Below are 115,343 nucleotides of genomic sequence, written 5' to 3'. Positions count from 1 at the left end.
GTGTAATTGAATTACCTCGTAGAATTTTCAAGAATACCGATGCTAAAGCACATATTCTCATACTTTCAAAGCAATGCAACACATCCGAATTAATTTCTATTCAACGACTTGAGAAAGATGGAAGACTTTCTCCTAAATTTGATATTGAAGTAGACATTGCAGTAAAACGACTTGATTATTCTTATTTTTCTCAATACAAGAAAAATAAGAATAATAATAAACGAAAAATTAACGACGTAGTTATTGAAGTATTTAGAGGCGGTTATTCATCAATTGATAGAAAATCAACAACTTTTCCTGTTTTTCATACAAGTGATTTTTCAATCGACAGCGCATTTGTACCTCAAAAATATCAATTATCCCCTGATAAAGTAAAATGTGTAATTGGAAAATTTGCTATAGCAGGTGATATTTTAGTTGGTAGAATTGGAAGAAATTTGAGTCAAAAAGTTTGTATGGTTCACTCAGGAAATGTGGCTATCTCAGATTGTATATTGCTACTTAGAGTTTTGCCTGAATACAGACAAGCTGTGTTTACTTATTTAAAAAGTGAGTCAGGGCGTTTGGCACTTGAAGCAGGAACCCATGGAGTTGGTGCAAAATTTTTAACTGTAAAGTCATTAATTGAAATCGAATTTTAATAAGTGATGTCACAAATTTTACTTTGTAAACAACAAACCTTGCTCCGATATATCGAGAATTATAAATAATGCACATACCAATCGAGCCAAGTAAAGATGATTTAAATCTGAGAAATATAATTAAATTACTTTGCACGACTCAAATTCGCCAGCCATTAAAACTTGAACAAATAAAAGCATGGTTAAATCAATTTGAAAAGGGCTCTGAAACAATTTTAGCTCTATTGATTTTAAGATTTTTAATTTATAGAACGTCGGATCAATTAGCTTCATCATTAAAACAGGCTCTCAAATGTGCTGCTTTAAATTTTATACCTCAGAATGAGTTGTTAGAAACTTATGATTGGAGAGAAGTTTTAAATGGCACTTATAAGGGATTAGATTTTTATTTTGGCCCAATAAAGCATGAAAACTCAAAACCTGGAAAAAGTGGGGAGATCATTACTAGATTAGTAAAATCTTGCTTAGACCTCGACTCATGGGCTTTAGACTATCCAGATCAAATTACTAAACTTTCTGTAAATCAAAGATTCCTCTTAGTTGATGATGGAGTTTATACAGGTCACCAGATAAATGATTTTATTAATGTTCATGGTGAATTTATGACTTTAAACTCACAAACTGGCATTATAGTTGCTATGGCTCATGATAGTGGAGTTGAACTTTTAAATAAAAATTACCCAAACATCCCTATTTTTTGTGGAGAACAAATAACTCCTAAAAACTGTTTCGAAATTATGTCTAAACAATGGATTGAAGACAAAGTTTGGCCTTATAGAGATATAACTCCCTTAGATCAATATTTAGAAATTACAAATAATAAAGCACGTTTTGAAAAATCAATGCCATTAGGATATGGAAATCTAGGTTGCCTAATCGCTTACGATCATGGAATACCAGATGATTCGCTGCAATTACTCTGGGATAAATCAGAAAATTGGAAACCACTCATTCCGAGATAATTTATGACGACTTCAGAAACCAATATCCTTGCAAAGACAAGAGCTGAAGAACATGATGCCGATATTTGGGGTGAGTTTTATATCCCCCCATATTTTAATCGCTTATCTTTAAAAACCGCCACAAAATCCACTTACATCATAGGTAAACGTGGTTGTGGAAAAACAATGCTTTTAAAATACTTAGATTATCACACGGCATTTTCTAATAGGCGTATTGAAATTCAAGATAATGAAACATCACATATTGGTATTTACTGGAGGGTCGATACGCAATTTTGTAACTCACTAAATTTTAGGGGATTAGAAGAACACGAGTGGATTTCAATTTTTGAATCTTACTTTGCACTGGTAATAGCAATTGAAATTAGCCGTTCATTAAAAGCTATTGCGGAAAGCTCTTACAATAAATTCGATATTAATTTATTTAATACTTCAACGATTCCTTCTCTTCCAGATTTTCATCCAGATTACCCTGAACGATTAAATCAATTAGAATTTTTTTTAGAAACCAACAGGCGAAAGTTTTCATCTTGGGTATCCAATGTAGCTGCTAGTCAGAAACCATTCCTTCCACCTGGAAAAACATTCTTGGAAGAATTTATTAAAGACATTAAAAGGATAAAAGGATTAGAAAACTCATCTTTTTACATCTACATAGACGAAGTTGAGAACCTAGTTCCATACCAGCGCAGAGTACTAAATTCATTTTTAAAACATAGCCAAAAACCTTTGATTGTTAGTTTTACATCAAAAGAACTCTCAAAGGAAACAGCAACTACGGGAGCTGAATCAATAAATGCAACGCATGACTTCAACCTTTTTTCTTTAGATGAGGAGTTTTTAGATGAAAATGAAAGGAAGTTATTTTTTGCAGAAGTTTTTTTGGCTAATTTAGAATTAGCCAAAAATAACCAGGGTAGCGAGCTTCTTAAAGTTCTTAGGAATTTAAATTTGCTGGAATATAGAAGTCAAGAAATTTATAGGCAACAGATACTTAGTGACATAAAGAAGAGGTTCCCTAGTAAAACGTATAGACAATTAGCCAATAATGCCATCAACGAGCCCAGCGCTACTAATGTACTAAAGGATAGAATTTCAAAAGGTATATCCAATCACTCAACTGAAAAATCAGTTGAAGATTTCTTACAATATAAAAACATTCCTGATGCCTTATTAATAGTACCTGCACTTTTAAACCGTCCTAAGCAAACACCGGAAAAAATATTGGAGGAGTTAAATAAATATTCAAATTCTAAAAAAAGTAAATTTGATGACTTAATTCCAAATAACTTAGTTGGTGCTTTGCTTGAGTTATATAGGCCTTATAAAGGGCTTTGTCCGATTTATAGTGGCTTTGACACATTTTGCACTATGGCAAATAATAATCTCAGGCATTTTTTAATTCTTTGCTATAAAGCCTTAGAAGTTGCAGACTTAGCAGATGAAAATCAATATGAAATTCCTGTTGAAACACAAGCTCGAGCAGCTTATGAAGCTGCTGATCGGTTAATTCGTGAAATTAAAACTTTTGCTCCTTTAGGTGAACGACTGCGAATGTTTGTGTTAAGGCTGGGCAGCGTATTTAGGACGCTTCAAACCATTCCAGCTATGAGTGAACCCGAGCAGAATCAATTTACTATTAATTCAGGGAGCAGAATATTAAGTGATGAAGAAACGAATTTTATTTCTGAAGCCATAAAACATTCGATAATAACAGAGCAGCTAGAAACTAAAACCAAGAGCATAGTTGGCAGAGATATGGTTGATTACCAATTGAATCCTATTTACTCACCTTATTTCCAAATAAGTTATAGGAGAAAAAGAAAAATTGAAATTTCTGTTGAAGATTTTCAAGTGTTAGCGTTTGGTACAGAAAATGACTACACAGAGCTTTCAAAAAGAATCGTAAAAAATACAAAATTATCAAAGGATAAACATCCACAAATAGACATTTTTTCACAATGAAGTCACCAGTTATTTTTTTAAACAGTTCTCATGCAAACTCTAAAGAATTGTCACTTTATCCTGAAAGTGTGCTTTTTCATGGTGATGTGGTTGACGAAAGGGGGGAATCGGCTGTCAATTTTGAAAGTAACTTAATTACCGATCGCGTGCTTATAAGTTATGATTCTGAAAAAATGTTGTTGAACGTTAACGGTGTAACTATTAATGCTGATCGAGCAGTGGAATTATTTATTCCATATCTCACTAATAAAAATATCATATTAGAGGCTACCACACTTACAGTACCAGAACTGTTTTTTGCGGTTAAATCACTAATAAGCTTAAATGTTTCTAGCTTTTTGATTATTTACGTCGAACCAAAAGAATATAAACGCGAGAGGCCAGCAGCTGATTCATTTGCATTAACCGAACAAATTGTTGGATATAAACCAATACCTGATTCCATACTCGATTTATCTGGTAATGACGTAGAAGCTGGGGTATTTTTTCTCGGTTTTGAACCAGATAGACTAGAGCGGGCTTTAGAGGAATATCAAATGATTTCATCAAAAGACTTAAAGTTGGTATTTGGAATACCAGCTTTTCAACCAGGCTGGGAATTGAACTCCATAGTTCCGCATTTAGAGATTATCGGGAATTGTTCAATTTCATATTGCGCTGCAAATGATCCAAGCTCAGCTTATGAATCTCTAGAAGAAACACGTTCTTCCTTAATGGATGGAAATAAAATGTTTGTCGCCCCTATTGGGACAAAGCCATGTGGAATTGCATCAGCTATTTTTGCAAGTCTTCATCCTTCTCAGGTTGGCTTATTGTATGACCATAGAAAGAAAAAAGGTAAGCGATCTGAAGGGGTAAGCGTCTGGCACAGATATTATATAAAGTTGCGTATAGAACATTTCATGCCAAAAATCACACAATAGACCTAAATTAAATCAATCATTGTAGAGCAAATACTGATGACACACTAAGTTGGCGCCTATCCAAATGATAGGGATTATCAGGTATTTTTGCTTTATTGTATTGCAGACCTTTAAACCGATAGGGCTACACTAAACCGGACACACAATTAAAATATCCGAAACTAATTGTGATCCGAAATGAGCAGAGAAAAACCTAATAGCTATACAGCAGAATTCAGAGAATCGGCAGTCAAGTTAGCCAATGAATCCAATCAATCAGTGGCTCAGGTGGCGAAAGAGCTTGGCATCAACGTCAATACGCTCCATACCTGGATTGCCAAATACGGCAAAGCCAAAACGACTGATAACCCCAAACGAACTGATGAGCATCTTTACGATGAACTAAAACGCTTGCGTAAAGAAGTGGCCCGCTTGACGGAGGAACGCGATTTATTAAAAAAAGCCGCGGCGTACTTTGTCAAGGAGCAGCGGTGAAGTACGCCTGGATTCAGCAACATGCCCCCGATTTTGCCGTCAACAGGCTCTGTCGACTGATGGGCGTTTCAAGAAGCGCTTATTATGATTGGTTACACCGTTCGCCGAGCAGCACTGAAAAAGACGATCAGGCCTTAACGAAAATCATTGTGGAAGTCTTTAAGAAGAGTCGGGCTACTTACGGAACTAGACGACTTAAAAAGGTGCTTTTTCGACAAGATCGAATGGTCAGTCGCCGCCGCATCGGTCGCTTGATGCGTGATGCGAAATTGGCTTGTACCCAAGGGCATAAATAAAACAAGGCGGAGATTTAAAGCGACGACAAACTCCAAACATAACCTTCCGGTTGCCGATAACCATTTGGATCGGCACAAGCAGTACAGCGACCGAACCAGGTCTATGCGGGCGACATCACTTACATCCATACCCAGGAAGGTTGGTTGTATTTAGCGGTGGTGATTGATTTGTTTTCCCGGCAAATCGTTGGCTGGTCAATGGCCGAACATATGCGGGCCAAGCTGGTAAATGATGCGTTATTGATGGCTATTTGGAAGCGCAAACCAGCAAAAGACCTGCTCTGGCATACCGACCGGGGAAGCCAATATGCTTCCGAAAGCCACCGTTCATTATTAAAGCAGTACGACATTCGCCAGAGCATCAGCCGTAAAGGCAACTGCTGGGATAACGCCGTATCGGAAAGCTTCTTTCATACCTTAAAAACTGAGCGGGTTCATCATCAGACTTTCCGTAATCGGGATGAAGCTAGGCAAGTTGTGTTTGAATATATCGAAGTGTTTTATAACCGTGAGCGACTACATTCCACCAACGGCTATTTGTCGCCCGCAGACTACGAATTGCAGCAAAAGGCTGCTTAACCATGTGTCCGGAAAAGTGTTGACACATCATTTATTGGTGCGCCTGTTAGAAGAACCCCCCAAAGTGTTAGTGCAAGATTGGTGGAAAGACGGCGATTGAAGAAGTGCTTCACCACGATTTACCTGCCAGTTATGACAGAATCACGTTTAAGGAGGTATCAGACAACGTGTTTGAGTTAATCGTAGATTTTGCCGCCAATGGGAAGCGATGGGCGGCGTAAAATGCAGAAAAACAATCAAACTTAAAGAATGAAAAATAACAAAAAAATTAAAAACTGCAGGGAGTCGCTATTTTTGCGAAAGATTGCTTCGGCCTCCGTGCCGGTCAATCAGCAAAAATCACGCGACCGCTCTTGCCTTCGGCTGCCCCAGCCGTCCTGCTTCTCTCGTCTGCCTACCCAACAAGGGGATAGGCGACATCGTTACCGCAATGACTCGACGCGATTTCGGACAGCCTGCATTTTCACTACGCAAAAAACGCTTCGTGAAAACACAAGCACTATCGCTTCTGGGGACTACTCGACTCCTGTCTCGCAGCGCTGGACTAAAAGAAAAAGACGTTGAGGTTGGCTACTTGTATAGGACCAGCGCTAAGCAATATCGCGCGGTGTTAGCCATGAAAGGTGACTTTATTATTTATGCACCCAGCGTGGAAGGGGCTGCATCATTAGGCACAAATACAAAATTGCCATTTGAAAACCAACCTTTTAAAAAATGCCAAATCGTTACCTTTGCCAAAAAAGATTATCAAGCCTTTGACTTCAATGGTGTTGAGGCCATCAAACATCAGTTAAATGAGTTACAGTTGGCAGAAGCCATTTCACAGTGTAACGCTAAGTCTGCTATCGCTACGCTTTTGTCTGAATAACGGGGCAACGGATGGCGTGCAGTTATGCCACAAAAAAGACTGATTTTTCCGAAGGCGTGAACTTTGTCGACACTAATCTTGGTAAGACACTATTGCCTTGTTTTGCAGGGAGTCGCTATTTTTGCGAAAGATTGCTTCGGCCTCCGTGCCGGTCAATCAGCAAAAATCACGCGACCGCTCTTGCCTTCGGCTGCCCCAGCCGTCCTGCTTCTCTCGTCTGCCTACCCAACAAGGGGATAGGCGACATCGTTACCGCAATGACTCGACGCGATTTCGGACAGCCTGCATTTTCACTACGCAAAAAACGCTTCGTGAAAACACAAGCACTATCGCTTCTGGGGACTACTCGACTCCTGTCTCGCAGCGAAAGTGAGCTACTCCAAGAAATGGCAGAGCGTTATCAATATAATTTGATTACCCGTAATTGCGTTACCGAACTGTTTAAAACCATCAATCAAGCTTTGTTACAGCAGAACAATCAGGGTATCAACCCATCCAATCAAGCCGAACGGGTTAAGCAAGAATCTACCCAACGCTTGGGCGGCACTCTTTCTACAGATTTCAATTTTATTCCTTATGTATCGTTTCAGTCGGTACAAGATCACTATAACGTAACGGCAAGTTCGGTAATAAACTCCTACCGCAATCAACAATTAGACATGCTTTATGCCCGGAATAATGGGTTGATGAACGTATTGCGCGAATCGAATACCTTCACCAGTTCGGTGTACCCCTATAATCCAGACGATGCTTTTTTTATTTTTTTTACCGATGACAATGTCACCGTAAGACCCGTTTTGGGACTGTTCAATACCGCCGCAGGCATCGGCCAAACAGTATTTGGCATCTTTAGCTGGCCCTTTGACGCAGGAAAAAATCTTTCGGCTGGCGCGACAGGCATTTTAATGAGCTTGCCCGAATTGGTGTTTTTTAATATACGCAAAGGCAGCTACAAGTATTTGTCGTACCGTCAATTTATTGATACTGAAAAATCGACACATTAAGCATCCTAAGTGTTGGTGACAAAAACGCTTCCCACCTGTGTTTTCCAAACCGCACGAATCAAAAGCCATTGCCCAAAAACGGAACCAATGGCACAACAGCATCTTAAATAAATCACATAATTCGTTCAATTTTGGTGCAAAAATACAATATTTCGCACAGAGTATGCCCTTTTGGTAATGGGTCGATTGTGTTTTTGTCCGTAATGATTACCCAAAAAACTATCTAATAAAACACAAACTACTGTTTTTATTTGATTTATTTTATTGCGCGTTAATTTTAAAATATTGGCATAAGAACTGCTAAACATTAAGTAGTGACTCCAACGATGGAGTCAACCCTTAAGCTCACAGCCGAGCAATCTGACAAAGGCGTCGAGAAACCGTGTTTAATACATAGGTTTTGAGACGTTTTTTTTTGCCCAAAATTTTATACAGGATTTTCTTTTATGAACCAAGCTAGCAAATTTTCCTTGACCAGACTGGCTCGCGCATTCTCAGCGGCTGCGGTTGTGACTTCATTAAGCTTTTCGGCCTCGTTAAGCGCGGCTGAGTTGGAAAAAGACAGCTTAAAATTTGGCTTTATCAAATTGACCGACATGGCACCTTTGGCGGTGGCTTTTGAAAAAGGCTTTTTCGATGACGAAGGCTTGTCGGTGCAGTTAGAAGCGCAAGCCAACTGGAAAGTGTTGTTCGACCGCGTGGTCAGCGGCGAATTGGACGGCGCACACATGTTGGCGACTTTGCCATTCGGTGCGGCGATTGGCTACGGTACAAAAGCCGACATTATCAGCCCTTTCACCATGACTTTAAACGGCGACGCGATTACCGTTTCCAACGATGTCTGGAGTCAAATGAAACCGCAAGTGCCGATGAAAGACGGCAAGTCGGTACACCCTATTAAAGCTGACACCTTGAAACCGGTATTGGAAAAATACAAAGCCGCCGGCAAACCCTTCAATATGGCGATGACTTTCCCGGTCGGTACCCACAACATGAAATTGCGTTATTGGTTAGCCGCAGGCGGCATCAACCCAGGTTTCTATGAGCCACCTGCGGACACCAGCGGACAAATCAATGCCGAAGCGATGTTGTCGGTAACGCCGCCACCGCAAATGCCTGCAACCATGGATTCCGGCACCATTGTCGGTTACTGCGTGGGCGAGCCTTGGAACCAACAGGCGGTATTTAAAGGCATTGGCGTACCCGTCATCAGCGATTACGAACTGATGAAAAACAGCCCGGAAAAAATCTTCGGCCTGACCAAAGATTTTGCTGAAAAGAACCCGAACACCACGGTTGCCGTTGTTAAGGCTTTGATCCGTGCGTCGATGTGGCTGGATGCGGAAAACAACAAAAACCGTAACGAAGGCGTGGAGATGTTGTCGCAAAAAACCTACGTGGGTGCGGACTACGAAGTCATCGCCAACAGCATGAACGGTACCTTTGAATACGAAAAAGGCGACAAACGCGCCCTGCCTGATTTTAACGTATTCTTCCGCTATAACGGTTCTTACCCTTACTACAGCGATGCAGTGTGGAGCTTGACGCAAATGCGCCGTTGGGGACAAATCAACGAATACAAACCCGATGCTTGGTACATGGAAACGGCTAAAAAAGTTTACCGCCCCGACATCTACATGAAAGCAGCCAAAGCCTTGATTGCCGAAGGTAAAGCCCAAGCCAGCGACTTCCCGTCTGACAGCGAAACCGGTATGAAACCCGCTTCTGCCGATTACATCGACAGTATTGCCTTCGATGCCAGCAAACCGAATGATTACTTGAACAAATTCCCTATCGGCTTAAAAGGCAAACAAAAACTGGTTGGCGGCAAAATCGTCGAATAAGTTTTCTTGCCAGGATGCCGGCACAACGTTGGCATCCTGCCGCTAGCATGACCCTCTGATAGCTTGTCGTGGTTTGTGCAAGGACGCACTTTTTTCATGCAGGCCTAGATATTCCGTCTCTTTTAAGGAGCGAACAATGAGCAATCAATTAATAAAATTTTTAAACATTACCGGCCTGACCTGGTTTGTGCCGTTTGTAAAAATCGCCGCTGGCGAAAATCCTAGCCAACAAGTACGTGAGCTGTTTTTAATCATGGGCGTACCGATGATTGCTTTCGCGCTGTTTTTGGGATTGTGGAGCTTTTCCGCCTCGCAAATCAGCACTAGCTTAGGCGCAATTCCAGGCCCGGCCTCGGTTTGGTATGAAGCGGGCGGTTTGCTGGACGAGCATTTTGCCGAAAAAGCCAAAGAAAGCGAATATTACCTACGCCAAACCGAACGCAATGCCAAAAAATTGGCAGAAAACCCTAGCGCAGAAATTAAAGTGCGGCCTTATAACGGTCAAAAAACCTATTTGGATAAAATCGTCACTAGTTTATACACCGTGTTTACCGGCTTTATGATTGCTTCTTTGGTGGCAGTGCCTTTAGGTTTGTTGTGCGGCATGAGCCCGGTTATTAACACCGCCATCAATCCGTTTATCCAAATTTTTAAACCCGTCTCGCCATTGGCCTGGCTACCGATTGTCACTTTAGTGGTCAGTGCGCTGTATGCGGGCGGCGACGGGGCGTGGTTTGAGAAATCTTTTATTACTTCAGCGGTGACGGTCACCTTATGCTCGTTATGGCCGACATTGATTAACACCGCAGTGGGCGTGTCATCCATCGACCGCGACTTGGTCAACGTCGGCAAAGTGTTGCGCTTAGGTTGGGCCACCCAAGTGAAGAAAATCATTTTGCCATCGGCCTTACCGTACATATTTACCGGCATGCGCTTGTCGCTGGGGGTGGGCTGGATGGTGTTGATTGCTGCGGAAATGCTCGCGCAAAACCCAGGTCTTGGCAAATTTGTCTGGGACGAGTTCCAAAACGGCAGCTCCAACTCGCTAGGCCGGATTATGGTGGCTGTGTTTACCATCGGTATCATCGGTTTTATTTTGGATCGCATCATGTTATCGCTGCAACGGGTGTTCTCGTTCGGCAAAGCCATGTAACAGGAGTACGCCATGACCGCCGCCCAACTTAAAGTCATCGACATTAATAGCAAAAAAACCATGCCCACGAATCCTTCAAACGACCCATGCTTGCCATTGGTTGAGTTAAAAAACGTCTGCAAATCTTACGGGGAAGGCAAAGATAAATCGTCGATCCTTAAAGACATCAACCTGAGCATTAAGGAAGGTGAGTTTATCGCCATCGTGGGTTTTTCCGGCAGCGGCAAAACCACGTTGATCTCGCTGATTGCCGGTTTAATCCAAGCCGATAGTGGCGAGCTGCTCAAAAACGGCCTGCCCATCACCGAACCCGGTCCAGACCGTGGCGTGGTGTTCCAAAACTACTCGCTGATGCCTTGGCTGACGGTTTACGAAAACGTGGCCTTGGCGGTTGACCAAATCTTTAAAGATTGGACGGCGGCGCAACGCAAAGCCCATGCTGAACGTTATGTACGCATGGTCAACTTGGGCGCGGCGATGAACAAGCGTCCCGCCGAGTTATCCGGCGGTATGCGCCAACGGGTCAACGTGGCGCGGGCGTTGGCAGCGAATCCTGATATTTTGCTGCTCGACGAACCACTCAGCGCGTTAGACGCGTTAACCCGTGGCAATCTTCAAGACGAAATTTTGCAAATCTGGGAACAAGAAAAGAAAACCGTCATTTTGATTACCAATGATGTCGATGAAGCCATTTATATGGCGGACCGCGTCATTCCGCTCAACCCCGGCCCGAATGCCACCTTTGGACCGGCGTTTACCATCAATATTGACCGTCCGCGTGACCGCACCGCCCTTAACCACAACGACGAATTCAAACGCCTGCGCGCCGAAATCACCCGTTATTTGATGAACATCGGCATGGCGAAAACCGACGTACAAAGCGACAAAATTGTTTTGCCCAATGTCCGCCCCAACACCAGCAATGATTGGCAAGCCGATTCATCCGCCTTAAAACCGCCGATGAACGATTTGGGCCGCCCCCGCTATTTGGAGTTTTCGAAACTATCGAAAATCTACCCAACGCCCGATGGCAACAGCACGGTAAAGGTAGTGGATGGCTTTGATCTGAAAATGAAAAAAGGCGAATTCATTTCCATTATCGGGCATTCCGGTTGCGGCAAATCGACGGTATTATCCATGACCGCCGGTCTGAACAGCATTTCCGAAGGTGTCATCATTTTGGATAACAAGGAAATAGCCAGCGCCGGCCCAGACCGTGGCGTGGTGTTCCAAGCGCCCAGCTTGTTCCCTTGGTTGACCGCTTATGAAAACGTGATTTTAGGCGTCGATAAAGTTTATCCGCATGCCAACAAAGGCGAGCGCCAAGACATTGTTGAGTATTACCTGACCCGTGTCGGCTTAGGCGATGCCATCCACAAAAAAGCCGGTGACATGTCCAACGGTATGCGCCAACGCGTCGGCATCGCCCGCGCCTTCGCCCTCTCACCCAAATTATTGTTGTTGGATGAACCGTTCGGCATGTTGGATTCGTTAACGCGCTGGGAACTGCAAGAAGTATTGATGGAAGTCTGGCAACGCACGCAAGTGACCGCCATTGTGGTCACCCACGATGTCGACGAAGCCATTTTGCTGGCTGACCGTGTGGTGATGATGACCAACGGCCCGCACGCCAAAATCGGCAAAATCCAAGAAATTGACCTGCCTAGGCCGCGTACCCGCAAAGATTTGTTGGCACATCCTGATTACTACAAATATCGGGAAAGCATCCTGAGCTTCTTAACCGAGTGTGACCACACCCATTAAACGCATAAAGCCGATTGGTAACGTTTTAAACATTAGCCAAGTACGCCCGCCGTATTCTACTGATTACCCATTTTTTATTTTAAGGAGACGTTATGTCCAAACAAGCCAACCCCCTTGTGCTAACGGCAAGCCTATTGTCATTAGCCATAGCCAGCAGCAGCGCCTTTGCGGTCAGTACCACCCAACAAATCGAAGACGCGCTTAATTTTCACCATTACGGCAAAAATGGCGCGGTTAAGTTTGACCTTAACTACCGTTACGAAAACGTCAACGAAGACAACCGCGTCAACGCGGCAGGTGTGCCATTAGCAGCTGGTTTGCAACCCAAAACCGCCCATGCCAATACCGCACGTTTGCGTTTAGGTTATCTGACGCCCAAATTCCATGATTTTCAAGGCTATGCCGAATACGAAGGCAACTTGCAATTGGAAGACGAATATAACAGCACACGCAACTTCAATACCGCCCATTCCGTCGTTGCCGACCCCGATTTCAACGAAATCAACCAATTATGGTTCACCTACACAGGCATTGCCGACAACGTCTTAAAAGTGGGCAGACAACGGATTAAATTGGATGACGACCGCTATATCGGCAACGTGGGCTGGCGGCAAATGGAAATGACCTATGACGCACTATTGTGGACCCACAACAACCAAACCTTGTTTGGCTTAGTGGCAAACGTGGGCTACATCGGTTCCATACAAACAATCACCAGCACCACCGAACATGTCGAAGCACCGTTTTTAAACTTAAACTACAAAATGGGCGATTACGGCAACTTGGTTGGCTACGGTTATTGGTTGGATTACACCGACATTGACAGCAAAGCGCTAATGCAAAAGTCTAGCCAAACCTACGGTTTACGCGCAACGTGCTGCTTAAAACCGTTGGATTCCGTCAAAATCAGCGAAAACTTCGGTTTGGCTTATACCGCCGAATGGGCGCACCAAAGCGATTACGGTCACGGCAGCGACTTTACCAAATATGATGTTGACCGCTGGAATTTGATGGGCGGCATCAGCGCCTACAACATCATGTTCCAAGGTGCTATGGAGCAATTGGGCGGCGGCGGTGTTGACCAGCACTTCGATACGCCACTGGGCACTAACCACGCCTTCCAAGGTTGGGCGGACTTGTTCTTAACTACGCCCAATAACGGTATCCGCGACGTGTTTGGCACCGTGATGGTGCCTTTCCAGCGGGGAGATTTGGTCATCAGTACCATCTATCATGACTTTTCCGATGATACCGGACGCTTCGATTATGGTAGCGAATGGGATTTCCAAGCCGTACAAAAATTCGGCAAGCATTATTCAATTTTGGCGAAATACGCCACTTTTAACGCTGGCGAAAACCTCGGCGGCTTTACCAGTACCGACACCCAAAAATTGTGGTTGCAAGGTAACATCAACTTCTAAGGTTTAGCCTTTAAAAGCAAAAAGGCGTATCGGTTTAAAGTCGATACGCCTTTTTTTGCCGCTTGATAATCGCCAACTTTTAACAAATCCTCGGCAATTGCTCGCCGCTCAGCAAATCCAACACCCGACTGACAGCCATTGCCGTTTGCAAGGTCAACAAACCTTTGTCGTGTGTCGCTTTTACTTTGCCGATAACCGCAGCTTGTTTACCTAGAGGATGTCCGCGCAAAACCCGTAACGCCTCTGCCGTTGCCTGTTCCGGCACAAACAAGGCAAAACAGCCTTCGTTGGCGATATACAGCGGATCAAAACCCAAAATCTCGCAGGCACTTTGCACATCGGCGTGAATCGGTAGCGCAGTTTCGTTGATTTCAATGGCATGGCGCGACGTGGTTGCCAATTCAATCAAGGCGCTTGCCAAACCACCACGGGTCAAATCGCGTAGGCAATGGATTGTCACACCTGCTTCGATTAAATCTTGCACCAAGCCCGACACATCCGCGCAATCGCTTTCGATAGTGCTGTCAAAAGCCATGCCTTCGCGTGCCAGCATAATCGCCATGCCATGCCGCGCCAGATCGCTGTTGATGATGATGTGGTCACCCACTTGGATCTGTGTAGGCGAAATGTCGGTTTTACCCGCCAGCACACCAATCCCCGCCGTGTTGATAAACACGCCATCGCCATTGCCGTGATCGACGACTTTGGTGTCACCCGTGACAATCTGCACACCCGCTTGTTCGGCGCTGTGCTGCATGGAGGCGACAATGCGTTGCAAGTCGGCAATCGGGAAACCTTCTTCGATGATGAAAGCGCAGCTTAAATACAAAGGCTTCGCCCCGCTCATCGCCAAATCGTTCAGCGTGCCGCACACCGCCAGTTTGCCGATGTCGCCGCCCGGGAAAAATAGCGGTTTAATGACATAAGAATCCGTGGTGAATGCCAGCCGTGCGCCGTTGATGTCCAGCACGGCGCTGTCGTGTTGTTGGTTGAGGATGGCGTTGCTGAACACAGGTTGGATGATGTTGCCCAGCAATTGCTGCATCAAGCGCCCACCGCCGCCGTGGGCTAGGGTGATTTGTTGGTATTGCAGGGGCGTTGGGCAAATCAGTGAAGTCATCATATTTATAAGGGCATTACAGTTTCCAAGCCACCGAGACCTTTACTTGCCTTCACTCTGCTGCTTCAAACTCGCCTTAACCTCAGGCGGCATGTAATTTTCATCATGTTTCGCCAATACTTCTTGGGCGACAAACACGCCGCGTTCGTCGAGTTTGCCGTTGGCGACAATGCCTTGGCCTTCGCGGAATAAATCTGGCAGGATGCCCGTGTATTCCACTGCGACTTCTTTGCTGAAATCGGTGAGTTTAAAGTGGACAGTCAAACCATCGCCAGGGCGTTGTACCGAGCCTTTTACCACCATGCCGCCTAAGCGAAATAGCGCGTCTTTGGGGGCTTTGCCGGCCATGACATCGGTGGTGGAGAAAAAGTACATCAGGTTTTCGTTAAAGGATTTCAGCGCGAAACCGACAGCCGTACCGATGCCGACCACCATTAAAATAATCAAAATCAAACGTTGTCTGCGTATCGGTTTCATGGGTTTTGGCGTTTTTGTTTTAAGGCAAGTTGACGTAAAAATTGTTTGCGCTGAAGGATGGGCAGGACGATATTTGCCAGCAGCACGACAAAGCAAATCCCGTAGCTTGTCCAAACATAAAAGGCGTAACCGCCCATCGCGAAGAATTCTTGTAGGCTCATTTTTGTTCCTCGATCATTTTTTTCACCCAATTGGCTGTGCGTTCACGCTGCAATAACTCCAACTTCGCGCGTTGCAGCATGGCGATCACATAGTAAAACTTGAACGCCAAAGCCATCAGCAACAGCGGCACTAACATGCTGACGTGGATGGAGGGTTTGTCCATTTTGGTAACGGTTGGGCCTTGGTGCAAGGTGTTCCACCACTCGACTGAATAATGGATGATGGGGATATTGACGACACCAACTAAGGCCAAAATTGCCACGGCTTTGGAGGCGGTACGTTTATCGTCGATGGCGTTGTACAGGCCGATTACGCCTAGGTACAAGAACAATAAAATCAATTCCGAGGTCAACCGCGCATCCCACACCCACCAGGTTCCCCACATGGGTTTGCCCCACAGCGAGCCTGTCACTAAAGCGATAAAGGTAAAACTGGCACCGACCGACGCACTGCTAATGGCGACAATTTCCGCCAATTTAATGCGCCAAATAAGGCCAATCGCGCCCGCTACTGCCATCATCATATAAATGAACAACGACATCCAGGCGCTGGGGACGTGGATATAAATGATGCGGTAGCTATCGCCTTGTTGGTAATCGGGCGGGGCGAGGTATAAGCCGCCGTAAAGGCCGCAAGCCAATAAGATCAGGAAAATGCCTGTTAACCAAGGCAGTAGCTTTTCGGTGAAGGCGTAAAAATGTGGCGGTGAGGCCATGCGATGGAAAAAGCGGCCTACCGAATCGGGAATGAGGAACATAGCAATACAGTGTCAAAATAAAAGCCCTTATTGTAAGGGATAAACGGCTTTTATTATTGGCTTTAGCGGTTTTAAGTCGAGGTGATGGTGGCGCAACGGACTTGTGACATTCAGATAAGAAGTGCAAAACCTGTTTTGCACTCCCATACCTTAATTACGCTTGAAGGTTAAGCCTTGCAATAAGACGGAATCCAGCTTTGCTCAATCATATGCTCAGGCACTTGGTTAAAATCAAACGCCAAACCGTCTTTAATCATCTGTTCAACATCCATCAACGCGCCCACTTCAGGAATATCGGCGAAGAACATTTTATACAGCGGACGCACCATCATTTTTGAGGCTTTCATGCCGTTGGGGCCGATAAAATTGCGGCGTTGACCAACATGGGCAATTTCGTCGATGGTGATTTCATCCAACAAGTCGTGCATCCGTTGGCAAACTTCTGGCTCGTCCGCCAACACGTCATCGAACAATTTGTGCAAATGGAAGTAATAAGACACGCCCATCAACTCGGTAACAAAGGCAGGCGGATCCATCAACAAGCCTGGCACTTTGGGGAATTGCTCGTAAATCCATTCTTTAACAGGCGTTAACGGCACCCACTCGACTTTATCCAAGCCGCAAGTGCGGAGCATTTCATCAAACAAACGCCAATGGCAGAATTCTTCCGCCAAATGCACGCGGCTGATTTTGTCTTCCACACTGTGCGAATTCGCCATATCTGGCACCACATCCCACGCACCTTTAATGCCCACCCATTCGTGGCGGGCAAATTTGTACATGCCGGTCAGCATTAAAGTCATGCGGTCTAAGGATTTGATGTCGTCATGCAATTCAATGTAATTTCGGTAGAACGCATCGGGGTCTGCCAAGGGCGTGCGTAATTGCACGGGATTGCTTTTAAAGTATTCCAGCTTGGCGCGTTTTTTCGCCAAATCCTTTTCCGCTTCATACAATTCACCGCCGTGATTTTGGGTGAATTCCCAATAATCGGCGAAGTTTTCTTGCCGCTGTTGCTGGGTGGCGGGTGTGAATATGGACAGAAATTTGTTAGACCCCATCATGCTTATCTCCAGTACGTTTTGAATAATAGTTTGGACGTTACAACGGTAAAACCTTAACTGACACTCATCTTTAACGCCGCCGCCGTCGGCCACGGCGCCAAGGTTAACGCCAACATCAACATGGCGATCAAAATATTGATTTGCGCGGTGATCGGCAAACCGCCCGCCGCCATTTCCACGGCATTGCTGGCAAAAATCAGCACCGGCACATACAAGGGCAACACCAGCAACGACAAAATCATACCGCCGCGCCGCAAGCCCACGGTCAGCGCCACGCCAATCGCGCCAATCAGGCTGAGGACGGGCGTACCTAATAATAAGGTCAACAACAGCACGCCCAACGACTGGTTGGGCATCCCTAAAAACACAGCTAACAACGGCGCAATCAACAACAACGGCAAGCCCGTCACCAACCAATGCGCGAATACCTTGCCTAAAATCAGAATCGACACCGGATGCGGGCTGAGCAACATTTGCTCCAAGGAACCGTCATCAAAATCCGAGCGGAACAGGCTGTCCAATGACAACATCGCCGCCAATAAGGCCGATACCCAAATAATGCCCGGCGCAATCGCTTGCAAAAGCTGCGGCTTGGCACCCACACCCAGCGGAAACAAGGTGATGACCAACACGAAAAAAAACAAAGGATTGGCAATTTCAGACCGGCGACGCAGGGCAAGCAGCAAATCGCGGCGGATGATGGCAAAAAAAGCGGCGGATAAAGACATCAGGCTAAACGGATACGTTGCACATCGACAGTAGGCAAATTCAAATCATGGTGCGAGGTTAACACAATCATGCCGCCTCGGTCACATTGTTCTGTCATCAATTGCTCAATTAAAGCAATGCCTTGCTTATCCAACGCGGTGAACGGTTCGTCCAAAATCCACAAGGCGTTATGGGTAATCAACAAGCGCGCCAAGGACAAGCGGCGTTTTTGTCCGGCAGACAAAGCCTGCGCGGGGACATCATCAAAACCCGCCAATTGCACCCGCGCCAAAGCGGCTTGAATGCTGTGCGTTCCCGCTTGCGCCAAGGCCAGCGACACGGTCAAATTTTCCAGCACAGTCAGTTCTTTTTTAATGCCGTCCAAATGCCCGACGTAAGCCATGTCCACGCGATATTGCACAGAATCAATCGGCTCGCCGCACCAACGCACCTCGCCAGCATCAGGTTCGCGGAAGCCGCATAAAATCCGCAACAACGAGGTTTTGCCGCTGCCGTTTTTGCCTTCCAAAAGTAACACTTGATGGTTTCGTAACGTAAAGTCCAAACCGCTGAACAACACGCGGTCATCGCGGATGCAACTGAGGTTATCGGCTTGTAAGGTTTGCTGGTTCATGAGGGGAAAATGACAGCCTCATCGCCTTAGCGCGGGCTATTTAGCTTTATCAAGGATTAACGGCAGACTATAACCTAAAGGCGGAGATTGCGCCAAGGTGGTTGCCTATTTAATGCCAGACCCAACGACCCAAAGCAAATCACAAGAAACAATCCAACTTGAAGTATTAAAAGGCTAGGTATACTATCGGCATTAGCCTCCTTTTTTAGTAAGAGAAACAACTATGTATGCCGTAGAATTTGAAACCCGCATAGACAATGTGAAAAAAACAAGGCTGGTCGAGTTTTTTTGATTTCCGTGCAAAGGATCGGATCAAGATTGACCCAATACACCTCACCGCGCTTTACCATTGCCAATCCTCAGAATCCGCATCGATGGGTAAATCCCCCAAACGGCTTCATCCTTTTTGGCATCATATTGCTCAAACCAACCTTCACGCGGCGTGTGCAGAGCTTCAATCACCAAAGTTTTGCCTTTCAAACGCAAATCCAACTCTTGCAGCACGTTTCTAAAAAAACCTAGTGGAATAATCACCCCCTCCAGCGAAAAAAACAATAAATAAAATACGTAGATAATGAACCTCAACTATGCAACTCAATACGCCTATCGGCTATTGCACTCAATGCGGGCTTACTTTAATTGTCTGACAATATTTTTATTCCTGTATTTCTCAGTATAGAAATCTATAAAGAATATAATCAATAAGACAAGCCCAGTGGATATGTGATTTATATAGAATAAAAGTTATGGATGTAACCACGGGAATCCACGATAACCAGCGATATAACCGTAGCACCCCATTTAAGTTAGAGACCATCTCCTTTAAAGAGTTAACAACAATTTTTAGTTCAGCTTGTATACCAGAAAACTCTAGACTTTCTTTGTCTTGATATTCAGAAAAAGCCAAAATACAACTTTTATCTATATTTTCTAGGTTTTTTTCTTGTATTTTTATCGACGAAAAAACCAAATAGGTTGTTAGCAAACTTCCGGCAACATAAAACCAATTTCCTAATTCTGAACCTTGCTTTTCAACCAAGGCTACGCTCGCAATGGTGATTGGTAGGCTAAAAAGTTTTGCACTTAAGCTGGCAACAACGTCAGTCATTTTTTGTGAAAATCCAGCCTGTTTTTCTGCAATTTCGGCTTTTAATTTTTGAAATGAAAAGCCATTAATATAGCTTTCCCATGATTTTTGGAAGCTATCTAATACCTCATCCCAATGTTGAACCAGATAAACAAAAGCTTCTTTATCGCTAGGCGCATTTTTTATAATCTCTGCTAACGCCATACGAAATGTAGCAATACGTTCTAACGCATGGATGCGATTATCTGATTGTTCTTGCATGATATTTTCAATAATGCCTACATTTGGTTGATAGCCCAGTATTTCTGCCGATAATAGAGTTTCTAAAACAACCGGATAAAACGACTTATCTGCTTTGCCTGGAACTACAAAGACAAGACGAAACGGCCCACCTGATGTCATTTTTTCATCATGATAATGGGCAATCTCGCCAAGTTTGTTTATTAAATTACAGGCCGCAATGACACAACTTAAATCTGCTGATTGCTCCGAATCGTCAACAAGCAAATTATCATCTATTAAATAAGTATTAGGTGTTAATGATCCTCTGCTCAGAGAGTCCGAAGACGCTATCCAGTGGCGAATATTTTTGTAAAATTTTCCATTTTCATTTTGTGGAAGGCTGACGCTGACATTAATATTTTTATTGGCAATGTCTTGAGGAAAAGATTCTTCAGATTCGGTATCAAATGTTTCATCATCAAGACTTATCTCTAAGTCAAATTTTTTAGATGACCATAAATTTTCTAAAGCCCCCTTGTTTTCATTTAAGCACAGCAATTCACCGCTAAACCGATCACCAACTAATTCAGGGCGATTCAGTTGTCGGTAAAGCTCAACTACTTGCTTAAATTCAGGACTTATTAGCATTTCTATCGTTTAATTCTTCTGTGATTTGTTTTTTGAGGTCTTCTGAACAACTAATAGTTAGCTTCCCCGTTTCCTCGTTGAAATACAAATCGCTGTTGCTTGTAGTTCCAAGAGCTGTTCTTCTAAAGTTGAGTTCCCAGCTATCTGTTTTAGAACGAATGCGGGTGTATTTTTTTAATTTGTCTTTACTTACGTTAAATTCAGCGGGAATTTGCCATTTCTCATTATTGGCATGTTCAATAAAGTCTTCTAATGAAGCGTGATGCTCAGCAGGAATGGCTTGCCTTATGGAATGTTCAATTCCTGCTAAAGTAGCGAGTTTTTCAGTCTCTAAGCATTTTTCGAAATATTCAACCAAAGAGTCGTTTGCTTGTTTCTTAAATGACTTCAGTTCTTTTTTATCGTTGCAATAAGCCTTTACGCATTTAAAGGCGTTATCGGTAGCAACGGTTGGCCGCACACCATCCCGACAATCTAACGCTTTTATAAAATAACCGGATGCATCTTTATTGGATCGGGGGCTAACAAAGCTCAAATAATTTAATACGCCATCTTCTGTATTAGTCGTATCATCCGATGTTTGCTTACTCTTTTGAAACTTATCCAAATTGATTCTTGCAGCTTGGTGGATTTTTGAAAGATCAATTTGAATAACATCTTCTAATTCAAGGTCTTGATTTATCTTCAAGGCATTTTTATTTTTTATCATCGCAACCAATAGAAATGCTTGCATTTTGGCGTTAGCGTAATAAGAAAACACCATGTAACCACCTGTTGATGATTGTTGCTCTTCGGCTTCACGGGTAATTTCTTTTAAACCGCTTATGCTAAAGGCAAAAAAACTGGATTCCGTATTATCTTCAATAAACGACTCAGTGTAATTGGAAAATTGATTCCTTAAGTCTTCCCTAGAAAATGTCCCATAAATAGCGTTATTTTCTTTTGTTCCGTATAGCTTATCTAATTCGCTAATCAACTTAAGAACAACATCAGATGAAACGGGTAAAAGCTTTTTTGCCGGGTTTACTTCTGCGGTCTTGGTTCCTGCAGTTTTGATTAATTCGTGAATTACTGCGTAATGGACAGTTATCATTAAAATTTCCTTGAAAGTATGGATGGGCGCTACCCTAACAATATAGTAGACAATCAACTAAAAAAGAACAGAGGAGTTAGAGTTAACCCAGAAAAACCAATCCTCTCAAATTAGTTTCAAGCCCATCCTTCTCACACAAAGCCGATCCAAAAAATACAACCCTACAAATACCGATTTTTCAAAGCCACATAATGCTCGGATGAATACTCCAAAAACTCACGTTCCGAGTCTTTTAAAGGCCGGGCGGGTTTGGCGGGAGCGCCTACGTAGAGGTAGCCGCTTTCCAGGCGTTTGCCGGGCGGTACTAATGCGCCTGCGCCCAGCATGACGTAATCTTCCAATACCGCGCCGTCCATGATGATGGCACCGATGCCCACCAAACAATAGTCGCCAATGGTGCAGGCGTGTACCACGGCACGGTGGCCAATGGTCACGCCTTTGCCGATCACCAGTGGATAGCCTTGTGGCGAAAATTTGCCGGCATGGGAAACGTGCAGCACCGAGCCGTCTTGCACGTTGGTGGCGGCGCCAATGCGGATGCTTTCAACATCGCCGCGCACAACGGCGGTAGGCCAGATGGAGACGTCGTCGTCGAGTGTGACGTTGCCGATGACAACGGCGCTGTCGTCGATAAACACGGCTTGACCGATTTGGGGGGCGTGGTTGTTGAAGTTTCTGATAGACACGTGATGTTCCTCGAATTTGATGTGATTATCGTGCGCAAGCACTAAAAATGGCTTGATTATCCCCTAGCGTCACAAATTTTGCTAACGCTTCCCTCGCTGCGAGACAGGAGTCGAGTAGTCCCCAGAAGCGATAGTGCTTGTGTTTTCACGAAGCGTTTTTTGCGTAGTGAAAATGCAGGCTGTCCGAAATCGCGTCGAGTCATTGCGGTAACGATGTCGCCTATCCCCTTGTTGGGTAGGCAGACGAGAGAAGCAGGACGGCTGGGGCAGCCGAAGGCAAGAGCGGTCGCGTGATTTTTGCTGATTGACCGGCACGGAGGCCGAAGCAATCTTTCGCAAAAATAGCGACTCCCTGCGCGCTTGGCTTGGCCTAAAAACCCACCTGTCTTTTTACCCAAATTTGCATTGCTGCAAAAATTGTCTGACGAATTTTGCAGGTACGGATGTTTTTACCGCTCTTAATTTTAAGTCGTTTGATTTTTAACCTTTATTGTCAATCACCTATAAAATCAATCCAATAAGGTACGCTCTATGCTTTGTTTTTATAGAAAGCTTATGGTTAGCGCTACGGCAATTTTATCTGCCCATGCCATAAGCAAGGCGTTTTAAAACGAAAAGCTTGCCAATATCAGGCTGCTGAATTTTGGCATGATGAGGAGGTTATTGATGAACAAAAGAAAAATTATCTTTTTTGCTGCGCTGCTGGCTTATGCGAATGTAAGCCAAGCAGAAAATGGTCAGCTATTAGCCGCCCAATGCTACCAATGTCACGGCCCCAATGGGCATAGCAAGGGCGAGATTGATTCGATTGCCGGTAAATCTTCGGAAGATTTGTACGGCGATTTGATCGAGATGAAGCAAAAGCAAACTGTTGAAATCATGCATCTGCAGGCCAAAAACTATTCGGATGCCGAATTGCGTGAGATTGCCAACTACCTGTCAACATTGAAATAAGAGGAATTCACATGGATAACAAACGCAGAGAACTCTTAAAAATGATGGGGATTGGCACGGCTTCTGCCGCCGTGGGAGTGCTGCCAGCTGCCGTTGGTTTGGGTAATGCGCAGGCGGCTACGGTTGTAAAAAAAGTGGTGGTGATTGGCGGCGGATTTGGTGGCTCAACCGTGGCGAAGTATTTGAAGCTTTGGGGACAAGGCAAAATAGCCGTCACCCACGTTGATATGAACACCACTTACACTTCGCCGATTTTAAGCAATCTCATTTTAAACGGTCAAAAAACGCTGCCTAATTTGACGTTCAGCCTGGCAACGGCAGCCGCGCGCAATGGCAATCGTTTTATCAGCGGCAAAGCGGTGATTGACCGCGACAACCGTAAAGTACTTGTCACCAAAGCCGACGGCAGCATTGTGAAGCTTGCTTATGACAAGGTGGTGTTAAGTCCGGGGGTCGATTTTAATTATTTACCCTCGATGTCGTTTGCCAATGGTACGTTGTCAGACAAAATACTGCCCATTCCGCACGCGTGGAAATCCGGCAACCAAGTTATCAATCTTAAAAACCAGATTGATAAAATGCCCGCCAAAACCGGCACGTTTGTTTTGTGTATTCCGAAAAAACCGTATCGCTGTCCGCCCGGGCCTTACGAAAGGGCTTGCGTGGTGGCGGACATTATTAAGCGCGTCAAAGGTGGCGGCAAATTGATCGTTTTCGATGCCAACACCGCCAATCCGCTGACACCGACTGATAAATATTCGGCGATACAAGCAGAAACCCATACCTTCACCACCGCCTTTACCGGGCAATTTGCGGGCATTGTGGAATATGTTTCCAATGCCGAATTGCTTGAGGTGGGCAGTGTCGGCGGACAATTTGGCAGTAAATTTGCCAGCGTTAAGTTGGGCGATGGCAGCATCCGAAACGTATCGGCGCAGGTGTTAAACGTACTGCCCGAGCACAAAGCTGGCGATATTGCTTTTGCCGCAGGCCTTATCCCTTTGGGTAGCCGTTTTGTGCCGGTGGATTTGCAATCGTATGCCTCAACAGCCGATCCGAACGTTCACGTCATTGGCGATGCCCATTCTTCAAGCCAACCCAAAGCAGGCCATGTTGCCAATAGCGAAGCCAAAGTGTGTGCGGATGCCATTGTCAGGGAATTTGGCATTTTGCCACCCCGATTTGCCGATGAGGTTCCGGTTACTAATTCGGCCTGTTACAGCCCGATCACCCACCAAACAGCCTCTTGGTTGACCGCAGGCTATCGATACAATCCGGCAACGGCGACGATGGACCGTGTGGTGGAATCGTTTAATGAGGCTGAAACACCGTCAGCCGATACCTTTAGCGTCTAACATCTGCACACCCGCCCCGATGCTTACCGGCGCGGGTATGCCTTACGCTCTCAATCTCGCCCAAAACACGGCTTTTCATCTTGGCTACGCCACTTATTTTTTGGCGCAGACCCTATGCTGTTGAATCGTAAGCTGCGCTATACTTGCCTTCAAAAATCCCCCCATTATTTTGAGGATAACTATGGCACTTTTTGACGGCATTAAACGACAGCTGCGTTCGGTGATTGAATGGCAGCAACCCACACCTGATGCGCTGTTCGAACAATGGACGGATAACGGTGATGAAATTAAAAATGCTTCGACGTTAATTGTCGGCCCAGGCCAAGGCTGTATTTTTGTTTATCAAGGCACGGTGAAAGCGGTACTGACCAAGCCTTGTTCGGTCAATTTGGCAACCGACAACATCCCGTTTTGGACAACCATTTCACGTTTTATGCAGTTTTTTGAAAGCGAACATAAAACCGCCATTTACTTCTTTAAGACCAGCACGGTCATGGATCAAAAGTGGGGAACCACCTCGCCGATCAAATACCAAGACCCTAAATACCAGTTCCCTGTCGGCTTAAAAGCCTATGGCAATTACAGCTACCGGATTACCGATGCGGGTGAGTTTTTTGCCCATGTGGTCGGCAGCCAAGCGCACTTTTTGGAAGACGATTTACGCGCAGTCATCTCGGCGCGGCTGGTGCATCCGCTCAGCGATTTTCTGGCAAGCAGCCAATACAGTGTCACCGACATTGATGCCAGCCGCATTGAAATTGCCCGTGGCATGCAGTTTGTGTTGGTCGAGCTGTTTAACAGCTTAGGCTTGGAGGTGATGGATTTTCGCGTTGAAGGCACCGATTTTGACAGCGAAACTTTAAAACGTGTCAACCGTATTGCCGATCTGACTGCCGAAGCGCAAGCCGCCCAAGCAGCAGGCCTCGACTACGCCAAACTGCAACAATTGGAAGCCTTGCGTGATGCCGCCCGCAACGAAGGTGGCGGCGCAGGCTTGGGTATGGGGGTCGGCGCGGGCATCGGTTTAGGCCAAACCTTGGCGCAAACGGCAACGGCAGGCTCGACATCCGCACCGCTGTCAGCTGCCGACAAATTGGCGCAGCTTAAGCAAATGGCAGACAATGGCCTGATTACCGCCGAAGAATACGCCAGCAAAAAACAACAAATCTTGGCATCGTTTTAAGATGGCTAAGTGCGTCCATTGCTCCGCCCCCTTGCAGGCCAACACCAACCGGTGTGGCTATTGTGGTACGTATAATGATGTCGATCTGAGCGGCAAACACGATTTTTCAGTGCTGGACACCGATGACCAACATGCCTGCCCGAATTGCCAAGCCGCCATGGAAACCATCGACCTCCAAATAAAAGGTACCTTTTTGTTGGAACGCTGCTCAGATTGCTTTGGTTTATTTTTCGATCCCGGTCAAGTGGAGGCGCTACTGGAAAACAGCGTTGCCGATGTGTTCCAAGTCAATCTTGAACAAATCGACACCATTAACCATGAGCGTTACCTAAGCAAGCCAGCAGTCAAATACGTAAAATGCCCCGTCTGCCAAAACTTTATGAACCGCAAAGCCTATGGCTACCGCAGCGGCGTGGTGGTCGATATTTGTAATAGTCACGGCGTGTGGTTAGATAGCGGCGAAATCACCCATTTGCTGGAATGGCGCAAAGCCGGTGGACAGCTATTGCAAGCCCAACGCGGTCAGGCGACCGCCTCGCCCAGCACCCGTGAACCGGTTAAGCCGCGTTACTCATCGACTTGGGCGGAAGGAGCCAATGCTGAGGTGCTGGCGGATGATGTTGTCGATGTGTTGGCTACGGTCATCAACACGCTGTTTTAACGCAGAAAGCCACCGCTGGGTACACCGGCAAAAAGTTTTTCCGATCCCGCACAAGTCCCTATTTGACACAGGTAACCCCCATGACAACCGTAGCAGATCCTATCGTCGGCAACTGGTATAAAGATGTCGAAAACAAGCTGAGCTTTAAGGTCATCAACATCGAAGCCCAAGCCGACTCCATCGAAGTCCAATATTTAAACGGCGATATTGGCGAATATGATTTCGATAGTTGGTACAATTCCACTTTCGATTTCATTGAAACGCCGGAAGACTGGGCGGCACCCTTTGATGAATTGGAAACGGACGACTTAGGCTATTCCGACCCTGACCTGCACAAACCCAATTTTGAAGACATAGACATTGACGATTATCTGGACAATTAGGATTACCCCATGAAAATGAGTTCCCAGGCGTTTTTAGATTGGCAATCGAAGCGCGTCACCTTGCTGGCTATGTCCGGCGCAGGCAAGACCACGCTTGCCAATAAATTGCCGAAAGCAAAATGGTTCCACTATTCTGGCGACTACCGCATCGGCACCAAATATCTGCAAGAGCCTATCCTTGACAACATCAAACGCCACGCCATGAGCGTGCCGTTTTTGCGCGAACTGTTACGTTCGGATTCCATTTACATCTGCGACAAAATCACCGTTGATAACCTGTCCGCCGTATCCAGCTTTTTGGGCAAATTAGGTGATCCCGCCTTAGGCGGCTTGTCTTTGGCAGAATTTAAACGCCGCCAAAAGCTGCACCATTTGGCGGAAGTGGCGGCAATGAATGACGTGCCGGAATTTATCCACAAGGCTGAAGACATTTACGGCTACAAAAACTTCATTAACGATGCTGGTGGCAGCGTGTGCGAGCTGGATTGCCCGGAAGTGCTGGAAACGCTGGCACAAAACACCTTAATTGTTTACATCAAAATTCCCGAAAGCTTGGAACAAACCATCATCGCCCGTGCCAAAAGCGATCCTAAGCCTTTGTATTACCGGGAAGCATTTTTGGATGAAAAGGTCGCCGAATTTTTAGAATTACGGCAATACCCATCAACTGACGTGATGCCGCCGGATGAGTTTGTCAGCTGGGTATTCCCTGAGCTGTTCAAATCGCGCATTCCGCGTTACGAAGCCATTGCCGAACAATACGGTTACACAGTGGATGCCAATGATGCCGCCGCCGTTACCTGTGAAGAAGACTTTATCAGGCTTATTGCCGATGCCATTGCCAAACAGCAATGATAACTAGCGAGGATCGCTTATTATGCCCTTAGTTGCCCATATTGATCTGCCGACGTTCCAACGTTTGCGCGAAGAAGGCGAAGAAATTGTAGACCTTGAGCGTGCCAAACATCAGGACATCCGCGAGCTACATATTGGCTTGTTAAACATGATGCCAGATCCGGCGCTGGAAGCGACCGAGCGGCAATTTTTCCGCTTGGTGGGTGCCTGCAACCAAATTGTGCAATTCCACGTGCATCCCTTTACGATTGAAGGTTTGCCCAGAGGCGAAAAGGCGCAAGCGCATATCGACAAATATTACCAATCGTTTGCACAAATCAAAGCGCAAGGTTTGGATGCGTTGATTATCAGCGGCGCTAACGTGACCCGTCCGCGATTGCCTGAAGAAGATTTTTGGCAGCCGTTGATGGAAGTGGTGTCTTGGGCGAAGGAAAACGTCACGTCGGTGCTGTGTTCTTGCTTGGCAACCCATGCGGTTATCCAATATTGCTACGGCATTGAACGCACCCGCTTGCCTGCCAAACGCTGGGGCGTTTTTTCGCATCGGCTAACCAATAAAAACCACCCGTTGGTGGCGGAAATCAATACCCGCTTTGATGTTCCGCATTCGCGTTTTAATGAGATTTTTCAAAGCGACATGGAACGCCAAGGCTTAAAAGTATTGGCTGTCAGCCAAGAAGCTGGCGCACATTTGGCGGTAAGCCCAGATGGCTTCCGTTTGGTGTTTTTTCAGGGGCATCCTGAATATGACGACATCAGTCTTTTGAAAGAATACAAGCGCGAAGTGATGAACTTTTATCGTGGCGACAGACCTGATTACCCGCCGTTTCCAGAACATTATTTTAATGCCGAAGCCCAGCAACTGTTCGCCGATTACGCGTTACATGTCCGCGAAGCCAAAATGACTGGCATAGACTTGCTCGAATTCCCAGAGGCATTAGTGTTGGAACATTTGGACAACACCTGGAGCGATACGGCAAAAGCGGTGTTTAATAATTGGCTGGGTAAAATTTACCAAATTACCCATCAGGACACGCGAATTCCGTTTATGGACGGTATTGACCCTAAAAACCCGTTAGGTTTATAGGTAAAAAGGGGAAACAAGCCTACGCTCTCTATATCGCAACGCTTGTTTTTGTTCCCATCATGCGGTGAGGCTTATGCAGCAACACCGCATGATGTGGATAAAACAGCAAATAGCATCGGCAATGCCATTTGCTTAATGAATCAGCATTAGATTCTTTTGATGCTGCCTTCCAATTTTTTCAATTCCATTCTTGCCAAAGCCAAGTTGGCACGACCGCGTTCCAAAGCGATGTAAAGGAAGATTTCGCGGTTTGAAGCCAATGGGCGGATTAAGTGGTATTGGGTGCCTAAGCTAATCAAAATATCTTCAATCGTGTCATCACCCAAGTCGATGGCATCCATGGCTTTCAATTTCGCCTGTACTACTTCAGTGTTCGCCGCAGCGGCAATTTCAATAGGGAAAGCGCCCACTACGATGGACTCAATCATCATGCCGCTGCTGGAATCCACCAATGCCGCCGCCAAAAAACCATCTAATTTTTTCAATACGTCTACTGTTGCCATTTTGTACTCCTTATTTTATTTTTTTAAGTTGAAAGTGCCGCTAACTATTTTTTCCATGCCCCTTGCGGCAATTTAGAGGTGGTATTTGATAAATGCTGCTAGCCCCGTTTAAAGGTAGTTTCCAGTAATACGCCAACCAATTTTTTCATGTCTTCATGCTTACGGGCATCTACTTTTAGCACAGGCCAAGACTCCCCACGAGATTGAATAAACGCCGCGTATTCGTTTAACGATGGCTTGGGGTTTAAATCATTATGGGTAATACCGATGACCGCATGATGATCCGCCAGAAAATCCCTATGGCTATCCAAATAATAGTTCAATTCCGACAAAGTGTTACTGGACTCGTTACTGATTAAGATAATGATGCCTAGGGCGTTTTGAATCAGGATGCCGCTCATGAAATCAAAACGCCGTTGCCCAGGTGCGCCATAAACTAATAGCTGCGTTTCTGAGTCAATCGCCAGCGTGCCAAAATCCATGGCGACGGTAGTGGATTTTTTTTGTAATTGGGTATGGTCGCTAGGTTTGGCCTCGGTGGATACGGCATTGCCCTGGCTTAGCGTGTTGATTGCAGTAGTTTTTCCTGAACCCACACTGCCTATGATTAAGACCTTTAACCTTTCGCGCCAATCGAAGTGCTTTTTTTGAGCCGGTAAGTTTTTCGTTGGGTTTTTCTGTTCAGTTCTACCCACCAAACCATCCTCAAATGCCTTGCCCATTTCTTTTAACAAAATGGTAAATTCAAGCGGCGAAGGCATTTTTGCCGCCCCAGGACGCTTTAAATACCAACGGGCGCTATCAGAAGGGCGGCCGGTGTAAGCGATGATTTGCTCCCTGGCAAAATGCTCGGGGCAGCTACGTAATTCCGTTAGATTTTCTGTGTCATCAGATGCCACCAACAAGAAGTCAGCGTCATTGGGGTCGGCGACGATTTGCCAAGGCTTCTGCCAACGCTGGGCATGGGCGAATAAGGTGGTTAATTGGGCTTGCTCTTGGGGGTTGTCAAAGCCAAGCAGTGCAACGCGTATTGCTTGCGATTTAGAGGATGGTGAGGACGATTGCACAGGCGTTCCTTTTCCTAAAAGTGGATATTGTCCGTTTTTTTGAACAATAACATTGGCATTAACAGAACTGTTCATTTATTTGAAGTTGCCTTGGAAGTCTAGTTTAAAGAGCAATTTAAGTCTATCAATCTATTTGTTAATTATTGTAAAGGTAATGCGATAAATTTATGAAATGATAATATTCTAAATTCAACAAATATTGTTTTTTTGTGAAATAAATCACATTTTTAAAAAAATAATCAATGCAAATCAAAACATTAACTTTATTCGTTTTTGGGGTGTTTTTTGATTAGGCGAGCAAATAATTGAAACACATGAAGCCTAAGGTGCTTTTTTCGTTAGCGCTTCAATGACCCGATTGATGGGGGCTGACAAGGCTTTCATCTGTGCTTGCCAGCTTTTTACGGAAGGAGTTATGTCATTTTCGTCTTTTTTTTTTGCGCTGTTTTTAATGTCATCCCACGCGTGGCTAATTTCCTTAATTAAAAGACTAAAGGCCAAGGGTGATACGGTTTGGTCGCTCTGACGCTGTAAATGCCAACGGGCATCTGCGATCACCGATTCCGAATACGCAATCAAGCGGTCTTTGCTAAAGCCTTTATGCAAGCGTTGCAACTGTAAGACCTCGGCAGGGGTTTCAGCCGCGATCAACAACAAATCGGCAGCCTTGCTGTGCGGAATGACAACCCAAGGCTGTTGCCAACGGCTCGCGTGGGTGAACAAGGCCGTCACTTTTGCCAGTTCAGCTTCGTCTTTAAAGCCAATCAAGGCAACTTTGATGGGGGCGGGTTGGTTTTGTAAAGTATCTGTTGAAGGTGAGCTGGGGTCGGACATCGTTATTTTTATGGGCAGCGTAAAAGATATGAATTTTGTAACACTTTAACGCCTGCATTACCAATGTAATATCATTTTTTTCTTGCTACTAAACTTTGTCTGCTCTCATTTCAAGTTAAGAGCAAAGCTTGCTCGAATTCAATATTGGATCGCTGTTTTCGACCTTAAATCCGCCACCATCAAATCCACAAACGCCCGTACCTTCGCCGACGCATAGCGCCCCTCGCGGTGCAGCACATGAATCGGCAAGCGTTCTGGTTCAAAATCTTCCAGCACCGTCTGCAACTCGCCTGATGCCAAATAGGGTGCAACTTGGTAAGACAGCAGCCGCGTTATGCCTAAATGCCGCAACACCGCCACAATCGCCGAATCGTTATTGGTTTCGGTCAAACGCGGCTTGATTTTTACGCTGATACCCTGCCCAAAGCGCCATTCGCCTTGATTGCCCGCGCTATTGGCGGCGACCAAATAATGTTGGCTTAACTCGTTGGGGTGTTGCGGAATGCCGTGTTTGCCAAGATACACAGGCGACGCGCAGGTAACGCGGCGCACATAGCCGACTTTAATGGCGTTCATGCTGGAATCGGGCAGCTCGCCAATCCGTATTCCCACGTCCAAACCTTCCTCCAACATATTGACCACGCGATCCAAAAACACCGCCGACACCTGCATATCGGGATAACGCTCCAGATAATCAACAATACTCGGCATCACATACATGCGCCCAAACAACACAGGCGCAGTCACGGCGAGATGGCCTTTGGGTTCGCCGTTGATACCGGCTGCGGCTTCATCCGCCGCATCCACTTCGCTGATGATGCGCCGCGCATCTTCCAAATAACGCTGCCCTGCTTCAGTCACGCGCACATAACGGGTAGTGCGCGTCAGCAAACGGATTTTCAGCCGCTCTTCCAAACTGGCAATGGCGCGGGTAACGGCGGGCGGTGACATATTCAAACGCCGCGCACCGCCAGCAAAGCTTTGTTCCTCGGCAACAGCGACGAACACAGTCATTAAATCGAGTCTGTCCATTGTTTCTTATCTGTAAGGTTTTTTATGTAGGTGCGGATTTATGCGCACTGTACCCACAGGGCATAAATGCGAATGAATTCGCACCTACAAATTAGCAATCGCGCGGGTGACGGCGATATTATTCCATTTTTTATAAGAATATATTGTAAATAATGGCTATTCTTCTTAAAAGTGAAATTGACTACAGTATGTCCACCCGAGACGAGATGCACTTTCAGACGCGTAGGGTGGGCAAACCGCTTTTTGTTTGCCCACTCAACATCTCAGCCAGAAAGCCAAGGATTTTTCCGTTCGCCCTGAGCCTGTCGAAGGGTGGGCGGAAAAATCCTAGCCTCGCAACACAGCCATTCATGCTTCGACAAGCTCTCGGCAACTGCTCCTGCGTTGCTCTACCTCCTGCATCCTTGCAGTCGAGCACGAACGGCTGTATTGCGGCAATAACGCCTGAAATATCTGAACTAAGGGCAACCCACATTCAATTATCTAACGAGGAAAGACCATGAGCCGCATTAACACTGTCACTAAAGAAACCGCCAACGCTGAACAACAAGCTTTGTTCGATGCCATCCAAACCAAATTAGGCATCGTCCCCAACTTCTTAAAAATTCTGGCGAACTCACCCGCCGCTTTACGCGCCTTTTTAGGCTTGCACAGCATTGCAGGCGAAGGCAGTTTAAACCCACAAACCGCGAACGTATCGCCTTAGCCATCGCCCAGCAAAACACGTGCGAATATTGCGTTTCGGCACATACCGCGATTGGTCGGAAAGCGGGTTTGAACAATGCTGAAATTGACGCCAACCGTCATGGCACTAGCCAAGATGCCAAGGCGGCAGTCGCCGTGAAATTCGCCAAATCTTTGCTGGAAAACATGGGCGAAATCACTACGGCAGAAATCACCGAAGTCCGCACGGCAGGTTATAGCGACGCGGAAATCGTCGAGATCATCACCCACGTGGCGATGAACATCTTCACCAATATCATCGGCAAAGCCAGCCATGTCGATATTGATTTCCCAAAAGTTGAACTGAAATTGGCGGCGTAACTCAGTAATCAGGTCTGGCGGCAGAGTTTGTCGCCGACTTTTGATGATCGTTAAAAATACGGTAGGGTACGCTGTGCGTACCTTTTACATGGATTTAAAAGGTACGCACAGCGTACCCTACACAAACCCCTCAACCCCAAACCAAGGAAAAAACCATGCAATTAACCAACAAAACCGTATTCGTCACTGGCGCAAACCGTGGCATTGGCAAAGCCCTTGTTGAGGCTTTACTGCAACACCCCGTCAAAAAAATCTACGCCACCGCCCGTGACATTTCCGCCTTGCCTGATTTTGCCGATGCCCGCGTAGAAGCTGTCACCCTGGACATTACCAAACCCGACCAAATCCAAGCCGCCGTAGCCTTGGCGCAAGATGTCGATGTGTTGATTAACAATTCCGGCGTGTTGTCGATGGCTTCCGTAGTATCGGGCGAGCCGGACGCTTTGCGTTACGACATGGATGTCAATTATTACGGCACCTTGGCAATCACCCGCGCATTTGTACCCGTTTTGGCGCAACACGAAGACGCGGCAATTGCCAATGTGCTGTCTGTGGTCAGCCTTGCCAGCATGATAGGCATTGGCGGCTATAGCGCCTCGAAAGCGGCGTTATTTTCCGCCACCCAAGCTATGCGCGCCGAATTGAAAGTGCAAGGCATCAGCGTCCACGCCATTTTCCCAGGGCCGATTGATACCGATATGGCGAAAGAATTCCCCATGCAAAAAGCCAGCGCCCAAGAAACTGCCGAAAATATCTTGGTAGGTTTAATGGCCGATGCCGAAGACATCTACCCAGACCCGATGTCCACGCAACTGGGCCAATTGTGGGCGACAAACCCTAAAGCGTTGGAAGCGGCGTTTGCAGCGATGTGATAACTCAGTCGTGGTGCAAAAGTTCTTTAACTTCTACGTAGGAGTCCAAAACATGTTTTGGACTCCTTATCATTAACTCACTTAGCGGAGCAATCCGATGGCAACCGCCTTTGCAGACATCACCTTTACGCCCAGCGTGAAAGCCGCGCAAAGCCACTACGGCAGCCGCGAGCGCAATAGCCATTTTGAATTGGCGACCGATCCGCGTAACCAATTGACCGAGCAGGAAATCGAGTTTATCGCCCAACGCGACAGTTTTTACCAAGCCACGGTTTCCGAATCCGGCTGGCCTTATGTGCAGCATCGCGGCGGCCCAGTCGGTTTTTTAAAAGTGCTGGACGCGCGGACGCTGGGCTTTGCCGATTTTCGCGGTAATGTGCAATATCTGAGCATCGGCAATCTACAAGCCAATAACCGCATCTCGCTGATTTTGATGGATTACGCCAATCGGCAACGCCTAAAAATCTGGGGAACGGTACGCATCGCCCATGCCGATACCGAACCCGAATTACTAGCGCAATTGGAAGTGCCGACCTATCGGGCGCGAGTGGAGCGCGGCATTATCATTCATATCGAAGCCTTGGATTGGAACTGCCCGCAACACATCACCCCGCGTTACAGCCAAGCGCAAGTGGAGGAAATGGTAGTGCCATTGATGGCGGAAATTGAACGCTTGAAGCAGTTGGTGTGAACGAGACCCGATAAAGCTTATAGTTCCTACGCGGGAGCGTCACTGCCATTAAGTTAAAGATTTATTATTGTTTTTCAATAGGATAATTATAGGATGTACCGACGATAGGAGGCGCATCAATCGCGTAAAACTCGACAGATGCGCTTCGTTCCTCAGCACATCCTAAGACTATGACTTTGCTCCCGGATTTTTCCGTTCGTCCTGAGCTTGTCGAAGGATGAACGGAAAAATCCGGGAGCAGAAACTTAAACCATTCATGCTTCGACAAGCTCAGCACGAACGGTTTAAGCCTCTGGTTCATATAATTTTTTCCTTAACTTAATGGCAGTGACGTGGGAACGATAGTCAAAAATACCTGTAAAAAAACCACAACCGGAGAATCCCCCATGCTAAAACTTTACCAATTCGCCGTTTCCGGCAACGCCCACAAAGCTCGGATGCTGCTGTCTTTTCTGGGTTTGGACTATGAAGGCATCGCCGTCGATGGCTTAAACAAACAACACAAAACCGCCGAATTTTTAGCCATGAACCCGTTCGGGCAAGTGCCGGTATTGGTCGATGGCGATTTTTCCCTGCGCGACAGCAACGCCATTTTGGTGTATTTGGCGCGGCAATACGGCGGTGCTGATTGGCTGCCGAACGAACCGCAAGCGCTCGCGCAAGTGATGGCGTGGCTGGCAACCTCCGCCAACGAACTAGCGTGGGGACCGAGCCGTCTGCGCGTGCATTACAAATTTGGTCGGGAAATTAACGTTGCCGAATCCGAGCAAATCACCGCCAACCTGCTGGCGATTTTGGAAGCGCAATTAACCGCCAACGACTGGCTGGCGCTCGACCACATCACCATCGCCGACCTTGCCATTTACCCGTACATCGCTTTAGCGCCGGAAGGCAAAGTTGACCTTAGCCCGTATCCGGCGATACTCGCCTGGCTGCGCCGCATTCAAGCCTTGCCGAATTATGTTGGCATGACGGGGATGTGGGAAGCCGCCTAATAGTGCCGCACACTTTTTTAATCGGGGTTAAAATCAGCTTTTAACCCTGAATAGCACCTCATGCACCGTTCATTACTGCAATTAGAACAATCGTTTAAGCCTTCCATCTTAAGCAAAATCGACGATCCGCTGCTTGATCGCTACGGCATTGAGCTATGGCTTAAGCGCGACGATTTGCTGCATCCCATCATTTCCGGCAACAAATGGCGCAAGCTGAAATACATCATCGACCATGCCTTGTCCGAAAACGCCGATACGCTGGTCAGCATGGGCGGCGCGTATTCCAACCATCTACATGCCTTGGCCTTTGTCGGTCAGGCATTGGGTTTGAAAACCTTGGGTTTTATTCGGGGCGAGGCATCGGAAAAGTTGACGCCAACCTTACAAGACCTGCAAAAATTCGGCATGACCCTTCAGTTTGTGTCCAGAAGCGAATATCGCACACTCAGAACCTATAAAGGCTGCTATGATTTGCCCCAGTTAAGTGCAGGCCAGTATTGGTTGCCGGAAGGAGGCGCACAAAGTTTGGCTTTGCAAGGCATTGGCGAATTGTTGGCAGAAATTAACCAGCCGTTTGATGTGATCTGTGTGGCCTGCGGTACGGGAACCACGTTGGCGGGATTGATAAAACACGCGCCAGCCTCGGTCTCTGTGCAAGGCTTTGCCGCCTTAAAAAAGGCCGGATTCTTAAACGCCGATGTCAGCGCATTACTGGACAAACCCTACGGCAACTGGCATATCCATTTGGATTACCACGGCGGTGGTTTTGGGGAAGCCTCTGCGGGGCTGCTGGCCTTTATCGACGCATTCGAAGCCCAAACCGGTATCGCCTTGGAGCCTGTCTACACCGGCAAGCTGTTGTTTGGCATCTATGATTTAATTAAGAAAAACTATTTTAAACCTGGGCAACGGCTGCTGGCGATCCACACCGGCGGCTTGCAAGGCAAACGAGGATTTTCACCATGCAGCGCGTGTTAGAACCCGAATTGATGGATGACCCTGAACAGGTCAAGGCTTATGCGGAAGCCGATTTTTCCGTTCCGCACAACCAGTTCATCGAGCGCCTTGCCGCCTTTATCGCAGAACCTGAATTTAACGGCACGGCCTTAGATTTAGGTTGCGGCCCTGGCGACATTAGCCAGCGTTTTGCACAGGCTTTTCCAAATTGCCAAGTCCATGCTGTTGACGGTGCCGAGGCCATGCTAAATTATGCACAAAACCATGTGCCTGCCAGCGTATCGCCACGGCTGCATTTTATAAAAGGCTTGCTGCCTCATTTGCTATTGCCCCATGCCCATTACCCGCTTATCTTCTGCAATAGCCTGCTGCACCATTTACCTGATCCGCACGCCTTATGGCAAACCATTAAACGCTATTCGGAACCGGGTACGCGCATTGTGGTCATGGACTTGTTGCGCCCGACCAGCACTGCACAGGCTAAGGCGCTGGTGCAAACCTACGCCGCTAACGAACCTGCCCTTTTGCAGCGCGATTTTTACCAATCCCTGCTGGCAGCCTTCGAGCTGGATGAAATCCGCCAGCAATTGCACGATGCCAATTTACCCCTACACCTTGAACAGACCAGCGACCGGCATGTACTTATTACCGGCGTGGTGTCGTAACCGCACACCCCACAGGCTCAAAATGGACGATAAAAGCAGCAAACCAGAGATTGACATCAACCAACCGGAATACTACATCAACCGCGACTTAAGCCTGCTGGCGTTCAACCGGCGGGTGTTGGCACAAGCCAAAAACGAGCAAGTGCCGCTGCTGGAACGGCTCAATTACTTATGCATTTCCTCCTCCAACTTGGACGAGTTTTTTGAAGTGCGCGTTGCCAGTATCATCGAAATGGCGGAAATTGACCCCAAAGCCGTCGGCGTTGATGGCTTTACACCCGGCGAACAGCTTGAACAAATCTCCACCCACGCCCATGCCTTGGTCGATGAGCAATACCAAGTCTTGAATGACGTACTGATTCCGGAATTGGCAAAAGAAAACATCCGCTTCATCCGCCGCAAAGATTGGAGTCCAATCCAACACAAATGGCTGGAAAAATACTTCAACCAAGAACTCATGCCCATCCTGACGCCAGTGGGCTTGGACTCGGCGCATCCGTTCCCGCGCATCCTCAACAAAAGCTTAAACTTCATCATCTCGCTGACCGGCAAAGACGCTTTTGGGCGCAACAGCGGACGCGCCGTTTTGCAAGCACCACGCTCGCTACCACGGGTGATCCGCCTGCCGCAAACCGAAACCCACAGCGGCCCGTATGATTTTGTGTTTTTGTCATCGGTCATCCACGCCTTTGTTAACGAACTGTTCCACGGCATGACCGTGAAAGGCTGCTACCAATTTCGGGTAACCCGCAACAGTGACTTTTTCGTTGACGACGATGCCATCGACGATTTGCTGCTGGCGGTGGAAGGTGAATTGGCGATGCGTAATTATGGCGACGAAGTGCGTCTTGAAATTGATGCCGAATGCGCCGACGACACCGTGGAGTTTTTGCTGGATCGCTTTAACCTGACCGAAGACCGCTTGTACCGCGTCAATGGCCCGGTCAACCTGAACCGCGCCCAAGAATTGTCGGCACTGATTACCGACCGCCCCGATTTAAAGTTCCCCACCTTCAAACCCAGCACTCCGGCGCAATTTGGACGCAACAAAGACATGTTTGCCGCCATCCGCCGCAACGATATTTTGCTGCACCATCCGTTTGAAGCCTTCACACCCGTGGTTGAATTCCTGCGCCAAGCGGCGGTTGCGCCGGAAGTGTTGGCGATCAAACAAACCTTATACCGCACCGGTGCCGATTCGCCGATTGTTGCCGCGCTCATCAAAGCGGCTCGCGCCGGTAAAGAAGTGACCGTGGTCATTGAGCTGCGCGCCCGCTTTGACGAAAAAGCCAATATCGACTTGGCCTCCAAACTGCAAGAAGCCGCCGTGCATGTGGTGTATGGCGTCGTGGGTTACAAAACCCACGCCAAAATGTGCTTGGTGTTGCGCCGTGAAGGTGGCGAGCTACGCAATTACGTGCATTTGGGTACCGGCAATTACCACCCCAAAACCGCACAGCTTTACACCGATTACGGTTTGTTCTCTTGCGACAAGGAATTGGGCGAAGACGTGCGCCGAGTATTCGCCCAGCTGACCAGCTTGGGCAAAGTGACCAAACTCAACAAACTGCTGCAATCGCCGTTTACCTTGCACAAAGCCTTGCTGGATAAAATCGAGCGCGAAATCCATCACGCCGAAAACGGCAAACCCGCCAAAATCATCATTCAAGTGAATGCGGTCGTGGAAGACCAGCTGATTAAAGCCTTCTACCGGGCTTCGCAAGCCGGCGTGGTCATCAAACTGATTGTCCGTGGCGTATGCTGCTTAAGGCCCGGTATTCCGGGCTTGTCAGAAAACATTGAAGTGCGCGCCATTGTCGGGCGGTTTTTGGAACACGCCCGCATCTACGTGTTCCATAACGACGGCAACCGCGAAGTGTTTGCCTCCAGCGCCGATTTGATGAGCCGCAACATGTTCAAACGCGTGGAAATCTGTTTCCCCATTGAAAACAAAAAATTGCAGATGCGCATCCTGCATGATCTGGACTGGTATCTGCAAGACAACAACCAAGTTTGGCTATTGCAACCCGATGGCAGCTACCAACGCGCCAAACTGAAAGAGGGCGGTGAAACTATTCAGGCGCAAACCATGTTATTAAGGGAGTTACAGGGCTGATATGAGCGCAATGGCTGAAATTGCCCAACTGGGCGCACCGGTGCTGCGGCAGATTGCCGAAGCGGTTGACGACATCCATTGCGATGGCATTCGCCAACTCATTGAAACCCTGAAAACCACCTTGGCCAATAGCCAAGGCGTCGGTTTGGCGGCACCGCAAATGGGTGTGTCGAAACGGCTAATCATCGTCGCCTCGCGCCCTACAACCCGTTACCCGTATGCGCCACTGATGCAACCGACCGTGATGATAAACCCCAGCTTTACTCCACTGTCCGAAGCCCAAGAAAAAGGCTGGGAAGGCTGCCTCAGCATTCCCGGCATCCGCGCCTTGGTGCCGCGCTATACCGACATCAGCATTGACTACCTCGACAGCCAAGGCCAAGCCGTTACGATGGTTTTATCAGGATTCGTCGCCCGTGTTTTCCAACACGAATACGACCATTTAGACGGCAAAGTCTATTTGGACAGGGTCGTGGATAATGCCGACATCGTAGCCGAAAGCGAGTTTTTTAAGTTGGTGGGCTAGGCGTAGGTTGGATTGCCTGCCGTTTGGCAACCCAACATTTCCGGTTATTTCTAGCAACCATCAGCCAAATTATCCAAATCCACATAAAACTCATCACGCGGATTCAATTCCACCTCCGGCATCGGTTCGTATTTTGATTCATCAAACGGTGGTAGATCGGGTTCGGGTGCGCCGAGTGCTTGCAGATGGCGGCGGGCGTTGCTTAGGCCGAAGTGGTAGGCGTAAGGCGGGCCGTCGCACCAGGCGAGTTGGTAGGCGCGCGTCGCGGCGGCAATAGCGGCTGGTATGTTGACTTGGTCGCGTTCGATTTGCGCGAGGACGTTGCGGGCATCGGCGTGCACCAGCGGATACGGGCCGTGTTCGGCGGCATCCCAGACTTGTTCCAGCAAATCGCGGGCGGTGGCGTAGTCTTCGCGGCGGCGGTGCAATTCGGCTAAGGCAGTCAGGGCGGGGAGTTCTTCTTCGACGAAGTTGACGGCGCGGGCGCGGTTTAGGGCGTGGTGTAGGCGTTCTTCGGCGGTGGCTAGGTCGTTTAAGCCTAAGGCGGCTTCGCCTTGAAGGCGGGCGGCACGGATGAAGTCGCATTCATGGCGCCGGATTTTTGCCAATTCCCAAGCGCGGTTAGCCAGCGGCAATGCGGCAGCGGGTTGGTGTTGCCAGAGTTGCTGCTGGGCGAGATAAGCGTTATCCACACCTTCGCTTTGTTGCACTTGTTCAGCAAGAAAGATGGCTAAGGAACGGCGTAGGGCGGTTTCGGCAGCATCGGCGATTCCACGGGCGGCGAGGACGGAGCCTCGCCATCGTTCACCGATACCTGCCTGAATACCGTTTTCATTTTTCCGGCTAATCGTCAAGGCTCGCATCACCGACGTTTCGGCAGCCCGCAACTGCCCGGACATCAGTAATCCATCGGACAGATTGCAAAGGCCAACAGCAGCGTTGTTCTCATCCTGCTCAGCTTCGTCAATGTCCACTTTTCGGCGAAGCAGCAGCGCGGCGCGGGCGAGTTCGCCACTGAATAGATAAGCCTGACCCAGCGCATTCAGCGCACAACTAGAATCCCGCGCACTAGCTAAGCTTGGTAGGGCTTGCCAACCGTCAGGAAACAAACGTTCCAGCCATTCCACCCGTTGCCGACTAGCACTTAATCGCCATAGCATGGCATAGTCGAGATGATCCCGAAATACAACAAAGGCATCGTCGTAACGCCCCAAGCCGATCAGGGTATGGTATAACTCGATGGCGGGGGTCAGGTCTTCCAGGCTTTCGACTTCTAAGTAATTCGGCGGTCTGGGTGCGGCATCAAAATAGCCGTGCAATTGGCTGAAAACTGTTTGGCGGGCGTTGTCTGCCAGTGCCGCCCACACCACACCGCGCGCGATGGGGTGCAGGTCGTAGCGGTTGGCGCGTCTGTCCCAACCGACTAGGCCACGGTCTTCAAGTTCGGTGAGAATTTGGTCAAGGGTTTGTTCTCTTGATTGTGGTGAGCCGTCATTCCGGCAGGGATTGCCGGAGCCGTCAGACCGCGTTAGCGAATCCAGAGGCCAAGGATGGCAATCTGCAACTGGATTGTTTTCATTATTCACATCCCTGTGTTCTGGATTCCGGCAGTCCCTGCCGGAATGACGTGTTTCTTCTTCATTGTCGTGTTGTTGGTCGGTTCCGCTTTCTTGGAATTTATTGAACAATGACTCCAAAGTCTCCCAACCCGCAGGCATCCGAAATGCCGCCAAGGTATGCAGCACCTGCTTTTGCACCTCGCCCAAACCTTGCAAGGCGTATTGCAGTACATGGGTTTTGGCATTTTTCAAATCCAAACGCGTTGGGTCAAATTTGGGATTGGCTTTTCGCCAGCGTCCAAAATCGCCTGGAGCTGGGCGGTAATCGGCGATTTCACCCGCCAAGGCGCGTAGCAACAGTGGGTAGTTGCCGAAGGCGTTGAACACGGGCAGCAAATCATCCCGCGCACCGCTGACACCGAATTCCCGCCACAGGTTGAGCGCGTCGTCATCTTTCAAACCTTCCAAAAACACGGCAAAACAACCCGGCAACGGTTGTGCGGTTTGGCTTTGCAATTCTGCCGGATACAAGCGCGTAGAAATCAACACGCGGCTAGCGCGGACTTGGGCGAGGCGACGCAGGAAGCGTCCGGCGCGTGGGTCGGCGCAGCGGCGTAGGCGGTGTTTTTCCAGATAAGTTTCTTTAATGTTGTCCGGCAAACCGTATGCAGCGGCGAGTTGATTGGCGGTGCGTTCGTCCAAATCGTCATCCGCTATGTAAGCCGCATCCATACGCGCATAGGCAAGCAGGATGCGTTCCAAACCATCCAGCACCAGCAAAAACGGTTGTTCATCCAAGCAACGGAACAAGCGCTCTTCGCGCTCCGGTGGCGGCAAGCTGCGGCTGTCTTGTTCCGAAATGCCAGCTATGTAAGCCAAGGCGCGGATGATGAAGTTTTCGTAATGAGCATCGCTTTCGTAAAAGCTCCACCACAAGCGGCCTGCCAGTTTGGGCAGTTCCAGCGGGGCGATGTCGTTAAACCATTTCCACGTCAACGCGCTTTTACCCATGCCGCCGATGGCGACGACGTTGAACAGGCGCACATCGGCTGGCACTTGCTGGTTGCGAGTCACCCAATCGGTGAGTAAATTCAGTTCGGCTTGCCGCCCGACCACGTTTTTGCTTTGCAGCAAGGTGTACGGGTGAGCGATGTAGGTTTCGGGGGCTTTGGGGATGTGGCTGGTGGGGTGGAATTGTGGGGTTGGCGGTTTGCCGGATTCGGTTTGTTGGCGTTTGAGTTCTTCGCCTAGGGCATGGACGATTTCGGCGCGTAAGTCTTCGGGGGATTTGAATTCGGCGCGGCCTCGGCCTTCGCAGGCTTTGTCTTTGAGGGCGGCGAGTTTTTCTTGTGCGCCGGGGCGGGTTTCCACCATGTCGATGGTTAAGGCATGGTCTTTGTGGATGAGAAACACCAATATCGGTATGCCGCGTTTGACGGCGTGGTTGAATTCCATTTCAGTAACTGAAATGTCATGGCCTTCGGGAACATGCCCGTAGCGCCAGGCATAAATGCCGATGTAAATGTCAGCGACATCGACCATTTCCAGCGATACCTTGATCGCATCGGCATCACGGGCGGGAAGATGTTCCATCGCTTTGGGAAAAATACCTTGGCGTAAACAAGCATCCATAGCTTGCTTGCGGTGTTCCGGCAAATCCAACGCCGTGCTGCTTATCATCGCTGTCTTAATCACCTTACTCACCATTGCCAACCTTTTGAATTTTGGATGTCCGGGCATTTTACAGCATCCCGTTACGCCAAGCCGACTTGCCCAACTTTTGGCCTGTGCCCTGCCTCTTGAAAATAGCTCTGCCAAAGCAAAGGGATAACGTATAATTGCCAAACAACTGCAACCTTTTATTAAGATTTAGTTTATGCCTATTAGCTTCAGAAAAATCACCCATCCCGTCATGATTGGCAATGTGAAAGTTGGCGGCGGCGCACCGATTGTGGTGCAGTCGATGACCAATACCGACACTGCCGACATCAAGGCAACCGTCAACCAAATCATGGAATTGTCTACCGCCGGTTCGGAAATTGTCCGTATTACCGTCAATTCCGAAGAAGCAGCCAAAGCCGTTGCCGAAATCCGCAACCAATTGGACAGAAAAGGTTTTTCTGTACCCATTGTTGGCGACTTCCATTTTAACGGTCATAAGCTGCTGGAAAAGTATCCCGATTGCGCCATGGCCTTGGATAAATACCGCATCAACCCAGGCAACGTAGGCCGTGGCAAAAGCCGCGATCCGCAATTCCAGCAAATGATTGAGTTTGCTTGCCAATACAACAAGCCGGTGCGTATTGGTGTGAACGGCGGTAGTTTGGATCAGGCGGTGTTAACACGCTTGTTGGACGAAAACCGTTTGCTGGCAAACCCAGAACCACTGGCAGCCATTACCCGCAAAGCCATCGTGCTGTCGGCGTTGGAAAGTGCCGCGAAAGCCGAAGAATTGGGGCTTAGCAAAGACAAAATCCTCTTGTCTTGCAAAATCAGTAACGTGCAAGAGCTTATCAATATCTACGAAGACCTCTCCAGCCGTTGCGATTACGCCTTGCATTTAGGCTTGACCGAAGCGGGCATGGGATCAAAAGGCATTGTTTCGTCGGCGGCGGCTTTGTCGGTATTGATGCAACAAGGCATTGGCGACACCATCCGTATTTCTTTAACGCCAGAACCTGGCGCGTCAAGAACGCAAGAAGTGATCGTCGCGCAAGAAATTTTGCAAACCATGGGTTTCCGTTCGTTTACGCCGATGGTTATTTCTTGCCCAGGTTGCGGACGCACCACCAGCGATTATTTCCAAAAACTGGCGATGGACATCCAAGGCTATCTGCGCGACCAAATGCCGGTTTGGCGCAGCAAATATCCGGGCGTTGAAGCAATGGAAGTGGCGGTGATGGGTTGTGTGGTCAACGGCCCTGGTGAAAGCAAAAGCGCCAACATTGGCATCAGCTTGCCTGGTACCGGCGAAACCCCTGTCGCACCGGTTTATGAAGATGGCGAGAAAACCGTCACCCTAAAAGGCGATAGGATTGCCGAAGAGTTCCAAGAAATTGTCGAGCGGTATATCGAAAGTCATTATGCCGTTAAGGAAGAGGCTTCGGCCTAAAATTTTGGGGTATTGCTTCGTCAAAAACACATCTGTTTTTGACGGCTTGTTAAGCCGAAGAAGCCACTATTGGATTCTTCGGCAATAACCAACCGATAAACGAAAGCATTGCCTGTTTTCATCATAAAAAAAACAGGTAATGTACAAACTTATATTCCGGGCCAATCAAGCCAAACCTGATTGGCCCGGAAGTTCAGCTGCTATTATGCAGATACTTATGCTAACAAGAAATCTTGCTGGGTGATGGCATTTGCACCAACGCCATTGACACCAATAAGCTGGATTGTGTCCGTGCCGATTGTTACCAAGGTATCAAAACCATCATTAGTAATGACGACAGCCGATGCAAAAGTATCGGCGGATATGCCAAGACCTGAAATGTCCAACATATCTTGTCCGCCAATGGCTTTGGCATCGAAACCATTGATGATGTCATTTCCAAAGCCTGCAACACTTGGGTAGAACAAGAAGGTATCGCTTCCTAAGCCCCCATCCATCACGTCATTGCCAGCCCCGCCGTTGATCATATCGTTGCCGCCATTAGCATTGATTGTATCGTTACCAGCACCGCCATTGATGGCATTGGCCCGATCATTGCCTGTGCCAATAAAATCCCCTGTGCCTGTAAATGTCAGATTTTCAACAAAAGCGGCAAGTGTGAACGTATTGCTGTCAGTAAACACACTGTCAGTACCGCCGGCATTGCCCTCAATGATGATATCGCCATCGTTAACAATGTAGGTATCATCGCCTAAATGGCCTCTTAACCGATTTACAGAGCCATCGCCGATCAACGTGTCGTTTCCATTTCCACCGACGACATTCTCAATGCCTGCAATTGCTGTGAAACCGGAAGCCGTGTTATTTAAAAGGTCTACCTGGATGCCAGCAACCGAACCAATATAGCTTAAGGTGTCAGAGCCGCCCAATAAGTCAGCGGTAATTGACTCAACGTTGGCAACACTACCGCCTTCAAAATTGGTGATTGCTGATCCATTATAAATGACGTCAAGTTTTTCATCTGTGGCACTGCCGCCAATATTAAGGGTGTCGAAACCTTCACCACCATCCACAACATCGGCGCCATTGACGATTGTATAGGTGAAAATATCATTACCCGCACCACCGTTAAGTATGTCATTTCCTTTGCCGCCGATCAGGGTATCGTTTCCGCCAAGGCCATTCAAAGTATTGGCAAGGTTTAAGCCTACCAGCGTGTCCTCTTCATTTGTGCCTGTTTGCACGGCGGCATTGGAAGCGGCGGGAGAAATGCCGACCACGTTGGTAATGGTAACTGTCAATGATTCGGTATCATCTGGCGTTGCGCCAAGCGTGCTGTCATCAACATTCACGCTCACGTTCACGCTGGTCAATGTTTCGTAATCCAACACTGTACCGGCTTTCAAGAACAGTTCGTTGCCGATAATTTCAAATAGACCTGCATCTGCACCGCTTACGCTCAGTAGGTTTGTGCCGAGGTTATTGATGTCAGAGACAACAATGTCAGCGACTTTAATCGCGCTAGTAGTATCGGCATTTTCAGCAAGTTCACTGGTTACTTGGCTTACAGTCACTGAAGCTGGGTAGTTAACCGCAGTGATTGACCCAGGTGAGCCAATTTCTTTGCTATCGTTAACAGCATTGAAAGCACCGTTGCTACCCGCAGCACTCAAGTTTGAGATAGTGGTGTTGTTCAATGCACCCGTGTTATCAAAGGTTGGGAAAGACGTACCTGAAGGGGATGCGCCAAACACAACACGGGCTTGTAACAGGCCAGCCGCGTTGTACAAGTTAACCTCATCACCACCTGTACTTAAGCCAATACCTGAACCTGTGTAGCTGCCGATCTGCAGACCCGCAGGGCGGTTTGCGCCGAACCAGGTTTGCAAGAAGGCTTCTTTAGCAGGAGTCAGGTTAGCAGTTTCAATAAAGATCACCGACTCACCGGCAGCAATGCTAGTGATGCCGCTAAGAGCAACAGAGGCGGCAAAAGAGCCGGAGCTGTCATCCATTTTCCAGCCAGTGATGTCTATTGCGCTAGTGGTGGTATTGGTCACTTCAAACCAATCAGCACCGACTGGACTGCTTCCGCTAGACCAAGGTGCAACTTCTGAGATAAACAATTTGCCGACTGTGCCAGGTGAGCCAATTTCATTGGCATCATTGACCGCAGTGTTGGCACCGTTCACACCTACAGCACTCAATTCTATGATGGTTGCGATATTAAGGCCAGCCGCGTTATTGAATGTCGCGTACGGAGCAGAAGCAGGCGAAGCACCGAAAGCGACATTGGCTTGCAATACGCCGCTGCTGTTAAACAAATTGACAGCATCGCCACCTGTGCTTAAGCCAAGTCCTGAACCTGTGTAGTTACCAATTTTTATGCCTACCGGTACGTTTGCACCAAACCAAGTAGACAAGAATAAGGCAGATTTACCAGCAAGATCAGCGGTTTCTAAAAAGATAACCGATTCGCCAGCGGCAATGCTGGTGATACCGTTTAGAGTAGCGGCAGAAGCGAAAGAGTTGGAGCCGTCGTCTATTTTCCAGCCAGTGATGTCGATAGCAGACGAGCTAGAATTGGTCACTTCGAACCAATCAACGCCAATCGGGCTGTTACCGCTAGACCAAGCCGCTACTTCAGAAATGTACAAAACGGGTTTGGCTGGGTTTTCATTGATGATGTCTGTCACAGAAAACGTGAAATTGGCGCTGGCATCTGGCGTGCTGCCTACAGAAGCGTCATCAACATTCACAGTAACGCTGTAGCTGTTCTTAGTTTCGAAATCCAGTGATGTACCCGCTTTGATGTAAAGGCCTGTGCTGTCCACTTCAAAGAAGCTGGCATCTGAACCTGTCAAAGCCAGGTTGTTAGTACCCAAGCCGTCGTCAGTGATAGCAATATCCGCTACTTTAACGCGGACAGCCGTGCTGGTGTTTTCCAAGATTGCAGAGGTTTGGTTATTCAAAGTCAAAGCAGTTGGTGCTTGGTTAGCCACCGACGAAGGCGCATACACCCACAATTGTGGATGGTCGAAATCGCCACCGCCATTTTCGCTGACCACATACAAATAACCGTCGTTATCCATAGTCAAGCCTTCATGTTGCTGGGCGCCAATGCTTAATGGGTTGCCTGCATCGGATTGGATGTTGAGGGTGCTATGAATAGTGCCAGAACGGTCAATATTGATGATGGTGCCAGTTTCTTGGCTAAGGATGAGTAAATTGCTGGATTCGGTTTCACCATCTAAGAAAGACAAGTTTGACAAGGCAAAAACATCGGCAATATCAAGTAAACCAGTCAATGAAGGATCAAACAAATCAACCGAGTTTTCAGTTGTAGATGAACCGTTAGTCGCTGTGCCAGCATCAAAATCGACATCTGTTTGAAAAACACCGAGTGGTGATTTTTCTTTAACAATAATAAATCCGCCAGTTTGTGGATCGTAAGAAAGACCTTCAAGACCGAGGTTTGGCGAGAATGTACCCAGATCAACGGTTTGGGCATCGGCGCGGGTCAAAACGGTGTCAGGCGTGTAAGTAAATGAAACCACATTACGGTCACGCTCTTCAGTCATGACAAACTTGCCGCCGCCAATGTAAGTCAAACCTTCTGGATCATAAAACTCTGTGCCTTGTGGGCTTGAACCGGTTGCCAAGGTCATAGAATCGATCAATTCACCCGTTTTGCTGATTTGAACGATAGACGTGCCGCCGTCGCCAACCACAAATAAGGTATCGGTATCAGCATTATAAGTAACCGCAGAAACTTCTTGTGCCAGTACGCTGTTGGCAGGTGCGGAAGTACGGGTGGGTTCTGGTAAATCGTAACGGCCTACGCGGACATAGGTTGATAAATCGACATTGGTTTGGGTCATTATTGTTCTCCTGTTTTTATAGTTTGCGAAATATGGATTACTTATTGCTGCTTGGAACTTAACAAAATTTCGCTACTATCCAGAATTATTGTTACAAACGCGTTAAGTTGCTGTTTATTTTGACCCGATAAATTTTTTGATAGCTTTTGAAATAGCATAGCGGAATGGTAAACAGCTAATTGTGATGCCTAATCCGCACTAGCCTGATGATGTATTTTGGCGATCACTTTGTTAATAAAAACATATAAAAATAACTGAAACAGAAGCGACACCATCAGTATGAACATCTTTTTCCACGCGTTTACCTAACCTGAAATTGAGGCCATGATGAATGACAATCGCCTGATCGACGAATGGGTTTTGGAAGAAGGAAATAGATCTTGTATACGGATGTGGAAACCGCCAGGGATTTATTCGCTGCCAAATTAGATGGTGTCGGCTTTTATGGCACGGAAGTGGACAATGCGCTTTTTAGGGGTTGCAACTTGATTTCAGCTGCCGAAATGAAAGCCAATGAAGGCCTAAAACCGCTGGCCTACATGGATGACCTTGGGTTTGTTTTGGCTCCCCTAGGCTTGCCGTTGCCCGACAAATCAAACGATGGCGTGGTTGATTGGGAGGGCTCGCGTTTTGGTTGATGTTTTATCAAAAAGCCATCCTTGGCAGCTGGATTCAGCTTGTCCTATCTTCAGATTTGAAACCGCTTTTGCAATCCTGCGATAGCAAATTACTCCTTACCAATCTGATAAATTTCAACCTCATTATTTTCAACAATTTTTCCGGTGCTGGCATCGACTTCCAACTTCACTTCGCCGTCGCTGGTTTTGATGTCGAACTCATATGACGCATCGCCATTTTCTTCAATTTCGTATTCAACTTCAGTGATTTCACCCGGATGTGCTTTTAGGGCAACCTTTCTGGCTTCGTCTTCGTTGATTTTTACTTTGGCTTTAAATAGCGGGTCATTGGCACTGGCAACTTCCTGCTCGATTTCGGTCAATAAACCTTGGTTGGCATCGCATTCCAATTCCCATTCTTTGCCATCGCTACCCAGCACATTGAATTCATAAATCGGCGTACCGCGCTCTAGTTTAAATTCCAGCTTTACCGTATCACCTGGTTTTTTGGCTTGGGCTAACTTTAGGCATGTTTCCATAGGCACTTTGGTTGGCGGCATTGTAAAGTCGGCAAAACAGGGCGCGGAAAGGCCGAAAGAGGCGATAAGGAAAATGGTGCTTATTGGGGTTTTCATAGCTTTTCTCTTAGTTTGTGGGGGGAGGGTAAAAAAATCGATTTACGAAGTAAAAACCTAAAGTTCAAAACGGTATTCAATCCCTGCCCAGTAAGCGCGGGGCGCGCCAGGACCGATAAGGGTGGCGTTAAGCCAGTCATTGGAGTTGTAATTCCAACCGCTAGGGCCAACCGTACCTTTTTCTGAGGGCGAAAAGGGGTTGATGCCTAAGCGTCCTGCGGTGGCGTATTGGGTATCGAAGACATTATTAATCATACCAAACACCGAAAATCCTTTCGCCAGTTCGTAATGGCTTTTCAGATTAAAAATAGCATAACCCTCTACTTTACCTGCATCGGTAAACTGCCGAAGGCGGATCAGTTCCGTACCTGTACCCGTGCTATTGGGGCGTTCGATATAATCATACGCACCTTGGGTATGTTCGTTGTTTTCGTTACCGCGCACAAACGAGGACGAATGTGCCACCATGCCGACACCGAACTCCCATTTCTGGGTAAGGTGCAAGTTGACGTTAACATTAAGGTTATGCAACGGGATGCCCGGCATACGGTCGCCCGGCTGGATTTGGATCATGTCTTGGATCGCTTCCAATGGCCTGCCCGATTCATCATATTTCGGTTCTAAAGGCGTACTGACGGCAGCACTGCTATTGTATTGGCTGACCATGAACAAATGGGATTGGAAGGTGGCTTCGGTCAGGCCGTAATTGGCGCGGAAATCGACAATGCCGACTTTGCCGGAAAAGCCTAATTCCAAGCCTTGCCGGCGGGTGTCGCCGATGGTGTCAAAAAAGCTCCGGCTGGACGTGATGCCAACCAGATAAATGTCATCGCGTAAATCGGTGCGGTACAGACTGGTGTTCCATTCCCAATCACCAAAGACTTTGCCGCGCATCCCCACTTCATAAGAATTGGCAAAGATTTGTGGCAAATACGGGTCGCCAGAGAGTGACGTTGGCAAGGTGCAGGCTCCGCCAATCGAAGCGACGCTTTTCGGGACTTTCGGTGAATTTGGGTCGCCCGGCGTTTGCGGCACCAGCGTACTGTCATAAGCACAACCCAATTCAACATTGGATGGCGTTCGGGTGCCCTGGCTCCAATTAAAAAACACATTCAGGTCTTTTGCTGCCATTTGGCTGTCTTTGAATGGCAAGTAACTGATGCCCAAAGAGGGGTTGAAAGAGTTGTACTCAAACTGATCCGATGTCGGTGTTTCACTGTACTGGCCCAAGCCAAAATAAGGGTCTTGTGACAACAGCACGTCTTTATTCCAATTGGCCCGCAAATTGTAATTAGGGGTATCGCCACACGAGGCCGGATCGGTGCCTTGGCAAACAATCACCGTCGGGCGATAAGTGTTCAGGTCGTTAATGTCATGCAGGTCTTCAAATCCCGCCCGCGTCCTCGCCCTAAGCTTATTGGTGACTTGGGTATGGTTAAAACGCCCCGCAACACTCAGATGCAAATTGTCTTTGGGCGAAAACGTTTCGCTAAAATAGCCGCTAAACGTATTGGATTTGCCGACAAACGAATTGTTATGGATGTCTTCCCGTGCCGCGACAAATACCGGGTCTATGGCATCAGGGGCAAGATAGACACGGTGCGATGCGTCCATCAAACCTAGGCGTTGGCTGACGTCAAAATCAGAATTTGACAGATCAGCCGAGCCGCCAACCATGAATTTATGTTGATCGCTATCCCAATTTAATTGCAGGGATACGCCATCGGTCATTTGCTCAATCGCCGTTTTGCTCAACACACCAATGGGCGTACCGTTAACCCAACCTTTTGACGACAACCCGGGTGTTTTGTTGTTGGGATCGCCCTCGGCACCATTACGGGGGCCTGAAGAAGCGCTCACAGGAACGTAATTGACGCGGTCACAGTTGGCCTCCATGGGCGGCACGAGGGCAACATAATCCCGATTATTTGCATTTAGTGGCCTATTGATAGTGCCTGGATCAATCAAACCATCAAAATTCCTATCCAAACCATAATCCGGCACACCGTCTTTATTGGCATCCTGATAACGGCAAACCGGTTGCCCGGTGCGTGTGCCTTTGGCCTGTAGCGGATTGGTCCAGCCGTTTTCCATATCTTTAAAATCTTCGTAAATATCCCCCGCAAGCGATTGCCGGCTGCTGTCACGGCGATAGATTTGTCCGCTCAGGCTGAGGTTATCGTTAAAGTAAAACTCACCGCCTAAGCTGTATTGCTGCAAATCGTTTTCGGTATTGTCCGGCGAACTGAAGACGGCGGTCGGGTCTTGCTGGTACAAATCCGTTGGAATCAGGCCGTTGCCCAGCAATTGATTGCCGACCATCAGGGTACTGGCTTTCAGGGAAAATTGTTCGCCACGCACATCAACGCGGGCAAAACCTTGCTTGACCTGTGAAGGCGAATTCATCCGCCAGCCTTCTTCGTCAAATCCAGTAAACGCCACAAAACCGCCCACTACGCCATTATTCCAACCCGCTGATGCTTCGCCTTTTTTTCTGTCCCAAGAACCGCCTTGAAAACTCAGGTTAACACCGGGATCGTCAAAGCCATTTTTTGTCCGCAGCGACAATGCCCCGCCTAAGGTATTCAAACCAAACAACGGATTGGAACCCGGAAATACATCCATACCCGACAGCGCATTCATTGGGATCAGGTCCCAATTAACAATATCACCAAACGGTTCATTAACTCTGACACCGTCAAGAAACACCGACAAACCTTGCGGTGTACCAATTTGCGGCGAGGCCGAAAAGCCCCGATAGCTGATGTCCATCTGGAACGGGTTGCCTTGATAGTCGTTAACGTTAACCGATTGCAAACGGGAATTCATCAGATCGCCCAAACTGGTCGCCATGGACTCTTTTATGTCTTTGCTGGTGATGGATTGGACGTTGCCTGGAATTTGTTCCTTGGATAACTGCAAGCCTTCCCAAGGGCCGAGCTTGGTGTAGGAATGCCCTTCAACAACAATCGTTTCCAGCTCAATAGGGTCGGTAGCAGGTTCACCTGAAAAACAAGGCCAGGCAGACACAAGCGCTATCGGAAAAAACCATAAGCTTAGACAGGGTTTTGCAAGCAGGAAGAAAGTTTTTTTTGGGGGCTGCGGCATATCGAAAAAACAGAAGAAGAAAACTATATCCGTGAATTTTGTAAAACCATTACAGAATGGAGAGGGGCATATTAGAGAGTATCCACACAAGGCGATATAGGAAATCTTCCCGAATACATCAGGAATTATTCTTAATTTTGCGTGGGGTATTTTGGCGCTGTTTTTTTTCTATACAATTTTCATCAGCCAACATATTTCGCTGTTCGTTTTAACGCCCCTAGCAAAAAACCAGATAGGTACGATGAATCACACCAAAGCCCTTTTTACTGCATTGCCATTGCTGGGAGGTATCGTATTCGGTGCTGCTTTCATATCAGCACCTTCGCAAACAACAGAGCTTGCCAAAAAGTCACCCACCCTCCTCTCCAATGAGTCTTTGTCGGCAAAACGCCATGAAAAAGGGTTAGAAAAAAAACCTTTATGGGCAGAGGCAAGCGATGTTTCCGCTCAGGAAGCCGCCGACAACCAAGACAATGCGGGGCGTTTGCCAGGTGTTTTCAGGGGGGATTGGGGAGAAACGCCGCTTTATGCCGTGAATGACCGTGTCAATTACGAAGGCGCGGCTTACCTGAGTTTAGCCGACGAAAACCAAAACCAAATGCCGTCGTTAAGTCCTGCCTATTGGCGCATGGTCAGAAAAGCCAATAATGCTGACAAAGGCAATTGCTTCCTACCTGCGCCGGGGGCGAAATTGGGTGAATGCGATTTTACGGAAAGGAATAGTTTGAAGGATATGGATTTGCAAGGAGCCAACCTATCCAAAGCGCAGCTGAATGGCGAGTTGGGGTTCGCCAATCTAAAAGGGGCCAATTTGAGCGGCGCATCCGTCATCGGCTCATTGGTGATTAGTCCAGACACTCAAATCGACCACGCCAATTTATCGGGATTGCAATCAGACGGCAACAATCCGGTGATCGCCGAATCGGCAAATATGAACGGTGTCAACTTTTCAAATGCCAATCTTTATGCCGCCCAGATGAAAGCTGCCAATCTGACCGGCGCAAAACTGATCCGCGCCACCCTGACTGGCGCGGATATGGCGTCAAGCCATATGGAAAATGCGGACTTAAGCAAAACAGATATGACCTACGCCAAACTTTCAGGGAGTTCTCTAATGGGGGCAACGCTCCGCCAGGCGGATTTGACGGAAGCCAATTTGGATGATGCCGATTTTTCCGAAGCAAACTTGTATGAAGCCAATCTTGCCGGCACCAATCTTGCCGGCACGAATTTTTCAGGCGCAAACCTTCAAGGCGCCAATTTGGCAGATACAAAAAATGCAGAGAGTGCATTTATCGACAGCCAAACCGATTTTACATCAGCCATCTGCCCGGACGGTGTGGTTGTCGATGGCGTGCAAGCCACCACCTGTGTCGGACATGGATTTTAATGGACTGAATGTCAGTGAGTCATCGACAAATTAATAATCCTAATAAAAACATATAAAAAAATTTCTTACAAAAAAAACAAGGTAAATTTATGAAGAAAAATGTACTTATCAACGCATTAATTGGCAGCCTATTGATGACCACAGGTTCGGCAATGGCAACCGGATTTGTTAGATTACCTGCTACTGGAGCCACCGTTCCGGGCGGCACAACGGCTTATGTCCGCTGTAACTTAACAGGAGATTTTGGTTCGAATCCGAATGGCTCCACACCACCCACCTTTTCTCCTGGCACGGGAGCCAATAATGCCTGTGCGATTCCCAGCATTACCCCGCCGTTAGCAGGTTACAACCAAACGGCAAACGTTGTCCGCAATATCATCATGAACAATGCTTACACGCTCAACCAACCCATCACGGTAGGTACTGTCACCGATAGAGCTTGGCGTAATGGTACGAATTGTATTTATGGTGCGAAAATACGCCTGAACAATGTCGATTATGACCGTCGGTCTGTTAGCCCTGGATCGCAGTATTTTGAAGTCAATGATTTTCTCCGTGCAGGGTTTAACGGTCGCGGCCCCGTGTCTGTTGCTTATTTCTTTTCAACAACAGGGGTGGGAGCCGCCGATGAAGTGTTGTACCGTGCGGGCTTGACCATGACCTCTGTCGTCCATAGACCCGGTGGTTTGGCAAGACCTCTTACCAGCCTCGCCCCTATCAGCCAAAACTGGGTGGATTTCACGACAGATGTAAGTTTCTTGGACGATGATGGGTCATCGGTTAGGGATTCCCCCTGGCTATTGGTTAAGAGCAGCTGTGATGCCGTTGCGCCTGCTGTTCTCACGAATGGTTTAATTTTCCGTCAGATGGGCCAAGAGGAACAACCGCTGATTGAAATCAAAGTGAATGGTTATGCGCCTCAAGGGGCAACAACTGCACCATAAGACTGCCTCAGCTAGCCATCCAATAGCGCTACACTGCCCAGCCATCCGTGGTCAGGCAGTATTCTCAGGGGTGTTTTGCAATGGCTTAACATCCCTTCAAGTTTATATCTGACGCTAAGCAGTCGCGGCCTTCTTCCCTCCGACCAGCACCTACCTGGCAGCTTCCGCCTATCTCGTCAGAGACCATCAATTTGCCAGCTGTACCGAGCAGGCCAATTTCATTGGCATCACTAACGGCTGTCTTGTAGCATTGACAACGGCAGCATTTGATTCTGTCTCTGTTATATCATTACGGCACGCCGCGTTGATACATAGCCCACGCTGGATCGATGATGTCTTCTGGCGATCACTATTAAAAACCTAAAACGGGAGCAACTCCATGAGTATGAACATCTTTTTCCGCGCATTTACCCAGCCTGAAATTGAGGCCATGATGAATGACAATCACCTGATCGACCAATGGGTTTTGGAAGAAAATAAATATAGCTTGAATACCGATGTAGAAACCGCTTGGGATGTGTTGGCTGCCATCTTGGATGGCGTCGGCTTTTGGATTGGCGTGGAAGTGGACAATGCGCTTTTTAACGGTTGCAACTTGATTTCAGCTGCCGAAGTGCAAACCACGGCGGCGAAGTTGGCGGAGTGGACGCACGAACAAGTGATGGAAGGCTTGCGGGGCTTGAGTGATGACGCCGACTTATACCACTTTGAAGTTTTTCAGGACGACGATGAGTATCTGTTGGAGCAGTTCGATTGCTTGCAGTCGTTTTATAAAGAAGCAGCAGAAAAAGGTTTAGGGGCGCTTTCTTACGCCGCGTAAAGGATGAAATACTGGGTAAGCGGCTGTTTATAAAAAGCCGCTTGCCCGATTCTGCAAACTATCCGGCTTGTCCGTCCGCCCGTTGCTGGGTCAGGATGGGCAGGTACACAAATATAAACAAAGCAAAAGCCGTCAGCCAGCACAAGCTGGAAACATAGACCAACAGGTTGTACCAAGCAGGCAAGGTCATCGGCACCAACACCCGCAACAATGCGGTCACGTTAATCAATACAAAGGCAATGGCAATCGCGTTGGAAATGCGCAATGCCCGACCGGTGTGGCCTAAAGCGACCCGCGCCATCATGCCTAAGGTCAGCACGGCAATCCCACCGACGGTGAAAGCGTGCAAGGCCAGCGAAGGCAAAACCATTTGGTAAGCGGCAAACGCCGTCATCACAAAACCCAAAATGATCCAACCATAGCCGACATACAGCACCCACAACAACGGCACATACCAAATGCGTGGCACGTACCAAACGGCTAGCCGCGCGCAGTTTACCAAGGCCGCACTGCTGGCGGCTATGGCTAAAACCGCACCTGAAACATCAAAGGCTTGCAAAGCAAACACCACGACCGCCGTGGCGATCGACAAGGCATCCAACAAGGGGTTACGGATAATCAGCGTACCCGACAAGCCGCGTTCGGTAAAAAAGGGGAAGACCTTACCGGCAATAACCAAAATGGTGGTGATAATAGTCGCAACAATTAACGCCAAGCCTGTCCATGCGGTATTTTCAGTCAACGCTAAAATATCGGCATGAATCAAGCCATTGCCGATGGCGATCAACAGCAGCAAAGCAACAAAAAGCAAATGCTGGGGTTGTTTAGCCTGCATGATGGGTTTGCTGACTTGCCATGCCAGCACCGGCACAAAGGCCATATCAATCACCGCAATCATCACATCCGGCAATAAGCCTGCGTAAAACGGCAAAACCCGTCCGTACAACCATAGCAAACAAAGTCCACCCAGCGCATCGCCGGTCAAAGTGGGTTTGTTTGTCCAGTTTTTGACCGCCGTCAGTAAAAATCCGGCAATGACCGCTACCGAATAGCCCATCAGCATTTCATGGGCATGCCATGTGCTGGCACCAAAATAGTTGCCGTGCGCCAATTCGCCTTTAAAAATGGCGTTCCATAGCAATATCAACAGGAGTGCGGAAAGACCCGCCAACACAAAAAAGGGTCTGAAACCTAAGGCAAATAAAGGGTAATCGAAAATTTTTGGTGATTTCATGATGATGCTTCCAACCAATCCAGCTCTGCGTGCGAGAAGCCTGCAATTATACGCATTTCTCGGTTAAATGGGCCTTTTGGCTTGCCGCCCTTGTAATATTGGTGAATCAATTGTTGGTAGTGTTGTTCAGGCTCTACACCGCGCAGCCCACATAGCCACTTAAACCAATGTGAACCAATCGCCACGTGACCGACTTCATCAGTCAAAATCCGCGTCAGAATGGCGACGCTTTGCGTGTCTTTTATTTGCTTAAATTTTTCGATAATGCTGGGCGTCACGTCCAGTCCACGCGCTTCCATGCAGCGCGGCACAATCGCCAGCCTTGCCAACAAATCGCCCGCCGTATCGGTGGCGTGTTCCCACAAACCGCTGTGGGCAGGCAAATCGCCGTAGGCCACGCCCATTGTTTGTAAATGGTCGCGCAGCAAGGCAAAATGCTGGGCTTCTTCATCGGCAACTTTTAGCCAATCGCTATAGAACGCCGTCGGCAAGCCCCGGAAACGGTAAATAATATCCCAAGCCAAATACACCGCCATCCATTCAACATGGGCAATCGCATGGAAAAAAGCCTTGATCCCTTCGGGCGAACCTAGCTTGCGGTTAGGCATGTCGCGGGGCGCCAGCAATAGCGGACGGGCGGGAAACTGGACGTGTTCAATGGCCTGCATGGGTGAAGGGTCACTAAAATCAAGCTGACCGTTTTGCCATAATTGCCAGGCTTGGTGGGTTAACGCCAGTTTTTCGTCAATGTCGATCCGATGCAGACAGGCTTCGGCAAATGCAAATAGGTTGTTCATTCGATGGGTTGGGTTTTAGGTGAAGAGTTGACTTGTTATCAATAAAAGGCATTTTAATGCTTTAACCATCAGTCTTGTGCAAAATTGCTGGGGCGAATGCCATAACACGTTGTGCGGCGCTGGCGGATAAACGATTTTAGGAGCAAATGTTGAAGGTTTTGGTTTTAGGCAGCTATGTGCGCGCCCATTGTTTAGGATTGTCGGCTTTGCCTGCTGTTGGCGAGTCGCTTCAGGCGCAATCTTTATGGATAGAACATGGCGGCAAAGGTTTAAATTTGGCGGTTGCCTTGCACCGATTGGGTGTAGATGTGTCTCTGCTGGCTGCGGTTGGTCAGGATGCTTCCGCAGAAGCCTTGTTGGCGTATTTGCAACATGAAGGCATCGCCTCTGAAGGTCTTGTGCGCTTACCGGAACCGTCAGGTTTTGGTGTGGGCTTTATTGCCGCTGATGGCAGCAATTGCATTGCCGTTTATCCGGGGGCGAACGCGTTGTTATCTGCCGACCATATCCAGCAAGCAGAAGCCTTATTGTCGTCTGCCGCAGCGGTTTACGCGCAGTTTGAAATTACAGACGAACCGATTTTGGCGGCATTCCGGCAAGCCCGTCAGCAATCCATCCGCACGGTTTTAAACCCGTCGCCATGGCGCATTCCCAGCACTGAAATGTTGATGCTTACGGACATTTTGATCGTCAATGAAAGCGAAGCAGCACAATTGCTGGGGTTGGGGAAAACCACAAAGGGCATCAGCGATTGGCAACAAGCATTGCCGGTTTGCTTAGAAAAAATAGGGTGGCAAGGAGAGCTGTTTGTGGTGACACTCGCCGAGCAGGGTTGTGTGGCTTGGCAGCAAGGCGCAGTTTCTTACCAACCCGCCTATCCGGTAACCGCCGTAGATGCAACAGGGGCTGGCGATGCTTTTGCGGCGGCGCTATTAATGGCCTTGCTGGAACAAAAAACCCTATCCGACGCTTTACTTGTTGCCAATGCCAGCGGAGCTTATGTGGCGGCTCGGCAAGGTGTGTTGCAGGTGCTGCCAACCGAAACGCAGTTGGCAGGATTTATGGGAAACAGTACCGCCGCTTAAGCCCGCATATTTAGGGTGATGCGGTAAGTATAGGCATCACCCCTGAACGTGCCTTCGACATATTCCACGCATTGCCCGTCAGTGGTGAAGGTTTTGCGCTTAAGCAGCAAGCATGGGCCGGGTTCGGTAAAGCTAAAGACCTGTGCTTCTTCGTCATTGCTTAATACGGCTTCGATGGTTTGTTCGCCATAACTGAGACGCAAACCACAGTAAGCTTCGATATATTGGTAAGCGGAGCCGGACAAATCCCAGCTTGCCAAAGCCGGTGCGGTGCTTAAGTCATACCAAGCCACTTCGCGGGTCAGGGGCATATCGTCACCTAGACGCAAGCGCACCAGACGTAAAAAACGTGCGGAGGCAGGCCGGTTAAACAACGAAGCGATCGTGCGGTCATGGACAATGCTATGTTCCAGCAATTGTGTTGATGGCGTCATGCCCAGTTCTTGCATTTCCTCGGTAAAACCTTTGAGTTTGCCCAACTTTGGATTGACGCGTCCAGGTGCGTTGATGGTGACACCCGCCCGCCCGTGCGTACTGATGTGGTTTTGTGAACGCAATTCTTCATAACAGCGGCGGACGGTGGTACGGCTGAGGTCTAAAGCATCGGCAAGGGCGCGCTCTGATGGCAAGCTGTCGCCATCAAGTAATTCGCCCGACTCAATCATCGCGGTAATGCGTCGTTGCAGTTGCTTATAAACGGGTTCTGAGGTGCCGGTGTCGGGCTTGATGCGGGCGATAAAAGCGGCGCTATCGTTAGCGGCTTCAAACTGCGGGGAAATAATGGTTTTTCTTAAGGCCATAACAAGACAAAGGGTAAAGAGCGGATGAAAATAATTTTTAACGCAATTGTAAACACTTTTTAAACCCATTGCGTAGACATTGCCGCCTAATGTGACAGATAAGGCAAAGCAAAGAATGGATTCAATTTTATTTATTGGTATTATACTGGTATTTTAAACAAGCAAACAAAGATAAAACAATGAAACCAATAGCTTACAAAAAGCATCGATTATTTCTGATTTGTCCGTTACTTAGTTTGGCTATAGGGTCTGTTTACGCGGCAGAAACAGCCCTAATCAGCCAAAGTTCGGCAGGCATACAAGGCAATAGCCACAGCTCTGCTGATTCGGCAATGAGTGCGGACGGACGTTATGTCGTATTTAAATCAACCGCCAGCAACCTTGTTGCCGGTGATACCAATAGCTCATCAGATATTTTTGTTTATGATCGACAAACCGGACAAACCCGCCGAGCCAGCATCAGCTCGACAGGCGTGGAAGCCAATAACGATAGCCAGTTGCCCACCATCAGCGCCGATGGACGATTTGTAGCCTTTAATTCGTTCGCCTCCAATTTGATTGCCGGTGATAGCAACGCCAAAATAGACACGTTTGTTCACGACTTGCAAACCGGCATAACCACGCGCGTTAATGTGAGTTCAACAGGGGTAGAAGCAAACGGCTCCAGTAACTACTTGCCAGCCCTCAGTGCCAATGGTCGCTTTGTTGCCTTTAATTCCGATGCCAGCAATTTAGTCGCCAGCGATACCAATGGTTCGCGCGATGTTTTTGTCCGCGACCGCCAAACCAACAAAACAACGCGTGTCAGCATCAGCACAGCCGGCGCGCAAGCCAATAACCACAGCGTGTTTGCACCGGCTATCAGTGCCGATGGGCGTTATGTGGCCTTCACTTCCGACGCAACCAATTTTAGTGCCGACCAAAATGCTGGCAGCAATACGTTTGTCCGCGACCGCACGCTCAACAAAACGGAATTGGTCAGCCCCCGAATTGCCGTTACCGGCGGCGGAGCGAGTTGGCTGGCACCGTCCATCAGTGCTGACGGACGTTATGTGGTGTTTAACTCAGGCGCCGACAATTTAGTGGCAGGCGATCTCAATTTGAAGCAAGACACTTTTTTACGCGACCGTACAACCGCCGTCACCCGATTGGTCAGCACTAGCACAGCCGGTGTTCAAGGCAACGGCACCAGCAGTTCTTTTGCCAGACCGATCATCAGTGCCAGTGGTCGCTTTGTGGTGTTTGGCTCAGAAGCCAGCAATTTGGTGGCAAACGATAGCAATGCCAAAAATGATGTTTTTATGCGCGATATGCAAACGCTTACCACCAGCCGCATCAGTGTCGATACGGCGGGCGCACAAGCGATAGGTGCCAGTGATTATCCAGCCGTCAGCGCCGATGGCCGTTTCATTAGTTTCAGCTCTGATGCGTCCAACTTATTGGCCGCTGGCGATGGCAACCTTAAATCCGACATTTTTATCCGCGACCGCTTATTAACCACCGCCAAAACGGCTGACCTGCAAGTCGTGGCAAGTCTTGAACCCGCTACGGTACAAAAAAGTATCGATGCAACTTACCGCTACACCATCACCAACAATGGTGCAGACAGTGCGGCGAGCGTCAGTTGGGTCGATGTACTCTCTAATGCCTCGGTCACCAGCCTGACAGCCAGCCAAGGCACCTGCAAAAAGGCAGGGGTCAGCGTTTGTTCTTTGGGTACATTAGCAGCGGGCAGCAGCGCCACGATAACCGTTGTTGTGAAGGCAACGCTGAGTCCATTTGTGCAAACGCTTAACGTGAGTGCCGCACCCATTGATGCTGTTAGAGAAAATAACAGCTTAATCATTTCGACCCCTGTCACACCCTAGTTTTGCTGGCTTTCTTGGGTTTAGGTAAATGCCGTCCACAGTGGGTTTTTTTTTGTTAAACTCTTCACATGGAGAAACATACAGCGATTGATTTATTTTGTGGGGCAGGCGGCCTAACATGCGGATTAAAACAAGCCGAATTCAAGGTGATTGCTGCCGTTGAATGGCATGATATTGCTGCTGAAACCTATCGGGCAAATCATCCATCAACGCAGCTATGGCAAGCGGACATCTGCGATTTGTCACCTCATGAAGCCATGAAGGCCTTAGGCATTGCACCCCATGAGCTGTCTTTGCTCGCCGCTTGCCCGCCATGCCAAGGCTTTTCTGCCCTTAGGACACGCAACAAAACCCTCAGCGTTGAAGATCGACGTAATGACCTTATTTTTGAGTTTTTGCGTTGGGTCAAAGTGTTTTTACCCAAATGCGTCGTCCTTGAAAACGTACCGGCTTTGGCATATGACCAACGTATGCAACAAGCTATCGGGCAATTAAGAACCTTGGGCTATCTGGTTGATGACCATTCCCTACTGATTCATGATATTGCCAATTATGGCGTACCGCAAAGGCGGTCACGGATGATGTTGATCGCCAGTCGCTACGGTGTCATTGACTTGCCCAAAACCGTCGGCAAAAAAACCACCGTCTGGCAAGCGATTGGTCATTTGCCCAAAGCGGGCTTTAGCGGCGATGTTTTGCATGACCTGCCCGAAGAACGCTCGGCTAAAATTAAGACGTTAATTTCATTGATTCCTAAAGACGGTGGCAGCCGCCTCGATTTGCCGCAAGCCTATTGGCTGGATTGCCATAAACGCTACCCGAACGGTTTTAAAGATGTTTATGGCAGGATGCGTTGGAATGAGGTGGCACCGACCATCACCGGCGGCTGCCATAATCCTTCGAAAGGCCGTTTTTTGCACCCCGAAGAGAACCGTGCGATTACTTTGCGGGAAGCCGCCCTGTTGCAGTCATTTCCCGAAGATTATTACTTCTCGCTGCGGCGCGGCAAATGCTCGGCGGCGTTAATGATAGGCAATGCCTTGCCACCTAAGTTTATGAAACAACAGGGGCTGGCGATTGCCAACCATTTGGATAATACAGGCTTTAAGATGACTACTCTGCTACCAACGTCTCTATCCGATAAAAACCTTCGTTACCTTCCGCCAACACCTCTGCCAACCAAGGCAAACATTGGCGCATTTGCGCGGCTAAAGTCCACGGAGGATTGATGGCGATCATACCGCTGGCGGTCATACCTTGTTCGGGATGATCGGCTTTTAAACCCAATTCAAACAGCTGGATATTACGGATACCGCTTTTTAACAGCCCGCGTTCCAGCTCCTCAATACGCCGCCGCTCCACGACCGGATACCAGAGCAGGTAAGTGCCGGTGGCAAAACGTTGGTGCATTTTGGTCAATGCATCGACCACCAAACGGTAGTCATTTTTCAGCTCGTAAGCCGGATCAATCAACACCAAACCACGACGCTCTATAGGCGGCAACAGCGGCAAGCTTTCCACCAAACCATCACCATGAAAACGTTTGACGCGCTTGTCTTTAAAGGTGTTCTGGTTAAGCGCCTTAATTTCCGCCGGATGCAGTTCAAACAGGCATAAGCGGTCGTAAGGGCGCAGCACATGCTGGGCAATCGACGGCGAACCGGGATAACGCTTCAGTTTGCCTTCGGTGTTAAAGGCTTTGATGATATTGACATAAGCGGCAACGGCTTCCGGCACATCACGGAGCGACCATAACTTGCCGATGCCGCTGTTGTATTCGCGGTTTTTCTGCGCGAACGCATCATCCAGCGCGTAATCGCCCGCACCTGCGTGGGTATCGACATAGCAAAAGGCTTTATCTTTTTTGGCGAGGTAATGCAGGCTGTCGAGCAGCACAAGGTGTTTCAGCACGTCGGCAAAATTGCCGGCATGAAAGCCGTGGCGGTAACTGAGCATGGGTTTTAAATGACTTTGTCGAAAATGGTGATGCTGATCTCAAAGGCGATCAGCCCGATGATGATCCATTCCAAAATGGTGGAATGGCGATGTTTTTGTTCGTCCGCCAACATCACGAACAGTTCGTGGATGGTTTCCAGTTTTTTGGACAACACTTCGGTACGCGGGGCAATTTCCAGGTATTTGGCAGTCAGGCTGTAAACTTTTTCGTATTCCGGGTATTCCCAGAAAAAGTCAGGCGTGTCGAGCAAATCGTAATTGAGGATGATGTCGCTTTTGGTCAAAAACAATTGCCCGCGAATTTTGGCGATTTTATGGCGGCTCAGCTGGATGCGTCCGTTTTCCGCCAACGATTTGGGGATATAACTGGTGTTGTTGATGGTGTTGATGGCGTGGGTTTCAAACGACGCCAGCTTGATCGACTGCGCCATGCCTTGCGATAACGAAAACAGCAGCATGGCATCGGAGTTTTCAATTTCGATATGGTCTTCAACAAAACGCGTGGCAGGACAATCAAGCGCAAAGGTGAAATTGTCTTCTTCAACCACCGCCAGCGGGTTTTCAGCGTGTTTTAACAGCAATTCGTGCAGTTTGCGTTGTTGTTCGGGGCTGACATTCCAGTGCACCACCGCGCCGTAGTTAAAAATCACCGACCAGCTGTCGCTGTCTTCAATCAGCAATGCACCTTTGATGATGCGGATCAGCGTCGAGGCAGACAAGTGGCTGGAAAGCTGCGTGATGTCAAAACGTTGCGCCAAACAAAAGGCGGCGCAATGTTGGGTGTTGGGGTTTTCAGACATAACAAGCTCCTACAAGCATAATGCCCCTGATAGTGGCAGGAAACACCCAGCGAGTCAATCGCCGCAAGGCTTGCGACGGGCTATTGCACGGGCAAGCCTTACGGCGTTAGCGGTCAAATCATTCCGCAATTTTTAGCAGCCAGCCGTTTTCGCCTTCGCAATGCGAGGATTTGGCAGAGACTTTAATATTGACACGCGCCGCCGTATTGCGAAGTGATTCCGGCAGACGGCCTTTAACCAAATAGTAAGGGTCTTTAAATTCTGCAACGACGGGAACAGGAATGTTTTTAACCGTCACCGAGATTTGTTCGGGTTTGTGGACGTTAACCGCTATAAACGAAAATTCCGCACCCGGCACAACGGTGCTTAAATGGGCCGGCAGGAATTTGCTGAGATGCGGCTTCATGCAAGCCGTACCGCCACCGCCGCCACCCATTGCCCCACCGTGACCGCTATGGTGTTCGGCAGCGTGGCTAATCGGGGAGCTGGCTAACAAGAATGCCGCCAAAAAAACTGCTTTTTTCATGGAATGTCCTCCTTATTATTGTTGTTATCTGGAATGCCATTTAATAATGTTTGATCGCTAAGTGCTTGTTATTATTTTTTGTATTGGCGGGGGGTACTATAGCCTTTGTAGCCCAAAATGCCAATTGGCGACGGGGGCATCGCGAAGACGGGCAAAAAAAAGGCTTGGGGTAACCCAAGCCTTTTTAATCGGTTTATGTGATTAACTGATATTACGTAGTAATGTATTTTTCCCGTTTGCCGCGTCGAGCACCGCAGTATTTGTCGGGAACAGCCCGAAGGGGTGCGGCAGGGATGCCGCACGGCGGCAGATGGGCAGGAAGCCCATTCTGCCGCCCCCCGACAAATGCGAGGAGCGCAAGACATCAGCGGCAACAGGGCCGCCTTTTCTTTGGATACTTTCTTTTGGCGGCGCAAAAGAAAGTAGCTCGCCGTCGGGTGCGAGAACCCGATTTAAAAATCGTCGCAATAGCGACACATCAATTTATTTCCAATCAGCAGAAAATAACTGCGTAACATCAGTGATTAAAACGGTTTAATTCACAACAACACTTTGGGCAACGTTGCCGGTTGCTGCCGTTCTATAACCGTTCCACTCAAACACTTGGCCGATAGCATAAGCCGTCGCGCCGCCGTTCCATTGCACTGTGGCACACACAGGAACCGTCACTTTCACTAACGCGCCTGCTGCGGTTTTAAAGGTAATCACATTGGCGCTAATGGCGGTGATTTTTCCTAAGCTGTTTAAGCCCGCTGTGCCGCCTGCCGGTACGGTGCAAGTAATCGCCCCCGTTGCGGAAATGACGATTTTGGCGCTGATTTTTGCCGTTTGCCCAATGCTGTCGGTAACGGTCAGTACCGTGTTATAAGTGCCAACGGTTGAGGGTTTTCCTGACATCACACCCGCAGTAGAAACAACCACGCCTTTGGGTAAACCAGCGCCTTTCCAAGTTAATGCCCCAACACCGCCTGACGCTTTGACTGTGCCTTTGTAAGCGACGCCCACCGTGCCTGTTTTAGGGACGCTGGACGTACCCAATTTAATCGCGGCAGGCGCGGCACTTGGGTTGATTGTCAAGACACTGGTGCTGCTGACGGATTGACCGATGCTGTCTTTTGCCGTTACCGTCACTGAACTGGCACCCGCCGCACTGGGTACACCCGCGATGTTACCGGCTGCGTAAGTCAAACCTGCTGGCAAACCGGTGACCGAGACGCTCAGCGAACCGACACCGCCCGTTGCTGAAGCGCTGCCGCTGTAGCTGACACCGACCGTACCTGTTGGCAAGCTAAGTGCTGGCACAACAACAGGCGCAGGCGTAATGGTGAACGACAAAGTGGTATTGACCGTTTCGCCCATGCTGTCATTGACCGACACGCTGACCGTTTGCAGGCCATCGCTTCCTAATGCCGGTGTACCGACAATATTTATGCCATCAAAGCTTAAGCCCGCAGGCAAACCGCTGACCGCAACCGTGTAAGGCTTAATGCCGCCCGCGGGCGTAATGGCGGTGGCGGTGAAAGGACTACCAACCTGACCGTTCGGCAAAGTGACTGGCGCAAGGCTTAAGCCTGCTGCAACCGTCATCGAATCCGCCAAACAGAAGAAACCGCCTGCATCCATAACACCGGAATAGCTAATAACCTGACCAAACTTAAAGCCATTTGCCATCAACAAAGGCGCAACAAAAGTGGTGTTGGCTTGGGGGGCATATTTAACGCTTTGTCCACCGTTAGGAATGCCGCCAGCAATATCCAACCAATACTTGGTCACGTTAGAAATGACTTTATTGGTAGCCGAACACGCCGCACCTGGGCCAGGCGGCGGATTCAGCACGGGAGCAGGCACAATCGTCAAAGTTTGGGAAGCGTTTTGGGAATAGCCCAGCGCATCGGTTGCGGTCAATTGTACGGTTGTCGACCCTTCTGTGGTTGGCGTGCCGGTAATGCTGTCGCCCACCAAGCTTAAACCTGCGGGCAAACTGCCAAAGCTGCTATAGCTGATAGCGCCATAACCGCCTGTTACCGATAAGGTTTGGCTGTAAGGTACATCCACAGTGCCTTGAGCCAGCGATAAATTAAAGACAATCGGCGCATCGGCAACATCCATTTGTGTGGTTGCTGACGTACTTGTGCCGTTGCTAAGGTCTTGCACGTTAATCACCAGCGGGAATGAACCCACGGCAGTTGGCGTACCGGTAATGCTGTTGCTTGCCGAATCAAACACCAAACCTGCTGGCAGACCCGTTACGGTGATTGCCAAGGTATCTAATGGATTGCCAGGCGTCGCGTTAATGGTTTGATAGTAGGGCGAATTGACTGTCGCACCGGCAATGGTGGCATTAATGGACGGCGCAATCGGCAACGGCGGCGCAGCGGGAATGACACCATCAAAATTGATGCCCGCATTTTGCGCCACAATAAACGTACCCAAATCGCCAGCACTCGGGCCGATAGCGCCCGGGGTGTCGCCATGCGGGCCGACCAAAGCCTCATTGGTTGCCGCATCACGGTTGCCGGTGTATTTGTAAAACTCAAACCGGTAGACCACGCCTTTGGCGCCCGGATCAAGCGCAACACCGGTCAAATCAATTTGCCCAGCCGCCGGATTGCCGGTATCGGTTTGCAACAATTGCCATTCCAACTGGGTTTGGGTGCGGGCTTTTTTGATAATGGCATTTTCCGCCACCAAATCTTCCACCGCCACATCTTGCAAAGTACCGGTTGCCGTGACTTTTACCCAACGCGGTTCGCCGAACTCGTAAAAATTCGGTTTCGGCGCGGCAATCGCCACATTCACTTTAGGCGCTTGCGGCACATTGTTGATGGGCGGCTGCGGAACAACCGTCCACACCGGATTGGGTACAGAAGCCTGCACCGGCGTTAAAACGGCAGGGTTTGCCATATCTTCAACCAGCCACGAATATTTCACATTCGGCGTATTGACCGTGGTGCTGACGCCAAAATGGTCGCAAGGATATTGTGAGCCGTAATCTTTTGCGCCCAAAGGCCAACAGCTGTCCGATGGACTGACCGGCAAGGTGCCGGAGGGCGTACCCGCCGACCAAGTGCCACTGTTGCTGGCTTTATAAGTAATCCTGACACCAAAACCAGTCGCATCGGTAAATTCGGTAACCGTGGGCGAACCGTAGCGTTCCATGTTAGGCCAACGCGAAGCGTCGCCAAAAATAGAAGTGATTTGGTTGGCATGAATATCATGCAATTCAATCTCGAAACCGTGCGCCGTTTTGCCGGTATCGTTGACCACATCAAAATTGGCTAGCGAGCCAAACACTTGCGCCTGAGCAGGCAGGCCCGATAAGGCCAGCGCGAGGCCCGCAATCGGTATAAAAACTTTTTTTTTCATCGCAATCTCCCCAAAATTAAAAACAGAGCGGCATTTATTTTTTGCGTAATACAGCTTCTAGCAATCTCTTTGGCACGAACCATGCCAATCGATTTTTATTTTTAATGATTTGAAAATTAAAGGTTTTTTACTATTGATTACGGTATCTCCCTAAAACACCGCAAAAACGGTCAGACAAAATTTGCGGGCTTTGCAAGCTTTGCGGGGCGGGGTTATCTGATTGATGAAGATTAATCGATGCTTGAGCCTAAGGGATCAATTTGGTACTGTGCCGACACCATTCACTTCGCTTACGGAGTTTTATTATGATCGGCACAATTATCGCTTTCCTTATCACCTTTTGGTTTTACAAAAGCGCCAAAGCATCGGAGAAAAACGCATTGGCTTCCGCAGGCGTAGGTTTTTTGTCGTATCTTGTGGCTTGCCTTGTTTGGACATTAGCCGTCACGCCCAGCTTACGTGATGCGGTTGACCACAACCCCAGCACACTGTCAGGCTTGGTGGTCAATTACGCCTACATCATCGTCGGTGCGGCTTGCGCGATTGGCTTGAAATTCAAGTATTTCAAATAACTTAAGCCCCACGAACTATTTGCTGACAATACCTTGCCAACTCCCTGAAATCTGGCGGGTTATCGCCATTAAGGCTCGCGGCATCGCCAAGCCGGTGGGTGCCGCCAAATAGCGCGGCTGCCATTGCGGCAAGTACTTTGCCTTGTATTCGTAAAGGCCTTCAAAATTGTAAAATTGATCGCCGACATCAAAAATGACCGCGCCAATTTTATGCCACAGCGGCGCCAAGCGTCGCCGTTCTAAGCCTGCCAACGGCGCCATGCCCAGCGAGAACCTTTGATAGCCCTCCTGCTGGCCCCACAGCATCAGCTCGACAAACAAAAAATCCATAATGCCTTTCGGGCTGCTGGGGTCGTAACGCATCAAATCGATGGACAACTCCTGATGGTTGAGGGTCTCCCAAAGATTGGCGAAGGCCATAATCTGCCCGGTCGGGTCTTTAATTGCCGCAACAGGTGTACGCCGCAGGTAGGGTTCGGAAAAAAATCCCAATGAAAAACCTTTTTCACGGGTATTTTTATTTGCCAACCAAGCATCGGAAATTTGCCGTAATCGTGGCAATTGCGTTTCAACGGCTTGGCCTGTCAGAATTTCAAAACCAAAACCCAACTTGGCAAATTTGTTACGGGCGCTGCGTTCGTTATCATGCCGTTTGCCTTTTAGGTTGAATGCCGACAAATCAACCCGCGCCTCTTCGCCAAGCTTGAACAAGGACAAGCCCAAATCCAAATAATGCGGCAAGCATTCCGGGCTGACTTGGTAAAACACGGCTTTGGCACCATAGCGGTCGGCCTGCTCAATAAAATCCCAAAGCAATTCTTCAAAAGCGGACAGCTCACCGACCGGATCGCCCATGGCAATCCAAAACTGCGGGCTTGTTGCATACATAATGAAGGCGTTGCGATCAGCATTCCAAAATAAGTGCTTGTCGCCTAGCAACGCCAGATAACCTTGGGTTTGCTGGCTGTTTTTGATTAAGTGCTGCGCTTCATCCAGTTCGGCTTCTGACGGTTTGCTGAATGCCGGCGGCGGCGCAACCCGCAACAAGCGCGACAAACAAAAAACCACCATGACCACGGTCAGAATCAACCATGCCCGCAAAAAACGTGGCGCGTCACCTTCATACGAAAACTGCCACCAGAGTTGGTCGGCGTATTCAACATCCTGATAAGCAAAAAAACCCAACCAAACAGAACCCGCCAACACCATCAGCACCGTCATCAGCCAAGACGTTGAGAAAGGCATGTGCAGCAATGACGACCGGTAGTGGAAATGGCTGCGGGTTGGCAATAACATCAGGAAAATGACCGACAAAACCAAGGCTTCGCGCCAATCAAAGCCTTTCAGCAACGCCGACAGAATGCCCAAGCCCAGCAGCAACAAACTGGCATACCACGCGGCATCCATCTTAAGCCGGATGCCTCGCGCCAAAAACAACAGCAGTAAACCAATCAAACTGCCCGCCAAATGCGACAGTTCTATAACCGGCAAAGGCAACAACCCGCACAGCCAAGCCATTGCCTGCGAATTGGCGGGGATTGATCCGGAGACCAGCAAAAGCCCGCCCGCCAGCAGCAGCAATAAGGAATACAGCTGCGGTATGACCGCTGATAACAGACGCTTTACGGTATCGGCACTTTCGGCAAGCAACAGGGCGCGATGACCCAGCTCATAAACCAACAAGCCGATGCCTGCCAACAGCAAAGGCAGAAAATAGTAAATGATCCGATACAACAACAACGCGCCAATCAACAGCAAATGCTGGTCGGTTGTTTCTATATCGGACATCAGCCAAAGAAATGCGCTTTCGAACACGCCGATGCCGCCCGGCACTTGGCTGATAACGCCGACAACCTGCGCGACCACAAATACCACCAGGAATGCGCCAATGCCAATATCCACCTTGCCCAGCAGCAAAACCCATAACACCAGTGACGACAGTACCACATCGATGCCCGACACCAGCGTTTGCGCCAAGGTCATGGCGGGTGAAGGCAAGGTCAGCTCAAAACCTTTCAACATGATGGGCTTGCGCCATAAAAAGATCGCCAGCCAGTAGGCCAACAAAGTCATGGCACAAACCCCACTCACCCAATGGATCACTGGCGGCTCAGTGACTTGGCTGGACAAATAATGGGGCAACAGCAAACTACCCACCAACCCCAAGCTTAAAGCCCCCAACAAATACGTCACAGTTTGGAAAAGCGATATTTTTATAATATCCCAGCCCTGCACACCCCATTTTGAATAAAACCGATAACGCACCGAACCGCCCGCCGCCCAAGCGTGACCGGTATTGTTGCTGATCGAATAGCTGATGAGTGCGGCAGCCAGCATTTTCGGCAACGGGATTTGCCGGTATCCGGTAAAACGCAAGGCCAGCCAATCATAGCCTGCCAATACCAAGTAATTGACGACCGTTAACGCAAAGGCCGCCGCCATCATGGGCAATGGCATGGCGGTCAATAAGCCCAGAATGTCGCCCAAACTATGGGCTTTCAATTGGCTATGAACCATGTAAAGCGCACAGGCGAACAAGATGATTGGCAACAACTGCGCGGCTTTTTGAAAAACTTGGCTAAATTCGCTGTTCATAGGCAAAAAAACTCCTGTTGTCGGACCTTTAATCAATACCGTGCTGCCGGTAGACATTTAAGATTTGCTGGGTGAGTTTGGGATAGTCTTGGTCGAAATGATGCCCGCCGGGCAGTTCCAAAATATCGGCGGCGGTTTGCTGCAAATCTGTACAAGCCGTTTCGGCAATTTCTTCTTTTCCGTAAATGCACAAGATTTTAGTTTTGGGGATTTGCGCCAACTCCGGTGCTTGCGGCAATTCACCGGCATTTTGTCCTAACCAACCTGAAACATGGATTTCAAAATCGGCATTTTTCGCCAGTGCCAAAAGCACCAATAGGCTCACGCTGTCTTTATCGGCTTGTGGAAGCCGCTGGTAAACGGCGGGCAAGATGTCCGCACCGAAGGAATAGCCCGCCAACACAAACGCTTTGACGTGGCGGTTTTTTCGGTAATAAGCCATCGTTGCCGACAAATCGGCAGCGGCCTGTTCAGGTGTTTTCCGTTCCCAGAAATAGCGCAGCACATCGACGCCCGCCACCGGATAATTCAACGCAGCCATTTCCCCTGCGATGGTCCTATCCAAATCGCGCCAACCACCGTCGCCCGAATAAAAAATCGTCAAGGTCTCGCGGGCTTGGGCTGCCGGTACGTCCACCATCGGCATCGGCGGAGATGCTAGCGTGCTATGCCCTTGCCAATTGTTGAGTTCATCCGCCAGCACCCCATCGAGCGGCGTATCGTAAGCGGCAATCTGTGTTTCTACATTACCTAAGGTTTTGATGAAAACAGCGGTTGCCTCAGGCGGTTGGTCTGTCCACACCGCCCGCCAATGGCCTGAAAAGTTGGGCTGGGGCAGTAAAAGCGTTTTCTGATTTGGGTCTTGTGCCGTTAAAGGCGCACATAAAAGCAAACCGTCTGGGACGTTGACGGAAAAATCGACCGCCAAATTTGTCGCTGCGCGGACAGCATTGGCTTGGGCATTCAGGAACGGCAGCAATGCGCCATTGGAAATACCGGCAACAACGGTCGGGGTGTTGGCGGATAACCGCAATTGTTCTGCCAAACCGGCAATCGCGGTGGCGACTTGTGTGGCATCCAAGCAAACACCGGTTGCCGTGCTGAAGCGCTTAAAATAGGCTTGCGTGTCAACCACCGCCACCGTCATGCCGATACGCGCCAAGCGTTGCCCCAAAGCGGCAGCGGGGTATTTTTGCGTGTCGGCAAAAACCACCACGAAACCTTGCGATCCCCATAAAGGCTTGGCGATCGCCACTTCGCCAAAATTTGGCAAACGGCTAATGCTGTTCAGCACAGGTGGCTGGTTTTTCAAAAGGCCAACTGCGAAAGCCGCCAAAGCCAGCAACAGGCCGATGAAGAGATGTTTTTTTCTCATAAAAACAAGAGCCTTATTGGGTTCATAAACGAGGCGGCAATTTAATTTTCAGAAACGCCGCGATTAATTGGTTGATGGCTAAGGCATGGGTAATCGGGGCGGCATGGCCTGCACCTGAAACCAACGCCAACTTGCCGTTGGCTAGCCCGCTTGCCAATTCGCTTGAATGCTTTAAGTCAATCATGTCGTCTTCGCCAACAATGACTAAAGTCGGCGCGGTAATGGCGCGTAAATGGGTCTGTTCAAGCTGCGGCGCGATGCGCCACAAAGCCTTGATTTCAGCCTCCAAAGCCGGATGCCTTTCCCCTGCCCCCGACCACCAACCCCGGAACCAAGGGCTGATTGTTGTTTGCCAAACTTGCGTTGCTTGACCCGAAGCCGACGGCGCTTCCGGTTTGACGCCCGATGGATTGAAATTGGCACTGATGGCAACAATCCGGCGGACACGTTGCGGGGCTTCCAATCCCAGCATTAGCGCAGTAATGCCGCCGTCACTCCAGCCGACAATATCCGTGGAGGTAATGCCCAAGTGGTCCAAAACCAACAAAGCATCCTTAGCGAAAACCTGATAATTCAGGCCAGCATTTCCGGATGTCGAATCGCCATGCCCGCGCGTATCCACCAACACAACGCGCCGTCCGGCAGCCACCAACCACGGAATTTGCGAAAACCAGCTCAGTTTGTTGCTCAACCCGCCATGCAACAGCAGCACAGGCTCGCCTTGCCCATAAACGACGTAATGGATGTGCGCGCCCTTCGATTCGATATGGCCTGTTTGCAGGGCGGTGGGCGTTGTCCATTTCCAAAGCCAATAGTCCAAAAAATGACCCGACATCGGCCTGAGACCAACAAAAGCCGCCACGACCGCCACCCATAAAACCATTCCCGTCATGCGCACAAACCGTCCCATTTCAATACCCTGCCCGCTGCTAAATCCGAGGGATGCCGCGCATTCCCCATCCCGTTATTTCTTGTTGGTTTTAGAAAGGGTCAACTTGTCTTTTAACGCCGCCACTGAGCGCTTGATGTTTTCCCATGCGGCTTGCGATCCCGCCGAGTTTATCGCCGCCTTCATGTCATCCATGGCTTGGTAAAGTTCGCGGTAATCTTCCTTACTGCCGTAACCCAACAAGATGGCTAATTTCAACTGGCTTTTGGCGGCATCGATGTCATTGATGATTTGGTCGCGGACGGCTTGTTTCGACAAATCTTGTTTGTGTTCCTGTTCCGACGCTAACGTCAGGAATTCTTCCGCCCGCAGCACCGGCAAAGGCATAATTTCGGTTATCGTCTCAACACTGCCCAACAGCGCATTCAAGACATCCGCCGCCGCGTCGTTATTGCCTGCATTCGCCAAAACCAAGGCGTTATGAATGCCAGAAGGGTATAGCGCCAACGGAATGCGGGTGGTGGTAATGTCCATTTCACTGGACAATTTGCTTATCAATTCCCTAGCCGCTTGGATTTTGCCGTCTTCAAACAAATCATCCAGGGTGTCCAAGGTTTTTTTGACATCGTCCTCATCGCCCACATATTCCTCAATCCTGACCATGACGCTTGCCGGAATGCTGGCGAGGTTAGGATTTTTAGCGGTTAAAACGTCCAGTTTTCCAGAAACTTGCTGCAAAATTCCGGCGGCTTTGGGGGCGTTGCCTTTCAACAATGCGCCCAGCGCCTGCTCTGTGCCATCCAAAACCTCGGTGGCTTCGTTGGCTATTTGCTGCGATTTTTCCGCCAGCACTTTCAGCTTGCCGATTTTAGGCGCGAGGGGAAGGCTGACCATCGATGCCGGATATTTTTGTACCTTGTCATCGGCTTCGGCAAAGTCGATGGCAAATGGCAGTGATGAAATGATGATGGATGCGGTGTAAGCCGCAATTTTGGGTAAGGTTTTTTTCATAGTCGATTCTCCTTTGGTCATCCAAATGGTTGTGCAAAAAGCCCATGCAACAAATTGGCTTTTGCCTATTCGCCTATGCTTTTTTTGTGCCATCAAAAAATACAAAATAAAATCAATAAGATGCCTTACATAAAAAACAAAAACCAGAAACCATTGGCTGAAAAAAACCTTAGTTGCTGGCGTATTTCAACCATTGCTTCAGCTTAAACCCAACGGCAAGCTGCCGCGCTTCAGGCATCGGTAAGCCGTTAATTCTTGTAGAATAGGGTTTTAGTCGCTTAGCGCGGATGGCTTGCCAATACAGCGGCAGTCCGCTCATTCAACAGGAAGAAAAGGATGTATTTCAAAACAATAAGGCATGGCGTGCTGGTATTGCTGTGCGCATTACCGATGTTGGCTAGCGCAAACCCAAGCGCGCCCAACCCCAATTTTTGCCTAGATGACGCCAACCAAAAACAATTTGCCGATTTGCTGGCGAACAACCTCAGCAACACCAGCATTGTCCGGCTGGTTGCGTTGCGCCAAGGCTTGTGTGAACTGGTCAGCCATCAACAAATTCCGCTGGCAACGGCAATGGATTTATGGGCGCATGAACGCCAAAACGTCATGCTTGAAAAGACCAAGAGAAGATTAAACCGGTTAAAACAAAAAACCGATTGAACGGGCGGATGGGGATTCGTGTGCAAATGGCCTTTGGCATCAAGCCCTAGGCCATTTTTTATGGCAGCGGACAAGGCCGCCGCGCGGCGGTTTAATGGCCGGCGTGTTGCGTGGTGGGTTTGGTGACGTCGTTTCTACGTAAAATATATCGGTCGCCTAGTTTGCCGGTTACGCGGTTGCCGTTTTTATCCAACTGCACCAGCATGTTTTCGCCAACAAAATATTGCTGGGCGGCGGGTTTGTTACGTGGCGTCAAGACGATGGTGTCGCTCTTATCACCCCAAGAGAATTTGCCTTTTTCAACAAACTCACGCTCAGACCTACCAATGTACTGGGTGATTAACACATAACTGCCGTTTTGGTTAAGCGCCAAGGTGGTTTTTACGCCGTTGCAATCGTCGCAAGGCAGGAAGCCGTAGTACAAACCCGGCCAATCAAGGCTGTTTTGGGCATGATGGGCGTCGCCGTGTTCGGCTTCGGCAAGCGCCAAGTTGCTAAACGAACAAACACTTGCCAACAAGGAAAACGCCAGAATGTGGGTGATTTTTTGTCTAATTATGTGCATGGTAGCTCCTCATTAAAATCACGATGATAACAAAGTAATCGCTTAAGGGCGTGCGGAATCTTCGTGTTTATGCAGAGCCCAATCCGGCATGGCGGTATCGGCCTGCACGTTTGCCAATAACCAATCCGTCCATTCGCCAAGATTATCGCCCTTGGTTGCAGACAACTGGATCACCTGCAAATTTGGATTCACCTGTCTGGCAAAATCCAAACAACGCTGCACATCAAAATCGACATACGGCAGCAAGTCGATTTTGTTAAGCACCATCACATCCGCCGCATGGAACATATCAGGATATTTCAGCGGCTTGTCGTCGCCTTCCGTTACCGACAACACCACCACTTTATGCGCCTCGCCCAAATCAAACGACGACGGGCAGACCAAATTGCCGACGTTTTCAATCACCAACAAACTGTTCGGCTGCACCGCCAATTGCATCACCGCATGACCAATGCCCTGTGCGTCCAAATGGCAGGCGCGTCCGGTGTTGATTTGCAAAGCCGGAACGCCCGTGGCGCGGATTTTATCGGCATCGTGTTCAGTTTGCTGGTCGCCTTCAATGACGGCAATGGGGAAACAGCCTTTCAAGCGTTTGATGGTTTCCACCAGCAAAGTGGTTTTGCCCGCGCCGGGACTGGACACCAAATTTAAGACGAAGATATTGTCTTCTTGGAAAAAATGACGGTTTTGTGCGGCATAGGCGTTGTTTTTGCTGAGCAAATCTTGTTCGACTTGCACCAGCCGCGCGTTGTCCAGCGGTGGGTGGTGATGACCTGTGCTTAGCACGGGATGGACGTGTCCGGTCACTAGCTTAAATTTGCCGGTGCTGTCTGGGTGTTCTTGTCCGCAACCGCATATTCCGCACATAATTTTTCCTTTAACTGACCAGTAAATCTTTAATTTTCATTTCCGTACCTTGCAGTACAGTCACTTGCGGGCTGCCGCAATACGGACACGGATCGTACAAATTGAGCAATTTGCTTTGTTGCTGGCATTGACGGCATTCGCCCAAACCAGGTAATTCGGTGATGATTAATTCGGCATTTTCCGCCAGCGAACCTTTCATCACCACATCAAAACCAAAGCGCAAGGCTTCCAGTTCTACACACGACAACTTGCCGACCGCTAAAGTGACTTGGTTGACTTTGGAAAAATGCTGGCTGATGGCGTGGTCTTCCAAAATTTCACGGACGTTTTCGAGCAAGGAGAGTTCGTGCATAAGTTTTTATACGATCAGTAGGTTGGGGTGAGGTACGAACCCCAACGCTTAGCATTGGATCGATGCGTTGGGGTTCGTACCTCACCCCAACCTACAAATACTTTCGCCAAGCCAACACATTCAAATCAGCCAATAGCTTCTCAATAAACCCCATCGCAGCCTGCAGATGCTCCACCGCCGCCGCACTCAAATCTTCACCCAATTCAAACGACTCGCCTTTAATGCTTAACAAAAAACTCGGTGGGGGTGTTTGTTTTTTGATGTTTGCGTAAACCGCCAACACTGCCGCTGGACTCATGGCGTGGGTGGTGTAGCTGTTATCTTTGGCGGGGATCAGTTCGGCAAAATCGAAAGTATTGGTGCAATTCATAGAGGCATCAACAAACAACACCAAATCACGGTTTTCCAAATCCAGCGCGTGTTCGATTTGCAATTGAAAATCGGTGAGTATTTCTATTGAGTCCAAAATCGGCTTTGGGCTGCGCTCTATGGCTTCCAACAGCAACGGACCTAAGGCATCATCGCCACGGCTTAAGTTCCCGTAGCCAAAAACCAGCACGGGTTTGTGTAGGTTGGGGTGAGGAACGAACCCCAACATTTGTGGACAGGCTTCTCCAATAGCATCGACAGTTTTCTCAAACACGCTCAATGTCGCCAGTATCGTGTTTAATCAATTTATCAATCAATACGCCGTCCACATCGCGTAATTCCAATTGCAAAGGCATTTTGCCGACCGCATGGGTGGCGCAGGAGAGGCACGGATCGTAGGCGCGTATCGCCACTTCCAAATTGTTAAGCAAGGGTTCGGTCAATTCGCGGCCTGACAAATATTCCGCCGCCACTTGCCGCACCGATTCGTTCATCGCTTGGTTATTGCTGGTGGTGGACACGATCAGATTGGCTTTGGTGACGATGTCGTTGTCATCGACTTGGTAATGGTGGAACAGCGTGCCGCGCGGCGCTTCAATCACGCCGATGCCTTCGTAACGTTTCTCGCCTTGTGCGACCAGCTCGCCACCGAGCAAATCGGCATCGTGCAACAGTTCTTTGATGCTTTCTGCGCAGTGCAGCACTTCAATCAAACGCGCCCAATGGAAGGCTAAAGTGCTGTGTACCATAGCCTCACCACTATGGGCTTTAAATTCGATACGCGCCGCTTCTGCTAAAGGCGTGTTGATATAATCGCAGTTATTCACCCGCGCCAAAGGCCCAACGCGATACCAACCTTCCTCCTTACCTTGTGAAAGCAGATAAGGAAATTTCATATACGTCCACGACCGAACTTCTTCGTGGATCAGGTCATTGTAATTGCAGTAATCAAAATGATCGGTAATCGTTTCGCCCGCCGCCGTCTTGGCGCGAATGCCGCCGTGATACAACTCCAACGCGCCGCCTGGCTTCACTAAGCCTAAATAATTCGTGCGGATGGTGGCAAAGTCATCGTAATAAGGCAAATTGGCGCAATGGACTTTTTTGATTAAAGCCACAGACGCGGCAGACCATTCAATAATTTGGTCAATATCCGCCAGCAAATAATCGCGCTCTTCTTTGCTCAGGTGCTTGTTCATGCCGCCAGCAATCGCGCCCGTGCCGTGGATACGTTTGCCGGACACCATGCGGATCACTTCCTGCCCGTATTTACGCAGCTTCACGCCTTGTAAACCAATATCGGGAAAATCAGACAACACCGCGATGATATTACGTTTGCCGATATCGCTTTCAAAACCGAACAATAAATCGGGGCTGGAAAGATGGAAAAAATGCAGCGCGTGCGATTGCAACACTTGCCCGAAATGCAAAAGACGGCGCAGTTTGTCGGCAGATACGGGCAGATTTTCAGGATCAACCCCCACCAATTGGTCAATCGCCTTCGCCGCCGCCAAATGATGGCTGACCGGACAAATTCCGCACAGCCGTTGCACTAGCACGGGCAATTCCCAATACGGACGACCTTGGATGAAACGCTCAAAGCCACGGAATTCAACGATGTGCAAACGCGCCTGCTGAACTTTGTTGTCTGCGTCCAATAACAACGTCACTTTGCCGTGGCCTTCAACGCGCGAGACCGGATCGACAACGACCCGTTTTAAAGTGTCACGATTTTCGGCGGTTTCTAAATGTTCGTACATGGCGGTTCTCGGTTGGGGCTGTGTAACATTGATTGGTTGTAGGATGGGTTGAGCGTAGGGAAGCCCATCGTTTGCTCTGATTGATGGGCTTCCTGTCGTCAGCCCATCCTACGCATTGACTGGCATCTGTGTCGGATTCGTATTATCAATTACCTAAATCACGACAAAATCTAAATGGCTCATGGCAAGGCCCGTTCCCATCTGCGCTATTTGCACCGCCGCCTGTACACCATTGCCATCAGCATCATAATACAACGCCCCTGAACTGGAATTGTAAACAATATAGTCATTGGCATCTGCCGCTGACGGGGCATTAACAAACCGACCGGAAGACAATGCTCCCAATGTGGTCAATTTGCTGAAGACCGCGTTATCCAGCTCGATGATGTCATCAGTAACAGAAAAGTCAGAAAGCGTGTCCACATTGTCGGCAAGCATGGCATCAAATCGGAAAATATCAGCCCCCGCCCCGCCTAACAAACGGTCGTTACCCAAACCTCCGATAAGCACATCGGCTCCCGTTCCTCCATTGAGAATGTTTGCCGCTGCATTGCCAACCAAGGTATTGTTTAAGGCATTGCCTGTACCGTTAATGGTCAGATTGCCGGTTAGGGTTAAGCTGTCAACATTCTGCGGCAGCACGTAACTGACTACGCTTTGTATAGAATCATTACCCTCATTGGCATTTTCCACCACCAAATCCTGGCTCTTGTTGACCACATAAGTATCATCACCCAAACCGCCACGCAACTCGTCAACATCTCCGCCACCATTAAGCACATTATTGCCGTCGTTGCCAATAATAAGATCAGACAAGGCACTGCCCGTACCATTAATATTGCCGCTGCCGAGCAATTCCAGCTGCTCAACATAAGCCTTTATCGTAAAGCTAACCGATGATCTGACAATATCGAAGCCTTCATCAGCAGCTTCTTTTACCGTGTCGGAAGTATTGTCCACCATAAAGACATCATCGCCCTCACCGCCATTCATGCTGTCAGCACCGGCCCCGCCAACTAGGTTGTCGTTGCCTGCACCGCCGGATAAAGAATCATTGCCGTCACCGCCACTCAAGTTATTGTTACCACGGTTGCCAATAAGGGTATTATCACCCGCATTGCCCGTACCAGTGAGGTCTTCGTCCCACAGCTTCAAGGGTTCTAAAGTGTAGATAGCGTAAGCCCCCGGCACATTGGCGGCTGCCTTAAGGGTATCTACAGCAACAAACCGGTTCATATCGTTGACCTTGCGCCGCCCGGAGTCGGCTATGAAAAAGCCCATCAATTGGCCTTGATTGGCATCGCCACTGTTGTTGTAAACAGCGCCGGTGATGGTAATGGCATGGTTCACCGCGCCACCATCAATGTAATCCGGCTCGCCCCATAATTTGCCGGCGTTAACTCCTAAAATTACAGCGCGCCCGCTCATCACCAAGTTGGCCAAACCTTGCTCCCGATAACCCGACAGCAAATCGTTACGTAATCCAAGTGAGTCCAAGATGGCTTGCTGATCCGCAGACGTTGAGCCGCCGCGTTCATAAGCAGGCAAATTGGGGTCACTCAAAGCCCAATCATTATTGATCGCCAATTGGATAATATCAGCTTCTGTACTGGGCTTTCCGGCTTGGACCATGATGTTGGAAATGGCAGTTAACGCACAAGTGCCCAAATAATCAGCCAAGGCATCGCCTTGACTATAATCCAGTTCATTCCTTTTAGGATAACCGTACACCAGCACGCCAGCACCATCGACCAAACCCGATTCCGGTTTGGAAAAATCCAGCAACACCAAATCTTCGGCATTTTCCGCCAACGTATAGCTAATTGAACTTTGTACCCTGTCCAGCCCTTCGCCTGCTTGCTCAACCACTTGATCGCCAACATTGTCGACATAATAGGTGTCGTCCCCCTTTTCCCCAATCAAGGTATCGGCACCCGTCACACCATCAAGGATATTGTCTTCATTATTGCCGATGATCTTATTGTCCAAGGCGTTGCCCGTGCCATGGATAGACAGCCCGTCCAACAAACGCAGCTTCTCAATATTTTGGTTGAGCAAATAATTGCAGCTGCTGATTACCGTGTCGTAACCGGCCCCTGCCGCTTCTGCAATGCTGTCGTTGACGCTATTGACAATATAAACATCGCTACCGTTGCCACCTTGCATGTCATCTGCACCGGCACCGCCGTCCAGATAATCATTGCCTTCGCTGCCCAACAGTAAATCTTGGCCTGCCCCCCCATAGAGCCAATCATTATCAGACTCTCCCGCCACCAAGCTTTGCTTGCTCTCGTTGGAAGCGGTAAATCCCACCAACACATCATCACCGTCACCACCATACAGTACATCGTTACCCACCTGCCCGAACAAATGGTCGTCGCCAGCACCGCCATAAAGCTTGTCATTGCCGTCCCCACCTTGTAGTTCGTCGACACCAGCCTCTCCAAACAGGTTGTCATTGCCTAGGCCAGCAATCATCAAATCGTTGCCATTGCCACCATACAACCAGTCGTCGTCTGTTTCACCGACCGCTAAAGTTTGCTTAGTTGTGTTGCTGGCAGTAAAACCCATCAACATGTCATCGCCGTCACCGCCCCAGAGCTTGTCGTTGCCCGTTTCGCCGAACAGCTTGTCTTCACCCGCCCCGCCCAGCAGTTGATCGTTGCCATCACCACCAGTCAACTGGTCGTTGCCACCGCTGCCAAACACCTTATCATTGCCAACTCCTCCATCTATCAAATCGTTGCCGCTGCCGCCATCCAAGGTGTCATTGCCCCAATCGCCAAATAAGTTGTCATTACCACCATCACCATACAAAATGTCGTTGTCGGTTTCGCCTGCCAGCAATGTTTGTTTGGTTTCATTGCTGGCGGTAAAGCCAACCAACACATCATTACCTTCGCCGCCCCACACGGTATCATCGCCGGTTTGTCCGAACAGCCGGTCATTACCGTCTTCACCGGACAGTTTGTCATTATCGAAGCCACCTTGCAGCTCATCATTTCCCGCTCCGCCGAACAAATTATCCGCACCCCGTTCACCGAACAAGGTGTCATCACCCAAGCCGCCATACAGGCTATCCACCCCACCCGTAGTGGCTGCGGCATATCCAGTGTCACCCACCAATTGATCTGCACCGTCACCACCGTACAAGGTATCGCTGTCTTCATCGCCCCATAGATAATCGTTGCCGATACCACCGATGACCAGGTCGTTGTTAGACCCGCCCAACAAAAAGTCATCGCCCGCCTCACCATAAAGGCTGTCGTCGCCAGCATAACCCAAGGCGGTGTCGTTGCCGTCGCCACCCCAAATAGTGTCGTTCAGTTTAGCTTGGCTGCCCGCCCAAGATAGGTCGGCAGTGTCTGTACCCCTTATAAAGTCATCGCCGCCCCCGCCCAACAAGCCGATGACCTTTTGCGGATCAAACAAAGAATTCCGCAAAAAGCTAAGTCCGAAACTATCGGCTCCGTCGGTGCCGACAATATATTGCTCATCCTTGGAGACTTTGACATCGGAGGAACTGTAACTCATGACGAATACCTGACCATAAGCATTTTTTTTGAAAAAGGCGTTGTCGTTGTCCCTTAAGTATCGGTAGCGGCTATCCGGTACCACCGGATCCGCCGGACTGGCGGGCGCAGCAACAGCCGCGAGGGTGGGCTGTAAGGGTTCGCTGGGGCGGACATCATTGCCACGGGTGTAGAAGCCGTAGTCGGCACTGGCAACGGCGATGCCCAACGCGGACAAGGCTTGGGTTTCGCCCGCATCCAGCTTACCGTCTTCGTTGGCGTCCGACCAAAAGACCAGACTGTTAGTCTCTGAACCCGCCAATTGCCCGTCACCATTGCTGTCACGGGCGTTAAGCAGCGCAACGCTAAGGCCGCTGTTGCCGTTGCCCGCATCCAATAGCACCGGGGTCAGGTTGGCAATGGACGCGCTGGTGTCGTAGGCGGTGCTTTGGCTATCGTAGAACGCGCCGATGGGGGTGTTGAAGGTTAGGCCGAAGTTGTAGTTTTGGAAAGCACTTGAAAGACTCCCACTTGATAACATCAAGCCTGATGCCAAATTCATCACTTGGTTAAATTGATTGTCATTAAACAAGCCGTTGTTGTGAAGTTTGTAAGCCTGCTTATCTAAAACTGTTACATCGTAAAAAACATCTGCTAACGAGGTGCCGCCAGACAATACTCGTCCAGTTGCTACTGCTGCGCTGGCAACCACTGAACCTAGATAATAAGATGCTAATGCACCGCCAAAAACTTGAGAATACTCGGTTATCAGACCCGCTCCAATAAGCTCTGCCACAGTTACTCTTGCTCCGTATTTTTCAATAATACCAGCAATAGTTCCAGCAGCAGCATTTGTTCCTGCTAAGGTAAGATAAAGAGAGTTTAGAGTTGGCACACCTAAAGCTTGCATATTCTCGTTAAAATAGGTTTCAAAATCAGATATTTTTTCCTCCAAGTTATTTTAAGATTGATTTTTGTTTATATTTTTGACCGAATAGCCAAAAGTTTGTCTTTCGCTACTTTCAAACTCGTCTCTGGGTTAATTGCTCTATAACACCTTAATGCCAAAATAGATTTATTTGCTTTCAACAGTTTTTTAACATCATCTAGGCTTTCAAAACCCGCCTTTGGATAAATCCCTTTTTTTCGTAGCCAAGCAATATGTAATAACAAGCAAACATGAGCTAAATACATAATTATTGACAGTATTAAATATAAATACACTAATGTCATATCGTTTAACATTTCTCCTCGTCAGGCTAGTTAAAAAGGCAAGTAGTCTAGAAATGGTGCTACGGACTCTTATTTACCTAGTAGCCATAATTTAAAACCAGTCTAGGACTGGAGCTTCTTTATCAGCGACAAAATTTGAAATTATTCTGGATAATGTTGTCATCGATAAGTGCGTAGCATGTTAATTTCGCCAAAGGTTAAATTACGTTCGCTCATGTTCAATCTCTAATAGGTTGTTATTTACCAATAGTTAATACTGCCAAGCTTTCCAATTCGTTAAATATATTTTGTTTTTATAAAAATTCTCAACCCAATAAGGTACATCGAAAGATGTACCAGCATTAGAAGGCACGCCCCCCGTATTCGCCCACCTGTTTTCAGCGCAAAGCTATCTGCTTTATATGTCAACTTTATGAAAACCTAACCTCTTATCCAAAACAGCATAAGCATGCAATGACAGCCTTGGAACAAGGGCAGCAGGACATTGTGCCGCACGGAATGGCAGCCCTTGCGGATTTTAGCTATCGGTTAGCGGGGGCTTGTTTTGTTTCATGTTGTTTTTTATAAACATTGGCAAGCAATATGTATAAAAAACAACTTAACAAATGGTGGATGTTTTTATGCCGAGCAATAGCGCATTGCGGACTGGCGGGCGTAGCAACAGCCGCGAGGGTGGGCTGTAAGGGTTCGTTGGGGCGGACATCATTGCCACGGGTGTAGAAGCCGTAGTCGGAACTGACAACGGCGATGCCCAACACTGACAAGGCTTGGGGTTCGCCCGTATCCAGCTTACCGTCTTCGTTGACGTAAGACCAAAGGATTAGACTATTAGTCTCGACACCCACCAATTGCCCGTCACCGTTGCTGTCACGGGCATTAAGCAGCGCAACGCTCAGCCCGCTGTTGCCCGCGTCCAGCAGCACTGGGGTCAGGTTGGCAATGGAGGTGCTGGTGTCGTAGGTGGTGCTTTGGCTGTCGTTGAACGCGCCGATGGGGGTGTTGAAGTTTAGGCCGAAGTTGTAGTTTTGGAAGCTAGGCAGGAGAGTTGAAGAGGAGCCAACTAACCAATCAGACAAGCTTTGGGTAAAGCCATTATAAGCTGGTTGTCCAAACAACCCTTGGTCGAAACTAACGAAAATGTCTCGCTCAAGATTGAAAACATTCACTAAATTTCCCGTGTTTTGACCAAGCTGCCGATCGAAAAAGTCGCCCAACGCATCAGCGGCTTCAGAAAGGGCGGATGCGACACCATCAACTGCATCGAATGCCGTGGTGACAAAATCTTCAAACAAGTCGGATACGTCCTCGCCAGCGACAAATATCGGCACCAACAAACTGTTTTCCCAAGGCCAATAGAACCCTTGAAAACCAGACGGGGTTAATCCTGCAACTGACAATGCCTCCCAAACAAAGTTGATGCAGCTGTTAGTAAGGACATTATATCGTAGACTAAAACCAAAATCGGTTGGATTACTGCCAAAGGCCATCAGCTTGCCATACTGGTCTTGGGTGATTTGAATGGTTTTGCTGTAGTCACTTGAGCCTAGGTAATATGGGTCATCTTCGCCATCAGGATTAACGCTACCTGATCCAAACAGGCGTTCTATACCAACAGCTCCAAATTTAGGTGCAAAACCAAAATCATGATGTATTCCAGAACTGTCAGTTACCAAAAATAACATATGACCAACATTTTATTTATTTCCATTAATAAGAGGAGTACCTGCTGATTCGATATTGATTATTAGTTGCGGCATTTTGTATCCTTATTTTTTTATTTTAATTAATTTAAATTTATAGCCTATTACTGTAAGCCATAGTAAAAAAAACTGACGTTCCAATTAATTTAGGGATGTCATTTAGACTTTCAACGTTTATTCGATAATGTCCGGGTTTTAATTTCACACCTACAATGCGTTTTTCAAAGCTATCAGCCCCCCATGAAATCAGCCAAAACTTACTTAGTTCTTGATCATAAACAAAGCTTTCATTATTAACACTGAAGCTGCTGATTTTTAAACGCAGCGAAATTGGAATGCTCGGATCGCCACCCTGGTCTTGCATAGTTTCTCCTACTAATTTTTTTAACCGCGCCCGATCTAATTCATTATTTTCTTTAAAAATGAAACTAAGCTGGAATATGTATTCTTTCTCTTCAATTATCAATAATTCCGTTTCAATTTTAGCCCCCTTATTTTGTACGGCAAACGGCAACCGAATTGGTGGAACAGGAAGATTGCATTCACTGGTGCTTTGACCTACACAACCAGTTAATGCGCAATAAAAGCTTAATAAGACTGAGGCAATTGACGCTAACAAGGTTCTGGATTTGGACATTTCAATTCTCTATGGACGCGGATAAACCTATAACGCGCTAATGTAGTGTGCGTTGAGGTATGAATTGCATCGTTCGTATATCCCGATTGATGCGCCACCTGTTTTCAGCGCAAGGCTATCTGCTTTATATGTCAGTTTTATAAAAACCTAACCTCTTATCCAAAATAGCATAAGCATGCAATGACAGCCTTGGAACAAGGGCGGCAGGACATTGTGCCGCATGGAATGGCAGCCCTTGCGGATTTTAGCTATCGGTTGGAGGGTGGGCTGTACGGTCGCTGGGGCGGACATCATTGCCACGGATGTAGAAGCCGTAGTCGGCACTGGCAACGGCGATGCCCAACGTGGACAAGGCTTGGGTTTCGCCCGTATCCAGCTTACCTTCTTCGTTGGCGTCAGACCAAATGACCAGGATATTAGTCTCTGCACCCGCCAATTGCCTGTCACTGTCACTGTCACTGTCACTGTCACTGTCACTGTTGCTGTTGCTGTTGCTGTTGCTGTTGCTGTTGCTGTTGCTGTTGCTGTTGCCCGCATCCAAAATCACAAGGGTCAGATTGGCAATGGACGCACTGGTGTCGTAGGTGGTGCTTTGGCTGTCGTAGAACGCGCCGATGGTAAGGGCATTTTATGGGTCGCTACTAGAGTTAACAGCTAATCCATGCAATTCTTGCACAATAGCGCCACTTGAATCTCTTAATACCCAAAAAAATCATGTGAAGCTGTACCTAAATATAGGCTTCAATTTTAAACCGCTCTGTTGTCATATTCGTCTCCTAATTAATATCTGAGTTTATTTAATTTAATAACAGGCCCTGAGTTTTGATAAACATCTTTGTCTATCACCTCACATTCCCTATCAAGAACAACGCACTCCACTGCCAAAAGCCGCACCTTTTTAGCCGTCATCAAACATTGATAATCATCTACGCGCCATTCTGCCGATTTTATTTTCCAGCCCATCCACGTAACTTGTTTCATGCCTACAACACCTTTGTCGCTGAATGTGCAAGCGGTTTGGTTGATGTTCATCGTCTTACAAACTGCCCCGGCCTGCAATTGCAATGATTCTTTTATCTATACCAATTCGGTGCCTCACGGAAACAAGCGCAGAAATATTGCTTTCATATTGTTTTTAGTGGCGCTATATGAATTTGTTTACCCACTCAAATTCATATAGCGCCCATTTTCTTTATTTTCATTGAGAGCTTTGTTTATTTTTATTAAATAATTTTTCGCTTATATATCTCAAGCCAACGGCTCAAAATCCATTTCATACGCCTCGATCAAATCACCCACGACAGAAACCAGCGAATATAAAGGATGGTTGGCATCGTCCAAAACAATATCCAGCAAACTATTGAGCAACGCTGTGGCCTGTGCGTAATCGCTTTCGGATTCGATGTGTGCCACGGGAGCAACAGCTCTAAGCATTTGCCAAGCTGGAATGAGTTTTTCAACATCGAGGGCTGTGTTCATTTTTTTTACCCTTGTTCCCAAGCTACAGAATCAAATCAATCATAATGCACCAACCCATAATCCAATTCCGGTTCCCGCCCTTCCAACAAATCCGTCAAAAATTTCCAAAACACATCGGCTGATGGCGGACAGCCGGGCAGGTAGTAGTCAATCTTCACCACTTCATGAATCGGGCGGACTTTGTCCAACAATAATGGCAATTCGATGTCGCTGGGGATTTGCGGATTTTCCACGCCGATGCCGTCCAGATAAGCTTCACTCAAGCATTCTTCCAGCGGGATGAAGTTACGCATCGCAGGTAAACCGCCGTTGATTGCACAAGCGCCGACCGCGACCAATATTTTGCAGTTTTTGCGGAATTCGCGCAGGGTGTGGACGTTTTCGGAATTGCATACGCCACCTTCTATCAGGCCGATGTCGCAGTTGCTGGCGTGTTCGATGTCGGTGATCGGCGAGCGGTCGAATTCGACATGTTCGGCGAGGGCGACTAGGCGTTCGTCCAAATCTAAAAACGACATGTGGCAGCCGAAGCAGCCTGCTAGTGAGGTGGTGGCTACGCGGACTTTATTCGCCATGATCTGCTCCGACTGTCAGAGATGAGGCCGCCAAACTAACTTCGTCTATTTCGTGATGGTCGTAAATGCGCTGACCTATCGGCACTTGGTAGGCTGTGCGTTTGATTAAAATCGCTCCGGTCGGGCAGATGTGTGCGGCTTTGTCGTTTTTGTCCAAATCGGTGTCCTTGAGTAAGCCGCTTGCCGAGTTGACCGCTAAATGCTTGTTGATGCCTCTTCCGACAATTCCAAACACGTCTTTGCCGTCCTGCTCGTTGCTGGCGCGGACACACAAGGTGCAGAAGATGCAGCGGTTGTGGTCGATTAACACGTCAGGATGCGAAGCATCCATTTCCCGATGCGGGTAAAACAGCGGGAAGTGGTCGTCAAGCATGTTCAAATAATAAGCCACCGCTTGTAATTGGCAGTTGCCAGTTTTTTCGCAAGACGGGCAAAAATGGTTGCCTTCCACAAATAGCATTTGGGTGATTTTTTTGCGGTCGTCGTTTAGTTCTTTGCTATTGTTGATGACATCTTGGCCTTCGGCGGCGGGAAAAGTGCAGGCCGAACAGTTGCGCCCGTTGACTTTCACCGTGCACAGCTTGCAACTACCGTGTGGGGTAAATTCGGGGTGATGGCATAAATGCGGAATGTATTCGCCCGCCGCCGTCGCCGCTTGCATGATGGTTTGCCCGTCTTCAAATGGAATGGTTTTGCCGTCGATGGTGATAGTTTTGCTCATGTTATGCCTCGGTGGCCTTGAGTATCATGATTGAGTTTTATGGCGATTTATTATGGAGCCTATGAATTCAATTTTTCCAATGTTCTTTAACTGTTTTTGAAACGTTATCTAGTGTGGGCATTAGTGATGCTTGATTTATTCCTTCCCTACTTAAAAAAGTCAGAAGTTCGGCTGTATAGGATGAATCCAATTCATGCCCGATAAGAATTGAAGGTGAATTATTTGAATTGGTTGAGATGACATCTTCAAGCGAAGGCCAATGTCCATAACGGATAAAAAAATCTAATAGCCAATTTGAAAGGCTAAATATTTCTGTTAATACACCACTTTGGTGATGTAAATACTGATTTTCTGATCGCTGTAAACGGTACAAAAGAATTTTAATATCACCAAAGTCTAGCGATTCTTTGCTTTGATATGCTAGAAGCTGGGTGTTTAAAGCCCAAACACAAATTGATTTTGATTTTTCAGGTTTATTTTTTACAGCAAAATAAGCTGCAATTAACGGATCAAATGTCCAATCTAAAAGACGGGTGGGTATTCCATGATGCTGCGCTATAGCTGCAATGCTATTATCAGTTTGAGTTTCGTGTAATTGGTTAAAAAGAATAGGGCTGTTACGATTTTGAAAAGATTGAGCGGGTATTTTAAATCCTAATTCATTAGCCATATATGCAAATCTAAATAGTGCTTCTCGCTCGGCACCTACCCATTCAAAAAATTTTCTAAATAAAGGGCTTTGAGGGTGAGCTCTCAAATCATCATAATCAAAGCTAATTGGAATATTTTTAATGGATATTTTTTCTATTAAAGGCAGCAATTCGTTACTGTTGTCCGGTCTCCAAGCAGAAGGAATTAGTTTCCAATTTTCTGAATCGCCTACTCCACGAAAAACCCATGGACTTGAGTTTTGGTTGTTGATATTAGTCCACCATTTAGGATTGGACCTTCTAATTGCAGTAATGAAATCTTCTACATTTTGATAATTTGTTACTGTAATCTTTCTCTTTTCTTTAGTCGTTTCGAGTTTTTCATCAACAGTTTGGTCTCCCAAATCGGAAATATTTTTTGCGAGCGAATTTATACTATGATTGTTTGTATTCACTGTTTATGCAGGGAGTCGCTATTTTTGCGAAAGATTGCTTCGGCCTCCGTGCCGGTCAATCAGCAAAAATCACGCGACCGCTCTTGCCTTCGGCTGCCCCAGCCGTCCTGCTTCTCTCGTCTGCCTACCCAACAAGGGGATAGGCGACATCGTTACCGCAATGACTCGACGCGATTTCGGACAGCCTGCATTTTCACTACGCAAAAAACGCTTCGTGAAAACACAAGCACTATCGCTTCTGGGGACTACTCGACTCCTGTCTCGCAGCGGTAGTCCAATTTAGCTCTTTAAGTACATATTTATAGCTTATTCTTCTTCAACCTGCACCAAATGCGCCCCCGCATCAATCCGGTTCGCCATCCTCCGCGCAGTTTCTAAAGCGGCATCCAAATCAAACCCAGGCTCATAACTGATTTTTTTCAACTGCGCTTGATACAGTTCGGGGTAGCGTTCCAAGGTTGAAAGTATCGGATTGGCGGCGGTTTGGCCTAGGCCGCAGTGGCTGTAATTTTTCACCAGTTGGCAGAGTTCTTCCAAGGCGACGACATCGCCTGCCGAACCGTGGCCTTCGACGATTTTGTCCAATTGCTTTTTCAACAACGATGTACCGACGCGGCAAGGTGTGCAAAAGCCGCAGCTTTCGTGGGCGAAGAAGTGGGTGAAGTTGTTGACGATCTCTAAGATGTTGCGCGTGTTGTTGAATATGATGAACGAGCCGCCTGTTGCCAAATCTTCAAAGGCCAGTTTGCGTTGCAATTCATCATTGGCGATAAACGTGCCGGATGGGCCGCCGATTTGTACACCCAGCACATCGTCTGCACCGCAAGCGTCTAAAACACTTTGCACGGTGCTGCCGAACGGCACTTCGTAAATGCCAGGACGGGCGCAATCGCCGCTGATGCTGAGGATTTTGGTGCCTTTGGATTTGTCCGTGCCGATGGCAGCAAACCAGTCGCCGCCGTGGACGGCAATCGCCGCTGCTGCCAAAAAAGTTTCCACGTTATTGACCACGGTCGGTTTGCCCAAATAGCCTTGGGTGACCGGATACGGCGGGCGGTTGCGCGGGATGCCCATTTTGCCTTCCAGCGATTCAATCAATGCCGATTCTTCGCCGCAAATATACGCGCCTGCGCCTAGGCAAATTTCAATATCAAAATCAAAGTCTTGGCCTAAGATGTTGTTGCCTAATAAACCTGTGTCGCGGCGTTGTTGCAGGACGGCTTGCAAGGGTTCGAACAAAAACAGATATTCGCCGCGCAGATAGATAAAACCTTGCTTCGCGCCGATAATTGCCGCCGCGACGGTCATGCCTTCAAACACTTGATCGGCGTAGCTGTTCAGCAAGACGCGGTCTTTGAATGTTCCAGGCTCACCTTCGTCGGCATTGCAAACCACATAGCGCGTGGATTCGGCTTCTTCTGAACAGAAGCGCCATTTCATTGCCGTTTTAAAGCCCGCACCGCCACGTCCGCGTAAACCGGATTGGTCGATTTCTGCCAACGTAACTTGTGTGCCACGGGCAAAAGTCGCTTGTAAGGCTTCGCCTTTGACAATCGGCTTGTCCAGCAACAAACCTGTTTGTTGGATATTGTCGCTGACGGCGAACAGCTCGCTAGGCCAATTGGCTAGGGGTGTTTGCGTGTTGACCAATTCTGTAATCTGGTCGATTTTGCTTTTATTTAGCTGCGTCAACGGCAAACCATTGACCAAACCCGCCGGGCCTTGGTCGCATAACCCCGTACACGAGGTGTTGTCCAAACTCACCATACCATCTGCCCGCACCGCACCCACCGCCACCTGCAAGCGTTCCGCCAGATAAGCCATAATAGCGTGCTTGCCGAGCATGTGATCGGTAATGGAATCACTGATGAGGATGTCGTAGTAGCCTCTGGGCTGCAAATGCAAGAAACTGTAAAATTCCACCACGCCGAGGATTTGCGTGCGAGGGATGCTGAGCAAATCGGCTAGCTGCTCTATCGCCGCTTCGGGAATGTGCTGGTAGCGGGCTTGCACGGCGCGGAGTATTGCGAGTAAGTGCGTGGCTTGGTTGCCATTTTGCGCGGCGAGGGTTTGCAGGAAGCTGTTCATCATCGTGGCCTTTGTTTAATGCTTGTTGCCAAGCAGGGGCTGCATCGCTAAAAATAAACTTACAATTTACGCGGGTATATTACCAGTTACTTAAGGAATACGCATGAACATAAAATTAGCCGAATTAATTGATGCGATGGATTTTGTTAGTGTTGCAACTTTTGAAAATAAAGCATATTTGCATAAAGCCACGGGCAAGATTTATTGGCAATCTGACGAGGATTTTGGCTTTGAAGCCTTGCCGGACGATATTGGCAATGAAGATTATTTGGAGATTCCCAGTAATTACGACTTTGGTTTGGGCAAACCCTTGGTGATGAAGTTTGTGTATGAATTTTTGCCAGATTCGGCAAGCGAAGTACAGACCATATTCAGGAAACAAGCAGGGAGTCGCTATTTTTGCGAAAGATTGCTTCGGCCTCCGTGCCGGTCAATCAGCAAAAATCACGCGACCGCTCTTGCCTTCGGCTGCCCCAGCCGTCCTGCTTCTCTCGTCTGCCTACCCAACAAGGGGATAGGCGACATCGTTACCGCAATGACTCGACGCGATTTCGGACAGCCTGCATTTTCACTACGCAAAAAACGCTTCGTGAAAACACAAGCACTATCGCTTCTGGGGACTACTCGACTCCTGTCTCGCAGCGGGCGCGTATGCCAGGTATAAATCGCTGTTAGACAACCATGATTTGTTAGATCAATGGCATCAATATCAAGCCAATGCCCAAGCGCGGGCGATACGGGAATGGTGCGAGGAGAATGGAGTTAAACTGGACGGCTGATTATTGGCTGTGTTACCAAACCGTGCTAACAGGGTATTGGGCAATCAATCCGTCGCTAGTCAAAATAGTCAGCCCATGCTCAATAGCTTGACACACCAGCATCTTATCGAAAGGATCGCGATGAAAGTTGGGTAAACGACTGAGGTGATAAACCGCTTTATCGGTAAGCGGCAGCATGTCGATAAGGTGTTGCTGGCACTGCTGTTTTATAAAAATTTCCGGTTCATCGGGCAAAGGCAACTTGCCTAATTGATGTTTTACCACTATCTCCCATACAGAAACGCAACTTAAATAAACCGGATTTTCAGTGTTTTTAAACAACACTTTTGCCTGTTCGCTTAGCTCCTCGGCATCTGTTGTTAGCCACAAGAAAGTGCAAGTATCCAGTAACAGCTTCATTCACTTACCTTCGAAGGCATCAAGCAAATCATCCGGCAAAGGTTCAAAAAAGTTTGCTGGAATCTGCAATTTACCTTTTGCCAAACCGATTGGACGTTGCTTAGGTAGAGCGTTGCCTTCGCTTGCTAAGCCGATGCGGAAATAATGAATTAAGTCGTAAACTTCGGCTAACTTGTCGTTAGGGATTTGTTTTAGCTCTGTAATGATTTGGTCTTGTAGCATTGGCTGGCTCCGATGTTTTTACAGTTTATAGAATTTGCCGACGATAGGAGGCGCATCGTGCCGTTTATGCCCTAGGAACAGCACATCCTATGATACCGCATATTTTCAAGTTCACTCTTGGTGGAAGGTATAGTGGGAGCGATACGCAAGGTCTAGTTGTTCGGCAGCCAGTGCTTTAGCTTCAGCAGCCGATTTATGAAACCTTCTCCGATAATAATTGGCTAAAGATCGTTTTGCCAAAACATATTCTCTCTGAATATCTTGGTAAGTTTTTAGATAAGATTTTCCATGCTGAGACCATGCTAACAAACCTGCATCGACCTCTTTCCGAGAATTGTAAGGTTGGTATGATACCCAAGGACGTAAGGCCATGTTTGCCCACACATGCTGGACTTTAATTCGAATCCATGCGGTAGATTGTAGCGTTCCTTCGTCTAAGCCCGGTCCAATTGTACTATCCAACAGTTTGGCAAATTGACGGATGGGTTTTGGCAATACATTGGTGGCATATTTCGCATCGGGCCGGAAGTTAATTTTGCAACTCGGTTTCAAGCCTCCTGCACCTAGGCCATACGCTTGCCAATGGCCTAGGAAATCAGCGGGATGCCCCACATCTATCACCCAGAGTTGACCGGATGGCTTATCTTGGATAATTAGTGGTGGTCGCCATAGATCACCAATTACCGGAGTTAAGCCCAGCGATTTTTCATTAGTATTGATCTCAGCAATGAATTGCTTGGCTGTTATGGCTTCTTTGATAGCGTAAAGCGTATAAATATCTCCGCGCCATCCAAAGGCATCTTCAACCAATGCGAGGCGAAAACCAGCATCTGCTTGCTGTTGCCAATAAACACTTCGAGGGTCTTGCCCGCCTTTAGGCAATTTGTCAAAAATAGAGTTAGCTTCTAGGGCATCACCGCCAGAAATATCGTGTTTTTTGGAACCTAAAACGACAGAGCTTGAGGCGTTTTCAGGTAAAACGGGCGGATCATAAAGATAAAAGGCAGAGGATGAAAATACCGCTTTAGCTATTTTTAGAGATTCCACACAGGATTTACTTTGGCTGGTTCGATCCAATTGTGGCCAGTTTTGGGAATAGGCATTGTTAAAATGAAAAATAAGTGCAAAGCAAGCATAACGGATAACAGAGGCTTTTTTCATAAACTCAATTTGGTTATTGTTAAGAAGGTATCTTAGCTGAGCCGTATTTCTGCCCACCCTACTATCTGCCTTATTAGTTGCCGGATAGATTAGAATTCACGCCCGACCAACCAGTTTTCCAATTCCGATAATTTATAGGAGGCGCATCCATTCGCGTTTTAAGTTACTGAGTTTTTACCCATTCCAAATAAGACGGCTCAGCCATGATGTCATCATGGTTTGTATTAGGAATGAGTTTTAGCGTCGCCACGTTTTTGTTAAAGCTTTTATAAAGCCGTTCGGTGTTGGCATACGGGATGACTTGGTCGTGTGAAGCAGCGACCACTAAAGTCGGGGCGGTGATTTGCGGGGCGTATCGCCACGATTCAAATTTATCTTTCAACAGCCAGTTGATCGGAAACAACGGAAATTTGCCTTGCGCCACATTGAGGATGCTGTCAAACGGCGTAATCAGCACGAGCTTGGCGATGGGGCGTTGGCTGGCTAATCGGGCGGCGACTCCCGAACCCAAGCTGCGCCCGACTACTACAACATGCGGATGCTGCGGGTAAACCAACTTATCAAACAAGGCTAGCGCATCATCATGCAAAGCAGACTCGCTGGGCTCGCCAGTGCTATCGCTATAACCCCGATAATGCGGCAGATAAATGGCATAGTCTGGAAACATCTTTGTAAACAAAGGCAAACTCCAAGCCACATCTTCCATATTGCCACCGAAATAAATCAGGGCATTTTCGCTTTTTTGTTGATGGGCGGTAATCGCTAACTCAGCTCCTGTGACCGCCAACTTGAGTTTTCCAGCCGCCGCTTCGGCACTAGCGCTGGGTGTTGGATGGTAAATTAAAGACCGTTGGGCGAGGTACAAACCTAAGCAAAGCACCAGATAAATGGACATGGCAACAGCTAAAGAGATGACAAAAATACGCGGCATGTTAATTTCCAGAAAAAATCAGGCTAACAATATTACCGCATCACCCCCGCCGGATAAGAATAATTATCCAAAACCTGCACATAATTCGCCCGTTCGTAAGCGCTGGGGTCAATCGCGTGTTGTTGGCTGACGCTGCCTTTAAGTTGCTGGATGGATTCGTATTCATGCTCGACCAGCCAGTTTTCCAATTCCGTTAGCAAGTCGCGTAAACGTTCCGGGCCGTGCATTAATAGTACGCTGCACAATTGCACAATGTCCGCGCCTGCCAGCAAGGCTTTGATGATTTCCGGCGTTTGCTGGAAACCGCCTGTGACTGCCAGCGACAGCTTGACGCGCCCGTACATTAACGCCGTCCAGCGTATGCGTAGCAAGGCTTCGGCGGGGGTGGACAGTTCCAGTTTTGGCACGACTTGCAAGGTTTCCAAATCAATATCGGGCTGGTAAAAGCGGTTGAACAACACGATGCCATCGGCTCCGGCTTGCTCTAGGCGTTTGGCGAAATGGATGGGTGAGCTGAATTGTGACGACAGTTTCAGCGCAATCGGCAAGCGGATATGGCTTTTGAGTTCCTGCAATATGTCCAGATAACGGTTTTCTACCGTCGCGCTGTCTTCGTTAAGGTCGGCGGCGAGATGGTAGATGTTCAGTTCCAAAGCATCCGCGCCCGCGTCTTGCATGGCGAGGCCGTAATCCAACCAACCGCTAGTGGACGTGCCGTTCAGGCTGGCGATAATGGGAATTGCCAGACGCGTTTTGAGTTGGGATAGATGTTCAAGATACTGGTTTTGGTAGGTTTTGGGATTGTCCACCGCAGGATGGAAGGAGTCGGCCTCGCCGTGGCCTATCGCTTGCTGGAAAAAGAACCGCGTCATGTGTTGGGTTTCGTTTTCGATTTTTTCTTCGAATAGCGAATACATGACGATAGCAGCCGCGCCTGCATCTTCCAACCGCAACGCGCTGCTGAGGTCTTTGCTGAGTGGCGAAGCGGAGGGGACTAGCGGGTTTTTTAGATTTAAGCCTAAATAATTTGTTGTTAAATCAACCATGATGGTCTCCCAAAATGTAGAGAGGTAGGGTGGGCAACGCTTTTCTGCCCACCGATTATGCCGCGAATGGTGGGCAGAAAAGCGTTGCCCACCCTACTAAAGGCTAATTTACGGAATCTAGTGTTATTGTGTTTGGCAAATTATCGTTTCCGCACGAGCCGTGCAGACCAAAGGCTAGAATAACTATCCTCGTAGCTTTCACTTGTATAAAAATTCAGCATCAACGCTTTATTTTTTTTAAACTGGTGAAGTGACGATGACCAAAATTGTGGATGACTACTATATTGATTATAAAGAAATATATCTGCGTATTTATCATCTGAATAAACCTCTATTAATGATTTTAATTCATCAATAGTTGGCAATCTCCAATCTGAAAAATTTGCATAACCTCCTTGTAAGTTAAATTGTTTTGCAGCTTCTATAGCTTCAAGCCAAGTCACAGTTTTTAGTTCTCCCACTACAGAATTATTTTGCCAACTTTGTCCATGTGCAAAACGCAACCACATTAAATCCTCTGTAATATCAATAGCTACTCCCTCTTCCAAAATAAATCGCTCAACCTGCTGTGGATGGGTAACTTCAACTATTTCATATTTAATATCTTTTTGCATTTTGGAAAGCATATTAAATTGACAATTTTCTAATAAAATATGCCCCATCGCTGCCTCCCGAATTGCCAATATTGCAGTTTCAATTGGGCAGTTAAACCATTCTTTATTTTCATGAAAATCTTTCAAAATATTATGTGAAAGCCTCTCAATATTTTTAGGTTCATTTACTAAAACATCGTATTCAACTTTATAAGGATAAGGATTACCCGTATTATTTAGTTCTAATGCTCTAGCCGATGGATCTTTTGTTGAAAACCCCACTTTAATCAAATGAGGCATTGATTTTGTTGTAATGATATAAACCCAGCCTTTCATAATCTCTCTTATCTTAATTAAAGCAATAAGATAGAATTTAACATCAACAATTATTCATTACTAGCCTCAGTTTTAATCTGCACCTTAACCGCCGATACCGAAGTATTCTCCGTCCAATCCAATTCCGACAATTGCTTGTAATAATGGTAACGGTGTTTTACATCTTTTTGCGCCTGAGCCAAAAATGCTTCCGCCGCTTCCGGTTGGCTTTGCCATAACATGCTGAAACGGGTTTCGCTCATGACAAATTCGCGGAAGGGGATGGACGGTTCGGCGGAATCCAGGTGCATGGGATTTTTGCCTTGTTTAATCTTGCTGGGGTCGAAGCGGAACAAAGGCCAATGCCCGCTTTTCACTGCCAGATTTTGTTGGCGGTGGTTGTTCGACAAATCCACGCCATGCGCGATGCACGGCGCGTAGGCGATGATGATGGATGGGCCGTCATGGGCTTCGGCTTCCAAGAATGCGCTTAGGGTTTGTGTGTCTTTGCCTGCGTAGGCGACATGGGCGACGTAGACATTCGGGTAATCCATCGCCAATAAGGCCAAGTCTTTTTTCGCTGTGGCTTTGCCGCCAGCGGAAAATTTTGCCACCGCGCCCAGCGGCGTGGATTTGGAAGTTTGCCCGCCAGTGTTGGAATAGACTTCGGTGTCCAACACCAAAATATTGACATTGCGCCCGCTCGCCAACACATGGTCGAGTCCGCCGAAGCCGATGTCATACGCCCAGCCATCGCCGCCGATGATCCAGACGCTTTTTTTACAGAGATTGTCGGCTAGTTCTAGCAAAATTTTGGCTTTGCTATCGGTCATCGTTGCTAAGCGTTGTTTCAACTCAGCGATACGTTGGCGTTGTTCGTAAATGCCTGCTTCATCGGATTGGTCGGCGGTTAAGATTGCGTCCACTAAACCTGTCGCGGTTGATGGGCTTCCTGCGTCAGCCCATCCTACATTTATCATATCTCGCAATGATGCAAGCAGTTCCCGTGCATACTCGGACTTCTTGTCGATGGCGACGCGTATTCCCAAGCCAAATTCGGCATTGTCTTCAAACAACGAATTGTTCCAAGCTGGGCCGCGTCCGTCGGCGTTTTTCGTCCACGGCGTAGTCGGCAAATTGCCGCCGTAAATGGATGAACAACCTGTGGCGTTGGCGATAACCATGCGGTCGCCGAACAATTGCGAAGCCAATTTTAAATACGGCGTTTCCCCGCAGCCGACACACGCACCGGAAAATTCAAACAAAGGTTGCAACACCATTGAGCCTTTAATGGTGTTGGTTTTCAGCAAGCGGCGGTCGTATTCGGGAATTTCCAAAAAGAACTCCCAATTGGTTTTTTCGGCTTCGCGCAAGGCAGGTTGCGGCTGCATGTTCAGCGCTTTGCGGCTGGCGTTCGATTTATCGCGGATCGGGCAAATGTCCACACATAACGTACAACCCGTGCAGTCTTCCGGCGCGACCTGGTAAGTCATAGTCAGTCCTGCAGGAAAATCTTTGCCTAGCATTGCCGCGTGTTTGAACGTGTCCGGTGCGTGGTCTAGCAATTCGGTTTCATAGATTTTGCTGCGGATTACGCCATGCGGACAAACCATCACGCATTTGCCGCATTGCGTGCATAAATCGGTTTCCCAAACGGGGATTTCTAAGGCCAAGTTGCGTTTTTCGTAGGCCGCCGTGCCAGTGGGGAAGGTACCGTCTATGGGCATGGCGCTGACGGGTAATAGGTCGCCGTGTCCGGCGATGATTTCGGCGGTGACGCGCTGAACAAAATCGGGGGCGGTGGCAAATATTTCAGATTTAACAAAAACGGCCCCTTCTCCTTTAGGGAGAAGGCTGGGATGAGGGGATATAAGAAAACTTTCTTCCTTATTTGCATTTCCCCTCACCCAACCCTCTCCCTCTGGAGAGGGCAAATTAACCGGATACAAATTCGCTAAGGTCTCATCAATGGCTTTGAAATTCAGCTCAACAATACGCTGGCCTTTTTTGCCGTACGTTTTTTCCACCGCATGTTTAATCGCGGCAATCGCGTCTTCCTTGGGCAACACGCCGGAAATGGCGAAAAAACAAGTTTGCATGATGGTGTTGATGTGCTTGCCCATGCCGCACGATTCGGCGACTTTGTAACCGTCTATCACATAAAAGCAGATGTTTTTGGCGCGGATTTGGGTTTGCATCCTGACTGGCAACGATTCCCAAACACTATCAATCGCTTGCGGGGTGTTCAGCAGAAACACGGCGTTGTCTGCCGCATTTTTCAACATATCGTACCGTTCCAAAAAAATCGGTTGATGGCAGCCGATAAACTGCGCGTCGTTGTCGGCGATCAAGTAAGTCGAGCGGATGGGTTTGGCGCCAAATCGCAAATGCGACACAGTGACCGCGCCGGATTTTTTCGAATCGTAGACAAAATAGCCTTGCGCGAAGAGTTCGGTTTCTTCGCCGATGATTTTGATGGTGTTTTTGTTTGCGCCCACCGTGCCGTCACTGCCCAAACCGTAGAACATGGCTTGGAAAGCGTCGTTGTGGGCATCGGTGCGGTAGCTGTCATCCCAGCTTAAACTGGTGTGGGTGACATCATCATGGATACCGATGGTGAATTGGTTTTTCGGTTGGGTTTGTTTGAGTTCATCAAATATCGCCTTAATCATGCCAGGCGTAAATTCTTTCGATGACAAGCCGTATCGCCCGCCGATGATTGTCGGGAAGCCTGAGAATTTACCGGAATTTTGCGCGATGGCGGTGACGACATCTTTATACAGCGGCTCGCCGTCTGCACCTGGTTCTTTGGTGCGGTCTAAGACGGCGATTTTTCGGCAACTGGCGGGCAAAGCTGCAAGTAAAGCATCGGAAGAAAAAGGACGGAATAAGTGCACTTTCAACAAGCCCACCGTTTCGCCGTTGCGGTTAAGATATTCCACGGTTTCCTGCGCCGCTTCTGCGCCTGAACCCATCAGAATAACCACACGCTCGGCATCCGGCGCGCCAACATAATCAAACAAACGATATTGGCGGCCTGTTAAGCCAGCAAATTGGTTCATCTTGGATTCGATAATTTGCGGCAAGGCTTGGTAATAACTGTTCACCGCTTCCCGCGCCTGAAAATAGACATCAGGATTTTGCGCCGTGCCGCGCAAGACTGGATGGTCGGGCGACAAACCGCGCTGGCGGTGCGCGTGCAAGGCGTTGTTGTCTATCATCGCCGTCAGCACGACATCGTCAACCAAGACAATTTTGGCGATTTCGTGCGAGGTACGAAAGCCGTCAAAAAAGTGCATGATGGGAATCCGTCCAGCCAAAGTAGCGGCTTGCGCTATGACGGCAAAATCTTGCACTTCTTGCGGCGAATTGGAGCAGAGCATGGCAAATCCGGTCATCCGCGCCGACATCACATCGCTGTGGTCGCCAAAAATCGACAAAGCCTGACAAGCCAGCGAGCGAGCGGCGATGTGGAAAACTGTGGGCGTGAGTTCGCCCGCGATTTTGTACATATTCGGCAGCATCAACAACAAACCTTGCGAAGCCGTGAAGGTAGTCGCCAATGTTCCCGCTTGCAACGCGCCGTGAATCGCCCCCGCCGCGCCTGCCTCACTTTGCATTTCGATGACTTGCGGCACGGTTCCCCATAAATTCAACTGCCCGCGCGCCGACCATTCATCCGCCCATTCACCCATCGGTGAGGCGGGCGTGATTGGGTAAATGGCGATAACTTCGTTGAGCTTGTGGGCGATGGTGGCGGCAGCTTGGTTGCCGTCGATGGTGGCTTGCTGGATCATACAACCCTCCTAAAGCGCGTTTTTGATGGCTTGAATTGCCCAAAGCTTAGGCCGATTGCCGCTACTAATCGAGTTAAATCTTTTAATTTTTTATGATTCAAATCAAAGCAATATGATTTAGCTCGCTTAAACGCAGGGTAATCGCGCTATGATCTGTAACGTTTTGATTTAACAAGCGCCAATAGGGATTAAATGAGTGTAGGTGCGAATTCATTCGCATAAAAACCTTTCATCGTGCGAATAAATTCGCACCTACAAAGATACCAATGCCAAAGCCCATAAGCACCACATCTCCGACCAAAAGCCACTTGCACATCAACCTCCAAGGTTTTGTGCAAGGCGTGGGGCTGCGTCCGTTGGTGTTGCGGCTAGCCACGCTCTACCAACAACATGGCTGGATTGCCAATAGCCAAGCGGGGGTGTCGATAGCCATTGAAGGCTGCCCCGCGCAACAACAAGTTTTTTTAGCCGCCTTGCCATTGCAGCTGCCGCCGTTCGCGACAATCAAATCGCTGACCATCACCCCGCAAGCTTTGGCGAATTACCCCGATTTCCAAATCCGCAGCAGCCAATTCGACGGTAAACCCTCGGTGTTTGTCTTGCCTGATCTGGCGACGTGTCCGGCCTGTGTTGCCGACCTACGCAATCCTGCCAGCCGTTTTTACCGTTACCCGTTCACCAGCTGTTGCCATTGCGGGCCGCGTTATAGCGTGATGCAAAAACAGCCTTACGACCGCGCCCACACCAGCATGGCGGCATTTGCCCTTTGTGACGCGTGTTGGGCGGATTATGCCGATGTCGCCAATCGCCGCTTGCACGCGCAAACCTTGGCGTGTCCTAACTGCGGACCACAATTGCAGTTGCTGGATGCTGCGGGGCAACCGCTCGCCAAAGCAGAGGACGCATTAACCAAAGCCGTCGAGGCGTTGCGCGTGGGGCAGATTATTGCCGTGAAAGGCATCGGCGGTTATCAGTTGTTGGTTGATGCGGGCAATGAAGCCGCCGTCTTGCGCCTGCGCGACAAAAAACACCGCCCGCAACAGCCTTTTGCGCTGATGGTGCTGGATCTGCCGACGGCGCATCAGTTGGCGCATATCACCGACATCGAGCAAACCGCCCTGTCGTCTGCCGCCGCGCCCATTGTGCTCTTGCCACGCCGCCGCGCAACCGGCATTGCTAACGCAGTCGCGCCGGATAGTGCGCTATTAGGCATCATGTTGGCCTATTCACCTTTGCATCATTTATTGCTGGGCGATTTTGCCGCGCCCGTGGTGGCGACCAGCGGCAACCGCCATCACGAACCGATTTGTATTGACGATGCCGAAGCCTTCACTTGTTTGGCGGGCATTGCCGATGTTTTTCTTGTCCATAACCGCGCCATTGTGCGCCCGTTGGATGACTCTATCGTGCGGCTGATTAACGGCAACATCACCGTGCTGCGCCGCGCCCGAGGCTATGCGCCTGTGCCGATCAGCTTGCCCGAAGCCCTGCCCGAAAGCGTCGCGGTAGGTGGGCAAATGAAAAGCGCGCTAGCGATCAACCAAGGCGCGCACATTATCCTTAGCCAACATCTGGGCGATTTGGACACGCTGGCAACGCAACAACATTTGCAAGCCACGCGCTTGGATTTGCAACATTTCTACCAAACCCACCCAAAGCAAATCCAACACGATTTGCACAGCGGCTACAGCAGCAGCCAAATGGCTCAAACGTGGCAAGGCCAGCACCACGCCGTGCAACACCATTACGCCCACGCGCTGGCGTGCATGGCTGAACACAGCTTGGACGCGCCCGTACTGGCGATTGTTTGGGATGGTTCGGGCTTGGGTGATGATGGCACCTTATGGGGCGGCGAATTTTTGCTGATCCAACCGACGGGCTACCAACGTTTCGCGCATTTGCGGACATTTCCACTGCCGGGCGGCAGCAAAGCCATGCAAGAACCTAGACGCGCCGCCTTGGGTTTGTTGTGTGAAATGTTCGGTGACGGTGCTTTTGAACGCGCCAATTTGCCGTTTTCGGCACAAGAACTGGCTTTATTAAAAACGGCTTTAAAACGGCAAATGAACTGCCCGCAAACCAGCAGCGCGGGGCGGCTGTTTGATGGTGTCGCCAGCTTGTTGGGCATTGCCCAGATTAACCATTACGAAGGCCAAGCGGCAATGGCTTTGGAGGCTTCCGCCACCGCATTGGCAACAACCCGCCAAGAAAAAGCCTATCCCTTTAACATCAGCGACGGCAAACCGGTTATCATCGATTGGCAACCAACCCTAGAAGCGGTAATTGCCGATATAGGCCAACAGCCAACCGCGCAAATCGCCGCTAAGTTTCACTGCACGTTGGCGGAAATGATGCTAGCCGTTGCCCGCCGCGCCGGTCAAAACACCATTGTCCTTAGCGGCGGCTGTATGCAGAATGCCTTTTTAGTCGCCGCAGCGGTGCAAGACTTAACCCATGCCGGATTTACCGTATACTGCCACCAACAAATCCCGCCGAACGATGGCGGATTGGCGGTTGGGCAGCTTTATGCTGGCAAGTTTCTGGAAATGCAGCCAGACATACCTTACATCGGAGACCAAACACCATGTGCCTAGCCATTCCCGGACAACTCATCAGCATCAACGACCACGCCGACAGCTTGGCGCGCACAGGTCGGGTGAATTTTTCCGGCATCAGTAAAGACATCAGCTTGGCTTATGTGCCGGAAGCCAAGCTGGGCGATTACCTCATCGTCCACGCTGGATTCGCCTTGTCGGTGCTTGACCAAGAAGAAGCTTTAGCCAGTTTGCAAGCTTTTGACGATTTGGCAGCATTTCAGCAAATTTAAGCAATCACTCCTGATCCCATGCAAAAAATCATTAATAAACTGGCTGTTATGTCCGTTAAGGGCACACAACAAATTTTGCATCAGAAAGCCATTAGCCGGTGGGTTTATAACCATATTTACTACAGCCGTTGGTTGACAGGCGGTATGATTTTTTTCAACACCGGCTTAGTCCCGATTGATGATGAAGTCTTCGCTTCAGGCATAACCGACACGCAAAATCCACAAGCACAAACTTATCATGAAGCCATCAAAGCTTATCGTCGTCTGACAGATTGGCATGACACCCATCAGGTACTGGAGGTCGGCTGTGGCTTGGGCGGCGGGATGCATTATTTGCGGCGCATGCTGCCTTCAGCTTGCTTAGTCGCTATCGACTTATCCATGAGTGCGATCCGCCGCTCGCGCAAACTGGCTCCCTGTTTTTATGCCCAAGCCGACGCACACGCCCTACCTTTTCAGGATGCCAGTTTTGATTGGATTCTTGTCGTGGAATGCTTGCATAAACTGAATGTTGAACACTTTTTTTTGGAAGCGGGACGGATTTTGAAACCTGAAGGGGTCATCTGTATCGTGGATTTTCGCGCAACCACCTTCCAAGCCATTAGCCAACGCCTACAGGCCGCTTGCACAGCACAAGGTTTGCATATCGCTGAAATGACTGACCTGACCGAACGTGTATTGCAGTTTGCCGAACAACCTCAACAACACCAGCACACCCTGTTAAACGCCATTCCTTGGCCATTCCGTTGGCTAGGCCGGGAATTGCTGGTAACGCCAGGATCAAACCGCCATAGCAGTTATGTTCAAGGCCAACGCTGTTATTATTTATGTGCCGTGCAAAAACCCGCAGCCCGCCTTAGTAATAATGACCAGCTGACGGCTTAGGTGTTATGAAATATCTCAGCGAATACCGCGACCCCGCCACCGTCAAAAAACTCACGCAAGCTATCGCCAGCATCACCACCCAGCCGTGGCGGATTATGGAAGTGTGCGGCGGACAGACGCATAGCATCATCAAACACGGTATCGATCAACTGCTGCCTGACACCATCACCCTCATCCACGGCCCTGGCTGTCCAGTGTGCGTCACGCCGTTAGCCTATATCGACAAAGCCCTTGCCATTGCCGTGCAACCGGGGGTGATTTTCTGCTCGTTTGGCGATATGTTGCGCGTGCCGGGTTCGCAGTTGGATTTACTGGCCTTGAAGGCGCAAGGGGCGGATATTCGCGTGGTGTATTCGCCGCTGGATGCATTGGAAGTGGCGCGGCAACAGCCTGATAAACAAGTGGTGTTTTTCGGTGTGGGTTTTGAAACTACCGCGCCGACTACGGCCTTAGCGGCTTATCAGGCGCGGCAATGGGGGCTGACGAATTTTTCCTTGCTGGTTTGTCATGTGCGTGTTCCGCCTGTGATGCAAGCGTTGCTGAATTCACCCAACCAACAAGTGCAGGGCTTTTTAGGTGCAGGGCATGTGTGTTCGATTATGGGCTATCACGAATACTTGCCGCTAAGCGAGCAACACAAAATCCCGATTGTCATCACTGGCTTTGAGCCTGTCGATATTCTGCACGGGCTGTATTTGTGCATCCAGCAATTGGAAGCCGGGCGTTTTGAGGTGGAAAACCAATACCGCCGCGTGGTGCGCTTAGCGGGAAATGAATCGGCGCAAGCTTTGTTACAACAAGTGTTTGCTGTGGTCGATAGAAGCTGGCGCGGCTTGGGTGAAATTCCGTTAAGCGGCTTGGCGTTAAAACCAGAGTTTGCCGAATGGGATGCTGAACAACGTTTTGCCGTCGATAGCATCGCTACTCAAGAACCCGCCGCTTGTCGCAGCGGCGAAGTGTTGCAAGGTTTGTTGAAACCGTCGCAATGTGCGGAATTTGGCAAGACTTGTACGCCAGAACATCCATTGGGCGCGACCATGGTTTCTTCTGAAGGCGCTTGTGCGGCTTATTTTCGCTATCGGCGTGAAACGCCATGAACCCAACACCTGCAACAGCTTTTTAACGTTGCGCCCCTTGCTTGTTACAATGCACACAATCGCCACGCGTTGACATACCATTTCAATGAAGCCATGCCTAAAATAGGCGGGGTATTTCCCAATCCATTCAATTTTTTCAGGACAAACCGTGCATATTCACATTTTAGGCATTTGCGGCACTTTTATGGGCGGACTCGCCGTTATTGCCCGGCAGTTGGGTTATCAGGTCAGCGGTTCTGACCAGAACGTGTACCCGCCGATGAGTACCCAGCTTGAACAGCAAGGCATCCGGTTAATGGAAGGCTATCGGCCTGAAAACCTGGATGGCAACCCCGATTTGGTGATTATCGGCAACGCCTTGTCGCGCGGCAATGCCGAGGTGGAAGCGGTGCTAAACCGTGGCCTAAAATACGTTTCCGGCCCGCAATGGCTGGCTGAACATGTCTTGCACAACAAATGGGTGTTGGCAGTGGCGGGTACGCATGGCAAAACCACCACGACCAGTATGCTCAGCTGGATTTTAGAAGCGCAAGGCTTTAATCCTGGCTTTTTGATTGGCGGCATTCCGCTCAATTTTGGCATTTCCGCCCGTTTGGGTGAGTCCGATTTTTTTGTGATTGAGGCCGATGAATACGATTCGGCGTTTTTCGACAAACGCTCCAAATTTGTCCACTACCGCCCACGCACAGCGATTTTAAACAACTTGGAATTTGACCATGCCGACATTTTCCCCGATTTGGCAGCCATCAAACGGCAATTTCACCATTTAGTGCGGATGATCCCAGGCGAAGGCCTGATTATCAGCCCCGCTTGCGAAAGCAATATTGACGATGTGCTGGCTATGGGCTGCTGGACGCCGGTGGTCAGGACCGCCATTGATAACGATGCCCGTTGGCAGGCGCACTTGCTGGATGCCGACGGCGGCCGCTTTCAGGTGCTTTACCAAGGCGAGACGCAAGGCTTGGTGGACTGGTCGCTGACCGGCGAACACAATGTTTACAACGCCTTGTCCGCCATTGTTGCCGCGCATCATGTCGGCATTAAAGCGCAAGATGCCATTGCCGCGCTGGCTGAGTTTAAAAACGTCAAACGGCGCATGGAAGTCATCGCAAACATTAACGGTGTAACTATTTACGACGACTTTGCCCACCACCCCACCGCCATCGCCACTACTTTAGATGGCTTGCGGAAAAAAGTGGGCAACGAACGCATTATTGCCATTGTCGAGCCGCGCTCCAACACCATGAAAATGGGCGTACACACCGACACCTTGGCGCAATCGCTGCATGCCGCCGACCTTGCCTTACTCTACCAGCCTGACAACCTAGGCTGGGATTTGTCTGCCTTAAAAGGTTTTGCCGACAATATCGACATTTGCTACAGCTTGGAAGAAATCATCGCTAAATTAACTGAAGAGGCGCATCATGGCGGACATTTTGTACTGATGAGCAACGGCAGTTTTGGCGGCATTTACCAGCCGCTGCAAGCAGCGCTAAACAATCTGGGCAAGCCGTAAAATGCTCTATACTTTTGCGCCGACAACTCTTTTCAAACCGCTTTACCGAGGAAACAAAATGAAAGTGTTATTTGCCATCTTCGCCTGTCTTTTATCTGCACAGGCCTCAGCAACCGTCTATAAATGCGTCAACGCACAAGGGAAAACCGATTATCAATCATCACCTTGCTCTGAAGACAACAGCAAAAAAGCACAAGTCAACCTAACCAGCGGCAATGCCATCGATCTTGATGAAGAAAAGCGCTTAGCCGAACAAAAAGAACAGCAAAGGAAAGCCCAAGAAGAAAAGGACCGTGCCGAACAACAGCGCATTGCCTTGGAATATGCGCAATTGAAAAAAGATTCGGAAGCGGAAAGCGCCAAAAACCAGCTGCTGATTAAACAAAATCCCGGCAAGTTTTCTGCTTACGCCATTCCGCCTTATAAACTGGACAACCTGACCTCCTTGGTTAAAGCTTTTAAAAACCAACTGCCGGAAATTGAAAAGCTAAGGGGGGCTGCAGCATTGAAGGCCATTGCCTCGGCAGAATGTGGCAGGGCGGAAGACGTGGAATTAAGCGAACGCAGCAAACTGGATGCCTTGGTGTTTTTAGTCAATTGCAGCAGCGGCAAAACCCTTTACTTCAACAAGCAAGATTTGCAGCCTTAGGCAACCGCCATGACCGCAAAAACCATCTTAATCACAGGCTGTTCAACCGGCATTGGCTACACCACCGCCGTGGAACTGAAAAAACGCGGGCATTTCGTGATTGCCACCGCCCGCAAAGCCGACGATGTGGCGCGTCTGGCGCAAGAAGGCTTTACGGCATTGCCATTGGATTTGACCGACAGCAACAGCATTCGCGCTGCGGTCGAAGCGGCATTAAGCTTAGCCGACGGCAAAATTGACGCGCTATTCAACAACGGCGCCTACGGTCAACCTGGCGCAGTGGAAGACTTAAGCCGCGCCGCCTTGCGCGAGCAGTTCGAAACCAATTTTTTTGGCACCCACGAACTGACCAATTTGCTGATCCCCATCATGCGCCGACAAGGACACGGACGCATCATTTACAACAGCTCGATATTGGGCTTAGTGGCGATGACCTATCGCGGCGCTTACAACGCCAGCAAATTCGCCTTGGAAGGTTTGGCAGACACCCTGCGTTTAGAATTGCACAACACCGGCATCCACATCTGCCTGGTCGAACCCGGCCCAATTCTGAGCGACTTTAGGAAAAACGCCATGGCGCAATATGCCAAAAATATTGACGCCAGCCGCAGCTTCCATAAAGAAACCTACCAAGCAATGGAAGCCCGCCTCCAAAAAGAAGGCCCCGCCGCACCGTTTACCTTGCCCGCCACCGCCGTTGCCGAAAAAGTCATCCACGCCGTCGAAGCCCGCAAACCGAAAAGCCGCTATTACGTCACTTTCCCGACCTATTTGTTCGCCTACCTAAAACGCATCCTGCCGACATCTTGGCTGGATGCCTTGGTCAGGCTGATTTAATAATCACCTCTCGCTTGGACTGCCCTGTTAAAACTTTTGCAGGACAGCCCAAGCGTCAGCTTATTCAATATTTTGCACTTGCTCGCGCATTTGCTCGATCAGCACTTTCAACTCAATGGCGATTTGTGTCATTTCTTTGTCCATGGATTTTGAACCCAAGGTGTTGGCTTCGCGGTTGAGTTCTTGCATCAGGAAATCCAAGCGCCGGCCTACTGGCTCGTTCTGACCGAGTACCCGCAGCACTTCGCTGATGTGGGCATCGAGCCTATCCAACTCTTCAGCAATGTCCAAGCGCTGGGTCAGCATGACCAATTCTTGCTCCAAGCGGTCGAAATCGGGCTGGGCGACCATTTCGGTGATTTTGTCGCGCAAGCGGTTGCGTAGCAAAACCAGCACTTCCGGCAATCGTACGCGGGCCGCCGCCACTTGGGTTTGCATTTTCAAGCAGCGGTCTTCAAGCAATTGCTTAAGCTGTGCGCCTTCACGCTCCCTTGCCGCCAGAAACTCCTTTAAGGTGGCTTTTACCAAGCGGACGATACCTGCTCTGAGTTCATCCTTATCAATATCCGGCTCTTGCTGCACGCCAGGAAAAGCCAGCACTTCCAAAGCCGAAAACGACAAGGCGGCGGGCATCATCTGTTCAATCTCATCGGCAGCCGCCAACAAGGCCGCTACCGCTTCGCGATTAACGACAAAGCTTTGCCCGTCTTTGATTTGTTTTTTGCTGCTGATGGTGCATTCCACTTTGCCACGGCTGATTTTTTCAGCCAGCAGGGTGCGTAAATCGCTTTCGATATAGCGCATACGTTCTGGCAATTTAAAACTGACATCGCTGTACCGATGGTTAACCGAGCGTAGCTCGCAGCCAAGAGTTAAGTTGCCTATATCCGCCGAATCGCCGGCAAATGCGGTCATGCTTTTAATCATTATTCACCCGATCTTAAACAGGCGGACAGCCCGCCATCATCCGGCAACTATACCTTTTTATCGACCCGATAGTAAATGCACGGCGAACTTTTTAAACGAGGGTGGTTTTTTATGTTCACCCGTTCACTTAGGTCGTCCTATCCCATCCCAACCTTCGCCAACTGACCGGCAATTTCTGCAATCGCCTAAAGTTTTAATGCCAGTTAAGGTATACTGCAACGTTTTTTATTTGCCGGAAGATATTATGAGACCAAGCGGACGTAACCCAGACCAACTACGCGAAATCGCCTTCACCTGCGACTTTACCAAACATGCCGAAGGCTCGGTGCTGGTGGAATTTGGTGATACCCGCGTGTTGTGTACCGCCAGCGTCGATAAAACCGTACCCCGATTTTTAAAAGGCAAAGGCGAAGGTTGGGTTACCGCAGAATACGGCATGTTGCCCCGCTCCACCCATAGCCGCATGAGCCGCGAAGCCAGCAGCGGCAGACAAGGCGGTCGTACTTTAGAAATCCAACGTCTGATTGGGCGCTCCTTACGCGCCGCAGTGGACATGAAAGCCTTAGGCGAACACACCATCACCATTGATTGCGACGTTTTGCAAGCCGATGGCGGCACGCGTACCGCCTCCATCACCGGCGGCTTTGTCGCCTTATCGTTGGCGGTCAACAAAATGCTGCAGCGCCGACAAATTAAAACCAACCCGATTTACGGACAGGTCGCCTCCGTTTCGGTTGGCATTTACAAAGGCTTACCGGTTTTGGATTTGGATTATGCCGAAGACAGCAATGCCGAAACTGACATGAATGTGATTATGAACGACGCCGGCGCGTTTATTGAAATCCAAGGCACGGCAGAAGGCCATGCCTTCAGGAAAGACGAATTGGATGCCATGCTTGATTTGGCAAGCTTAGGCATTAAAGACCTGATGGCAAAACAACGGCTGGTATTAGGGTTGGCGGAGTGATAGATTTACCGAAAATGGTCTTGGCAAGCGGCAACCTTGGCAAGATTAGAGAAATCCAAGCCATGCTGGAAAACTGGCAAATCGCCCCACAATCGGCGTTTGCCGTGCCGGAAGCGGACGAAACCGGCACCACGTTTATCGAAAATGCCATCATTAAGGCGCGCCAAGCCGCGCACTATTGCCAATTGCCCAGCATAGCCGACGACTCCGGACTGATTGTCGATGCCTTAAACGGTGCGCCTGGCGTCATCTCGGCGCGTTACGCGGGCGTGGGCGCTAGCGACCAGGCGAATGTCGATAAGCTGTTGGCAACAATGGCAGCAGTTCCTGAAGGTCAACGCAGCGCCCGTTTTATCTGCGTAATGGTCTACCTGCGCCATGCCGACGACCCCTTTCCGCTGATTGCCCAAGGCGTTTGGGAAGGCTGTATTTTGCCGTATTGCCAAGGTGAAAACGGTTTTGGTTACGATCCGATCTTCTGGTTACCCGAACAAAATTGCACCTCCGCGCAATTGCCTGCCGATTTAAAAAATGCGCTCAGCCATCGCGGTCAGGCGTTGCGGCAATTGGTGGCGGCAATAAAAAACCAAGCCACCGCTTAAAGCCGTTAGTGACAACCGATTGACCTTATCGCCCATGACCACCCTACTTGCCATTGCCCAACAGTTCGACGTTTCTGCCAGCCAGCTGAACCCGCTGGGTAATGGTTTGATTAACGACACCTTTTTGGTCAGCACAGCAAGCGAGCCGTTGGTGCTGCAACGCATTAACCGGCGGGTCTTTAAAAATCCCGAACGTATTGCCGCCAATTTAACCGCCCTTGACCAGCATCTTCTGCAAAAAAATGCGGAGCTTAGCAAATTGCAGCTGCCCAAAATAATTGGCACGTTATCAGGCGAAGCCTATTTCATTGATACCCAAGGCGATTTCTGGCGGGCATTAAGCTATGTCGGCAACAGCGAAAGCTTGGAAGCCTTGCGTGATTTAAACGATGCCCAGCAAGCCGGTTTTGCCTTGGCGCATTTCCATCGCCTGTTAAGCGATTTGCCGGTAGCAACCTTGCATGACACCTTGCCGGGCTTTCACATTACACCCGAATATTTACGGCAATATCGGCAAGTGTCGGCACATTCATCCATTGCCGCCGATCATTTTTGCCAAACGTTTATCGAGCAAAACCAAGCCTTTGCCGACGATTTGGAAGCCGCACAACAAAAAGGCTTGCTGCAACTGCGCGTGACGCATGGCGATCCGAAGCTGAACAATTTTCTGTTCGATCAAGATAGCCGGGAAATTATCAGCTTGGTTGATTTGGACACCGTCAAACCTGGCTTGGTGCATTACGACATCGGCGATGCTTTGCGCTCCTGTTGCCATAACGATGATGACCGCTTCGACATGACCGTCTGCACCGCTTGGCTGTCGGCTTATCTGGCGGAAGCCAAAGCCTTTTTTACGGAGGCCGACTTCGCTTACCTATTTGCGGCCATCCGATTAATTCCTTTTGAATTAGGTTTGCGTTTTTACAGCGATTATCTGGACGGCAACCGTTACTTTAAAACCGAGTTTCCTGAGCAAAATTTACAGCGCGCACAGGCCCAATTCCGCTTGTGCGCCGACATTATCGGCAAAGAACCAGCCATACGAAACCTCGTGGAGCAATTAAAGCAACATGGTTAATTCCACTATTGCCGAATTGACGCAACAATTTGCCCAGCCAGGCGAACTGGTTTGGATAGGCTTGCGTCCGGCACGCGGAGCCGCCATGCAGTCTGTTGCCGAGGTGTTTGCGGATACCGGCAGCGGCTTGCAAGGCGACCGTTACCAAGGCCAAAGCGGCAAACGGCAAGTGACACTTATACAATGGGAACATCTGCAAGTACTGGCTTCGTTAACCGGCAAACCGGTCACCGCCGAGATTTTGCGGCGCAATTTGGTCATCAAAGGCATTAATTTGTTAGCCTTAAAAAACCAACGCTTCCGTATTGGCGATGCGGTGTTTTTAACAACCGGTTTTTGCCATCCTTGCTCAAAAATGGAGCAGGTTTTGGGCACTGGCGGTTACAACGCCATGCGGGGCCACGGCGGATTGACCGCACAAGTCGTCACTAGCGGCCTGATCCGCGTTGGCGATCCATTGACCGTCCTCACCGAGGTATGAATGCCTAAACACGCCCCGGAACAACGCTATTTATTGATCGGCTTTTTGCTGGTTTTGTTGGGTGCGCTGGGTTTTGCCGCCAAAGCCATTTTGATTAAATTGGCTTATGCCGTTAGCCCCGATGTGGATGCACTGGCGTTAATATCGTTAAGAATGCTGTTTTCCTTGCCTTTTTTTCTGCTGGCTTCGGTTTGGCATAACCGTAAACAAAGCAAAGAAGAATCTAGTTTGACTGCCAAACAGTGGTTTTTAGTTGGCCTGTTAGGCTTAATGGGCTATTACTTTGCCAGTTATTTGGATTTTTTGGGCTTGCAGTACATTTCTGCGGGTTTGGAGCGGATGATCCTGTTTTTATACCCGACATTTGTCGCGGTGTTTTCAGCCCTGTTCAACAAACGCGCCATCAACAGCCGCACGCTGATCGCCTTATCGCTAAGCTACGCGGGCATGGCGCTGGTGTTTATTGAACATTTGTCTTGGGAAACCGATGCTGTTTGGCTGGGTTCGGGTTTGGTGCTGGGCAGCTCGGTGATTTTTGCCTTTTTTGTCATGGGCAGCGCCATGATGACACGCACCATGGGTTCCGGCAGGTTTACCGCTTACAGTATGAGCATTGCCTGCGTGGTGACGATCAGCCATTTCGTTGCCGCCCGTGGCATTGAGTTTTGGCACTTGCCTGTCGAGGTCTATCGCTTGGCGTTCATTATGGCGGTGTTTTCCACCGTGTTGCCGTCGTTCTTTTTGAATGCGGGCATCCGGCGCATTGGTGCAGGATCAGCTTCGATTGTCAGCACCACCGGGCCGATTATCACCTTGGTGCTGGCGCATTTTTTATTGGATGAAGCCATTACCCAAACACAATTGCTGGGAACGGCTTTGGTGTTGATAGGCGTTTACGTGGTCAGCCGGGCGAAGGCTTAACCGCCGGCGCAGGCTAGACGGCGGGTAATTGCAGCTTAAGCACGTTGACATCCGCCCACACGTTTTCGATATAGTCCCTGTCCATAACAGGCATACCCGCCATGATCCATTGCACAACAGCTTGGGCGGTATTGGGGTAGGTAATGTGCGTAGCATGGCGTTCGTGCAGCCAATGCTCAATTGCCGCCGCGTCCATATCGTGCATGACATGCCCATAACCCAATTGCTGCAAGGCGGCAGCATTGGAAATTTGCTCCATTTGCGCGTGCAAAGGCTTCAGCAAGATTTTTTTGCCCAATTGCAACGCTTCGCCTATCAGCTCAAAACCGGCATTACTGATGATGCCCGCGCAGCTGTGCAAGTCGCGCTTAAAGCCTTCGAGCGATAACGGATGGCATTGGATGTGCGGAACTGTCGAAGC

At 48.7% G+C, this 115,343-nt stretch carries 106 protein-coding genes and 1 pseudogene (2 of these 107 running past the window's edge); 50 read left to right on the top strand and 57 right to left on the bottom strand.

Features of this window, described 5'->3' with window-relative positions; genetic code table 11:
• The 11 genes and pseudogenes from ACYQ1O_RS04730 to ACYQ1O_RS04680 all read left to right on the top strand — a co-directional run.
• Positions 1–641, top strand: partial view of an HsdM family class I SAM-dependent methyltransferase gene (locus tag ACYQ1O_RS04730; RefSeq protein WP_459990479.1) — the 3' portion only. 574 nt of this gene lie to the left of the window's left edge; the window shows 641 of its 1,215 coding nt (coding positions 575–1,215); its start codon lies beyond the left edge, outside the window; its stop codon occupies positions 639–641.
• A 68-nt stretch (positions 642–709) separates the two neighbouring features.
• Entirely contained in the window at positions 710–1,603 is an 894-nt protein-coding gene (locus tag ACYQ1O_RS04725) for a phosphoribosyltransferase-like protein (RefSeq protein WP_459990478.1), read from the top strand.
• A 3-nt stretch (positions 1,604–1,606) separates the two neighbouring features.
• Positions 1,607–3,568: an ORC-CDC6 family AAA ATPase gene (locus ACYQ1O_RS04720; RefSeq protein WP_459990477.1), complete on the top strand. Its 1,962-nt coding sequence runs from the start codon at positions 1,607–1,609 to the stop codon at positions 3,566–3,568.
• Positions 3,565–4,491 (top strand): hypothetical protein, encoded by a 927-nt coding sequence (locus ACYQ1O_RS04715; RefSeq protein ID WP_459990476.1) that lies wholly within the window; start codon positions 3,565–3,567, stop codon positions 4,489–4,491. The genes ACYQ1O_RS04720 and ACYQ1O_RS04715 overlap by 4 nt, the downstream gene beginning before the upstream one ends.
• 177 nt (positions 4,492–4,668) lie before the next feature.
• Positions 4,669–5,840: pseudogene (locus tag ACYQ1O_RS04710) on the top strand (IS3 family transposase).
• A 430-nt stretch (positions 5,841–6,270) separates the two neighbouring features.
• The gene (locus ACYQ1O_RS04705) at positions 6,271–6,708 is read left to right on the top strand and encodes a hypothetical protein (RefSeq protein WP_459990475.1); all 438 of its coding nucleotides are present in this window, start codon (positions 6,271–6,273) and stop codon (positions 6,706–6,708) included.
• An 11-nt stretch (positions 6,709–6,719) separates the two neighbouring features.
• Positions 6,720–7,712 carry a hypothetical protein gene (locus tag ACYQ1O_RS04700; RefSeq protein ID WP_459990474.1) on the top strand — a complete coding sequence of 331 codons (993 nt, stop codon included), beginning with the start codon at positions 6,720–6,722 and terminating at the stop codon, positions 7,710–7,712.
• 446 nt (positions 7,713–8,158) lie between these two features.
• On the top strand, positions 8,159–9,556 hold the full coding sequence (locus ACYQ1O_RS04695; RefSeq protein WP_459990473.1) for a CmpA/NrtA family ABC transporter substrate-binding protein: 1,398 nt from the start codon (positions 8,159–8,161) through the stop codon (positions 9,554–9,556).
• A 136-nt stretch (positions 9,557–9,692) separates the two neighbouring features.
• Positions 9,693–10,709, top strand: a complete 1,017-nt coding sequence (locus ACYQ1O_RS04690; protein ID WP_459990472.1) for an ABC transporter permease — start codon at positions 9,693–9,695, stop codon at positions 10,707–10,709.
• Between the two features lie 60 nt (positions 10,710–10,769).
• The gene (locus ACYQ1O_RS04685) at positions 10,770–12,473 is read left to right on the top strand and encodes an ABC transporter ATP-binding protein (RefSeq protein ID WP_459990639.1); all 1,704 of its coding nucleotides are present in this window, start codon (positions 10,770–10,772) and stop codon (positions 12,471–12,473) included.
• Positions 12,474–12,565: 92 nt separating this feature from the next.
• Positions 12,566–13,894, top strand: a complete 1,329-nt coding sequence (locus tag ACYQ1O_RS04680) for an alginate export family protein (protein ID WP_459990471.1) — start codon at positions 12,566–12,568, stop codon at positions 13,892–13,894.
• 79 nt (positions 13,895–13,973) lie between these two features.
• On the opposite strand, the gene hypE is transcribed toward ACYQ1O_RS04680, so the two are convergent.
• From hypE to ACYQ1O_RS04620, 12 genes are all read right to left on the bottom strand, one after another.
• Complete coding sequence (gene hypE, locus ACYQ1O_RS04675; protein ID WP_459990470.1) at positions 13,974–15,017, bottom strand: hydrogenase expression/formation protein HypE; 1,044 nt, start codon at positions 15,015–15,017, stop codon at positions 13,974–13,976.
• 39 nt (positions 15,018–15,056) lie between these two features.
• Complete coding sequence (ccmE, locus tag ACYQ1O_RS04670; protein ID WP_459990469.1) at positions 15,057–15,491, bottom strand: cytochrome c maturation protein CcmE; 435 nt, start codon at positions 15,489–15,491, stop codon at positions 15,057–15,059.
• Entirely contained in the window at positions 15,488–15,652 is a 165-nt protein-coding gene (gene ccmD, locus ACYQ1O_RS04665) for a heme exporter protein CcmD (RefSeq protein ID WP_459990468.1), read from the bottom strand. Before ccmD ends, ccmE begins: the two co-directional genes overlap by 4 nt.
• Positions 15,649–16,410 (bottom strand): heme ABC transporter permease, encoded by a 762-nt coding sequence (locus ACYQ1O_RS04660; protein WP_459990467.1) that lies wholly within the window; start codon positions 16,408–16,410, stop codon positions 15,649–15,651. Before ACYQ1O_RS04660 ends, ccmD begins: the two co-directional genes overlap by 4 nt.
• Before the next feature lie 167 nt (positions 16,411–16,577).
• Positions 16,578–17,471, bottom strand: a complete 894-nt coding sequence (locus ACYQ1O_RS04655; protein ID WP_459990638.1) for a hypothetical protein — start codon at positions 17,469–17,471, stop codon at positions 16,578–16,580.
• Positions 17,472–17,527: 56 nt separating this feature from the next.
• Positions 17,528–18,202, bottom strand: a complete 675-nt coding sequence (gene ccmB, locus ACYQ1O_RS04650) for a heme exporter protein CcmB (protein WP_459990466.1) — start codon at positions 18,200–18,202, stop codon at positions 17,528–17,530.
• Positions 18,202–18,816, bottom strand: coding sequence for a cytochrome c biogenesis heme-transporting ATPase CcmA (gene ccmA, locus ACYQ1O_RS04645; protein ID WP_459990465.1), 615 nt, complete (start codon positions 18,814–18,816; stop codon positions 18,202–18,204). The genes ccmB and ccmA overlap by 1 nt, the downstream gene beginning before the upstream one ends.
• A 221-nt stretch (positions 18,817–19,037) precedes the next feature.
• Positions 19,038–19,166, bottom strand: coding sequence for a type II toxin-antitoxin system PemK/MazF family toxin (locus tag ACYQ1O_RS04640; RefSeq protein ID WP_459990464.1), 129 nt, complete (start codon positions 19,164–19,166; stop codon positions 19,038–19,040).
• Complete coding sequence (locus ACYQ1O_RS04635; RefSeq protein WP_459990463.1) at positions 19,150–19,350, bottom strand: hypothetical protein; 201 nt, start codon at positions 19,348–19,350, stop codon at positions 19,150–19,152. Before ACYQ1O_RS04635 ends, ACYQ1O_RS04640 begins: the two co-directional genes overlap by 17 nt.
• A 136-nt stretch (positions 19,351–19,486) precedes the next feature.
• Complete coding sequence (locus ACYQ1O_RS04630) at positions 19,487–20,773, bottom strand: hypothetical protein (protein WP_459990462.1); 1,287 nt, start codon at positions 20,771–20,773, stop codon at positions 19,487–19,489.
• Complete coding sequence (locus ACYQ1O_RS04625; protein ID WP_459990461.1) at positions 20,757–21,866, bottom strand: nucleoid-associated protein; 1,110 nt, start codon at positions 21,864–21,866, stop codon at positions 20,757–20,759. The genes ACYQ1O_RS04630 and ACYQ1O_RS04625 overlap by 17 nt, the downstream gene beginning before the upstream one ends.
• A 161-nt stretch (positions 21,867–22,027) precedes the next feature.
• Positions 22,028–22,552, bottom strand: a complete 525-nt coding sequence (locus ACYQ1O_RS04620) for a gamma carbonic anhydrase family protein (RefSeq protein ID WP_459990460.1) — start codon at positions 22,550–22,552, stop codon at positions 22,028–22,030.
• 666 nt (positions 22,553–23,218) lie between these two features.
• On the opposite strand from ACYQ1O_RS04620, the gene ACYQ1O_RS04615 reads away from it, so the two are divergent.
• The 7 genes from ACYQ1O_RS04615 to metA all read left to right on the top strand — a co-directional run bounded on the left by ACYQ1O_RS04615 (position 23,219) and on the right by metA (position 29,030).
• Entirely contained in the window at positions 23,219–23,506 is a 288-nt protein-coding gene (locus ACYQ1O_RS04615) for a c-type cytochrome (protein ID WP_459990459.1), read from the top strand.
• 11 nt (positions 23,507–23,517) lie between these two features.
• Positions 23,518–24,861 carry an FAD-dependent oxidoreductase gene (locus ACYQ1O_RS04610; protein ID WP_459990458.1) on the top strand — a complete coding sequence of 448 codons (1,344 nt, stop codon included), beginning with the start codon at positions 23,518–23,520 and terminating at the stop codon, positions 24,859–24,861.
• Between the two features lie 181 nt (positions 24,862–25,042).
• A complete protein-coding gene (locus ACYQ1O_RS04605) occupies positions 25,043–26,044 on the top strand; it encodes an SPFH domain-containing protein (RefSeq protein ID WP_459990457.1) in 1,002 nt (333 codons plus the stop codon).
• A 1-nt stretch (position 26,045) separates the two neighbouring features.
• Positions 26,046–26,705, top strand: coding sequence for a zf-TFIIB domain-containing protein (locus ACYQ1O_RS04600; protein ID WP_459990456.1), 660 nt, complete (start codon positions 26,046–26,048; stop codon positions 26,703–26,705).
• Positions 26,706–26,785: 80 nt separating this feature from the next.
• Positions 26,786–27,088 (top strand): DUF6763 family protein, encoded by a 303-nt coding sequence (locus ACYQ1O_RS04595; protein ID WP_459990455.1) that lies wholly within the window; start codon positions 26,786–26,788, stop codon positions 27,086–27,088.
• Positions 27,089–27,097: 9 nt separating this feature from the next.
• Positions 27,098–27,943, top strand: a complete 846-nt coding sequence (locus tag ACYQ1O_RS04590; protein ID WP_459990454.1) for an ATPase — start codon at positions 27,098–27,100, stop codon at positions 27,941–27,943.
• Positions 27,944–27,965: 22 nt separating this feature from the next.
• The gene (gene metA, locus ACYQ1O_RS04585) at positions 27,966–29,030 is read left to right on the top strand and encodes a homoserine O-succinyltransferase MetA (RefSeq protein WP_459990453.1); all 1,065 of its coding nucleotides are present in this window, start codon (positions 27,966–27,968) and stop codon (positions 29,028–29,030) included.
• Between the two features lie 146 nt (positions 29,031–29,176).
• Here metA and ACYQ1O_RS04580 read toward each other — a convergent pair whose 3' ends face one another.
• From ACYQ1O_RS04580 to ACYQ1O_RS04565, 4 genes are all read right to left on the bottom strand, one after another.
• A complete protein-coding gene (locus tag ACYQ1O_RS04580; protein WP_459990452.1) occupies positions 29,177–29,533 on the bottom strand; it encodes a hypothetical protein in 357 nt (118 codons plus the stop codon).
• A gap of 98 nt (positions 29,534–29,631) precedes the next feature.
• A complete protein-coding gene (locus tag ACYQ1O_RS04575) occupies positions 29,632–30,675 on the bottom strand; it encodes a GTP-binding protein (protein WP_459990451.1) in 1,044 nt (347 codons plus the stop codon).
• Between the two features lie 246 nt (positions 30,676–30,921).
• Entirely contained in the window at positions 30,922–31,434 is a 513-nt protein-coding gene (locus ACYQ1O_RS04570; protein WP_459990450.1) for a hypothetical protein, read from the bottom strand.
• 138 nt (positions 31,435–31,572) lie between these two features.
• Positions 31,573–32,466: a LysR family transcriptional regulator gene (locus ACYQ1O_RS04565; protein ID WP_459990449.1), complete on the bottom strand. Its 894-nt coding sequence runs from the start codon at positions 32,464–32,466 to the stop codon at positions 31,573–31,575.
• Positions 32,467–32,965: 499 nt separating this feature from the next.
• Between ACYQ1O_RS04565 and ACYQ1O_RS04560 the strand changes: the two genes are divergently transcribed.
• The 9 genes from ACYQ1O_RS04560 to def all read left to right on the top strand — a co-directional run bounded on the left by ACYQ1O_RS04560 (position 32,966) and on the right by def (position 40,332).
• Positions 32,966–33,172 carry a carboxymuconolactone decarboxylase family protein gene (locus ACYQ1O_RS04560; protein ID WP_459990448.1) on the top strand — a complete coding sequence of 69 codons (207 nt, stop codon included), beginning with the start codon at positions 32,966–32,968 and terminating at the stop codon, positions 33,170–33,172.
• A complete protein-coding gene (locus tag ACYQ1O_RS04550) occupies positions 33,163–33,510 on the top strand; it encodes a carboxymuconolactone decarboxylase family protein (protein ID WP_488199426.1) in 348 nt (115 codons plus the stop codon). Before ACYQ1O_RS04560 ends, ACYQ1O_RS04550 begins: the two co-directional genes overlap by 10 nt.
• Before the next feature lie 155 nt (positions 33,511–33,665).
• Positions 33,666–34,382, top strand: coding sequence for an SDR family oxidoreductase (locus tag ACYQ1O_RS04545; RefSeq protein ID WP_459990446.1), 717 nt, complete (start codon positions 33,666–33,668; stop codon positions 34,380–34,382).
• Between the two features lie 97 nt (positions 34,383–34,479).
• Positions 34,480–35,073 carry a pyridoxamine 5'-phosphate oxidase family protein gene (locus ACYQ1O_RS04540; RefSeq protein WP_459990445.1) on the top strand — a complete coding sequence of 198 codons (594 nt, stop codon included), beginning with the start codon at positions 34,480–34,482 and terminating at the stop codon, positions 35,071–35,073.
• A gap of 386 nt (positions 35,074–35,459) precedes the next feature.
• Positions 35,460–36,068 (top strand): glutathione S-transferase family protein, encoded by a 609-nt coding sequence (locus tag ACYQ1O_RS04535; protein WP_459990444.1) that lies wholly within the window; start codon positions 35,460–35,462, stop codon positions 36,066–36,068.
• Positions 36,069–36,128: 60 nt separating this feature from the next.
• The gene (locus ACYQ1O_RS04530; protein ID WP_459990443.1) at positions 36,129–37,046 is read left to right on the top strand and encodes a 1-aminocyclopropane-1-carboxylate deaminase/D-cysteine desulfhydrase; all 918 of its coding nucleotides are present in this window, start codon (positions 36,129–36,131) and stop codon (positions 37,044–37,046) included.
• Positions 37,031–37,690: a class I SAM-dependent methyltransferase gene (locus tag ACYQ1O_RS04525; RefSeq protein WP_459990442.1), complete on the top strand. Its 660-nt coding sequence runs from the start codon at positions 37,031–37,033 to the stop codon at positions 37,688–37,690. Before ACYQ1O_RS04530 ends, ACYQ1O_RS04525 begins: the two co-directional genes overlap by 16 nt.
• A 22-nt stretch (positions 37,691–37,712) precedes the next feature.
• Positions 37,713–39,806: a polyphosphate kinase 1 gene (gene ppk1 / locus ACYQ1O_RS04520; RefSeq protein WP_459990441.1), complete on the top strand. Its 2,094-nt coding sequence runs from the start codon at positions 37,713–37,715 to the stop codon at positions 39,804–39,806.
• 1 nt (position 39,807) lies between these two features.
• Positions 39,808–40,332 carry a peptide deformylase gene (gene def / locus ACYQ1O_RS04515; RefSeq protein WP_459990440.1) on the top strand — a complete coding sequence of 175 codons (525 nt, stop codon included), beginning with the start codon at positions 39,808–39,810 and terminating at the stop codon, positions 40,330–40,332.
• A gap of 50 nt (positions 40,333–40,382) precedes the next feature.
• Here def and ACYQ1O_RS04510 read toward each other — a convergent pair whose 3' ends face one another.
• The gene (locus ACYQ1O_RS04510; protein WP_459990439.1) at positions 40,383–43,631 is read right to left on the bottom strand and encodes a DUF4062 domain-containing protein; all 3,249 of its coding nucleotides are present in this window, start codon (positions 43,629–43,631) and stop codon (positions 40,383–40,385) included.
• Positions 43,632–43,767: 136 nt separating this feature from the next.
• On the opposite strand from ACYQ1O_RS04510, the gene ispG reads away from it, so the two are divergent.
• Positions 43,768–45,003, top strand: coding sequence for a flavodoxin-dependent (E)-4-hydroxy-3-methylbut-2-enyl-diphosphate synthase (ispG, locus tag ACYQ1O_RS04505; protein WP_459990438.1), 1,236 nt, complete (start codon positions 43,768–43,770; stop codon positions 45,001–45,003).
• A gap of 215 nt (positions 45,004–45,218) precedes the next feature.
• On the opposite strand, the gene ACYQ1O_RS04500 is transcribed toward ispG, so the two are convergent.
• Positions 45,219–48,881: an SdiA-regulated domain-containing protein gene (locus tag ACYQ1O_RS04500; protein WP_459990437.1), complete on the bottom strand. Its 3,663-nt coding sequence runs from the start codon at positions 48,879–48,881 to the stop codon at positions 45,219–45,221.
• 380 nt (positions 48,882–49,261) lie between these two features.
• On the opposite strand from ACYQ1O_RS04500, the gene ACYQ1O_RS04495 reads away from it, so the two are divergent.
• Positions 49,262–49,519, top strand: a complete 258-nt coding sequence (locus tag ACYQ1O_RS04495) for a hypothetical protein (protein WP_459990436.1) — start codon at positions 49,262–49,264, stop codon at positions 49,517–49,519.
• Between the two features lie 89 nt (positions 49,520–49,608).
• Here the strand turns inward: ACYQ1O_RS04495 and ACYQ1O_RS04490 are convergent, their stop codons facing one another.
• Both ACYQ1O_RS04490 and ACYQ1O_RS04485 read right to left on the bottom strand, forming a co-directional pair.
• Positions 49,609–50,133 (bottom strand): PepSY domain-containing protein, encoded by a 525-nt coding sequence (locus ACYQ1O_RS04490; RefSeq protein ID WP_459990435.1) that lies wholly within the window; start codon positions 50,131–50,133, stop codon positions 49,609–49,611.
• Positions 50,134–50,190: 57 nt separating this feature from the next.
• Entirely contained in the window at positions 50,191–53,163 is a 2,973-nt protein-coding gene (locus tag ACYQ1O_RS04485; RefSeq protein WP_459990434.1) for a TonB-dependent receptor, read from the bottom strand.
• 319 nt (positions 53,164–53,482) lie between these two features.
• On the opposite strand from ACYQ1O_RS04485, the gene ACYQ1O_RS04480 reads away from it, so the two are divergent.
• The 3 genes from ACYQ1O_RS04480 (at position 53,483) to ACYQ1O_RS04470 (ending at position 56,395) form a co-directional block, all read left to right on the top strand.
• Entirely contained in the window at positions 53,483–54,631 is a 1,149-nt protein-coding gene (locus ACYQ1O_RS04480) for a pentapeptide repeat-containing protein (protein ID WP_459990433.1), read from the top strand.
• 89 nt (positions 54,632–54,720) lie between these two features.
• Complete coding sequence (locus ACYQ1O_RS04475; RefSeq protein WP_459990432.1) at positions 54,721–55,575, top strand: hypothetical protein; 855 nt, start codon at positions 54,721–54,723, stop codon at positions 55,573–55,575.
• A gap of 379 nt (positions 55,576–55,954) precedes the next feature.
• A complete protein-coding gene (locus ACYQ1O_RS04470) occupies positions 55,955–56,395 on the top strand; it encodes a DUF1877 family protein (protein ID WP_459990431.1) in 441 nt (146 codons plus the stop codon).
• A gap of 58 nt (positions 56,396–56,453) precedes the next feature.
• Here the strand turns inward: ACYQ1O_RS04470 and ACYQ1O_RS04465 are convergent, their stop codons facing one another.
• Both ACYQ1O_RS04465 and ACYQ1O_RS04460 read right to left on the bottom strand, forming a co-directional pair.
• Positions 56,454–57,629, bottom strand: coding sequence for an NnrS family protein (locus ACYQ1O_RS04465; RefSeq protein WP_459990430.1), 1,176 nt, complete (start codon positions 57,627–57,629; stop codon positions 56,454–56,456).
• Positions 57,626–58,426, bottom strand: a complete 801-nt coding sequence (locus ACYQ1O_RS04460) for a ferritin-like domain-containing protein (RefSeq protein ID WP_459990429.1) — start codon at positions 58,424–58,426, stop codon at positions 57,626–57,628. Before ACYQ1O_RS04460 ends, ACYQ1O_RS04465 begins: the two co-directional genes overlap by 4 nt.
• A 146-nt stretch (positions 58,427–58,572) precedes the next feature.
• Between ACYQ1O_RS04460 and ACYQ1O_RS04455 the strand changes: the two genes are divergently transcribed.
• The gene (locus ACYQ1O_RS04455; protein ID WP_459990428.1) at positions 58,573–59,511 is read left to right on the top strand and encodes a ribokinase; all 939 of its coding nucleotides are present in this window, start codon (positions 58,573–58,575) and stop codon (positions 59,509–59,511) included.
• On the opposite strand, the gene ACYQ1O_RS04450 is transcribed toward ACYQ1O_RS04455, so the two are convergent.
• Positions 59,508–60,311: a GntR family transcriptional regulator gene (locus ACYQ1O_RS04450; protein WP_459990427.1), complete on the bottom strand. Its 804-nt coding sequence runs from the start codon at positions 60,309–60,311 to the stop codon at positions 59,508–59,510. The two genes, ACYQ1O_RS04455 and ACYQ1O_RS04450, sit on opposite strands and share 4 nt — an antisense overlap.
• A 179-nt stretch (positions 60,312–60,490) precedes the next feature.
• Between ACYQ1O_RS04450 and ACYQ1O_RS04445 the strand changes: the two genes are divergently transcribed.
• Both ACYQ1O_RS04445 and ACYQ1O_RS04440 read left to right on the top strand, forming a co-directional pair.
• Positions 60,491–62,179, top strand: a complete 1,689-nt coding sequence (locus ACYQ1O_RS04445; protein ID WP_459990426.1) for a CARDB domain-containing protein — start codon at positions 60,491–60,493, stop codon at positions 62,177–62,179.
• A 68-nt stretch (positions 62,180–62,247) separates the two neighbouring features.
• Complete coding sequence (locus tag ACYQ1O_RS04440) at positions 62,248–63,408, top strand: DNA cytosine methyltransferase (RefSeq protein ID WP_459990425.1); 1,161 nt, start codon at positions 62,248–62,250, stop codon at positions 63,406–63,408.
• Here the strand turns inward: ACYQ1O_RS04440 and ACYQ1O_RS04435 are convergent.
• The 4 genes from ACYQ1O_RS04435 to ACYQ1O_RS04420 form a co-directional block, all read right to left on the bottom strand.
• Positions 63,293–64,135, bottom strand: coding sequence for a 23S rRNA (adenine(2030)-N(6))-methyltransferase RlmJ (locus ACYQ1O_RS04435; protein WP_459990424.1), 843 nt, complete (start codon positions 64,133–64,135; stop codon positions 63,293–63,295). The genes ACYQ1O_RS04440 and ACYQ1O_RS04435 overlap by 116 nt on opposite strands.
• Positions 64,136–64,140: 5 nt before the next feature.
• Positions 64,141–64,935 carry an RMD1 family protein gene (locus tag ACYQ1O_RS04430; protein ID WP_459990423.1) on the bottom strand — a complete coding sequence of 265 codons (795 nt, stop codon included), beginning with the start codon at positions 64,933–64,935 and terminating at the stop codon, positions 64,141–64,143.
• Between the two features lie 118 nt (positions 64,936–65,053).
• Positions 65,054–65,461 carry a hypothetical protein gene (locus ACYQ1O_RS04425; protein WP_459990422.1) on the bottom strand — a complete coding sequence of 136 codons (408 nt, stop codon included), beginning with the start codon at positions 65,459–65,461 and terminating at the stop codon, positions 65,054–65,056.
• Between the two features lie 534 nt (positions 65,462–65,995).
• Positions 65,996–68,827 (bottom strand): putative Ig domain-containing protein, encoded by a 2,832-nt coding sequence (locus ACYQ1O_RS04420; RefSeq protein ID WP_459990421.1) that lies wholly within the window; start codon positions 68,825–68,827, stop codon positions 65,996–65,998.
• Positions 68,828–69,132: 305 nt separating this feature from the next.
• Between ACYQ1O_RS04420 and ACYQ1O_RS04415 the strand changes: the two genes are divergently transcribed.
• Positions 69,133–69,399: a hypothetical protein gene (locus ACYQ1O_RS04415; RefSeq protein ID WP_459990420.1), complete on the top strand. Its 267-nt coding sequence runs from the start codon at positions 69,133–69,135 to the stop codon at positions 69,397–69,399.
• 15 nt (positions 69,400–69,414) lie between these two features.
• Here ACYQ1O_RS04415 and mprF read toward each other — a convergent pair whose 3' ends face one another.
• From mprF to ACYQ1O_RS04390, 5 genes are all read right to left on the bottom strand, one after another.
• Positions 69,415–71,994: a bifunctional lysylphosphatidylglycerol flippase/synthetase MprF gene (gene mprF, locus ACYQ1O_RS04410; protein WP_459990419.1), complete on the bottom strand. Its 2,580-nt coding sequence runs from the start codon at positions 71,992–71,994 to the stop codon at positions 69,415–69,417.
• A gap of 28 nt (positions 71,995–72,022) precedes the next feature.
• Positions 72,023–73,369: a virulence factor family protein gene (locus ACYQ1O_RS04405; protein WP_459990418.1), complete on the bottom strand. Its 1,347-nt coding sequence runs from the start codon at positions 73,367–73,369 to the stop codon at positions 72,023–72,025.
• Between the two features lie 22 nt (positions 73,370–73,391).
• A complete protein-coding gene (locus ACYQ1O_RS04400) occupies positions 73,392–74,261 on the bottom strand; it encodes an alpha/beta fold hydrolase (protein ID WP_459990417.1) in 870 nt (289 codons plus the stop codon).
• A 72-nt stretch (positions 74,262–74,333) separates the two neighbouring features.
• Complete coding sequence (locus ACYQ1O_RS04395; protein WP_459990416.1) at positions 74,334–75,269, bottom strand: YfdX family protein; 936 nt, start codon at positions 75,267–75,269, stop codon at positions 74,334–74,336.
• Positions 75,270–75,438: 169 nt separating this feature from the next.
• Entirely contained in the window at positions 75,439–75,588 is a 150-nt protein-coding gene (locus ACYQ1O_RS04390) for a hypothetical protein (protein ID WP_459990415.1), read from the bottom strand.
• A 17-nt stretch (positions 75,589–75,605) separates the two neighbouring features.
• On the opposite strand from ACYQ1O_RS04390, the gene ACYQ1O_RS04385 reads away from it, so the two are divergent.
• A complete protein-coding gene (locus ACYQ1O_RS04385; protein ID WP_459990414.1) occupies positions 75,606–75,929 on the top strand; it encodes a hypothetical protein in 324 nt (107 codons plus the stop codon).
• Between the two features lie 91 nt (positions 75,930–76,020).
• Here ACYQ1O_RS04385 and ACYQ1O_RS04380 read toward each other — a convergent pair whose 3' ends face one another.
• From ACYQ1O_RS04380 to ACYQ1O_RS04305, 16 genes are all read right to left on the bottom strand, one after another.
• On the bottom strand, positions 76,021–76,494 hold the full coding sequence (locus tag ACYQ1O_RS04380; RefSeq protein WP_459990413.1) for a copper resistance protein NlpE: 474 nt from the start codon (positions 76,492–76,494) through the stop codon (positions 76,021–76,023).
• 42 nt (positions 76,495–76,536) lie between these two features.
• Entirely contained in the window at positions 76,537–77,361 is an 825-nt protein-coding gene (hypB, locus tag ACYQ1O_RS04375; RefSeq protein WP_459990412.1) for a hydrogenase nickel incorporation protein HypB, read from the bottom strand.
• A 10-nt stretch (positions 77,362–77,371) separates the two neighbouring features.
• Positions 77,372–77,713 carry a hydrogenase maturation nickel metallochaperone HypA gene (gene hypA, locus ACYQ1O_RS04370; protein WP_459990411.1) on the bottom strand — a complete coding sequence of 114 codons (342 nt, stop codon included), beginning with the start codon at positions 77,711–77,713 and terminating at the stop codon, positions 77,372–77,374.
• Between the two features lie 91 nt (positions 77,714–77,804).
• A complete protein-coding gene (locus tag ACYQ1O_RS04365) occupies positions 77,805–78,311 on the bottom strand; it encodes a hydrogenase maturation protease (protein WP_459990637.1) in 507 nt (168 codons plus the stop codon).
• 37 nt (positions 78,312–78,348) lie between these two features.
• Positions 78,349–79,842 (bottom strand): Ni/Fe hydrogenase subunit alpha, encoded by a 1,494-nt coding sequence (locus ACYQ1O_RS04360; protein WP_459990410.1) that lies wholly within the window; start codon positions 79,840–79,842, stop codon positions 78,349–78,351.
• 153 nt (positions 79,843–79,995) lie between these two features.
• The gene (locus ACYQ1O_RS04355) at positions 79,996–84,150 is read right to left on the bottom strand and encodes a calcium-binding protein (RefSeq protein ID WP_459990409.1); all 4,155 of its coding nucleotides are present in this window, start codon (positions 84,148–84,150) and stop codon (positions 79,996–79,998) included.
• A gap of 182 nt (positions 84,151–84,332) precedes the next feature.
• Positions 84,333–84,599, bottom strand: coding sequence for a hypothetical protein (locus ACYQ1O_RS04350; protein ID WP_459990408.1), 267 nt, complete (start codon positions 84,597–84,599; stop codon positions 84,333–84,335).
• A gap of 509 nt (positions 84,600–85,108) precedes the next feature.
• Complete coding sequence (locus tag ACYQ1O_RS04345) at positions 85,109–86,269, bottom strand: hypothetical protein (protein WP_459990407.1); 1,161 nt, start codon at positions 86,267–86,269, stop codon at positions 85,109–85,111.
• A gap of 112 nt (positions 86,270–86,381) precedes the next feature.
• Complete coding sequence (locus ACYQ1O_RS04340) at positions 86,382–86,924, bottom strand: DUF5625 family protein (protein WP_459990406.1); 543 nt, start codon at positions 86,922–86,924, stop codon at positions 86,382–86,384.
• 244 nt (positions 86,925–87,168) lie between these two features.
• Positions 87,169–87,471, bottom strand: coding sequence for a hypothetical protein (locus ACYQ1O_RS04335; RefSeq protein WP_459990405.1), 303 nt, complete (start codon positions 87,469–87,471; stop codon positions 87,169–87,171).
• Between the two features lie 233 nt (positions 87,472–87,704).
• A complete protein-coding gene (locus tag ACYQ1O_RS04330; protein ID WP_459990404.1) occupies positions 87,705–87,956 on the bottom strand; it encodes a hypothetical protein in 252 nt (83 codons plus the stop codon).
• Positions 87,957–88,172: 216 nt separating this feature from the next.
• The gene (locus tag ACYQ1O_RS04325) at positions 88,173–88,403 is read right to left on the bottom strand and encodes a hypothetical protein (RefSeq protein ID WP_459990403.1); all 231 of its coding nucleotides are present in this window, start codon (positions 88,401–88,403) and stop codon (positions 88,173–88,175) included.
• Positions 88,404–88,438: 35 nt separating this feature from the next.
• Positions 88,439–88,978, bottom strand: coding sequence for an NADH-quinone oxidoreductase subunit B family protein (locus ACYQ1O_RS04320; RefSeq protein WP_459990402.1), 540 nt, complete (start codon positions 88,976–88,978; stop codon positions 88,439–88,441).
• Positions 88,968–89,699 (bottom strand): 2Fe-2S iron-sulfur cluster-binding protein, encoded by a 732-nt coding sequence (locus tag ACYQ1O_RS04315; protein ID WP_459990401.1) that lies wholly within the window; start codon positions 89,697–89,699, stop codon positions 88,968–88,970. Before ACYQ1O_RS04315 ends, ACYQ1O_RS04320 begins: the two co-directional genes overlap by 11 nt.
• Before the next feature lie 67 nt (positions 89,700–89,766).
• Complete coding sequence (locus tag ACYQ1O_RS04310; protein ID WP_459990400.1) at positions 89,767–90,804, bottom strand: FRG domain-containing protein; 1,038 nt, start codon at positions 90,802–90,804, stop codon at positions 89,767–89,769.
• Positions 90,805–91,110: 306 nt separating this feature from the next.
• On the bottom strand, positions 91,111–92,892 hold the full coding sequence (locus ACYQ1O_RS04305; protein WP_459990636.1) for an NAD(P)H-dependent oxidoreductase subunit E: 1,782 nt from the start codon (positions 92,890–92,892) through the stop codon (positions 91,111–91,113).
• Positions 92,893–92,995: 103 nt separating this feature from the next.
• Here ACYQ1O_RS04305 and ACYQ1O_RS04300 point away from each other — a divergent pair, with 103 nt between their 5' ends.
• Positions 92,996–93,556, top strand: coding sequence for a hypothetical protein (locus ACYQ1O_RS04300; RefSeq protein ID WP_459990399.1), 561 nt, complete (start codon positions 92,996–92,998; stop codon positions 93,554–93,556).
• A 127-nt stretch (positions 93,557–93,683) separates the two neighbouring features.
• On the opposite strand, the gene ACYQ1O_RS04295 is transcribed toward ACYQ1O_RS04300, so the two are convergent.
• The 7 genes from ACYQ1O_RS04295 to nifJ all read right to left on the bottom strand — a co-directional run bounded on the left by ACYQ1O_RS04295 (position 93,684) and on the right by nifJ (position 102,135).
• Positions 93,684–94,070, bottom strand: a complete 387-nt coding sequence (locus tag ACYQ1O_RS04295) for a type II toxin-antitoxin system VapC family toxin (RefSeq protein ID WP_459990398.1) — start codon at positions 94,068–94,070, stop codon at positions 93,684–93,686.
• Entirely contained in the window at positions 94,071–94,292 is a 222-nt protein-coding gene (locus ACYQ1O_RS04290) for a hypothetical protein (RefSeq protein WP_459990397.1), read from the bottom strand.
• 111 nt (positions 94,293–94,403) lie between these two features.
• The gene (locus ACYQ1O_RS04285; RefSeq protein WP_459990396.1) at positions 94,404–95,453 is read right to left on the bottom strand and encodes a hypothetical protein; all 1,050 of its coding nucleotides are present in this window, start codon (positions 95,451–95,453) and stop codon (positions 94,404–94,406) included.
• A 163-nt stretch (positions 95,454–95,616) separates the two neighbouring features.
• Positions 95,617–96,384, bottom strand: a complete 768-nt coding sequence (locus tag ACYQ1O_RS04280) for an alpha/beta hydrolase (RefSeq protein WP_459990395.1) — start codon at positions 96,382–96,384, stop codon at positions 95,617–95,619.
• A gap of 32 nt (positions 96,385–96,416) precedes the next feature.
• Positions 96,417–97,430: a dihydroorotate dehydrogenase-like protein gene (locus tag ACYQ1O_RS04275; protein ID WP_459990394.1), complete on the bottom strand. Its 1,014-nt coding sequence runs from the start codon at positions 97,428–97,430 to the stop codon at positions 96,417–96,419.
• Positions 97,431–97,570: 140 nt separating this feature from the next.
• Positions 97,571–98,359: an Lcl domain-containing protein gene (locus ACYQ1O_RS04270; RefSeq protein WP_459990393.1), complete on the bottom strand. Its 789-nt coding sequence runs from the start codon at positions 98,357–98,359 to the stop codon at positions 97,571–97,573.
• A 50-nt stretch (positions 98,360–98,409) separates the two neighbouring features.
• Positions 98,410–102,135: a pyruvate:ferredoxin (flavodoxin) oxidoreductase gene (gene nifJ / locus ACYQ1O_RS04265; protein WP_459990392.1), complete on the bottom strand. Its 3,726-nt coding sequence runs from the start codon at positions 102,133–102,135 to the stop codon at positions 98,410–98,412.
• Positions 102,136–102,401: 266 nt separating this feature from the next.
• Between nifJ and hypF the strand changes: the two genes are divergently transcribed.
• The 7 genes from hypF to ACYQ1O_RS04230 all read left to right on the top strand — a co-directional run bounded on the left by hypF (position 102,402) and on the right by ACYQ1O_RS04230 (position 109,946).
• On the top strand, positions 102,402–104,729 hold the full coding sequence (hypF, locus tag ACYQ1O_RS04260) for a carbamoyltransferase HypF (RefSeq protein ID WP_459990391.1): 2,328 nt from the start codon (positions 102,402–102,404) through the stop codon (positions 104,727–104,729).
• On the top strand, positions 104,720–104,962 hold the full coding sequence (locus ACYQ1O_RS04255; protein WP_459990390.1) for a HypC/HybG/HupF family hydrogenase formation chaperone: 243 nt from the start codon (positions 104,720–104,722) through the stop codon (positions 104,960–104,962). The genes hypF and ACYQ1O_RS04255 overlap by 10 nt, the downstream gene beginning before the upstream one ends.
• An 18-nt stretch (positions 104,963–104,980) precedes the next feature.
• On the top strand, positions 104,981–105,847 hold the full coding sequence (locus tag ACYQ1O_RS04250) for a class I SAM-dependent methyltransferase (RefSeq protein ID WP_459990389.1): 867 nt from the start codon (positions 104,981–104,983) through the stop codon (positions 105,845–105,847).
• 5 nt (positions 105,848–105,852) lie between these two features.
• A complete protein-coding gene (gene hypD, locus ACYQ1O_RS04245) occupies positions 105,853–106,944 on the top strand; it encodes a hydrogenase formation protein HypD (protein WP_459990388.1) in 1,092 nt (363 codons plus the stop codon).
• 148 nt (positions 106,945–107,092) lie between these two features.
• Positions 107,093–108,460 carry a UDP-N-acetylmuramate:L-alanyl-gamma-D-glutamyl-meso-diaminopimelate ligase gene (mpl, locus tag ACYQ1O_RS04240; RefSeq protein WP_459990387.1) on the top strand — a complete coding sequence of 456 codons (1,368 nt, stop codon included), beginning with the start codon at positions 107,093–107,095 and terminating at the stop codon, positions 108,458–108,460.
• A 58-nt stretch (positions 108,461–108,518) separates the two neighbouring features.
• The gene (locus ACYQ1O_RS04235) at positions 108,519–109,109 is read left to right on the top strand and encodes a DUF4124 domain-containing protein (protein WP_459990386.1); all 591 of its coding nucleotides are present in this window, start codon (positions 108,519–108,521) and stop codon (positions 109,107–109,109) included.
• A 9-nt stretch (positions 109,110–109,118) separates the two neighbouring features.
• Positions 109,119–109,946, top strand: coding sequence for an SDR family oxidoreductase (locus ACYQ1O_RS04230; RefSeq protein ID WP_459990385.1), 828 nt, complete (start codon positions 109,119–109,121; stop codon positions 109,944–109,946).
• Between the two features lie 60 nt (positions 109,947–110,006).
• Here the strand turns inward: ACYQ1O_RS04230 and ACYQ1O_RS04225 are convergent, their stop codons facing one another.
• Complete coding sequence (locus ACYQ1O_RS04225; RefSeq protein WP_459990384.1) at positions 110,007–110,873, bottom strand: YicC/YloC family endoribonuclease; 867 nt, start codon at positions 110,871–110,873, stop codon at positions 110,007–110,009.
• A 244-nt stretch (positions 110,874–111,117) separates the two neighbouring features.
• On the opposite strand from ACYQ1O_RS04225, the gene rph reads away from it, so the two are divergent.
• From rph to ACYQ1O_RS04200, 5 genes are read left to right on the top strand one after another with little or no spacing between them, the layout of a single operon-like run.
• Complete coding sequence (gene rph / locus ACYQ1O_RS04220; RefSeq protein ID WP_459990383.1) at positions 111,118–111,840, top strand: ribonuclease PH; 723 nt, start codon at positions 111,118–111,120, stop codon at positions 111,838–111,840.
• A gap of 14 nt (positions 111,841–111,854) precedes the next feature.
• The gene (gene rdgB, locus ACYQ1O_RS04215) at positions 111,855–112,442 is read left to right on the top strand and encodes an RdgB/HAM1 family non-canonical purine NTP pyrophosphatase (protein ID WP_459990635.1); all 588 of its coding nucleotides are present in this window, start codon (positions 111,855–111,857) and stop codon (positions 112,440–112,442) included.
• A gap of 34 nt (positions 112,443–112,476) precedes the next feature.
• On the top strand, positions 112,477–113,520 hold the full coding sequence (locus tag ACYQ1O_RS04210; protein ID WP_459990382.1) for a phosphotransferase enzyme family protein: 1,044 nt from the start codon (positions 112,477–112,479) through the stop codon (positions 113,518–113,520).
• Positions 113,513–114,001: an MOSC domain-containing protein gene (locus ACYQ1O_RS04205; RefSeq protein ID WP_459990381.1), complete on the top strand. Its 489-nt coding sequence runs from the start codon at positions 113,513–113,515 to the stop codon at positions 113,999–114,001. Before ACYQ1O_RS04210 ends, ACYQ1O_RS04205 begins: the two co-directional genes overlap by 8 nt.
• Positions 114,002–114,922 carry a DMT family transporter gene (locus ACYQ1O_RS04200; RefSeq protein ID WP_459990380.1) on the top strand — a complete coding sequence of 307 codons (921 nt, stop codon included), beginning with the start codon at positions 114,002–114,004 and terminating at the stop codon, positions 114,920–114,922.
• A gap of 13 nt (positions 114,923–114,935) precedes the next feature.
• Here ACYQ1O_RS04200 and ACYQ1O_RS04195 read toward each other — a convergent pair whose 3' ends face one another.
• Positions 114,936–115,343 carry the 3' portion of an MJ1255/VC2487 family glycosyltransferase gene (locus ACYQ1O_RS04195; protein ID WP_459990379.1) on the bottom strand. 642 nt of this gene lie beyond the right edge of the window, so only the last 408 of its 1,050 coding nucleotides appear in the window; its start codon lies off the right edge, out of view; its stop codon occupies positions 114,936–114,938.

This window comes from Methylosoma difficile, assembly GCF_054657615.1.
Note: the sequence above shows the minus strand (reverse complement) of the source record. Positions and strands in the feature narration are given on the sequence as shown.

Bases quoted from the DNA above. Each gene is read 5' to 3' on its own strand.
- def (WP_459990440.1), top strand. From the start codon at position 39,808: ATGAGCGCAATGGCTGAAATTGCCCAACTGGGCGCACCGGTGCTGCGG.
- ACYQ1O_RS04655 (WP_459990638.1), bottom strand. From the start codon at position 17,471: ATGGGGTCTAACAAATTTCTGTCCATATTCACACCCGCCACCCAGCAA.
- ACYQ1O_RS04445 (WP_459990426.1), top strand. From the start codon at position 60,491: ATGAAACCAATAGCTTACAAAAAGCATCGATTATTTCTGATTTGTCCG.
- ACYQ1O_RS04595 (WP_459990455.1), top strand. From the start codon at position 26,786: ATGACAACCGTAGCAGATCCTATCGTCGGCAACTGGTATAAAGATGTC.
- ACYQ1O_RS04715 (WP_459990476.1), top strand. From the start codon at position 3,565: ATGAAGTCACCAGTTATTTTTTTAAACAGTTCTCATGCAAACTCTAAA.
- ACYQ1O_RS04545 (WP_459990446.1), top strand. From the start codon at position 33,666: ATGCAATTAACCAACAAAACCGTATTCGTCACTGGCGCAAACCGTGGC.
- ACYQ1O_RS04600 (WP_459990456.1), top strand. From the start codon at position 26,046: ATGGCTAAGTGCGTCCATTGCTCCGCCCCCTTGCAGGCCAACACCAAC.
- ACYQ1O_RS04275 (WP_459990394.1), bottom strand. From the start codon at position 97,430: ATGGTTGATTTAACAACAAATTATTTAGGCTTAAATCTAAAAAACCCG.
- hypB (WP_459990412.1), bottom strand. From the start codon at position 77,361: ATGTGCGGAATATGCGGTTGCGGACAAGAACACCCAGACAGCACCGGC.
- ACYQ1O_RS04325 (WP_459990403.1), bottom strand. From the start codon at position 88,403: ATGAACACAGCCCTCGATGTTGAAAAACTCATTCCAGCTTGGCAAATG.
- ccmE (WP_459990469.1), bottom strand. From the start codon at position 15,491: ATGAAACCGATACGCAGACAACGTTTGATTTTGATTATTTTAATGGTG.
- ACYQ1O_RS04280 (WP_459990395.1), bottom strand. From the start codon at position 96,384: ATGCCGCGTATTTTTGTCATCTCTTTAGCTGTTGCCATGTCCATTTAT.
- ACYQ1O_RS04420 (WP_459990421.1), bottom strand. From the start codon at position 68,827: ATGAAAAAAAAAGTTTTTATACCGATTGCGGGCCTCGCGCTGGCCTTA.
- ACYQ1O_RS04530 (WP_459990443.1), top strand. From the start codon at position 36,129: ATGCACCGTTCATTACTGCAATTAGAACAATCGTTTAAGCCTTCCATC.
- ACYQ1O_RS04330 (WP_459990404.1), bottom strand. From the start codon at position 87,956: ATGAACATCAACCAAACCGCTTGCACATTCAGCGACAAAGGTGTTGTA.
- ACYQ1O_RS04315 (WP_459990401.1), bottom strand. From the start codon at position 89,699: ATGAGCAAAACTATCACCATCGACGGCAAAACCATTCCATTTGAAGAC.
- ACYQ1O_RS04415 (WP_459990420.1), top strand. From the start codon at position 69,133: ATGATCGGCACAATTATCGCTTTCCTTATCACCTTTTGGTTTTACAAA.
- ACYQ1O_RS04390 (WP_459990415.1), bottom strand. From the start codon at position 75,588: ATGAGCGGACTGCCGCTGTATTGGCAAGCCATCCGCGCTAAGCGACTA.
- ACYQ1O_RS04570 (WP_459990450.1), bottom strand. From the start codon at position 31,434: ATGTCCGACCCCAGCTCACCTTCAACAGATACTTTACAAAACCAACCC.
- ACYQ1O_RS04225 (WP_459990384.1), bottom strand. From the start codon at position 110,873: ATGATTAAAAGCATGACCGCATTTGCCGGCGATTCGGCGGATATAGGC.
- ACYQ1O_RS04660 (WP_459990467.1), bottom strand. From the start codon at position 16,410: ATGTTCCTCATTCCCGATTCGGTAGGCCGCTTTTTCCATCGCATGGCC.
- ACYQ1O_RS04605 (WP_459990457.1), top strand. From the start codon at position 25,043: ATGGCACTTTTTGACGGCATTAAACGACAGCTGCGTTCGGTGATTGAA.
- ACYQ1O_RS04400 (WP_459990417.1), bottom strand. From the start codon at position 74,261: ATGACGGGAATGGTTTTATGGGTGGCGGTCGTGGCGGCTTTTGTTGGT.
- rph (WP_459990383.1), top strand. From the start codon at position 111,118: ATGAGACCAAGCGGACGTAACCCAGACCAACTACGCGAAATCGCCTTC.
- ACYQ1O_RS04200 (WP_459990380.1), top strand. From the start codon at position 114,002: ATGCCTAAACACGCCCCGGAACAACGCTATTTATTGATCGGCTTTTTG.
- ACYQ1O_RS04340 (WP_459990406.1), bottom strand. From the start codon at position 86,924: ATGTCCAAATCCAGAACCTTGTTAGCGTCAATTGCCTCAGTCTTATTA.
- ACYQ1O_RS04380 (WP_459990413.1), bottom strand. From the start codon at position 76,494: ATGCACATAATTAGACAAAAAATCACCCACATTCTGGCGTTTTCCTTG.
- ACYQ1O_RS04430 (WP_459990423.1), bottom strand. From the start codon at position 64,935: ATGTCTGAAAACCCCAACACCCAACATTGCGCCGCCTTTTGTTTGGCG.
- ACYQ1O_RS04540 (WP_459990445.1), top strand. From the start codon at position 34,480: ATGGCAACCGCCTTTGCAGACATCACCTTTACGCCCAGCGTGAAAGCC.
- ACYQ1O_RS04630 (WP_459990462.1), bottom strand. From the start codon at position 20,773: ATGCTAATAAGTCCTGAATTTAAGCAAGTAGTTGAGCTTTACCGACAA.
- ACYQ1O_RS04590 (WP_459990454.1), top strand. From the start codon at position 27,098: ATGAAAATGAGTTCCCAGGCGTTTTTAGATTGGCAATCGAAGCGCGTC.
- hypF (WP_459990391.1), top strand. From the start codon at position 102,402: ATGCCAAAGCCCATAAGCACCACATCTCCGACCAAAAGCCACTTGCAC.
- ACYQ1O_RS04465 (WP_459990430.1), bottom strand. From the start codon at position 57,629: ATGAAATCACCAAAAATTTTCGATTACCCTTTATTTGCCTTAGGTTTC.
- ACYQ1O_RS04610 (WP_459990458.1), top strand. From the start codon at position 23,518: ATGGATAACAAACGCAGAGAACTCTTAAAAATGATGGGGATTGGCACG.
- ACYQ1O_RS04405 (WP_459990418.1), bottom strand. From the start codon at position 73,369: ATGAGAAAAAAACATCTCTTCATCGGCCTGTTGCTGGCTTTGGCGGCT.
- mprF (WP_459990419.1), bottom strand. From the start codon at position 71,994: ATGAACAGCGAATTTAGCCAAGTTTTTCAAAAAGCCGCGCAGTTGTTG.
- ACYQ1O_RS04680 (WP_459990471.1), top strand. From the start codon at position 12,566: ATGTCCAAACAAGCCAACCCCCTTGTGCTAACGGCAAGCCTATTGTCA.
- ACYQ1O_RS04695 (WP_459990473.1), top strand. From the start codon at position 8,159: ATGAACCAAGCTAGCAAATTTTCCTTGACCAGACTGGCTCGCGCATTC.
- ACYQ1O_RS04575 (WP_459990451.1), bottom strand. From the start codon at position 30,675: ATGAACAGTTCTGTTAATGCCAATGTTATTGTTCAAAAAAACGGACAA.
- ACYQ1O_RS04395 (WP_459990416.1), bottom strand. From the start codon at position 75,269: ATGAAAAAAACCTTACCCAAAATTGCGGCTTACACCGCATCCATCATC.
- ACYQ1O_RS04470 (WP_459990431.1), top strand. From the start codon at position 55,955: ATGAGTATGAACATCTTTTTCCGCGCATTTACCCAGCCTGAAATTGAG.
- ACYQ1O_RS04580 (WP_459990452.1), bottom strand. From the start codon at position 29,533: ATGGCAACAGTAGACGTATTGAAAAAATTAGATGGTTTTTTGGCGGCG.
- ACYQ1O_RS04300 (WP_459990399.1), top strand. From the start codon at position 92,996: ATGAACATAAAATTAGCCGAATTAATTGATGCGATGGATTTTGTTAGT.
- ACYQ1O_RS04525 (WP_459990442.1), top strand. From the start codon at position 37,031: ATGCAGCGCGTGTTAGAACCCGAATTGATGGATGACCCTGAACAGGTC.
- ccmA (WP_459990465.1), bottom strand. From the start codon at position 18,816: ATGAACCAGCAAACCTTACAAGCCGATAACCTCAGTTGCATCCGCGAT.
- ppk1 (WP_459990441.1), top strand. From the start codon at position 37,713: ATGGACGATAAAAGCAGCAAACCAGAGATTGACATCAACCAACCGGAA.
- ACYQ1O_RS04475 (WP_459990432.1), top strand. From the start codon at position 54,721: ATGAAGAAAAATGTACTTATCAACGCATTAATTGGCAGCCTATTGATG.
- metA (WP_459990453.1), top strand. From the start codon at position 27,966: ATGCCCTTAGTTGCCCATATTGATCTGCCGACGTTCCAACGTTTGCGC.
- ACYQ1O_RS04500 (WP_459990437.1), bottom strand. From the start codon at position 48,881: ATGACCCAAACCAATGTCGATTTATCAACCTATGTCCGCGTAGGCCGT.
- ACYQ1O_RS04270 (WP_459990393.1), bottom strand. From the start codon at position 98,359: ATGAAAGGCTGGGTTTATATCATTACAACAAAATCAATGCCTCATTTG.
- ccmD (WP_459990468.1), bottom strand. From the start codon at position 15,652: ATGAGCCTACAAGAATTCTTCGCGATGGGCGGTTACGCCTTTTATGTT.
- ACYQ1O_RS04535 (WP_459990444.1), top strand. From the start codon at position 35,460: ATGCTAAAACTTTACCAATTCGCCGTTTCCGGCAACGCCCACAAAGCT.
- ACYQ1O_RS04290 (WP_459990397.1), bottom strand. From the start codon at position 94,292: ATGCTACAAGACCAAATCATTACAGAGCTAAAACAAATCCCTAACGAC.
- ccmB (WP_459990466.1), bottom strand. From the start codon at position 18,202: ATGTCTTTATCCGCCGCTTTTTTTGCCATCATCCGCCGCGATTTGCTG.
- rdgB (WP_459990635.1), top strand. From the start codon at position 111,855: ATGGTCTTGGCAAGCGGCAACCTTGGCAAGATTAGAGAAATCCAAGCC.
- ACYQ1O_RS04560 (WP_459990448.1), top strand. From the start codon at position 32,966: ATGAGCCGCATTAACACTGTCACTAAAGAAACCGCCAACGCTGAACAA.
- ACYQ1O_RS04490 (WP_459990435.1), bottom strand. From the start codon at position 50,133: ATGAAAACCCCAATAAGCACCATTTTCCTTATCGCCTCTTTCGGCCTT.
- ACYQ1O_RS04510 (WP_459990439.1), bottom strand. From the start codon at position 43,631: ATGCCCGGACATCCAAAATTCAAAAGGTTGGCAATGGTGAGTAAGGTG.
- ACYQ1O_RS04460 (WP_459990429.1), bottom strand. From the start codon at position 58,426: ATGAACAACCTATTTGCATTTGCCGAAGCCTGTCTGCATCGGATCGAC.
- ispG (WP_459990438.1), top strand. From the start codon at position 43,768: ATGCCTATTAGCTTCAGAAAAATCACCCATCCCGTCATGATTGGCAAT.
- ACYQ1O_RS04230 (WP_459990385.1), top strand. From the start codon at position 109,119: ATGACCGCAAAAACCATCTTAATCACAGGCTGTTCAACCGGCATTGGC.
- ACYQ1O_RS04720 (WP_459990477.1), top strand. From the start codon at position 1,607: ATGACGACTTCAGAAACCAATATCCTTGCAAAGACAAGAGCTGAAGAA.
- nifJ (WP_459990392.1), bottom strand. From the start codon at position 102,135: ATGATCCAGCAAGCCACCATCGACGGCAACCAAGCTGCCGCCACCATC.
- ACYQ1O_RS04565 (WP_459990449.1), bottom strand. From the start codon at position 32,466: ATGGACAGACTCGATTTAATGACTGTGTTCGTCGCTGTTGCCGAGGAA.
- ACYQ1O_RS04615 (WP_459990459.1), top strand. From the start codon at position 23,219: ATGAACAAAAGAAAAATTATCTTTTTTGCTGCGCTGCTGGCTTATGCG.
- ACYQ1O_RS04250 (WP_459990389.1), top strand. From the start codon at position 104,981: ATGCAAAAAATCATTAATAAACTGGCTGTTATGTCCGTTAAGGGCACA.
- ACYQ1O_RS04365 (WP_459990637.1), bottom strand. From the start codon at position 78,311: ATGTTGGGGTTCGTTCCTCACCCCAACCTACACAAACCCGTGCTGGTT.
- hypE (WP_459990470.1), bottom strand. From the start codon at position 15,017: ATGATGACTTCACTGATTTGCCCAACGCCCCTGCAATACCAACAAATC.
- ACYQ1O_RS04320 (WP_459990402.1), bottom strand. From the start codon at position 88,978: ATGGCGAATAAAGTCCGCGTAGCCACCACCTCACTAGCAGGCTGCTTC.
- ACYQ1O_RS04295 (WP_459990398.1), bottom strand. From the start codon at position 94,070: ATGAAGCTGTTACTGGATACTTGCACTTTCTTGTGGCTAACAACAGAT.
- ACYQ1O_RS04440 (WP_459990425.1), top strand. From the start codon at position 62,248: ATGGAGAAACATACAGCGATTGATTTATTTTGTGGGGCAGGCGGCCTA.
- hypD (WP_459990388.1), top strand. From the start codon at position 105,853: ATGAAATATCTCAGCGAATACCGCGACCCCGCCACCGTCAAAAAACTC.
- hypA (WP_459990411.1), bottom strand. From the start codon at position 77,713: ATGCACGAACTCTCCTTGCTCGAAAACGTCCGTGAAATTTTGGAAGAC.
- ACYQ1O_RS04425 (WP_459990422.1), bottom strand. From the start codon at position 65,461: ATGAAAAAAGCAGTTTTTTTGGCGGCATTCTTGTTAGCCAGCTCCCCG.
- ACYQ1O_RS04255 (WP_459990390.1), top strand. From the start codon at position 104,720: ATGTGCCTAGCCATTCCCGGACAACTCATCAGCATCAACGACCACGCC.
- ACYQ1O_RS04705 (WP_459990475.1), top strand. From the start codon at position 6,271: ATGACTCGACGCGATTTCGGACAGCCTGCATTTTCACTACGCAAAAAA.
- ACYQ1O_RS04435 (WP_459990424.1), bottom strand. From the start codon at position 64,135: ATGCTCAGTTACCGCCACGGCTTTCATGCCGGCAATTTTGCCGACGTG.
- ACYQ1O_RS04235 (WP_459990386.1), top strand. From the start codon at position 108,519: ATGAAAGTGTTATTTGCCATCTTCGCCTGTCTTTTATCTGCACAGGCC.
- ACYQ1O_RS04455 (WP_459990428.1), top strand. From the start codon at position 58,573: ATGTTGAAGGTTTTGGTTTTAGGCAGCTATGTGCGCGCCCATTGTTTA.
- ACYQ1O_RS04450 (WP_459990427.1), bottom strand. From the start codon at position 60,311: ATGGCCTTAAGAAAAACCATTATTTCCCCGCAGTTTGAAGCCGCTAAC.
- ACYQ1O_RS04480 (WP_459990433.1), top strand. From the start codon at position 53,483: ATGAATCACACCAAAGCCCTTTTTACTGCATTGCCATTGCTGGGAGGT.
- ACYQ1O_RS04685 (WP_459990639.1), top strand. From the start codon at position 10,770: ATGCCCACGAATCCTTCAAACGACCCATGCTTGCCATTGGTTGAGTTA.
- ACYQ1O_RS04640 (WP_459990464.1), bottom strand. From the start codon at position 19,166: ATGGTAAAGCGCGGTGAGGTGTATTGGGTCAATCTTGATCCGATCCTT.
- ACYQ1O_RS04350 (WP_459990408.1), bottom strand. From the start codon at position 84,599: ATGTTAAACGATATGACATTAGTGTATTTATATTTAATACTGTCAATA.
- ACYQ1O_RS04205 (WP_459990381.1), top strand. From the start codon at position 113,513: ATGGTTAATTCCACTATTGCCGAATTGACGCAACAATTTGCCCAGCCA.
- ACYQ1O_RS04690 (WP_459990472.1), top strand. From the start codon at position 9,693: ATGAGCAATCAATTAATAAAATTTTTAAACATTACCGGCCTGACCTGG.
- ACYQ1O_RS04725 (WP_459990478.1), top strand. From the start codon at position 710: ATGCACATACCAATCGAGCCAAGTAAAGATGATTTAAATCTGAGAAAT.
- ACYQ1O_RS04285 (WP_459990396.1), bottom strand. From the start codon at position 95,453: ATGAAAAAAGCCTCTGTTATCCGTTATGCTTGCTTTGCACTTATTTTT.
- ACYQ1O_RS04700 (WP_459990474.1), top strand. From the start codon at position 6,720: ATGGCGTGCAGTTATGCCACAAAAAAGACTGATTTTTCCGAAGGCGTG.
- ACYQ1O_RS04360 (WP_459990410.1), bottom strand. From the start codon at position 79,842: ATGTACGAACATTTAGAAACCGCCGAAAATCGTGACACTTTAAAACGG.
- ACYQ1O_RS04345 (WP_459990407.1), bottom strand. From the start codon at position 86,269: ATGTTATTTTTGGTAACTGACAGTTCTGGAATACATCATGATTTTGGT.
- ACYQ1O_RS04385 (WP_459990414.1), top strand. From the start codon at position 75,606: ATGTATTTCAAAACAATAAGGCATGGCGTGCTGGTATTGCTGTGCGCA.
- ACYQ1O_RS04625 (WP_459990461.1), bottom strand. From the start codon at position 21,866: ATGATAACTGTCCATTACGCAGTAATTCACGAATTAATCAAAACTGCA.
- ACYQ1O_RS04210 (WP_459990382.1), top strand. From the start codon at position 112,477: ATGACCACCCTACTTGCCATTGCCCAACAGTTCGACGTTTCTGCCAGC.
- ACYQ1O_RS04305 (WP_459990636.1), bottom strand. From the start codon at position 92,892: ATGAACAGCTTCCTGCAAACCCTCGCCGCGCAAAATGGCAACCAAGCC.